We start from the raw sequence: 111,589 nt of genomic DNA on the forward strand, positions 1-111,589 counted from the left end.
GGCGTCGTTGAGCACCCGGTCGGGGGGGGGGGGGCGGCGGCGGGGGGGGGCCTGCCTGCCCCGCCCCCAGGACAGCAACCCTGGCCCGGCCCCGGCGGGCGCTCCACGCGCCGCCGCGGCGGCGCCGGCGGCGGCGATGGACGTCCCGGCGAGGGCCGCCGTCCAGCAGGCGACGGCCGTCCCCGGGCCGACGGCCGAGCGCCTGAGGAGGTCCAGCGCGGGCCCCGCCGCGCATCCGAGCAGGACCACCGAAACGACCAGGCCGGCCACCACGTAGGTCACGGGATCACGCGTCTTCGCCGGCGGTCCGCCGCCGCAGCGCGTCCAGGAGGTGCCGCGCGTCCTCCGGCGGGACGCTCTCGGCGAACCTCGCCAGGATGGCGCCGTGGTCCGCGGACTCGCTCAGCGCGTCCATCATCAGCTCGACCGCGTACTCCTCCCGCGCCCGCGTCGGGCTGTAGCGAAAGGCCGTCCCCTCCTGGGTGCGCCGCAGGAGCCCCTTCTGAGCCAGGCGCTCGGCCACGGTCTGCACGGTGTTGTAGGCCAGCGTCCTCTCCGTGTTCCGGTTCAGCTCGGCCAGCAGCTCGCGGACGCGCAGCGGACCGGACGCGGCCCAGAGCACGTCCATGATGGAGCGTTCGAGCGATCCTCCGAGTGCGGACATCGGGTCACCTCCGTCCCGCCCACATTCTGCCGGACATCCGCCCGGAACCGGCTTCCCGCGCCCGACGAACGGGACCGTCAGTCCGCGGCGGCGGCCAGCCCCCGCGCGATCAGGTGGAGGCCGAACTCGAACTGCTCCGAGGATGCGAGCATCGGGAGGTCGGAGGAGAGCCGCACCGTGCTCGGGAAGCGGTCGGCGGGCAGACCGGCGTAGAAGTGGCGGCGCTGGCGCCTGGCCTCCGGGTCGTCGCCCCAGGTGCGGGGCGTCTGGTAGCCGGAGAAGCCGAGCGCGTAGGTGATGAGGACGCCGTAGGCGCGGGTGGCGTCCGCGCCCTTGAGCCCCGCGGACTCCAGGCGGGCGAGGACGGCCTCCATGGCGCCGTCCAGGGCGTCGATGCTGTCGGAGACGCGGGTGGAGAGCAGCCGGACGACGCAGGGGTGGGCGAGCATCATCGCGCGGAAGGCCCGCCCGCACCCCACGAGGATGTCGACCGGGTCGTCCGTTTCGGCGGGCGGGACCTCCATCCCGCCGAGGACGTGGTCGGCCATCGCGTCGAGGATCTCTTCCTTGTTGCGGAAGTAGCTGTACAGGGTCATCGCGCCGACACCGAGCTCGCCTGCCAGGCGGCGGACGGTCAGGGTGTCCAGACTTTCGGAGTCACCGATGCGCACGGCGGTCTCGACGATGCGTTCGCGGGTCAGCGTCCGCGTGTCCTTCTTGGCCATGCCGCTCCGTGTCTCGTCGGTTTTTCCCGAGCGAGGGTAGCGCTCAGCGCTTGTACGGCTGGACGTTCGGCCTGCTCTGCTCGACCTTGCGCCGCCAAGCGGTGAGCGACAGGTCGGGGCGGTAGAGCTTCTCCGGCGGAGCGTCCATCACGTCGACCATCCAGGCGTCCTGCGCGGTGAACTGGCCGTGGAACAGCCAGCGGACGGCCGCGAGGTACCTGAGCTTGAAGAGGCCGGCGCGGGCGCCGGTCTCGAACCGCACCATGAGCTGGACGTACCTGACGTTGTCCGCATCGACCGGGACGTACCACTCGTAGTGAATGAACTGCGGGTAGGCGACGCGGAGGATGCCGGGCATCCGGATCGAGACGAAGCCGGGCAGGTCGAGGCCCTTGATCACGGGGTTGGCCTTCTGGGCCTTGCCGGGGGCGTCGGGCAGCGGCATGCGCTTCCACCAGCGCTTGTTGGTCCACAGGCCGAGGCCGGGCATGTCGGCCTCCCAGTGCACCTCGTCCTGGACGCGGACGAGCCATTCGCCGCGTTCGACGATGCGGGTCTTGTTCCACGCGGGCATGACCTTGAACAGCCGCCACAGCGCCGTGTTGTGCAGGTACTTGGCGTGGCCCTCGTCGAAGCCGTTCTCGGCGGCGAACCGCCAGTTGCCCTTGCGGATGTCGGTGCGGCCGCCGATGACGAGGGCGTTGCGGCGCAGTTCCTCGGGCAGGTCGTCGTCCAGCGGGTGGGGGTCGCCGTCGCCGATGTAGACCCACACCAGGCCGAAGCGCTGCCGGACGGGGTAGGTGCGGACCTTCACGCGGCCCTTGATCGGCGAGTCCGGGCCGTCGGTGAGGACGCCGCAGAGGTTGCCGTCCTTCAGGTCGTAGGTCCACCCGTGGTAGGGGCAGGACACCGTGCCGGGAAACTGGCGGCGGCCCAGGGAGAGGGGCACGCCGCGGTGGGGGCACCGGTCGTGCAGGGCGTGGATCTCGTCGCCCTCCCGGACGAGGGCGATCTTCTCGCCGAGCAGGGTCACGGCGACGGGCTTCCTGCCGACCTGCTCGGTCCACAGGACCGGGTACCAGTGGTCGCGGAACCCGAGCACGGCGCTCTCGTAGGTCGGCCAGGACGACCAGTCCTGGCCCGGCCGGCGCCGCTCGGGCCGGGCGCGGCCCGGGGACGTGGCATTGGTGGTCAACGGTGCCTCCTTAACAATGTTACGTACTTTGTACGGCGAAGTTCCGCCCTGTCAACCCCGGGTCTTGACGTGTTTGCAAAGTACCGTACATAGTACGAGCCATGTTGGACAACGAACGCGACCTGATCGTCCGCTCGATGGCCTGGGAGGCCGCCGGAGTCCTGTCGGTCACGCTGGCCGACCCCGGCGGCGCCCCGCTGCCGCCCTGGGAACCGGGCGCCCATCTGGAGCTCGACCTGGGCAAATGGGTCCGCCAGTACTCGCTGTGCGGCGAGCCCGGGACCTACCGGATCGCCGTCCTGTACGAGCCCGACGGCCGGGGCGGGTCGGCGTACGTGCACGAGGAGCTGCGGCCCGGCCACACGGTGCGGGTGCGCGGCCCGCGCAACCGGTTCCCGCTGGAGGACGCGCCGCGCTACCTGTTCCTGGCGGGCGGCATCGGGATCACACCGCTGCTGCCGATGATCGCCCAGGCGGCGGAGAGCGGCGTCCCCTGGCGCCTGGTCTACGGGGGGCGGAGCCGGAGCTCCATGGCCTTCCTGCCCGAACTCGCCAGGTACGGAGACGCGGTGACCGTCGTCCCCGAGGACGGCGACGGCCGGCCGGACCTCGACGCGCTGCTCGGCGTTCCCGAGCCCGGCACGGCGGTCTACTGCTGCGGGCCGGAGGGCCTGATCGCGGCGGTGGAGCAGCGGTGCGAGGCGTGGCCGGCGGGAAGCCTGCACGTCGAGCGGTTCGCCGCGCCGCGCGATCAGGCGCTGGACGGCGAGGACACCGCCTTCGAGGTGGAGTGCGCGCGATCCGGGGTGACCGTCGAGGTGGGTTCCTTCGAGACGGTGATGGACGCGCTGGAGCAGGCCGGGATCCAGGTCCCGAACGCGTGCCGCGAGGGCATCTGCGGAAGCTGCGAGACGCCCGTCCTGGCAGGGGTTCCCGACCATCGGGACGGCCTGCTGACCGACGCGGAGCGGGCGGCCGGGAGGGCGATGATGCCCTGCGTCTCGCGCTGCCTCTCGGACCGCCTCGTGCTGGATCTCTGACCCGCGATCCGATCCGGGGCATTGACTCCGGACCTAAGTAGTGTACATAGTACGCATCACCCGTTATCCACGGCTTCAGCTCGACTTTCTCGGACCGCGGCCCTGCTCGAAAGGCCGCCGGAGGCCTCCGCGAGGAGGCCGGAAGAACCGGAGAACCCTCCATGACCGCATCGATCGCCGGCACCTGGCACACCGTGCTCGGGTCCGCGCTGCGGGTCCGCACGATCGGCGAGGGGGCACCCACCGTCCTGCTGCACGGCGGCGGCCCCGGCTGCTCGGCCTGGACCGACTTCGCCGCCCTCGTGCCGGAACTGCCCGGCCGCCGGCTCGTCCTGGTGGACCTGCCGCAGTACGGCGACTCCGATGCGCCCCGGGCCGACCGCCCCCTGTTCTCCTTCCACGCACGCTACGTCATGGCCCTGCTCGATGACCTGGGCATTCGCCGCGCCGACTTCGTCTGCCAGTCCCTCGGCGGGGCGGTCGCCCTGCTGATCGCGGCGCGCGCGCCGCACCGGGTCGGCCGCGTCGTCCTCACCGGCAGCCGCCCCGCCGACCTCGGCGGGGCGCCCGGGGCGAGCGGTGCGGAGGTCCGCGCGGCCTACTACGGCGGGGACGGCCCGACCCCGGACAAGATGCGCGATCTCATCCGCCACTACGAGTGGAACGATCCCACGATGCTTCCGGAGGCGACTGTCTTCGAACGCTTCCGCAACAGCGTCAAGCTCGACGCCCTTGCTCTCGGAACGGATATGGAGGGGCGCGGCCGGCCCGAGGATCTCGGCCCCCTGCTGCCGGAGGTCGCCGCCCCCGTCCTGCTGCTGTGGGGCTCCGCCGACCCGTTCGCCGGCGTCGACTACGCGGCCCGCCTGGCCGCGGCACTGCCCGCCGCCGTCCTGGAGGTGCTGCCGGACACGGCGCACCACCCCCAGGAGGAGCGGCCCCGCGACTACGCGCGGCTCGCCGACGCGTTCCTGCTCGACCCCCGCCCCACGGACCACCGACCCGCCGACCGCCCTTCCCCCGACCCCCGGCTCGCACCTGTGGAGGCCGCCCGATGCGAATCCTGATCACCCTCGCCGTCCTGCTGGCCGCCGTCTTCGGCGTCCCGCCGCTGCGGCGCCGCGCCCTGGCCGCGTTCGTGCGCGGCACCGGAACGGCGGTGCGGACGGAGCCCGCCTCGTGACGGCGCCCGCCGTCGCCGCGCACGGCGTCACCAAGCGGTTCGGCGCGTTCACCGCGCTGGACGGGGTGGACCTCGACCTCGCGGCCGGGGAGGTCCACGGGCTGATCGGCTCCAACGGCGCCGGCAAGTCGACCCTGATCAAGGTCCTGTGCGGCGCGTACGCGCCGGACGGCGGGCGCCTGGAGGTCGAGGGCCGGAGGGTCGGCAACGCGACGCCCGCGCAGGCCGAACGCGCCGGCATCACCGTCGTCCACCAGGAGACGCAGCTGTTCCCCGAGCTGACGGTCGCCGACAACATCGTCGTCGCCGCCCCGAACCGGCGCGGCCGGCTGCTGCGGGACCGCCGCGCCGACCACGCCGAGACGGCGCAGCTGCTCGGCACGCTCGGCGTCGACCTCGAACCCGCGCGCCGGGCGGGCACCCTCGACCTCGCCGAGAAGAAGCTGCTGCAGGTGGCGCGGGCGCTGCGCGCCCGGCCGAAGCTGCTGATCCTCGACGAGCCCACGGCGGCGCTGGAGCCGCGGCAGTCCCGGCTCATCACCGACCTGGTGCGGCGGCTCGCCGGCGACGGCCTCGCGGTCCTGTTCGTCAGCCACGACCTCGACGAGGTCCGGCTGCTCTGCGACCGGATCACCGCGCTGCGGGACGGCCGGATCGTCGCCCGCCTCGGCCGCGGCGAGGCCACCCCCCACGGGCTGGTCGAGCTGGTCGCGGGCCGGACCCTCGCCAACGCCCCGGACCGCGCGCCGCACGAGCCCGGTGACGTGCTCGTCCACGCGGACCTGCCGGGCGCGCCCGAGCTGGACCTGCGGCACCGCGAGGTCGTCACGATGACCGGCCTCCTCGGCTCGGGCGCGGGCCGCTTCGCGCGCACCCTCGCCGGGGCGGGCCGGCCGCCCGGGCGCGAGCGCGCCGAGGTCGCGGTCGGCGGCCGGCGGGTCAGTCCGCTCAACCGCGTCGCGGCCGTCGCCGCCGCGATCGGGTTCGTGCCCGAGGAGCGCAAGCGCGACGGCGTGCAGCCGCTGCTCAGCATCGAGCGGAACATCGCCCTCGGCGACGTGGCGGCGTTCAGCCGGTTCGGCGTCCTGGACCGGCGGAGGATGCGCGCGACGGCGCTCCGGCTGATCGAGGACCTGGACATCCGCCCGGCCGACCCGGCGTTCCCCGCCGGGCTGCTCTCCGGCGGCAACCAGCAGAAGGTCCTCATCGCGCGGTGGCTCGCGGCGGGCGCCAAGGTCCTGGTCGTGGAGGAGCCGACGCACGGCATCGACATCGGGGCCAAGGAGCACGTGCTGCGGCAGCTCCGCGCGTTCGCGGACGAGCGCGGCTGCGTCGTCGTCGTGGCGCTGGAGAGCGAGGAGTTCCGCTCCATCACCGACCGCTACCTGGCGTTCCGGCGGGGACGCCTCGTGGCCGAACTCACGGCCGACGCCACGCACGCCGAACTGATGACGGCGTGCCTGGGCGAACACCCGGAAGGTCTTGCCTCATGAAGAGAACCGCCCCCGCGCTGGAGGACGCGTTCGTCCCGCTGCTGCTGGTCGTCCTCGCCATCGTCCTGACGTTCTCGACGGACTCGTTCCTCAGCAGCGGCAACATCCTCAACGTCCTGAGCTCGATGGCGATCCTCGCGATCGTCGCGTTCGGGCAGACCTTCGTCATCGCCGGCGGCGGGTTCGACCTGTCGGTGGGCGCGCAGGTCGCGCTGCACGGCGCGGTCGGCGCGATCGTCATGCGGGAGACGCAGAGCGTCGCGCTCGGCCTCGCCGCGGCGGTGCTGTCGGGGATCGTGTTCGGGCTGCTCAACGGGATGCTCGTGATCGCCCTCAAGGTCCACCCGTTCATGATCACGCTGGGCACGTCGGTGATCGGGGTGGGCGCCACGCTCATCCTCACCCACGCCGAGTCGGTCGGCGGGCTGCCCGCGAGCATCGCCGGGTTCGGCGTCGGGCGCCCGCTGGGCGTCCCGTGGATCGTCTGGGTGATGATCGTCTGCTTCGCCGTCTCGGCGTTCCTGCTGAGCGTGAGCCCGTTCGGGCTGCGCGTGCTGTCCAGCGGCGGCAACCGGGAGGCGGCACGGCTCGCGGGCCTGCGCGTCGAGCGGACGATCGTCGCCACCTTCGTGCTCGCCGGGACGTTCGCCGCCGTGGCCGGCATGGCGACGACCGCGCGGCTCCAGTCGGCGCAGCCGACCGTCGGCGAGGGCCTGGAGCTGTTCTCGGTCGCCGCGGTCGTGCTCGGCGGCAGCGCCCTGCACGGCGGGCGGGCCGCGATGTGGCGGACCCTGCTCGGCGTCCTGGTCATCTCCGTCATCCAGAACGGCCTCAACCTCAACGGCGTCGGCGACGCCTGGCAGGAGGTCGCGGTCGGGGTCGTGTTCATCCTCGCGATGTCGGCCGAGCTGCTGCGCCGGTTCTCCCGCCTGCGCACCGGGAGAAAGGAGGCACCGCCGCGCCCGAGCGCCGCGGACGTCCCGGCCAAGGCGACCGTCACCTGACCGCGCCGCCGCCACCCGACCGCCCCCGGCCCCCCGCCTCCCACCGAACCCCGCAAGATCCGCACGAGGAGACCCACCATGCGCATGACCCGACTTCGCGGGATCGCCGCGGCGGCGCTATGCATCGGCCTGGCCGCCACCGGATGCACCGGCTCGGACGCGTCCGAGAAGGGCAGGAAGACCATCGGCGTGAGCTTCGCCGCGCCGCGGATCGCCCTGTACGCCGGGATCCAGAAGGGCATCCAGGCCGAGGCGAAGAAGCTCGGCGTCGACGTCGTCTTCACCGACGCCGGCGGCGACCCGCTGAAGCAGGCCAACGACATCAACGACCTCATCGCCAAGCGCGTGGACGGCATCCTCGTCTCCGCGATCGACTCCAAGGCCGTCGTCGCGCCGCTCAACGCGGCGAAGGCGGCGCACATCCCGGTCATGACCGTCGCCCGCGACGTCGAGGACAAGTCCAGCCGCGCGTCCTACATCGGCAACGACTGGGGCAAGTCCGGTACGCAGATCGCCGAGTGGACGTGCAAGAACGTCGGCAAGGGCAAGATCATCATGATCAAGGGGCCGTCCGCGGCGCCCTACGTCCAGGAGATGACGAAGGCCTACAAGGCCGTCGTCGGCTCGGCCTCCTGCCCGGACATGACGGTCGCCCACGAGGTCAACGTCACCGCCCTCACCTCCGAGGAGGGCCTGAAGGCCGCCAAGGCGTCGCTGTCGGCGGTGCCGGACGCCAAGGTCGTCTACGCCAACCTCGACGACTTCCTCACCGGGGTCGTCCAGGCGATCAACGAGGCCGGCAAGACCGGCCAGATCACCGTGACGGGCTTCGACGGCATCCCCGCCACCCTCGCGATGGTGCGGGACGGGCGGGTCGGCTACGAGATCGCGCTCCAGCCGAAGAAGTGGGGCGCCACGGCCCTCCAGACGATGGTCGGCGAGCTGGACGGGAAGGACACCCCCAGCGTGGTCAACATCGAGACCCGCCCGTTCGACAAGAGCGACGCCGGCGACCTCACCGAGGCCGACCTGGAGTAGCACGCCGTCCGTCCGCACCTCCACCGTCTGGGGTCCTTCATGAACATCACCGTCAACGGGCGGGCCGGCGACGCCGCCGCGCCTCCCGGGACCGTCCTCGCCGCCGTCCTCCGGGAGCGGTTCGGGGCGGCGTCCGTCAAGCTCGCGTGCGAGCGCGGCGAGTGCGGCGCCTGCACCGTGCTCGTCGCCGGACGCCCCAGGCTGTCCTGCGTGACGCCCGTCGAACTGGTCGACGGCGAGGTCACGACGGCGGAGGGCCTCGCGGAGGAGTCCGCGGACCTGCGCGCGGCCTTCGCCGACCTGGGCGCGTTCCAGTGCGGCTTCTGCACGCCCGGCCAGGTCGTCCACGCCACCGCCCTGCTCCGCGCCGGCCTCCCCGCCGACGCGGAGCAGGCGCGGGCCAGGGTCCGCAGGGAGCTGTCCGGCAACATCTGCCGGTGCACCGGCTACGCGGCGATCGTCGAGGCGGTGTGCGCGACGGCCCGCGCGCGGGCAGAGGCGCGGAGGGAGGCGGAATGACGGACCGGATCGGGCGCAGCGTCCGGCCGCTGGACTGGCGGGACCGGTCCCTCGGACGCGTCCCCTACGTCAACGACCTGGCCGGGCCGCCGCACCTGCACGCCGCGGTGCTGCGCTCCCCCGTCCCCTACGGGCGGATCACCCGCCTGGACACGGCGCCCGCGCTGCGGATGCCGGGGGTGCGCGGCGTCATCACCGCGGACGACTTCCCGGCCGGCATCACGTACCTGCACCGCGGCGGGCACATGTCCGACCGGCCGCCGCTGGCGGCTGGCGTGGTCCGCTACGTCGGGCAGGAGATCGCGGCCGTCGCGGCCGACACCGTCGAGCAGGCCCGGGCGGCGGTCGCGGCGATCCGGCTGCGCATCCGCCCGCTCCGGGCGCCGCTCACCATCGCGGAGGCCCTCGCGCCGCGTGCCCGCGCCCTCCACGGACGCCCCTCGGAACGCAACGTCGCGATCCGGTGGAACAGCGTGTGGGGCGACCCGGACGCCGGGATCGCGGCGTCGGACGTGATGGTCGAGGGCGACTTCGTCTACCCGAGCGTCGCGCATGCCTGCATGGAGCCCAACGTCACGCTCGCCCGGTGGGACGCCGGCCGCGAGGTGATGGAGCTGTGGACCTCCACGCACGCGCCCTACTTCATCGCCAAGGAGGTCTCGCACCTGCTGGGGCTGGAGCACCGCCAGGTGGTGTGCCGCGAGGTCGCCACCGGCGGGAGCTTCGGCTCCAAGTCCAAGGCGTCCGAGCACGAGATCCTGGCGGCGGCGCTGGCCCGCAAGACCGGGACGCCCGTGCTGATCTCGCTCACGCGGGAGGAGGAGTTCGCCTCCAACAAGCCCCGGCACCGCTTCGAGACGCGGCTGCGCACCTACGCCGACGCGGACGGCAACCTGCGCGCCTTCGAGACCGAGGTGAACGTCGACAACGGCGCCTACTCCCACATGGGCTCGTCGGTGATGCGCGTCGGCGTCATCGCCCTGGGGTCGGTGTACCGGGCGGACGGCGTCCGGTACGACGCGCGGCTCGTCGACACCGCGACGCAGCCCGGCGGGCAGTACCGCGGGTACGGGACGCCGCAGGTGGCGCTCGCCATGGAGTCCCAGCTCGACGAGATCGCCGAGCGGCTCGGGATGGACCCGATCGACCTGCGCGTCCGCAACGCCGTCGAGCCGGACACCGAGACGCTGTGCGGGTACCGGGTCACGACGGCTCGGCTCGTCGACTGCCTGGAGACCGTCCGGCGGGAGCTGGACTGGGACGCCAAGCGGGCCGCGCGAACCCCCGGCCGCGGCCTCGGCGTGTCGAGCGCGGCGCACGGGTCCGGTGCCTACGCCTACCCGCTGTCGAACGTCAGTGAGGCGGGCGTGGACGTCGACGGCGACGGCCGCGTGCGGGTCCGGTTCGGGGGGTCGGACGCGGGCACCGGCCAGAAGACGATCCTCGCCCAGATCGCCGCGGAGGAGCTCGGCGTCGCCCCCGAGGACGTCGACGTGCTGTCGATGGACGGCGAGCTGACGCCGCTGGACCTCGGCGCCTGGTCGTCCCGCGCCACGCACATGTCGGGCATGGCCACCGGCCAGGCCGCCCGGGAGATGGCCGGCCGGCTGCGCGGCCTCGCGGCGGACAAGCTCGGCTGCGCCCCCAGGGACGTCGAGCTGCGCGACGGCGAGGCCCGCCACGGCGGCCACTCGATGAGCTTCGGCGACCTCGCCGGCGCGCACGGCGGCCTCAGCCTGGAGTCCCGCTACGAGCTGGAGGGCACCGAGACGATCACGCCCGGCGAGGACAAGGCCAACCTGTCGCCCACCTACTCCTTCGCCGCGCACGGGGCGGAGGTCGAGGTCGACGTCCGGACCGGCGAGGTCACCGTGCTCGACTACGTCGCCGCGCACGACGTCGGGCGGGCGATCAACCCCGTCATGGTCGAGGGCCAGATCATCGGCGGGGCCGTGCACGGGCTGGGAGCGGCGCTCGGCGAGGAGCTGATCCGCACCGAGGGGCGCGTCGTCAACCCCGCCTACATCAACTACGCGATGCCGCGCGCCGCCGACGTCCCGAGCGTCCGGCCGTTCATCGTCGACGGCCGTGACGACGCGGGGCCCTACGGCGCCAAGAGCGTCGGCGAGATCCCGATCATCCCGCCGGGCGCGGCGATCGCCAACGCCGTCCACGACGCGGTCGGCGTCCGCATCCGCGACCTGCCGATCACCCCGGACAAGGTGCTGCGGGCGCTGGCGGAGAAGGAGGGCCGGGTCCGCGACCACCGGCTGCGGCGGCGGCCCTCGCGCTGGTGGATCGCGCTGATGCGCGCCGCGTACCCGCGCGGCGTCCACGCGCTGCTCCACCGGTGGGGGACGCGCCTCGGCCGGCAGGGCCGGTACCCGGACCTGGCGCCGCCCGTCCCGGACATCGCCGAGATCGCCCGTCCGGAGAGCATCGCGGAGGCGCGCGCCGCGCTGCGCCACGGGACCGCCATCGGCGGCGGCACCGACGTGCTGCTCCAGCGCCGGCAGCGGCTGGGCACAGCGGACCGCCTCGTCTCCACCGCCCTGCTCCCGGGCCTGCGCGACATCACCGAGGAGCCGGACGGGACGGTGGTCATCGGCGCGGCCGCCACGCTGGCCGAGGTGTCCGCCCGGTTCGCCGAGTCGCTCCCGGCGCTGGCGGAGGCCGCCGACTCGATCGCGTCGCCGCAGGTCAGGAACGCGGCGACGGTCGCGGGCAACCTGCTGCAGGCCAAGCGCTGCTGGTTCTTCCGCAACGGCTTCCCCTGCTACAAGCGCAACGGCGCCACCAGCCCCTGCTACGCGATCCTCGGCGACCACCGCTTCTACCACGCGGCCGTCGAAGGGCACCGCTGCCAGGCGGTCACGCCGTCCGACCTGGCCACGGTGTTCGCGGCGCTGGACGCCTCCGTCGAACTGTCGGACGGACGCCGCATCCCGATCGGCGACCTCTACACGGGACCCGGGGAGACGGCCCTGGAGCAGACGGACCTGGTCGTCGCCGTCCGGATCCCGGAGCCTCGCCGGGCCTGCGTGTTCGAGAAGCTCGCACTCTGGCAGGGAGACTTCGCCGTGGTGTCCGTCGCCGCGTCCAGCCGGTCGGCCGACCGGTGGGACGACTGCCGCATCGTGTTCGGCGCGCTGGCCCCCACGCCGTGGCGTCCCGCCCGCGCCGAACGCGCCCTCGACGGAAGGCCGTTCACCCCCGCCGCGCTCCGCGAGGCCGTGGACGCCGAACTCACCAGGTACGGGCACCCCCTGCCCGGCAACGCGTGGAAGCTCGACGCCGCCGCCGGACTCGCCGAACGCGCCGCCGAACGCCTCGCCCACGACACGGAGGAGTCCGCATGACGGCGCTGGACGAGGCGCGGCTGGCCCTGCTGCGCGACGCCGAGAATCTCGTCGACCCCGAGCGCCTCGCCGAGATCATCACGGGCATGACCGCCATCCCCAGCCCCACCGGGGAGGAGGGCGCCCTGGCCCGCTGGGCGGTCGACACCCTCGCCGCCTCCGGGATCGAGGCCGCCTACCAGCCGATCGACGACGCCCAGGGCAACGCCGTCGCCCGGCTGCGCGGCGACGGGACGGGACCCGACCTGCTCCTCTACGCCCCGATCGACACGCTGACGACCGGGAACCCCGAAGAGGACCTGCCCCGGGTCGGCACGTCGCAGCGCTACGACATGCTTCCCGAACCCGTCCGGGACGGCCACTACGTCATCGGCCTCGGCGCGAGCAACCCGAAGGGCCACGCCGCGTGCCTCGTCGCCGCGCTGGAGATCCTGCACCGGGCCGGCACGCCGCTGCGCGGCGACGTCGTCCTCGGGCTGGGCGCGGGCGGCATGCCGACGAACAAGCGCACCGCCCCCCGCGTCCGCCGGTACAACGCGGGGCAGGGCAGCGGATGCTCGTTCATGCTGGAGCAGGGCGTGTGGGCCGACTACGCGCTGATCGCCAAGCCCGGATGGGCCGTGTCGTGGGACGAGGTCGGCCTGTGCTGGTTCGAGGTCACCGTCGGCGGCACCTACTCCTACGCGGGCAGCCGCCACCGCATCGACTACCGCAACGCGATCCTCGGCGCCGGCACCGTCGCCGCGGCCCTGGAGGAGTGGTTCGCCGAGTACACCGCCCGGCACACGTCCGGGACCGTCGCCCCCCAGGGCAACATCGGCGCGATCGAGGGCGGCTTCATGCGGATGCCTGCCGTCTCCCCCGCGTCCTGCCGGTTCGTCCTCGACCTGCGCACGTCCCCGGCGTCCACGCCGATGAGCGTCAAGCGCGAGTTCGCCGCCGCCGTCGCGCGGATCGCCGCCGCGCACCCGCGGCTGGAGATCGGCTGGGACATGACCCTCGCGATCCCCGGCACGGCCACCGACCCCGGCTCGTGGATCGTCCGCGCGGCGGTCGAGGCGTGGGAGGCCGAGGAGGGGCGCGCGCACGAGCCGATCCTCGGCAACAGCGGCGCCACCGACGCCAACATCCTGCGGAACCGCGGCCTGCCCACGGCCCGGATCGGCATGACCAGGGCGGGCGCGGAGGCGCCGCTGCCCGTCGACTTCCCCATGGGGATGAACGTGGTCGACCTCAGGGAGATGTGCCGCCTCACCCGGCACGTGATGCGCACCACGATCAACACCTGTACCCGGACAACGGCGGACGTGGGCCTGTGATCCGGGAGAAGATCGAGTGGAGAAGAGTTCAGGACCTTGGGCGAGACGGAGCGAAGAGTGACGACACGGCGGCCCCCGCCCCGAGGACGCCGTCCGGCCAAGGCGCTGACGGCGCAGGACATCGTGGACGCCGCCATCCAGATCGGCGACCGGGAGAGCCTCGACGGGCTCACCATGCGGCGCCTCGCGGGCGAGCTCGGCTTCAGCACGATGGCCCTGTACCGCCACTTCAAGAACAAGGACGACATCCTCGACGCGATGGCGGACCAGGTGCTCGGCAACCTGCGGCTGCCCGAGGAGATCGGGCCCGACCCGGTCACCGAGGCGCGCCGCATCGCCGAGGCGCTGCTGGCCATGATGCGGGAGCACCCGAGCGTGGTCCGGCTGCTGTCCACCCGGACCACGGCGAGCCGCGGCTCGCTGAGCGGCGCGTTCGAACGCGTCCTGGCGCGGCTCCGGCGGAGCGGGCTGCCCCCGGCGGACGCCGTCTGCGTCTACGGGCTCCTCTTGACGTACACGCTCGGCTTCGCCGCCTACCAGATGCCGCGGCCGTGGGGCGGGGACGACGAGGACGCCGCCGAGCTGCGCCGGCAGCGGGCCCACTTCTACTCGGCGCTGCCGGCCGGCGAGTTCCCGAACATGGTCGAACTGTCCCCGGAGCTGGCCTGGCTGCCCACGGACCGGCAGTTCCACGCGGGACTCGACGTCCTGCTGAGAGGGCTCGCGGCCGAGCGCCCCTGACCCGCGTTCCGGCCGCCCACCGCGGGCGGGCGGCGACGACCACCCCGAGGACGGGGCGGTCCGTCGCCTCGTCCGTCCTGCGCTGGAGGAGCTGATGAGCGACATCGTGCTCGGCGTGGGTGCCTCCCACAGCACCCTGATGAACACCGACTGGGACAAGGTCGACCACCTGGAGGACGCCCACCGCTTCCGGGACGGGCTGGAGCGCGCCCGCGACCGGCTGCTCGCCGCCGCCCCCGACACCGTCGTCGTCATCGGGTCGAACCACTTCCGCGGGTTCTTCCTCGACATGATGCCCGCGTTCACGATCGGCGTCGGCGAGGTGCTCGGAGCCGGCGAGGCCGGGACGCCCGGCGGCCCGCTGCCCGCCGACACGGAGCTGGCGCGGCATCTGACCGCCTCCCTCGTGGACGGCGGCTTCGACCCGGCCTTCTCCCTGCGGCTCACCGTGGACCACGGCATCACGCACGGGCTCCAGCACCTGGTGCCCGGCCTCGACGTGCCCATCGTCCCGATCGTGATCAACATGTTCGCGCCGCCGCTGCCGTCCCTGCGGCGCTGCCACGACCTCGGCGCGGCGCTCGGCCGCGCCATCGCCGCTGACGGCGCCGGCAAGCGCATCGCCGTCGTCGCGTCCGGCGGGCTGTCGCACCGGCTGCCGTGGCCGAAGTGGTTCGAGACCCTCTCGGACGACGACCGCTTCCTCGTCGAGGCATGGCTGAACGGGCGCGGCTCGTGGGGCGACTACGAGGTCCGGCGGCGGCAGATCATCCGCGCCGCCGAGGCCGACGTCAACCCCTCGTTCGACGCGGCGTTCCTGAAGCTCGTCGAGCACGGCGACCTCGGCCCCGTCCTCGACCGGACCGCCGCCGACATCGACGCGGAGGCCGGCAACGGCGCGCAGGAGATCCGCTCCTGGATCGCCATGCTCGCCGCCCTCGGACCCGGCGCGCGCGGCGAGACGCTCGCCTACGCCGCCGTCCCCCAATGGCTCACCGGAATGGGCGTCGCCGTCGTCGAGCCCGCAGCGACCGAGGAGCCCACAGCAACCATGGAGAACGCATGAGCATCTGGACCGACCTCACCGGCGTCGACCACGCCGTCCGCTTCATCGACGCCGGTGGCGTCCGCACCCGGGCGCTCCAGGCCGGGACGGGAGAGGCCGTCGTGTTCCTGCACGGCACCAGCGGCCACCTCGAGGCGTTCGTCCGCAACATCCCGGCGCACGCCGAGCGGTACGCCTGCCACGCCGTGGACATGCTCGGGCACGGCTACACCGAGGGGGTGGACGAGCCGTACCGCATCCCCCGCTACGTCGAGCACGTCCTCGCCTACCTGGACGCCTGCGGCATCGAGCGCGCCCACTTCGTCGGCGAGTCGCTGGGCGGCTGGGTCGCGGGCCGCCTCGCCGCCGACCACCCCGACCGCGTCGGGCGGCTCACGCTCGTCGCCCCCGGCGGGACCGTCGCCAACCCCGCCGTCATGGAGCGCATCAAGACCAGCACCCGCAAGGCCGTCGCCGAGGACGACATCGACCTCACCCGCAAGCGCCTCCACCTGCTCATGCACGACCCGGCGAAGGACGTGTCCGAGGAGCTGGTCGAGGTCCGGCACGCGATCTACCACCGGCCCGAGTTCGTCAAGCGGGTCGACAACCTGCTCTGCCTCCAGGAGATGGAGAACCGCGAGCCCGACCTCCTCACCGCCGAGCAGATGGGGCGGATCACCGCGCCCACGCTGATCGTGTGGGGCGCGCAGAACCCGTTCGGCGACGTCCCGGAGGCGCACCGGATGAACGCGAGCATCCCCGGCTCCCGGCTGGAGGTCTTCGGCGAGTGCGGGCACTGGCCCCAGCACGAGCACGCCGCCCGCTTCAACCGCCTCAACCTGGACTTCCTCGGGGAGGCCCGGTGAAGGTCGGCATCCGCGTCCCGGCCTGCGACCGCCCGGACCGGCTCGCGTCCGTCGCGGCGAGGGCCGAGAGCCTCGGGTTCGACGAGGTCTGGTTCCCCGACTCGCAGCTGCTGTGGCGGGACGTCTTCTCCGTCCTGTCGGTGACCGCGCTGCGCACCGAGCGGATCGGGCTCGGGACGGCCGTCACCAACGTCGCGACCCGGCACCCGTCCGTCGTGGCCTCCGCGGCGCGGACCGTCGCGGAACTGGCGCCCGGACGCTTCACCCTCGGCCTCGGCGTCGGGAACAGCTCCGTCGTGCCGATCGGGCTGCGCGCCAGCACTCGCGCGGAGCTCAGCGAGGGGCTCGCCCAGCTGCGAGCGCTCCTCGCCGGGGAGGAGTGGGACTACGGCACGGTGCGGTCGCGGCTGCGCGACCCCGCGCCGGCCGTGCCCGTCCACCTCGCCGCGAGCGGGCCGCGCAACCTGCGGCTGGCGGGCGCCGTCGCGGACGGTGTGGTCCTGCTCAGCGGCGTCTCGCCGGAGACCCTCGCCGCCGCGGCGGCGCAGGTCCGCGAGGGCGCGCGGGAGGCGGGCCGGTCCGGCGACGTGCCGCTGACGGTGTCGGCGTTCTGCGAGGTCACCGACGACGTCCTTGCCTCCGCGCGGAAGCTCAAGCCCATCTGCGCGTCGATCGCGCAGAACGGCGGCGCCCCCTTCCTCGCCCTCGCGGGGATCCGGCTGTCCGTCCCGGACCGGATCGACGAGGTCTACCCGGACATCGGGCACGCCGAGGACTGGGACCACGCCGTCAAGGTCGCCGGCCGCTGGGTGTCCGACGACGACGCGCTCGCCTTCGCCCGCGCCTTCTGCCTGGTCGGCACCGCCGACGAGGTCGCCGCCCGGCTCCGGGAGACGTTCGAGGCGGGGGCGTCCGGCGTGTTCCTCCAGCACGTCGGCTCCTACGATCCGCCGCACGACCTCATCGAGGCCGTCGGCGGCGACGTCCTGCCCCGCCTGTGAGCACGCTCGGCGACCTCGCCGCCCGGGCCGCGCGGGCTCCCCGGGCGGCGGCGGAGGACGCCCGCCGGCTCGCGGCCCTGCACGTCCTGGACACGACGGGCTGCGTGGTCTCCGGCGCCGCCCACCCGATCGCCGGGCCCCTGGCCTCGCACTTCGGCGAATCCCTGCGCGACCGTGTGCTGCGCTGGTCGGCCCAAGCGCACCTGGACGAGTTCGACGCGCTGCACGCCGGAGCCGCCGTCGTCCCCGCGGCGGTCGTCGTCCCCGCGGCACTGCTGGTCGCCGAGCGCGAAGGGCGGCCGGGCGCCGCGGTCGTCGACGCGGTGCTCGCCGGGTACGAGGCGGTGGTGGAGGCCGGCCTGCGGTTCGGGGGCGCCGCGCTGTACGCGTCCGGCTGGTGGCCGACGGCCCTGTTCGGGCCGCTCGGCGCCGCCGCCGCGACGGCCGTCCTGCTGGACCTGGACGAGGAGCGGACGGCCTCGGCGCTCGCGGTTGCGGCGGCCGGGCTCGGCGGGCTGCTCTCGTCCGGGCGCTTCGGCGAGGCGCACTACCTGCTCCCCGGCCGGGCCGCCGCGGACGGCGTCGAGGCGGCGTACCTGGCCCGCGCCGGAGCGACGGGCAGCCCGGCCCTGCTGGACCGCCCGGCCGCGCTCGCGCTCGCCCGCCCACCCGCACCGGCCTCTCCCGTCGCGGGTGTCCATCTGGAGCACTGCGGGTTCAAGCCGTATCCGTGTGCCCGTCCCCTGCACGCCGTGATCGACGCGCTGCTCGAACTGGGCGTCCGCGACGCCACCCACGTCGAGGTGGCGCTTCCGTCCGGCCTGATGTCGTTCGTCAACGCGGACAGGGAGGTACCGGGCCCGGCCGAGGCGTCCGCCGGGGCGGCCTTCGCAGTCGCCGCCGCCCTTTCCGGTACCCCCGAGGACGTGTCGACGTTCCGCCGAGCCCGCCTCGCCGCCGATGTCCCGCCCGTGACGCTGGTCCCGGACCCCGCCCTGGACGCCCTCCTCCCCGACCACTGGGCCGCGCGGGTGACGGTCGAAACGCCCGCCGGGGAGGTCTCCCGGCGCGTGGTCGACGCCCTGGGCTCCCCGGCGCGCCCCCTCCCGGAGGAGGCGGTGCTCAAGAAGTTCGACACCCTGACCGCAGGCGTGCCCACCGACTGGCGCGACCGCTGCCTCCGGCTGGACGATCTCGACGACGCGGCGGCCCTGCCCCGGGACATCGCACGAACGATGGAACACCAAGGCGGCCGCTAAGGCCGCTTCTCGGACGCCGGGGCGGCCCGTTCACTCCGCGCCGGTTGCGGCTACGCCCACGGGCGCGGAAAGGCGTCGCCGTCCAGCCGCGCTCCCTTGACGAGGCCCAGGGAGTCGGTCACGGGGTGCGGGTCGCCGCTGAAGACGGTGTCCGCGTCCATGTAGATGACGACGTGCGCGAGCCTCGCCAGATCGGTGGAGTTCGGCAGGGCCATATGGGCGGTGTAGCCGCTGTGGAAGGTGCAGTCGCCCGCTCGGAGCGGGACGGTCACGCGCGGGATCCATCGCAGTTCGGGATCCGCCGCGAACAGGTCGTCCGCGTCATGGAGGTCCTGGGCGCGCAGGCCGCTGCGGTCCTGCGTGCCGGGCAGGAACGTCATGCATCCCCGTTCGGGCGGCACGTCGACCAGCGCGATCCACGCCGAGAGCGGGAGCCGGTCATCGGCGTGCGGCCAGTACGGGCGGTCCTGGTGGAACTCGGTGGCGGTGTTGCTGTGCGGTTCCTTCACCAGCATCTGGTCGTGCCACAGCCGCAGCGGGAATCCGGCCAGCTGCTCGGCGATCCGGCCGAGCCGCCGGTCGAACGTGAGGTCCCGCAGGGTCTCGTCGGGCTGCCAGACGTTGACCAACTGGCTGAAGGTGCCGCCCTTCTCCAGGCTGTCCCCGCGATGCGTGTCGAGGTACGCCTCCGCGGCGGCTCTGAAACGGTCGAGCTGCCCCGGCCCGAGCACCCCGCGGACTCGTACGAAACCGTGCTCTCGGTAGCTGCTGACGAGGTCGTCGGGCAGGCGTCCGTCCGGGCCGATGTCTGAGTTTCTGCTCATGCCGCCAGCCTTCCAACGGCGCGTAACCGCGGCTAGGCCGATCCCGTCCGGTACTCGTAGGATTCCGACATGGCGACCGTGCTGCACGAGCAGGGGCTGTTCGCGGACGGGCCGATCTGGGGAGGCCTGCACCGGCTCTCCTCGAAGGTGGAAGCGCACGCGCACGACTTCATCGAGATCGCCGTCATCGGGCCCGGACAGGGGACGCACGTGACCGCCCGAGGCGAGCACCGGCTGCGGCATGGCCAGGCCGTCGTGCTCCGGCCGGGCGCGTGGCACGGTTTCGAGGACTGCGCGGACCTCGTCGTCGCCAACTGCTGCCTGTCGGCGCAGGCGCTGCGTTCCGAACTGGGAGGCATCTACCAGGTCCCGGCCCTGCGTCGCCTGCTGTGGACCGAGCCCGTCGCCCCCGGCTCCAGGGGCGTGGCGGTCACCGTCCTCGGGCCGGACGCCGCCGACGAGGCCATCGACCAGATCCGGCGGCTCGAAGCGGACCTGTCCAGCGCGCGACCGCACGCGGGCCGCGCGCTGGGCAGGCTCGTCACCGTGCTCGGCATCCTGGCCGACGCGAGCGTCCCGGAGGCCGCCGGTCCCGCCCCGCACCCGGCGGTCGCCGCCTCCATCGCCCGGATGGAGGCGGCGCCGGCCGAAGCCTGGCGGCTGGACGACCTCGCGCGCGCCGTCAGCCTCGATCCCGACTACCTGGGGCGGCTGTTCGTCCGGCACGTGGGGGTGTCCCCGCTGAACCACCTGGCCCGGATCAGGGCCGAACGGGCCGTCGACCTGCTCGCCGGCTCCGACCTCCCCGCCGCGCGCGTCGGCGCGGCCGTGGGATGGGACAACCCGACCTACTTCGCGCGGCGCTTCCGTGAACTCGTCGGGCTGACCCCGACCGAGTACAGGGCCCGGACCAGACCGGCAGGAGGCGCGGACCGCCCTTCCCGGTGATGAACCCCGAGCACCGGCGAGGGGTTCGAAGCCCGGGTCAGGTGGACGGCTCAGGGGTGAGGCTGGGCCGTTCCGCGGGGCCGTCGGGCGGCAGGACCCCGGCGGCCCGGAGGCGGGCGCGGGCATGGGCGATCGCTTCGGGGGTGGTCGGGAAGACCAGGCCGTCGCGGCGCAGGTGCTCGGCGACGCCGAGGGCGGCCAGGATCTGGTCGTGGCCGGGTCTGACACCGGAGACCAGGACGGTGATGCCGCGGTCCTCCAGCCGGGTGATGGCGTCGCCGAGCACCCCGGCGCCGGTCGCGTCCAGCGCGGAGATCCGCGACATCCGCAGGATGACGAACCGGACGTCGCTCACCTCCGACAGCTCCAGCAGGAAGCGGTGCGCGGCGGCGAAGAACAGCGGGCCGTCGAAGCGGTAGGCGACGATGTGCTCGTCCAGGAGCCGCCGCTCCTCGGCGGTGTGGTCGCCGTCGCGGTCGCCGTCCTTGAGGGAGACCTGGTCGAGCCGGCCGGAGGCGGCGACGGCGCGCAGCGCCACCACGACGGCCAGCGCGACCCCGACGGCCACCGCGGTGATCAGGTCGAACACCACGGTCACCGCGAAGGTCAGGACCAGCACGACCGCGTCGCCGCGGGTGGCCCGCGCGATCGCGCGCAGCGACCCGACCTCCACCATGCGGACGGTCGTGGCCAGCAGCACCCCGGCGAGCGCGGCCAGCGGGATGCGGCCGACCAGGCTTCCGGCGGCGAGGACGATCGCGGCCAGCACGGCGGCGTGGGTGAGGGCGGCCAGCCTCGACCGGGCGCCGGCCCGGACGTTGACGGCGGTGCGGGCGATCGCCGCGGTCGCCGGCACCCCGCCCAGCAGCGGCGCGGCCAGGTTGGCCACGCCCTGCCCGAACAGCTCGCGGTCGGGGTCGTGCTTCTCGCCGACGCTCATGCCGTCGGCGACCGTGGCGCACAGCAGGCTCTCCAGCGCGGCCAGCGCCGCCACCGCCATCGCCGAGGGCAGCAGCGCCATCGCCGCGCCGGCGTCCAGGAACCCCAGGCTCGGCGCGGGCAGCCCGGCCGGCAGCGACCCGATGCGGGCGACGTCCAGGGAGGCGGCCTCGGCGACCAGGGTGGCGCCCACGATGCCGATCAGCGAGAACGGCACCGCCGGACGGACCCGGGCGCCGACGAGCATCAGCGCGGCGACCGCCACCGCCATGGCCGGGGCCGCGGCGGTGGGGTGCTGGGCGAATTCGACGGCGGCCTGCCCCGCGGCCCGCCACACCTTCTCCGCGTGCGGGCCGGTCACCCCGAGCGCGGCGGGCACCTGCTGGAGGGCGATGACCACGGCGATGCCGGCGGTGAACCCCTCGATGACGGGGGTGGGCAGCAGCGCCGCGAACCGGCCCGCGCGCAGCGCGGCCATCCCCAGCAGGATGAGCCCGGCCATCAGCCCGACCATGAGCACGCCGTCGGTCCCGTGCCGGGCGACGATCGGCGCGAGCACGACCGTCATCGCGCCGGTCGGCCCGGACACCTGCAGGTTGCTGCCGCCGAACACCGCCGCCAGCGTGCCCGCCACGATCGCGGTGACCAGCCCTGCCTGGGCGCCGAGCCCGGAGCTGATCCCGAACGCCAGCGCCAGCGGCAGCGCCACCACCGCCACGATCAGTCCGGCCGTCAGGTCCCGGCCCGGCGAGCGGCGCGCGGGCGTCCAGTCCGACCGGCGGGGCAGCAGCCCGCCCAGCCGCCGGACCATGGAGGCGGCGGTCACTGCGCCTCGGCCTTGAGCTCGGCCAGCAGCCGGCCCTGGTCGGCCAGCAGGTCGGTGAGGATCCGGCGGGCCGCGCGCATCAGCTCCGACACGTCCCCGCCGGCCAGCTCGTAGGTCACCGTCGCCCCTTCGCGGCGGGCGGTGACGATCCCGGCCCGGCGCAGCACCGCCAGCTGCTGGGACAGGTTGGACGCCTCGACCTCGATCGCCGCCAGCAGGTCCCGCACCGGCATCGGCCGGTCGCACAGCAGCTCCAGCACCCGCACCCGCACCGGATGCCCGAGCGTCTTGAACAGCTCGGCTTTGGCCTGGTAGAGCGGAACCGGCATCAGCGCTCCCCGTCCTGGTCGTCGGTGCCGCTCTGCGCCTCCTCGGCGGCGTCGGCGTTCTGCGCCGTGGAGGCGTCGACCCCCAGCTCCCGCCGCAGCCGCTCCAGATCGCCGCCCGCGCCGCCGTACTTCAGCCGGCGCGCGACCTTCGTCTGCTTCGCCTTAGCCCGCCCACGCCCCATGACGCCGCTCCCCTCGCTCGCGACCGCGCTCCCCGCACGACTCGACCCTGCCTTGCAAGGATAGCAAATTGAATAATTCTTCAATCCATGCCTACGTCACATGCCCGCCCCGGTGCGAGGACGGGCCGTCCGATTCCGGACGGCCCGTGATCGAGCAATGGACCCCCGCCGCGGGCGAGGCCGGCAGCAAGGCCCTCTGCCGGACGGCCTACCGGGAGCAGGGCGTTGGCAAACCGCTCCGCCGGCCCGGTAGGCCGCTGGCAGGTCCTTCTGGCCCGTCCGGGACCCCGTTCGTCCAGGACCCCGGTGTGCCCGGTACCGGGCTCAGAAGGTCCGGTCGGTGAACCAGGTCGCCTGGCTGGTGGGGTGGGCCAGGTCGAACGTGGTGCCCGTCAGGCGCCTGTCGGAGCCCAGCGAGCCGATGTAGCGTCCCCGGGACCCGTTGGACCATCCGATGGTGAAGGAGATGCTGGTGCCCTCCACCGCTCCTTCCTCGATCGTCCCGACCGCGTTGTCGCCGGACGCGGTCCCGAAGAGCCTGCCGCTGCCGTCCTGCGTCACGTTGACCTGCGGGGTGGCCCCGTTGCTCTGGAAGAGCCGGTAGGTGCCGCCGGCGTTGAAGCCGGGCGCGGCGAGCGCCGCGCTCTGCGCGGACGCCGGCGCCGCGGGCGCGGCCAGGGCGGCGCCGGGGGCCAGGGCCAGACCGCCCGCGAGGGTGAGTGCGGCGGCCGCGAGTTTGATGATCATGATGCCTCCTGTTCGGTGAAAAGGCTTCGTGCACTGCCACGTTCACCCACCCCGGACGGCCACAGCAGCCCCCTGACCAAGGGGGTTGCCATGACGCGTCGACTACTTCTCCCCCGGTTCGCGCGGTTTGTTCTGATTGGCCGGTGCGGGGTCCGGCACCCGTCCGATCGCCATGGTGACGTTGCCGCCACCTGCCGGAGAGACGGGTCCCCGGGCGGCGATGCGAATCGGCTTCTCGGGTGATACTGACCGGGTGACCGGGGTGGCGATCGGGGCCCGCGCCGCGTTGATCGGGGCGGCGGCGGAGGCCGGCACCAACGCGGAACTGGGCGCGGCGATCTCACAGTGGATCGGACGAGTGGTGCCGCACGACGGGTACATGCTCGCGGCCGTGGACCCGGTCACCGGCGCCGGGTCCTTCCTTGCCAGAGAGCACGGCTACAGCCCCGCGGCCGCCCGCCGGCTGACTCTGGGCGCCCGGGCGGAAGGCGACGATCCCGTCACGCTCGAACAGCTGGTCAACGGCCCGCGCCGTTCGATGGTGCTCAACACCGACGGCCCCGGGCCCTGCCGCAGTCCCTCGATGCGCGCGGTGATGGCCGGCGAAGGCGTCGGCAGTGAGCTGCGCGTCGCACTGGCCGGTGCAGGGGTCACCTGGGGCGGCCTGGTCCTCGTACGCGCACGGGGGAGCCGGCCGTTCTCGGCCGTCGAGGCGGAGCATGCCCAGCGGCTCGGCCGGGCCGTCGTCGCCGCGATGAAGCGCTATGTCTCCAGCGGGCCGCTGGAGCCCAGCAGTCTGGACCGGCCACCGGGCGTGCTCGTGGTCGGAGCCGACGAGACGGTCGTGGCCGCCACTCCGTCCGTGCGCGACTGGATCGCCGAGTTGGGGACCGTTCCCGCCGGCGTTTCCGCCGCCGCGCTCGCCGCACCTGCCGCGCCCTTGGAGAGCACCGTCTGGAACCTCACCCAGGCGACGCGCGGGACCGGGGCGCCCTGCCTGACCCGCGTCCCCACCCGCCGCGGATGGATCGTCCTGCGCGCCCAGCCCATGACCGGTGCGGGACCGGGCGCGGTGGCGGTGACGATCCAACCGGCGACCGGTACCGAGCTGCTGCCGGCGATGGCACTGTGGCATGGCCTGTCCCCCAGGGAGAGCGCGATCGTCGGCCACGTGCTGCAGGGCATGGCCGCCAAGCAGATCGCCCGGCGTCTGGAGATGTCCCCCCACACCCTGAACGACCACTTCAAATCGATCTACCGCAAGACCGGCGTCCGCGCGCGCGAGGAGCTCATCGCCGGGCTGCTCGGCTGAGGTGGCAGGACGGCCGGCGGTCCTGGTCGGCGACGCCGGCGGCCAGGCCGGGACTCCACCCGGCCCGCAGGATGGAGCATTGGCCCGTCATGCCCGCGGCGATGCGGCGATCCCTGTCGGGGCTCGACATGGTGGCCGATCTGGCCGCGTTCACCGAGCGGCTGCGCGACCATGAGGAGATCGACGTGCGCAGCGAGATCATCCCCGGTGAGCAGCACGCGACCGTATGGCCGGCCGCCGTGACCCGCGGCCTGCTGCACCTGTACCACACCACCCCGCCCCCGCCCTGACCTCGATAGGCGATGCCGCGGTGCCTCAGGAACGGTCGCGCAGCCCTGCGCCAGAGGGATGTCCCCTCCACCTGCCGCGACCTTCGCGCAGCGGTGGCGCGTCCACCGCGCAGTGGAAGCCCGGGGCCTGTGCCGGTCCCGGCGGGTTGCGGACGGCGGCCGCCGCGAGGATCCCGGCGAAGACGCACAGGCCCGCGGCGAGGAGCGCGGCGGTGTGGAAGCCGGTGGAGAACGCCGCCGGATGCATGTAGGCGTCTCCGGTGATCCCGGCGAGGGCCGGGAAGACGGCGACGGCGACGAGCGAGGCGGCTCGGGCCACGTCGTTGTTCACGGCCGAGGCCATGCCCGCGTGCTCGGCGGGGACGGCGGCCAGGACCGTGGCCGTCAGCGGCGCGACGGTGATCGCCAGGCCGAGGCCCAGGGCGGTGACGGCGGGCAGGGACTCGGTGAGGTAGTCCCCCGAGGGGCCGATGCGGACGAACAGGCCGAAGCCGGTGCCGATGACGATCGGGCCCAGGCTCATCTGTAGCCGGGGTCCGATGCGGGCGGCGAGGGCGCCGGAACGGGCCGAGAGGGCGAGCATGATCGCGGTGACCGGCAGGAGGGAGACGCCCGCCTCGAAAGCGGTGTAGCCGGAGACCTGCTGCAACTGGATGGGCAGCAGGAACAAGGCGCCGCCCAGCGCCCCGTACACGACGAAGGTGACGATGTTCGTCACGCTGAACTGCCGGGAGCGGAAGAGGCCGAGCGGCAGCATCGGGTGCCGGATCCGGCCTTCCAGCAGCACGAAGCCGGCGAGCAGGACCGTCCCCGCGATGATCGCCGGGATCCCGGCCGCGCCTGTGATCAGTCCGTAGGTCAGGCCGACCAGGCCCAGGGTGGCCAGGGCGCCGCCGGCGATGTCGATCCGGCCTGCCGCGTCCGGGTCGCGGGACTCGGGGACGTGCCGCACGGCCAGGACGATGACCACCGCGGCCACCGGCAGGTTGATCAGGAAGATGAGCCGCCAGCTCGCCGCCTGGACGAGCCAGCCGCCGACGAACGGGCCGGCCGCGGAGGCGACGCCGCTCAGCCCGGACCACGCGCCGATCGCCCGGGAGCGGTCGTCGGGATGGAACGAGGCCTCCAGGATCGCGAGGCTGCCGGGAGTGAGCAGCGCCGCGCCGACGCCCTGCAGGGCACGTGCGGCGACGAGGGTGCCGGGGGTCGGCGCGAACGCGCAGAGGGTGGACGCGAGCGCGAACCAGACGACCCCGGCGAGGAAGACGCGGCGGCGGCCGTAGTGGTCGCCGAGGGCGCCCGCGACCAGGAGCAGACCCGCGAGGGTGAGGGTGTAGGCGGTGACGATCCACTGCAGGGCGGCCAGGCCGGTGCCGAAGTCGCGGCCGATGGCGGGCAGCGCGATGCCCACCACGGTCGCGTCGAGCGAGGCGATCGCCGATCCGAGGACGGTCGCGGCGATCACCCACCGCCCCTGCGCCGTCGCGTACCGGATGCTCATGTCGTCAGCCGGCGATCGGAATCGCCGGGCCCCGCGCCGATGATCACACTCTCCATTGCGCCGCACCTCCACGATGAACCCGGACCGGCCTCGTCCAGGAGGGGGTCCGCCAGCTAAGACAGGGCCGCCCCCACATCTGTGACAGGCACCGGCGCGGGCCGGAGTTGTCACAGGACGCAAGGCCGCCCTGTCGTAACTGATGACCGAGGAGCGATGGAGGCCCCGGCGAGCAGGGCCACTCGGCAGTGGCGGCGTCGCCGACCACCGGCGTCGACACCCCCCTCACTGACGAGGGCAAGCGGTTCCCCATGGAAGGGCGGGACCGCGCAGGATAGGAGATGCGGTGGAAGAACTGGAAGTCCCCAAGCGGCACGTCGTTCAGATGCTCCTGACAGCGGGCCTGCCCGGCGTGGCGGACGAAGCCGAGCGAGTACTGCCGGACCCCGTCGAGTACGACCTCGCGGAGAGCTTCCTCGCCCGGTACGGCGTCACCAAGGACGAGCTCATCAGTTGGCGGGGAGGCAGTCCGTAGCGGGGCGTGCACCGACCGCCGTCCGCCCCCCGGCCCCTGTTGGGCCGGGGGGCACGCTCATGGCAGCCTTCTTCACCGCGGCCGGGTTCCGCGCTTTCTCATCGTCAGCCGGTCGAGCACGCTCCGGCTTGGCCTGGTCCGGCCCGCCGCTGCGGCTCCGCGTCCCCGGACGGCCTTGGCGGCCGCGTCGGCCAGCAGGACGGCCGGCACGGCGGTGAGGGCGACCGCCCAGCCGAGCGCGGACGGGAGGCCGCCGCCGAGCAGATGGGCCACCGGCGGAACCCCGAGGAAGACGAACATCAGCACCAGATCGGTCGCGACCGCCCACAGCAGCAGCGGGTTGCCGTTCCAGCGGAGCCGGCCCGCCCACCGCGATTCGCTGCGGCACGAGAACGCGGTCGCCATCTGCCCGAGCATGATGGCGGCGAACGCGGTGCCGGACGCCGTGGACAGCAGCGCGGCGGAGGGCGTCTCGCCCCAGCTCCATCCTCCGGCGACGAGGACGGCGGCGAAGGCGGCCATGGTCGCGGCGGCCTCGACGGGCCCGAGGACGCCGAAGACCCGGCCGAGGAGGCGGCGGTCGATGAGGCGGTCGTCGCGGGCGCGCCCCTCCAGGGTGTGCCGCCCGGCGGGTTCGGCTCCGAGCGCGAGCGCGGGCAGGATGTCGGTGCCGACGTCCAGGGCGAGGATCTGCAGCACGCCGAGCGCCAGCGGGAGCTGCCCGCCCGTCACCGCCCACGCCGCGAACGGCACCAGTTCGGCGACATTGTCGGTGAGGTGGTAGGTCAGGAACCGGCGGATGTTGGAGAAGGTCGCCCGGCCCAGCTCCACCGCCGCGACGATCGTGGCGAAGTGGTCGTCCAGGAGGACGAGGTCGGCGGCCTCGCGGGCGACGTCGGTGCCGGACGCGCCCATCGCCACGCCGATGTCGGCCTGCCGCAGCGCCGGGCCGTCGTTGACGCCGTCGCCGGTCATGGCCACCACGTGCCCGCGTCCCTGCAGGGCCCGGGCGATCCGCAGCTTGTCCTCGGGGGTGACGCGGGCGACGACCACGCCGTCGCCGTCCAGCAGCCGCCCGAGCTCGGCCTCGTCCCGAGGCAGGTCGGCCCCGGTCACCACCGGGCTCCCCGGCTCGGACAGCCCGACCTCGGCGGCGATGGCGTGGGCGGTCGCCGGATGGTCCCCCGTGATCATGGCGAGCCGGATGCCCGCCCGGCGGCAGGACGCGATCGCGTCGGCGACGTCGTCACGGGGCGGGTCCTGGAGGCCGACCAGGCCGAGCAGCGCCAGTCCGCGCTCGGCCTGGTCGGGGTCGGCGGGCAGGTCGTCCGGCAGGTCGCCGGGCAGGCGGACGGCGACGGCGAGGACGCGCAGGCCTCGTCCGGTCATGGCGGCGAGGGCCTCTTCGGCTCCCGGCACCGGCGCGCAGCGCGGCAGCACCGAGTCGGGAGCGCCTTTCAGGTGCAGTCCGCTGGCGGTGAGCGAGGAGGAGCGCCGCCGCTTCGCGTCGAAGGGGTAGCGGCGCCGCTCGGGCTCGTCGGACAGATCCGCCCCGGCCCGGAGCCCGAGCGCGTGCAGGGCCGCCTCCATCGGGTCCCCGACCGCTCGCCAGCGGCCGTCCTGGCGCCGCGTCCGCCCGGTGGAGCAGCGGTAGGCGGTGACGGCGAGCCTCCGGACGGCCTCCACCGCGTCCGGCCCGCCGATGAGCCGGCCGTCCGGGGAGTATCCGCTTCCCTCGATCCGCACTTCTCCGGACGGCGTCCAGACCTGGACGGCAGTCATCTCGTTGTACGTCAGCGTGCCGGTCTTGTCGGTGCAGATGAACGTGGTGGAGCCGAGCGTCTCCACCGCCTCCAGCCGCCGCACCAGGGCCTTGCTCCCGGCCATCCGCTGCGCGGCGCGGGCCAGCGACAGCGTGACGGTCGGCAGCAGTCCTTCCGGTACCAGCGCGACGGTGACGCCCACGGCCAGCAGGAAGCCCTTGCCGGGCGGCAGTCCGAGCAGCACGGCGACCCCGAAGAACGCCGCGCCGACGCCGACCGCGGTCAGCGCGACGACCCGCACCACCCGGTGCAGCTGCCTCGTCAGCGGGCTGGGGCGCCGCCCGGCGGTGCGGGACAGCGCGGCGATGCCCGCCAGCCGGGTCCGCGCCCCCGTGGCCGTGACCCTCGCCTCCGCCTCGCCCTCGGTCACGAACGTGCCCGCATGCGCGCGGCCGCCCGCCTCCGGCCGGGCCGGGACGCTCTCGCCGGTGAGCGTCGACTCGTCGACCGCCAGGGCGTGCGTCTCCAGGAGTTCGAGGTCGGCCGAGACCCGGTCGCCGGCCTCCAGCAGGACGATGTCCCCGGCCACGAGGTCCTTGGTGTCGATCACCGTGCGGTGCCCGTCCCGGCGGACCGTCACCCGGGCCGGCAGCAGCTCCCGCAGCCGCCTGCCGGCCCGCTCGGCCCGGTACTCCTGGGCGAACGCGAAGACCCCGTTGAGGACGACCACCACGACGATGGCCGCCGCGAGCTCCGGCAGGCCGCCGACATAGGCGAGGACCGCGGCCGCCCACAGCAGCAGCGCGAAGAAGTGCACCATCTGCCTCGCCAGCGACACCAGCGGAGAGGGCGGCCGCTCCGCCGGGAGCAGGTTCGGCCCGTCCCGCCGCAGCCGTACGGCGGCCTCGTCTGATGTCAGTCCCCGTCGGACGGGGTGGAGGGGCTTCTGCGTGATCATTGGACCGGTGACTCCATTGCGGACGTGCGACGCACCCGCACGCCTTCAATGCGGTGGTGTCGATGACACCCCCTCACCCTCCCCGGTCCATGGAGGCGAGGCATGACACGAACGCATGAGATGGCCGGCCGGCGAGCCTCGCTCACCCTGCGGAACCATTCCGGCACATGAAATCGCGGGTATACCGAAAGGCGGAGCCGTTCCCGAAGGAATGGTCCGCTTCCGGAGACGACCGTTAGGCTTCGGGGGTGAACCACAGTGAGCTCGAAGCGGACGTTCTCCGCCTGATCATCGGAGCCGCCGACGACGACGCTCGCGCCTTCGGCGAGGAGACGGTCACTCGACTGGTGCGGCCGGCGCTGCTCGACGGTGCGGCCGAGGACGAGCTTTCGGAGGAGGCACGGGCGGCGCTCGGCACCGCCTGCGCGAACGTCCTGACGCTCAGCGCCGCCGAACTGCAGGACGAGCTCGCGACGATCTATGACGGCATCCTGGTCGATGACGATCTGGACGCCGGAGTCCTCACCGCCGTCAACGCCTTGACGCACTGGCAGAGCTACCTGGAGCAGGGCCGGCGCGGCGAGCTCTACGAACTCGCCATGCGCTCCATCGAGGAGGTCGACCACCAGGTCTCCGCCGATCTCGACGACTTCCTCGCCACACCGGAGATGGCCGCCGAGCATGAGCGCATCCGCCGCCTCCTTGCCCCCGACGCGGGGCAGGCAGCCGAATATGTCCGCTAATCGGGCGCCGAACGGTCGGCAAAGACACCGCGGAGCATGCCCGTAGCCTGCCCGACCTCGATGAGATATCCGTCCGGGTCGCGCATGTAGCAGCGGATCTCCGCCTTGCGGTCCAGGGGCTCGGTCAGGAACTCCGCACCCTGGGCGGTGGCCTCGGCGTAGAACGCTTCGATGTCCGCCACCCGGACGTTGAGGAAGGCCGACACCGGATCGCCGGGCTCGGGCGGCCTGAGGACCACGTCGGGCTTGTCCGGGGTGGGGCCGCCGCCGGGGTTCATGATGATCCAGGTGTTGGCCACCTGCACGATCGCCGGGTTCTCACGGAGCACCACCTTGCCGCCGAGGACGTTCGCGTAGAACTCCCTGGAGACGGCCACGTCCCGGACGGTCAGGAAGTGCGTGACCACGAGCCCCTGGCTCGGCGCCGGAAGGTCGCCTTGGTCCGACATTCGGATTCCTCCATGCCGCAGGTACTGCCTCTGCCCCCGAGCCGGCGGTGCGCGTTTCCTCCGGCGCGGACGGGCCCGGCCGTGGCCACCGCCCGAACGACAAAGGAATCGTCCATTGTCGCCACAGCAGTACGCCACGTCCGGCGCTATCGAGTCGTCACCGAAACCGTCAAATCCTGGCTAAGCCGCCCCCGCCCTCATCACATTCCGTGGTCCCGCCGGTACTTGCGGAGCCCGGGCTGTGCGAGCCGTTCGAGCAGCGGCCGGATGCGAGGGAGGACGCCGGGGGTCAGGCCGGCGGTCTTGAGGAGCCACCCGTCGTGCCGGGGCAGGTTGGTCTCCAGGCGGGGCCGGTCCAGGTTGGCGACGACCGCCCGGGCGACGGCGTCGGGGCTGAGCGGTTCGCTGAGGAAGTTGAGAGCGGAGCCTCCGTTGGCGGCCTCGTGGCGGAGCATCGGGGTGTCCACGGCGCCGGGGTGGACCATGCCGACGCGCACGCCCGTCTCACGTTCGAGCATCGCGAGCGCGAGCATGAACGCCCGCAGCCCCGCCTTCGACGCGCAGTAGCCGGCGCTCTCCGCGAGCGGCATCATCGCGCCCAGCGACACGACGGAGACGATCCGGCCGGGGACCCGGCGCAGGGCCGGGTAGAGCGCGCGGCTGAGCTGCATGGGCGCCTGGAGGTTGATCAGCTGCTCGCGGCGGCTGTCCTCGACGGTCACCTCCTCGAACGGCCGGGTGACGACGATCCCCGCGTTGTTGACGAGCAGGTCGCACCGGCCACCGGAGGCCTCGACGGCCGCCACGACGTCCTGGTGGAAGCCGGGTTCGGTCAGATCGAGGCGCAGCCGTGTCACGGGACGGGGAAGCCGGTCGAGCCCGGCGGCGTCCAGGTCGACGGCGATGACGTGGAAGCCGCGCTCCTGGAGGCGGAGGGTGATCGCGGTTCCGATGGCTCCGGCCGCGCCGGTGACGACGGCGACCCTCATGCCGACCTCCGCTGCCGGTCGAACATGCCGGGGGTCAGGCCGGTCCAGCCCATGCGTCCGCCTATCGTGCCGAGGTATCCGCGGTAGGCGTGGGCGTCGACGTAGGACCGGTGACGCGCCGAGTCGAGGAAGCGGATTCCGCCGTCGAGCCTGGGACGGTCCTTCGCGATCATGCGGTCGAACCGCGCCGCGCGGGCCGGCGCGTGCTCCTGGTCGTGGAGGTACTGGGCCAGGATGTTGCTGATGTGGTCGAAGACGGTGTACGCGCTGGAGTTGATCTCCAGGTAGCCGAGGCCGAACAGGTTGCGGTGCTCGCGGCTGAACGCGGTCAGGTACAACTCGGGTCGGCCGTCGTTCCAGGTGAAGTACTTCTCGGCGTACGGGATGTCCCAGTCGTAGCCGGTGGCGTAGAGCACCAGGTCGATCCGCTCGCCGGTGCCGTCGGTGAAGCGGACCCGGTCGCCGTCCAGGCTCGCGATGTCCGGCCGGACCGCGACGTCGCCGTGCTGGAGGTGGTGGATCAGCTGACTGTTGAGCAGCGGGTGCGACTCGAACAGCTTGTGGTCGGGCTTGGGCAGCCCGTACCTGGTGAGATCGCCTTGGAGGAGCCGGAGCGTCGCGGCGAACAGCGGGCGCTCCAAGCGCAGCGGCAACCGCGGCCCTTTGGCGGCGAACTCGTCGCTGGGGACGCCGAAGATGTGCTTGGGGATCAGATGGTAGCCGCGCCGGACGCTGACGAAGGCGGCCTCCGCGCTGGCGGCGGCGTCGCAGGCGATGTCGGCGCCAGAGTTGCCCAGGCCCACCACCAGCACGCGCTTGCCGCGGAACTCCTCCGGGCTGCGGTAGGAGGACGAGTGCCGGATCTCCCCGGTGAACGTGCCGGGGTGCCGCGGCATGCGCGGCGTCCAGGTCACGCCGGTCGCGCACACGACCGCCCGGTAGCGGTGGCGCGAGCCGTCCTCCGCGGTCACGGCCCATGCGTCGCCGGACCGTTCCACCGCGCTGACGGCGGTGCCGAAGCGGATCGCCTCGCGCAGGCCGTAGGCGTCGGCGAAGTCCCGGGTGTACTGCAGGATCAGCCGGTGGCCGGGGTAGTCGGGAAAGTCCTCGGGCATCGGGAAGTCGAAGAACCCGGAGGTCTTCCGCGAGGAGATGAAGTGCGCCGATTCGTACATCGGCGTGCCCGGGTTGTCGAGACTCCAGATGCCGCCGACATCGTTATGCCGCTCGTACTGGTCGTAGGCGATGCCGAGCCGCTGGAGGGCACGGGCGGCCGACAGGCCCGCCGGCCCGGCGCCGACGACGCACACCCTCTCGGGTTCCGATCCGTTCCCCGCCATGAACACTCCTCTGGACGTGTGACTACGCTCGATCCAACGTCCAGGCTCGGGAGCCCGGGAGGGCGAATCCGGGCTAGCGTGGGGGGCAGACCGGACACCTAGGGGGGACGTGTGAGCGGCGACGCACGGCTCAACGAGGCGGTCATCCCCCCGAGCGTCCTCGTCGGGCTGGTCGAGATCGGGCAGCGCGAGGGCCTTCCGATCGTCTCCTGGTTCGCCGGCACCGGGCTGGAGCCGGCAGTACTGCTCACCTCGGGCACCCTGAAGGTCTCCTTCCGGCAGGCGAGCACCGTCCTGCGGCGCGCCATGCGGGCGATGCCCGGCAAGCCGCTCGGCATGCGGGTCGGCGGCCGGGACGTCCTGCTGTCGTTCGGCATGCTCGGCGTCGCCCTGCGCTCCTGCTCCACCGCGAAGGAAGCCCTCTCCCTGGCCCTCGAACTGCACCAGGCCGCGGGAAGCCTGCTCGACGTGGAGGCAGAGGCCTTCGGCGACACGGCCGCGCTCCGGTTCCATGAGCGGCGCCCCGACCCCGAACTGATCGCCTTCCTCTGCGAGGAGGCGATGTGCAGCACTCTCGTCCTCCTCCGCTCCATGCTGGGCGCGGACTGGTCGCCCACCCGCATCGAGCTGGCCTACCCCGCCCCGCCCTACGCCGAGGAGTACCGGCGCTTCTTCCGCTGCCCCATCCTGTTCGACGCCGCCGCCAACCGCATGGTCTACCCGGGCGCCCTGCTCGGGCTCGCCTTCCCCACCCACAGCGAACCGACCCGTGCCGCCGCCATCGCCGCCTGCCGCGGCCTCCTCGACCTCGGCACCGCCCGCTCCGACATCACCGTCACCGTCGAGACCCTGCTCGACCAGGACCTCCGCCGCCCGCTCACCATGGCCGAGGCGGCCCGGCACCTCCACATCACCGAACGCACCCTGCGCCGCCAGCTCGCCGCCTCAGGCGAGCACTACAGCACCATCCGCGACCGCGTACGCGAACGCCGCGCCACCTTCCTCCTCCTCGAGACCGCCCTCCCCGTCGACGCCATCGCCCACGAGGTCGGCTTCAGCGACGCCCGCGAGTTCCGCCGCGCCTACATCCGCTGGACCGGCCACCCACCCAGCACCACCCGCAAAACGTCCCCGGGGCAGCCAAGGCCGGCGCCCCCTGAGCGGTCGAGCACCCAGGCCGGTAACGGGACGCGGTGACGATGCGCCTGCCGCTTGCGTGCTGCACCCTTCAGACGATTGCGTTTGATCGCATCAGCCGCACTCGAGAAGGAGGTCTGGGAACATGGGTGCCGACGGCGGCGAGGTCTGGGATCCGTTCGGCACGCTTCGCAGGGTCCTTTGGATCGGTGGCGGGCAGTGGGCCGGCAAGTCCACCGTGGCCCGGCTGCTGGCCGACCGGTACGGGCTCACCGCCTACAACTACGACTACCACGACGCGCGCGGCCACAACGACCGCCGGATCGCCCGCCGGATCAGGCTCGGCCACCCGCCCGACGCCCCGGACCCCGACGCCGTCTGGGTGAACACCACCCCGCAGGAGATGGCCGCCGACACCCTCGCCGGCTTCCCGGCCCGCTTCGAGTGGGCCCTGGACGACCTGCGCGCCCTGATCCCCGGACGGCCCGTCATCGCCGAAGGCTGGGGCCTGCGCCCCGAACTGGTCGCACCCCTCATCGACTCGCCCCGGCGGATGGTCGTCATGGTTCCCACCGAAGCGTTCCGCGACCGGCAACTGCGCGAACTCCCCCGAGCCGCCGCCTCCGGCGGCCGTGTCAGCGACCCCGCCCGGGCCCAACGCAACCGGCTCGAACGGGACCGCCTCGTCGCCGACGACGCCGTCCGCTCCGCCCGGCGCCACGGCATCCGCGTCATCGAGGTCGACGGAACCCGCGACGCCGGCGCCGTCGCCGACATCGTCGCCGACCACTTCCGCCCCTACCTCCCGCCCCCAGAGGATCGCCGACCCTGACCGGCCCAGCCCCCAGGACAACGGCCCCTCAGCGTCGAACACGGTCAGCTGGTTCCTCCCTCCGGGAGTTGACCGGAGCCGAGGGGATGATGAGGGCGGCCAGTGCCGCCGAGGCCGCCACGCCCGACGCGAGTGCCAGGGCGCCCGGGAGGGACCGGGCCGCGAGCGGTCCGGCGACCGCCGCCCCCACGGCGAATCCGGTGATCTTGAGGCTGGCGCCGGTGGTGAAGATCTGGCCGCGCAGCTTCTCCGGGGCCTCCCGGTGCCGGATCGCGAACAGCGCGGCCAGCTGGGGGCCCTCACCGATACCGGCGACGACGACGGCCGCGATCAGCGCGGCCGGCCGTCCCGGGGCCGCCAGGGCGAACGCGGCGGCCTGGACCAGGGCCGCGACCCAGATGATCGTGTCGGGGTCGACGGCGCGCGGGAACCGGGCCAGCAGGGCGTTGGCCGCCAGGGCGGAGACCGCCGAGCAGGACAGCAGGACCATGCCGCGCCCCGCGCCGCCCAGGACGCGCTCCCCCAGCAGCGGGACGCAGGCGGTCAGCATGCCCTGAGCGGCGCAGCAGACCACCGAGGCGAGGGTCGCTCGCGCCAGGAGCCGTCTGCCGATGATGACCCGTGCGCCGGCGGCGAGATCGCCGATCAGTGAGGTCGCCTGAGCCGTCCGGGCGCGGACGGGCGGGGAGGGCAGCCGCCACGCGGCGGGCAGCGCCGAGACGATGAGTGCGGCAGCGGCCACCACGGCCATCGGCGCCCCCAGCGCCTCCGCCGCACCGCCCGCGAGAGCGGGACCTGCCAGGCTCGCCGCGCTGAAGGTCATGGCGTCGAGGGCGCTCGCCCGCGGCAGACGGTCGCCGGGCGCCACCCGGGGAAGCTGGGCCGTCCATCCGCCGGACAGGGCCGGTCCCAGCAGCCCCGCCGCCACGGCGATCACTATGGTCACGGCGAACGGCACGCGGCCGAGCCCCAGCAGGATCACACCCAGCCCCGCCGCGTACAGCAGGACGGCTCCGCCCAGCAGGCGGCCCGGCCGGCTCACCCTGTCCAGGAGCACCCCGAGCACCGGCCCCCCGACCGCCGCGGAGACCGTGATGCCCGCGAGCAGCGACGAGGCGTCGGTGGTCGATCCGGCCAGGGCGAAGCCCGCCAGCATCAGCGCCGGGCCGGACATCTCGTCCCCGAGACGGGCCGCCACCGCTCCGGCGAGGTACGAGCACAACGAGTAACGCCTCTTCATCGACAGGACGTTACGGAAGTAACTTAAAACATAGCAATATGCGTTACATTGACTGGATGCGGCCCACCGTCGACGACTGGTCCACCCGGCACTCCGTGCTGTCCATGGCCCGGCGGACCGCCGCCCTGGTCAACGCCCTGGCCGACGACCGCCCTGACCCGGCGACCGTTGCCGGCGTGCTCGGCGCCTACGGCGAGACGGTCCCCTCGCCGGGCCTCAGCACCGGCGATATCGCCGAGATGCACGCGGCCGCCGCTCTGCTCCGGGACGTCTTCGCCGCGGAGGACGCGGACGACGCCGCCACCGCCCTCAACCGCCTCCTGCGCGAGCACACCGGGCCGCTCCGTCTGACCTCGCACGGCGGCGGCACGCCCTGGCATCCGCACCTCGACCGCGACGACGAAGCCCCGTGGGGCGAGTGGCTCCTCGCCTCGTCCTGCATGGCCCTGACCGTCCTGGTCTGGGACCGGCAACGCCCGCCCGGCCGGATCTGCTCGTCGTCCAGCTGCCAGAACGTCTTCATCGCGCAAGGCAGCGGACCGGAACGCCGTTACTGCTCCCGCCGATGCGCGACCCGCGAACGCGTTGCGGCCCACCGGCGCGCCCACTCCGCCATGCAGCCCGGAGACCCCGGCGAGGAAGGACACCGCCGCCGCTGAAGCCGCGCTTCAGGGCGCGCGGCGTTCCGTGCGGGAACGCCGCGTGTACTCCTGGCCGAGCGCGAACAGCAGCCAGGTGAAGGCGGTGGCGTCGTCGACGATGCCGAACGGCAGGAAGACGTCCGGGATCAGGTCGACCGGGGAGACGATGTAGATCACCGCGACCACCATCGCGACGATCTTGCCGGTCGAGGTCCGGTAGTACGCCTGCGCGGCCCTGCCGGTCGGCCCGACACGGCGGCGCCTGCGCAGCCGCAGGATGCCCGCGATCAGCAGGACCGCGCCGACGGCCATGACGGCGGCGCCCGCCACGGTGATGTCGACGCCGCCCAGGTCACCTTCCGCGGTGAGAGCCGGGACGGCGCCCGCGACAAGGAGGACAAGCCCGAGCCAAACCATGCGCACCTCCGGGGGGACGTGTCCTCCGGTATTGCCGCCCCAGCCGAGTTCACTCCGATTCAGGGGCCACTGCCCGGCGTGAATGCGGCGAGGCGCCGCGCACACGGGCGGCGGGCAACGGTCGGCGGTCGGTGGGCGCACGGCCGGTGCGCGACTTCGAGTGACCGGCGCGTGACCGCGGCGTCAGCGCTGGCGGGGACCCTCAGATCACGGCTCGCGGACGGGACCCGTCCACGAGCCGCCCGTCCAGGCGGTCCGGGGGCCGCAACCACCGGAAAGAACAGAGAGGACACCGCGATGGGACACGGGAAATCCGCGAGCGGGCACCTGAACCTCGCCGACGCCCGCGGCGAGCGGAAGACGGCCGAGGACGCGTTCTTCGCCAGGTCCACCGCCGTCCGGGCCGTCCCTGCCAAGGAGCAGGAGAAGCGGTAGCCCGCGGCGGCGGACACGCCGCCCCCGGTCGCCGCGCCGCAGCCGCGGTGCGGCGACCGGCCGCCCATCACCTGGGAGGTGTCGCTCTTGACCCGTACGAGACCGTCGTGCCCGCATCCGGGCGGCGTCGGCGACAGGGAGCGGTCCGTCCCGGTCGCCGAGGCGCTCGCGCTCGCCCTCGACGCCGCGCGGGCCCATGGACTGCACCTGGCCTGGAGTCCCCCGGACGACACGCTCGACGACCGGGTGACTGTCTTCACCGCCGTCCTGTCGGACGCGGCCGGATCGCCGGTCGGGAAGGCGACGGGCAAGGGCGTGGGGAGACGATCGCTGGCCAGTGCCCTGTTCGAGGCGTTCGAGCACGCGGCGGCATACGGGACGCTCCCCGGCATACCTGGCGGACTCGGACGGGAGGTGCTGCCTCCGTCCCCTTTCCAGCAGTTCGACCTGCTCTACGACCACGCTCGCGGTGTCCGGACGGCCGCACCGCAGGCCACGGCGGAGTTCCGCACGCTCACCGGGCTGTACCCGGCCAGGGCGGGACGCCGAGTCGCCTACCCGCGGGCGGTGACCGATCTCGCCTACCACTGCGGCGACGACGAAGCGGACCTGGCCGTCCTGCAGCGGTACACCACGACCAACGGCTATGCGGCGGGCGCCACGCTCGACGACGCGCTCGTCCACGCGGTGAACGAGCTGGTGGAACGGGACGCGTTCAGCCAGTACCTCCTGTCGTCGGTCCTAGGGCCGCCCCGGCCGCTGCCGCGCATCGAGGGCGGCGCACCCGGCCCGCTCCGGCGGGCGCTGGAGACCGTCCAGGCCGAGGCCGGCACGGAGGCGACGGTGGTGGACATCACCGCTCACACCGGGTGCGTCGTCATGGCACACCTCGTCCCCCCGGAAGGCCCGTCCGGTCTGGCCGGGCTGGGCTGCTCCCCCTTCCCCGAGATCGCCTACGAGCGGGCGGTGACGGAGCTGCACCAGGAATGGACGGCCTTCACCAGAGGCGTCACCTTCGCCGACGAGGGCGGGCGCGAGCCGGCGGACCTCGCCCCCTATCCCCTGCTCCACCGAGCCGCCACCGTCCCGGAACCGGTGTGCGGGGAACGGCTCCGCTACGAGGAGTTCGTGCGCGGGCGCGGCCGGAGCGGGCCGGCGGACGGGACGCCGGTCCACCTCTTGCACACCCTGCGGAACCGCGGCTTCGAGGTCTTCTGGAGACCCGTCTGGCGGCACGTGGCCGGCACGCGGGACGGGGAGCACGGCGTGCACGTCGTCCAGGTGATCGCGCCGGGTCTGGAGCAGTTCCACGGCGTCTTGTTCTGCCGTCCGCTGGTCCCCACCGGGCGGCTGCACTCGCCGCGAACGTGCGCTCTGCTCCTGCAAAGAGAACGCCTGGAGGGAGAACGAGGATGAAACCGAACCTGACCGAGGGGCCCTACTGCGACGCCCAGCAGGTCGCCAAGGCTTCGTCGCGCTTCTACACGGCGGCCGGCATAGACCCCGGGGCCGCATCCGGCCTCGCCCTCCATCCGATGGTGGACCACTTGGCGTGCGCGCGGTGGTGCGGTGGGGACGCCGGGCCCGTCCCGCCCGAGTACCTGGAGCCGGTCGGGAACGGCACCGTCCGGGCGTGGCTGGACCGCGGCCATCCCGCCGACGCCGCCCTCATGAGGACGCTGAACTCCCTCGCCGACCGGGAGCACGGCCGCGTCGAGCCTGAGGACGAGCAGGGACGGACCGCCCTGGAGGCGCTGCTCACCGAGGCCGACGCTCTGCTCAGAGCCAGGATCCCCGAGCTGTGGGACCAGGTCCGGTGCTTCGTCACACGCGCCGCGCTCACCCGCGACGAGCACATCGCCGGTGCGTCCTGGGACGACCTCGCGGGTGCGGTCGTCCTCGGCACGCGGCTGGAGCACCGCCCGGACGCCGCCGCCGAAGCGCTGCTCCACGAGGCCGTGCACGCCAAGACCTACCGCCTCACCCGCGGCTTCGAGAGGGCCTTCATCGAGTCGACCCCCGAGTTCATCGACATCCCGTGGTGGCGGACCGAAACCTCCAGCAGACGCTGGGACAGCGACCGGGCGTTCTCCGCCTTCCCGGTGTACGCGCATCTGAGCCACTACTACGAGCGGGTCGTGCGGCTGTCGGCGGATCCGGAGCGGGACGGGTCGCTGCACTGCCTCCAGCGGACGTCCTTCCGCGCCAGGTACCTGGCGAACCTGGTCCTCCAACTCGACGACCGCCTGCTGGACGGCGAGCGGCGCGCCCTCGTGCGCCGGCTCGCCGAAGCGGTGCCCGAACCCCCGTGCCTGAACGCGGCGGGGGCGGCCGCGCTGCGCCTGGACCTGCGGTCGTTCCCCGGCGCCGAGCGGGCGCTGTGCTTCACGAGCTGACCGGCGGACGGCGGGCCGCGCCGCTGCCCGCGGTCCTGCGCGCCCGGCGCTGGATGCTGGCCGGGCTCACGGTGTCGATCGTCGGCAGCAGGGTGGTCGAGGGCGGCGCCGCGGGCACGGTCGTCCAGGGACTGCTGCCGGTGATGTGGCTGCCCGTGTTCGCCACCGCGGCCGAGGCGCTGGGCTTCGCCGCCCCGCTCACGACGCGGCTGCTCTCCCGGTTCCCCCCGGCCGCCGTCCTGGTGGCCTCCGACATGGCCGAGGCCGTCCTCTCCGCCGCCGCCTTGGCCGCGCTCGTGCTGGCGCCCGCCCACTCCGGCCCCGTCATGATCTGCTATCTGCTGCTCGCGCTCGTCTTCCCGGCGATCTGCGACGTGGTCGAGGAGCTCTACGCCCGGCAACTGGCACGCCTCTCCCCGGCCAACGCGCTGTCGTTCAACGCCGCGGTCTATTCCATGCTGGGGTTCGTCGGGCTCGTCATCGGCGCACCCATGGGCGGCCTGGTCTCGGGAAGCTCCTTCGCGCTGCTCGTCGGGCTGAACCTGGTGCTGTCGGCGTCCGGGGCCTGCCTGCGTCTCGTCAGCAGGCGGACCGTGCCGACCACCCCCGCGCGAGAGCCGGAGACGTCTGGAGCGCGCAGGTCGTGGACGGACGTAGCGGGGGTTCTCGTCCGCTCGGGGCCGACGTCGCCCGCCGTGGCGTTCGTGGTGACGGCCGGACACGCGAGCGCGGGCGTCTTCGTCCATCTCTGGACGGCCCGCGCGATGCCCTGGCCGCCCGCCACCTCGCTGGCACTCGTCGTGGCCTGCTTCGGCGTCGGCGCCACGCTGGGCCCCCACCTCGCACCCCTCGCGCAGCGCCGGCTGGGCATCCGGGGCGCGCTGATGCTCTCCCTGACGGGGGCGATCACCGGGGTCGCGGTGCTCGCCGCATGCCTGGTCCTGCTGCCGCCGGCCGCCGTCTGGCCCGTGGCCCTCGGCCAGGTCGCGACCGGGGCCGCCCTCGGCCGGATGCGGGACGTGCTGATCACCACGCTGCGCCAGGCGTCGTTCCGCGGTGAGGAGTTCGGCGCCGTCATGAGCTGGTCGTTCGCGCTGTCGTCGCTGGGCGTGCTGGCGGGCTCCTGGACGGGCGGCGGCCTCGGAGTCGCCGCGCGCCCGCTCCCGGGGCTGGGCGTCCTCGCCGCCGCGCTCGCCGTCGTCCTGCTCGTGGTCCTGCGCGCGGACGGTCTGCGGAACCGCGGCTGAGTCGCGCCCCCGGCGTCCCGCGCTCTCAGTGCGGAGCTTCGAGGTATCCGGCGATCGACTCGGCCAGCACGGCGCGCGCGTCCTCGATATCGGTCCAGGTGCTCAGGCGCTGCTCCAGATAGAGGCCGTGGACGGCGGCCGGCAGGAGGTGGCGCACGCGTTCCAGCCGGTAGGCGTCGACGACGAGCCCGCGGAACGCCCGCGCGTAGGCGCGCCGCCACCGGCGGTCCCAGAGGTCGAGCTGCTCGGCCGTTCGCGGGTACGTCTCGGTGAGCTCGGCCGTGTCGCGGGGCAGCAGGCCTCGCAGCGTCGCCACCGCCCGCCCGGCGGGCGAGTCGAGCCCCGACCAGATGGCGTCGACGATCCGGCTCATGCGTTCGGCGACGGAACCGTCGTCCAGCTCCTTCCAGGGCAGCATGTCGCCCTGGCTTCCCAGCTCCTCCAGGACCGCGGCCCAGAGCCCGTCGACGTCGCCGAACTGGTGCTGGACCGTGCCCCAGGTGACCCCGGCGCGTTTCGCGACGAGGTTGGCGCTGGCCTCGCCGCCGTGCCCGCCGCCGGCGAGCATCTCGACCGCCGTCCGGATCATCCGGGCGCGCGTCTCCAGACCGCGCCGGTTGAGCCGGGTGCCCCTCGCGTTCAGCGCAGGGCCGGTGACGCCGCGGCTCGCCGGGTCCTTCGGCTTCGCGCCCTGGGCGGACGAGGGCTTGGTCACGGTGCGAGTGTAGTCCGGGCGGCACGGCGAAAACGGACACACCGGGAAGCATCACATAGACATCTCTATGTGATGCTGGTGGCGCCGGCCCCGACGGTATACGGTCGGCGCATGACGAGCCGCCGCCCCTCGCCCGAAGCGTCCGCGATGAACGTCGGCGGCTTCGTCCGCGACGACACGCCGACCGCCGAGGTGGACCGCCGGGAGGCGGTGATGGCGTCGCTGGCCGGAACCGTCCGCGAGCTGGTCGACGCCACGATCCGCACGACCGTCGACGACGAGGAGGTGCGGCGGGTCCGCGACGACCTCGCCGCACTCGTCGAGCGGCTGCGGGCGGCCCAGCTGCCCGGTCCCGCCGGCATCCGGTACAACGCCGAACTCCGGGCGTGGAACTGGGGCAATGCCGTGATAGGGGCCGCGAACGCGATCGCGCCGCCCCTCCGCGTCGTCCACGGCCCGTCCGGATGCCACGCCGACGTCGTCCTCGGCGCGGCCTACGAGGGACCTCCCGGACTGGTGCACGGCGGGGTCTCCGCGATGCTCCTCGACCACATCATGGGCGAGACGGCGTCCGGGATGCGCCGGGCGACCTTCACGGGAACGCTCACCATGCGCTACCGGCGCGGCACCCCCCTCGGCGCCCTCCGCCTCGAAGCGGAGATCGTCCGCGAGGAGGGGCGCAAGGTGTTCGTGGCGGGGTCGATCGCCGACGCCGACGGCGTGACCGTCGAGGCCGAAGGGGTGTTCATCCAGCCGGCGGGGACGACGGGCGATAGCCCGCCGGAGCAGCCAAGCACATAGAGCCTGCCATGTCTTTGTCCATCGCGGTCGCGTCTTCTGGCGGCGACCACGAGTCAGGCGGGGGTCAGTGCCGGGGCGATAAGGAGAACCTGTCACCGGTGGAGTCCCCATGCGGATCGAACAGGGCGGCCCGCCCGGCTGGAGGCGGTGCCGCTCAACCGGATGCTCGCCGCGCCCTTCGACGCGATGCGGTCCCAGCGCCCCTCACCGGTCGACGGGCGAGGAGGATCTCCTGCCGATCAGTTGAAGCAGTCCTGGTCCTTCAGGTTCAGCGCCATCATGGTGACCCGGCCGCGTTCCACCTCGAACTGGTACAGCGCGCGGCGGTTGCCGGGCGCGGTGACGTCCCAGAAGCCGTGGACGTCACGCTGGACGCCCGGATAAGCGCGCTTGAGCTCCCGGAACGTGGAACCGACGTGGACGCCGCGCGGAGTGCGGGTGGCGCGGGGCGGCGCGATCATCGCGACCCCGTACTTCTTGGAGATGTAGACCGACACCTCGTCGCGGCCCGTGGGGTGGTCCTTCAGGTCGAAGCCGTCGCACCACTGTCCGGTGAACTTGCGCACCAGCATCCCGGAGCGAAGCGCGTCCCGCTCGGAACTGCCGATCTTCAGGGCACCGTAACCCTGGGAAGTGAGCTGGACGGCTTCGCCGGCGGCGAGCACCGCACCCGTCCCGGCGACGGCGGAGCCCGCGGTGAGGACGAGTCCGAGGACGGAGGCCGTGCCGACAACGGCCATAGTGGCGATGCGCATGAGTTTCCCCTGCTCCTTTGCTTCCAGGCGGCCTAGCGGTCTCCCCACTTCTGCCCGCACAGTGTTCGCATCAACACAGAGCGTGACGCATTTCGAGCATGCCGAAAGGTGAGCACCGTGTGACCCCTCACCACGCCACGAAGCGTCCGATGCCAAGCAGGAGCCGTCCGACCTTGGAGCGTAGATCCCGCTTCGGCCGGGGGCGGCGACACCTGGTTCCCCGGCCAGGTGGGCCGCCAGATACGGCATGGGCATGCAGAACCCGATGTTGATGCCGACCTGGTTGAGGATGGTCGAGCCGACGGTGTCGACGCCGACCAGCCGCAGATCCGGGAACGACTGGCGCAGCACGCGGGAGACCCCCGAGCTGTGCCCGCCGGTGCCGACCGAGCAGACCAGCGCGTCGATCCAGGGCAGGGCACCGATCAGCTCGGCCGCCAGGGCCGCGTAGACGGCCACGTTGTCGGGATTGCTGTACTGGTCGGGGCACCAGGCGCCGGGAACGCCGCCGGGCGATGCCTCGGCGGCCAGGGCGAGGCCCGGGACGGAGTCCATACGAGCGGCGTGTTGCCGATGGCGTACAGGAGCGACGCGTCCGGCGAGGGTGCCGGGTACGCGCCGACCGCCGCGGCGGTCCGATGGTTCGGGTGGTCCGAGCGCAACGCGGGGACCTCGGTCTTGTCCCGATCCGCGCCGGGCTGAGGCGGGCAGGCTGTGGAAGGACGCATGGCGGTACTCCGCTCGTGGCAGGGGATGCCGCGGGACGGCGTGAGGAGGCGGGCGAGCGGCACCCTGAAACGGCGGTAGCCGCCGAAGAACCGGCCAGGCGGCCGGCATCTATCCAGGGGCAAGGCACGGGCTGATCAAGATTGCGAACAATTGCCGCCTCGGCGTCCCCGTGGCGCCTGCTCGCCGACCTCATCACCACGCGCAGGGCGATCACGGTCGCCGACGCCCGACGGATCCACTCCTCCTGCCGTGGCGCGTCCTCGCCGCCCCGGAATCCGGCCTCGTCCGGCGGCAGGGGAGGCGGGTCAGGCGCAGGAGATGCAGAGGGCCGCGGCGGGACGGGCCGCCAGCCGGCCGGCGCCGATGGGGCCGCCGCAGGAGGTGCAGATGCCGTAGGTCCCCGCGGCGAGGCGTTCGAGAGCGCGGTCGAGGTCGTCGAGACGGTTCCGGGCCGCCGCCAGCAACGCCTCGACGTGGGCTCGCTCGAAACCGAGGGTCGCGCCCTCGGGGTCGTGCTCGTCGTCCACGGCCGACAGCCGCGCCGACTCCACGATCCCCTCGCGGTCGCGGTCGAGCGCGCGGACGGCGGCGAGCGTGCGCTCGCGCTCGGCCTCCAGCGCCTCGCGCGTCCGCGCCGCTTCCACGTCCGTCCCGTCGCTCATCTCTAGTAGAACTACCTGGCCGGCGGGCTCATTCCACACCGAGCCGGTCGGACGTCCCCGTAGGGTGTGTGGCATTTCGTGGCGCTTTGTCCATTGCGTTTTACACACTCACGGACATTCGTCCATGTCCGGCCGCGACGGCCGGGGCGGTGGGACGGGGGGGCGGCGGCGGGAGCGCCGTGCACGCCGCCGATGCGGCTTGGCGGGCCAATGCAGCCGGGGCGGTTCCCGCTCTGGCCTGGGTCGATCTCAAATCGAAAAAAGTGGCAACCTTCCCCCAACTCCGAGCGTCACACCTACCGGATCGCATGCAGCACTTAATCGTCACGCCGCAAATATGACCCGGAGGGGGCGCTATCTACACAGAACGGGCGGGGGCGCCAGTGGAAGAGACATTCACCCTGCAGAAGTCATCTTTCGGGCAATCCGGTCGGGTCACGGTCACTTTCACGCAGGGCGAGCTGGAGCACGGGGACGCGCTCCTCAGCCACCGCTACGGCCGCGCCGACGACCGCGACGTCCTCCTCAAGACGGCCCTCTCGCCCGCCGGGGCGAAGGTGCTGCGCCGTGAGGCCGAGGTCTACGACCGGATCGCCGGGCGGCAGGCGTCCGCCGGGCGGATGATCGGCTTCCAGGCGGCGCAGAGCCCCGTGCGCCTGATGGTGACCCGCCGCGGCGTGCCGGTCTCCCGGTGGGACCCGGCGCCGCGGCTCGACGCCGCGCAGCTCGGCCGGGCCGCGCGCGACCTGTTCGGCGCGCTCGCGTTCCTCGCCGACCTCGGCTTCGCGCACCGGGCCCTCTCGGCGGACACGGTGTTCTGGGACGGCCGCCGCGTCGAGCTGCACGGGTTCGGGCACGTGGAGCCGCTCGGCCCGCCCGAGGCGCTCGCCGGGTCCGCGCTCGGCTCGCCGACGGGGCTGCCGGTCAGCGACGTCCCGGACGTCCATGCGGCTGCCCACCTGCTGCTCCGGCTCGCGACCGGGTCGCCCGGCGGCGGCACGCCCGCGGCCCTCGTCGCGGAGCTGGCCGAGCTCGACGCCGACCTCGCGCAGGCGCTCGAACCGGCTTTCCACGCCACCAACGGCCATTCCGTCTCCCCCGGTGAGATCAAGGACCGGCTGTGGCGGAGTCGTCCGATGCCGCCGCCGCCCGCGGGCGGCCCGGAGGATCGGCACGTTCCGGAGGCCCCGCCCCGGCAGCCGCCCCCGGACCAGGCGACCTCTGGCGCGACCGCCCCTCAGACGACGCGGCCCGAGGCCAGGCCGCCATCGGCCGTCCGCGACCAGCGGCTCGCCGCGCAGGAGAACGGACGGGCCGAGTTCCGCGAGCTGCGCCGCCGGCAGCGGGAGTTCCGCGAGAGCCGCCGGATCGCGGCCGAGCCGCCGCGGGCGCAGGCCCCGGAGGGGCCCGTCGCGCCGCCCCGGCCGGCCCGGCTCCCGGCAGCGGACGGGACGCCCCCCGCCGGCGGGCACGGCCCGCTGCTCTTCCTCCTCCTCGGGGTCCTTGCCGTGGCCCTGATCGTCAGCGCCGTCCTGCTCGTGAGGTGAACGTGAGCGACCCCGAACCGCCCAGGCCCAAGCTTCCGCCGAAGCTCGACGGGCCGCCCTTCCCGATGCCCGCCGCGAACACGGACCTGGAGCTGAACCTGGCCCAGGTCGCGCCCCCGGGCCTGGACGCCCGGCCGAACGGCGCCGCGCCCGGCGACGCGCTCGCCGGCGCCACGGCGGCGGGAGCCATGGCGGCCGAGGGCACCGCGGCCGAGGGCACGGCCGGCGACTGGCCCGCCGACCCCCCGTACGAGCCGCGCCCCGAGACGGTGATGGGCGAGGACCTCGGCCCGGCGTCCCCGCACCGGCCCCGCGTGCCCGGCCCGCCGGACGGCCCCGACCGCACCATGGTGTGCCCGTACTGCCTGAGCGAGTTCGACTGGAACACCGCCCCGCTCGTCGACCGCACCGTGGACGGCGACGAGATCGCGCTGACCCGGGAGCCCGGCGAGGGCGACGTCCGCTGGCGCACCCGGACGATGCACGCCTGGCGGGTCTGCGAGGCCACCGGCAAGGACCACTTCGTGCCCGCGTCGCTCGGCGGCATGACCGTCCTGATCGTCGGGATGGTCGGCACGTCCGGGTCGGGCAAGTCGCACCTGCTCGCGGCGATGACCGAGGATCTCGACCAGGCCGCGCTGAAGATCTCGCACCGGCTGGACGTGCTGCCGCTCGACCCGCGGCTGCAGCGGGAGCTGTTCGCCAGGAACCGGTTCGACCTGCTGCGCGACCGCAAGCCGCTGCCGGTCACCCGCCGGGCGCTGAGCCCGGAGTTCACCTGCGCCTACCGGATCACCAGCGGGCACACCGGCGAGCAGTACGCGCTGCTGGTCTTCGACGTGCCGGGGGAGATCTTCAGCCAGGGCCACACCCGCGACGACACCCCGTTCATGAGCATCGCGGACGGGCTGATCTTCGTGGCGGACGGCACCGAGCTGGACGTCCGGCACGGCCGGCACACCGGCGACCCGGGGTTCACCGCGGTGCTCAGCCACATCGACCACGTCCGCGCCGGGCAGGGCCTGGAGTTCCTGCCGCTGCCCGCCGCGCTGGTGATCGCCAAGTCGGACACGCTGCGCGCGTTCAAGGAGGTCGACCGGTGGCTCGACCGCCGGGACGACCTCGAACTCGGCACGGTCGAGCAGGAGTCCGAGGACGCCTACGCCCTGCTGCGCTCGCGCGGCGCGGGGTCGTGGCTCGTCCCGGTCCAGAAGTGCGAGGACGCGACCCTGCACTTCGCGTCGGCGACCGGCGTCGGCGTCGACCTGGAGAGCGGCGAGTACCCCGAGCAGTCGTTCCGGCGGCAGCGGGTGCTGCGGCCGCTGCTGTCGCTGCTCGCGATGAAGGGCGTGCTGCCGCGCGGGGTGCTCGACGCGTCCGCGGACCGGGCGGGGGCGGCGTCATGACCACCGGTCCCCTTCCCGCGTCCGACCGCGTCGACCAGATCGTCTTCGCCTGGTCGGACCGGCTGCTGGCCGGCGGCCGCGGCCTCGGCCCGGTCGCGACGTCCCTCGACGCCGACGGGCTGCGCGTGTGGAACGAGCGGCTGGCCGGCGGCGACGTCGCCGTCGGGCAGTGGCTGTCCGGCCTGGCCGAGTGCGCGGCGCTCGGCGCGCTGCGGTTCGGCCGGCGGGGCGAGCACGGCGCCGCGCTGCGGCTGGTCCCGGCCCGCGACCCGAACGGCCGGCCCTCCCAGCTCGTGCACGCGCTCGTCGGCCCGGCGTCGGTGGTGAACGCCGCCCTGGTGCTCGGGCTGCACCGCTGGCCGGGGTGGAGCACGCCGGAGCGGCTCGACGGGACGCCCTCCGACCTCGAACCGCTCGACGCGACCGCGCTGCGGACCCACGCCCGGGCCGGGCTGGACGAGCCGGCCGCGCCCCGCGACGCGCTGGCCGGCCTGCTCGCCGGGGTGCTCGCCGCGCCCTGCGACTCGTACCTGGCCGACATCTCCCCGGACGACGTCGGCCTGGCCGCCGGGCTCGTGCGCCGGTTGGACGGGGTGGCCGGGACGACCCCGCTGACGATGCTGCTGGGCGCGCAGGTCACCCGTCCCGAGCTGCGGCCCCGGCTGCTGGCGGTCGGCCTGCCCGACGCCAGGAACGGGCGGACGCCGCTGACGACCGCGGGCGGCGCCGAACCCGGTGCCGCCCGGGTGGCCGGGCTCCTCGCCGACCTGCCGCCGGGTTCGCTGACCCGGCCGCGCGCGCCGCTGACGACCGCCGCGGCGCTCGCGGACTGGGTGGAGGCGGAGCACCAGCGGGCCACCGGCGTCCTCGAACTCGTCGACCGGGCGATAGCGGGCAAGCTGGACGAGCGCGCGCGCCACTACCTGAACGGCCCTGACGCGCAGGAGCAACTGCGCGCCCATCTGCGGAACGCCGGCATGGAGTGGCTCACCGAGCGGCTGCTGCGCTGGACGGAGGCGAACCCGCACGGGCTGACCGAGGCCGCCCGCACGCTCCGGCAGGTCGCCGCCGCCCGGTACCTGGCGGAGGCAGGGAAGGACCGCGAGGCCGCCGAACAGCTGCTGCAGGCCGCTCGCCGGATGGGCCTCACGGCGCCGGAGGCGGGCCGCGTCCTCGCGAACTGGTACGCCGGGCTGCCCGAGGCCACCTCGGCGGACCGCTACAGCGCCGTGTACTTCGCGGTCGACGCGGGCATCGACCCCGCCTCCGACGACACCTTCGCCCGGCTCCTGCCCGGCATGAAGGCGGCCGACCTGCTGGGGTGGAGCAGGGTGCTGGCACCGAGCGAGCACGTGAGCGCCGCCCTGCACTTCCTGCGCACCGCGCACCGGCAGTGGAGCCGCGGCGACCGCCGCGGCGACGAGGACGTCCGCGCGCTGATGCGCGAGACCGAGATGTTCCACGAGACGATCCACGAGATCGTCTCGCGCTGCGGCCTGCGCCCGGAGGACGAGAACGAGCTGTACCGGAACGTCCTGCACCTGGCGTACGGCCACCCCGTCACGGACCTGGCCCCGGTGCTCGGCGCGCTGCCCGCCGACGCGGAGGCGACGCAGTTCCGGCCGTGGGCGGCCCTCGCCGAGGTGCTCGCGGGCGACCGCGCCCACGTCTTCCAGCTCGTCGCGCAGGCGCGCCGCCGGAAGGCCCCGGCGCCGGTGCTGGAGGACATGCTCGGCGTCATGTCCAGCGCCGACCTCGTCCGGGGGCTGGCCGAGCAGTCCGGGCAGCCGAGCCTCCTCGGGGCCGTGGGCCAGGTGCTGCGCAAGCGTGCGGCCACGCCCGCCGAGCAGCGCGCGATCCGCGAGGCCGCCCTGGCCGAGCGGTTCCTGGCCGGCCTGGTGGAAGAGGCGTGGCCCGACGAGCCCGGGACGCGGTTCGACGCGTACTCGTACCTGCTCAAGGCCGTCTACCAGGCCGGGGACCGGGCGGACGGCGGCGGCCTCACGCGGGCGGAGGTGGACGAACTCGTGCGGGACGGCGGCACGGGGCCGTTCCTGCTGGCCGTGGTCGCCCACGCGGCGCGGGACGCGGTCGTGCCCGCCCTCCTGCACGCGGCCCACCGGCACGCGGCCGACCTCGGGCTGCCGTCCGAGACCGTCGAGTTCGCGCTGCGCGGGCCGCACCGGGCCGCCGAGGCGCGGACCGCCGCGAGGACCCCCGCCGAACCGGCGCGCGGCGCCCTGCCGCAGCCGCAGGGCGCGCCCCAGGGGCAGCCCGTCGGGGGCGGCCCGGCCCGCGCCGCTTCCGCGTTCCCCGAGCAGTCGATCCCGCCGCAACACTTCGCGTTCGACCCGCCGGCCCCGCGCCGCGACCACTTCCCGTCCGACTCCGAGCGGGAGCTGCCGGGCGACGGCCGGCACCCGGTCGTCGCCTGGATCACCGGCCGCACCGTCCAGGAGTGGGCGATCGCGGTGCTCGGCCTCGGGGTCGCCGTCCTGCTCGGCCTCTGGTTGTTCGGCGGCTCGGACGAGGCCCCGCCGCCGCGGCGGGTCGCCCCGACCGTGACCGTCACCGTCTCGCCGTCCGCCTCCCCGACGTCCACCTCCCCGGCGGCCGGCGCCGAGTCGCCCGCCGCCGAGGGCGGGACGCCGGCCGGCGGCGGCCGGTCCCCGCAACCGACGACTGGAAAGACCCCCTGATGGCGCCTGGAGAGACGATCAGCCCGACCGAGCCCCTCACCTCCGACGACATCCTCAGAGGCATCAGCACGCGGTTCCACCGGTACGCCGACCGGGCGCTGCGGGACTCCCCCGGGGACGCCGCCAGCGGCCCCGCGCTGCTGAAACGCCTCGCCGACGACCTCGACCCGGCGGGCGGGCCGCCGCCGGCCGGCGTCGACCTCGTCACCGCCTACCCGGCGGACGCGCTGCTGCCCGACCCGGCGCCGCGCCGGTCGCTGGAGATCGCGCTGTTCTGGGGCCGGCTCTTCCAGAACGTGCTGGTCTTCGCACCGATCGTCGTCACCTGGTGGAAGCTGCACGACGCCCTGAACGCCTACGGCCGGGCCCACAGCGAGGGCTCGTTCCTGCTCGGCTGGCAGGCCGGCTCGTTCGACCCCGACCACATCCGGCGCGGCGTCCAGGATTTCGCGCCGCTGTCGGAGACCGCGTGGTGGGTCGTCCTCGCCGTCCTCGTCGTCATCGGGTTCACCGCCCTCGTCACCACCTGCGAGAACCTTCTCGACCGTCCGCGCTACGAGGCCGAGCGCGTGCAGATCGCGCAGGACGTGGCGCTCGCGTCGCACCTGCTGTCCGGCTCCCGGGACGACCGGGTCACCTACCGGGACCTCCAGGCGCTCGTGCGGCGGATGGAGACCAGCGTGGGCGGGCTGATCGGCCGCCTCGCGGCCACCGCCGAGGACGTCCGCGCGGCGCTGGAGGGCAGCACCGGCAAGCGGATCGAGGAGGCCGTCCAGACCTGGATCGACAAGGCCGAGTCGCTGGAACGGGCGATCGCGGGCATGCAGGCGCCCGCCGAGACGCTGGAGCGCTTCCGGGAGCTGCAGGGCGACATCGCGGCCGGGCAGCGCGAGCTGCGCGCCGAACTGGCCGCCATGGTGACGCAGGTGGAGCGGGCGACGCTCGCCACCACCGACCACGCCGAAGCCGCGCAGCACTACCAGGACGCCGGCAACGCGGTGCTCGCCGACGCGGTCACCCGGCTGTCCGCCGGCACCGACCGGCTGTCGAAGGCGCTCGAGCAGCTGGAGTACCTCGTCGACGACACCCGCGAGTTCGTCGCCTACGTGCGGCACGACGGCGGTGCGCACCGGTGACGGGGCCCGCGGGGAGGCGCGCGTCCCGGCGGGGACGGCGGACCTCCCGGTTCGGCGCGGCGCACCTCGCCGGGTGGCTGTTCGCCGACCTGATGCTCGTGCTGTTCCTCGTCGCCATGGCGGTGCAGCCGCGCGCGCAGCTCACCACCGGCCTGCCGGAGCAGAGGAAGCCGCGGCCGTCCGGTCCGCGCGTCCTCGGCCAGGACTTCTGCGACTTCCTGATCCCGGTGCAGGCCGGGGGGCTGCTCTCCGGCTCCGGCGGGGCCCGCGCCGACCTGCTGAAGAAGGTCGACGAGGCGCTGCGCGGCGAGCACCCGTCCTGGCTGTACGGGGACGAGATGCGGCGCGAGGGGCCCCGCGCCGCCTGCACGGAGCAGCTCCGGCAGAGGCTCCAGGTCGGTTTCTTCCTCGCCTACGGCGCGCGGAACGACACCGGCAGCGGCGTCACCCTCGGCAGGAACGCCGCCAAGGCCATCAAGTCCGGCAACCCCCGGTTCCGCGAGGCGATCTACCGGGCCGCGTGGACGGGCGGGGAGGGCGACGGCTCCGTCCAGCTCGTCGTCTTCTTCTACCAGAACTGATCCCAGATCGATCGACACAGGGACGTGACGGGGTGACCACCGAAACCGCACTGCTCGAAACGCCGTCCGGCGCGGGACGCGTCGAGTTCGCGCTGACCCTCGACCAGGGGAGCCGCGTCGGCGCCCGCTACAGAAGCCACTACGGAACGGTCCGGCCCGCGGGCGGCGCCGAGGTCGAGTGCGTCTACAAGGTCGCCACCGGCGCCACGGGGAAGCGCGCGCTGAGCAACGAGGTCGCCGTCTGGGGCGGCCTCCGTATGGAGGACGTGCGCGCCGACCAGTTCGGGACGCTGCTCGGCTTCGACGTCGACTCCCCCGACGGCCCGGCCCGGCTGGTGCAGACGCGGCGCGGCCGTCCGCTCGCCGGGACCTCCCCGCTCACCGCGGAGCGGCTGCGGCAGCCGGCCCACGACCTGTTCACCGCGCTCCGGGTGCTGGCGGACAACGCCTACGCGCTGGGCGAGCTGTCCCCCGGGATGCTCCTGTGGGACGGCAGGCGGCTGCAGATCGCCGACCTGGGCAACGCGGTCGGCCAGCCCGACGACCTCCGGGCGGCACGGGACGTGCGCGCGGCGGCGGGGCTGCTGTTCTGGCTCGCGTCGGGCGAGGTGTCCTCGTTCGGGCCGGACGGCGCGGGACCGGCCGACGCGAGTGAGCTGAGCTGGCTGATCCGGCACCACCCCGACCTCGGCATGGTGCTGCGTCCCGTCTTCGACGAGGAGGTCCCGACGGCCGTGGAGGTGCTGGCCCGCATGGACGGCTGGCCCGTCTCCGGCGACACGACGGAGCGGGACGCGTCCGCCGGGCAGGACTCCCCCACCGAGCAGGACGTCCCCGAGGACGACGACACGCGCACCGTAGAGATCCACGCCCCAGCCCATGCGTCGCAGGCCGGACGGAACACGAGCACCGGCCAGGCCGGGACGGCGGAACGGGCCGCGCCGAAGCCGCCGTCTCCGCCCGTGCCCCCGCCGGCGCCCCCGGCGGCAAGCGGCGCCGCGCGCGCCATCGAGAACTACCGGAGGGAGAAGCAGTGGCTCGGCCAGCGGAGGCACGGCGCGCCCGCGCACCCGTCCAGGGGAGCCGCGCCCCCGCTGCCTCCTGCGCCGGGCACGGGACGGGGCCTGGGGCCGGGAACCGGGCGGCCGGACACCGCGGAGCGGATCGGCGTCCCCTCCCTGCCCCGCGACTTCCCCTTCCGCGTCGGCGACGACGGCAGGCGCACGCCGCACCCCGCGCTGGTGTGGCCCGTGGTGTTCGTCCTGGTCGTCCTCGTCCTCCTGGTGGTGTTGTGACATGATCGCCCCGCCCTGGCAGCCCGGCCCCGCCGCCTACCCCGGCCCGGACCCGCGCGCCCGCACGCTCTGCCCGTACTGCCTGAACCACCTCGACTGGTCCGACTACGGCGAGGTCCCGCTCGTCAGGAACACCCCCGAAGGGCCGGAGGTGCTGACGCGGGCGCCGGACGAGCCGGAGGTCCGCTGGCGGCACCGGACGCTCGGCGCGATGCGGCAGTGCCACGGCGACGGCGACCCGCACTTCCTCCCGGCCGACTACGGCGACCTCGACCCGCTCATCATCGGGCTGGTCGGCGCCAGCGCGGCCGGCAAGACCCACCTGCTCACCGCGATGATCGCGCAGCTGGAACGGCGCAAGTCCATGCTCGCGCCCGAGCTGCGCATCGAGCCGCTCGACGGGCACCTGCGGCAGCGGTTCTACGAGGAGCGGATCCGGCCGTTCCTGGAGCAGCGCCAGGTCCTGCCCGCCACACGCCGCTCCGCGCGGGCCGAGTTCGTCTACGCGCTGCGCGTGTCCAGCGAGTACACCGGGCGGACCCACGCGGTCGGGTTCTTCGACGTCCCCGGCGAGCACTACCACCGTTACGAGTACGGGGAGACGCCGTTCCTCAGCCTCGCCGACGCGATCCTCTACGTCGCGGACGGCCAGCAGCTCCGCACGGGCGACGACTGGAACCCGTGGGTGCCCGACCCCGGCTTCACGCACGCGATCACCCAGTTGCTGCACACACGGCAGGCGAGCGACGGCCTGCTGCCGCCCGGCGCCATCGTCGTCGCCAAGTCTGACATGCTGGCCGAGGTGGACGGCACCGTCGCGCACTGGCTCGCGCGGGACGACGAGACGGTGCTCGGCGACCTGCGCACCGTCGAGGACGAGAACGAGGCCGCCTACGCGTTCCTGCACCGGCACGACGCCGAACTGTGGCTCGCCCCGTTCCACTCGGGCTCGCCCACGTCCCTCCACTTCGCGTCCGCGTCGGGCGTGCCGCCGATCCCGGAGGAGGGGGTGTTCCCGCACCGGAACTTCCGCCCGACGCGGGTGCTGCGCCCGCTGCTGTCGCTGTTCAGCGCCACCGGGCTGATCCCCCGGATCGACACCGAGGAGCCCGGCCAGTACCTGTGAGCCTCCGGGCGCCCGCTCGACGCCGGGCGGGTGCTCGGCTCCGCTGCGGCCCCGCGGCGGAGCCGAGCCTCCGGGCCCGGCTTGGGGCCTGGGCGGCGGGTCAGCTCCGCTGCGGGCCCGCCGCACGCCAGGCATGCGGGGCGAGGAGCTGCGCCACCACGAGGTCGGCGCGACCCTCCACGGTGGCGGGGTCGGCCGCTTCGGCGAGCCGCAGCCGGTCCGGCCACCACGGGACCTCGCGGGGCACGGCCGCGGCGAGCGCGCGGGCCCGCTCCGCGGCGTCGGCGAGCAGCGTGAGCTCCGCCGCCCACGCCCACAGCATCGGCCACTCCCGCTCCGACGGCAGCTCCGCCGGCGGCCGGCCCGCACGGCTCCGCAGGACCCGGCCGCGCAGCCAGCTCAGCTTCCCCTCCGCCCGCGCGACGATCTCCGGGACGTCCGCGTGCACCCGGTCCAGGACGGCGCAGCGCCCCCGGCAGCCGGGATGCCCGCAGCGGTGCCGGGCCGCGTCGGCCAGCACGCCGCCGTCCACGACCTCCCGCAGCAGCTCCCGGTCGGCGGGGCCGCCCCGGGCGAGCCCGAGCAGCCCCGGCGCGTCGATCGGACGGCCCTCGTAGCGCGGCGTCACGTCCGGGATGACCTGCGCGGTGAGCCTGATCAGCGCCCGCCGCGCCCGGTCGCCGCCCAGCCCGCGCAGGTACCGGACGTCGGCGGGGTCGGCGCCCTGCCGGACGAGCCAGTCGGCCAGCCGTCCGCCGTTGCCGGCCAGCCAGGCGGCGCCGTCCCGCCAGTTCCGCTCCAGGTCGTCGGCGAGGCCGCGGACGTCCCGGTAGGTGCGGCCGTTGAACCGCGGCGGCCGGTGCTCGTCGGCGACCCACGCCACCACGTGCTCGTACGTCCAGCGCCGCGCCGGGTCGACGACGAGCAGCCCGTCGATCAGCCGCCGCCACTCCGGGTCGGTCACGGCGTCCAGCGCGGGCCGCCGCCCGGCGCGCAGCAGCTCCCGCACCCGCGCGGACGGCGTCCCCTCGTACGGCGTCCGCCCGAGGAGCAGCTGGTAGGCGATGATCCCGAGGGCCCACCAGGCGGCCGGAGCGCCGCGGCGGCCCCGGGCGGTCTCGGGCGCCGCGTAGGCCCAGGTGGTCAGCAGCCCGCCCGGATCGCGCCCGTGGACCCGGACGTTGCGGGCGATGCCCCCGAAGTCGCCGATCAGCAGTTCGTAGGGGTTCCGGGACCGCACCAGGATGTTGGCCGGTTTCACGTCCGTGTGCGTCAGTCCCATGGCGCCGAGCCAGAAGTTCAGGCATTCGGCGAGTTCGGCGACGATCGCCCGCAGTTCCGCATCGCCGAGCGGGAGGGCGTCCCGGATCAGCGCGTCCAGCGAACCGTGCGCGCAGTACTCCTGCGCCATCCAGCCGACCTCGGCGCCGTCCACGGTGACGTTCCCGTAGTCGTGGATCCGGGGGACGTGCCGGGTCGCCTCCAGCCGCCCCAGCACGACGAGCTGGTCGGTCTCCAGCCGGGACTCCCGGTGCACCTTGACGACGACCAGGTCGGCGCCCGCGCACCCGCCGCCCAGCGGCTCCGCCAGGTGGACGACGGACTCGGCGCCGACCGCCTCGATCCGAACCGGCCGGTATCTCCCCCGCAATGCCACCGGAAATTCACCGGCGCCGCCGCCCAGCCCCAAAGAACGACCCTTTCCCCATCCGCCCCGAATCCCCCGATCCTATGTCGGCGGCCCGCCCCGAAATGGGTCCTCCGACACCCTTCCCACCGAATCGCCACGGCGAGATGAACCCTTCCGGCGCCGCCCCGCCGCGGACGTCCGGCCGTCCGGGCGGGCCCGTCCTCGCCTTCGGCCGGAGGTGTGATCATCGTCATCGCGCTGGACCTGCCCGGCGTGCGGGCGGCACGATGACCTTCGGCGGGAGCGCCCGAGCACGGCGCCCGCCGCACAGAGGAGGAAACGTGGGACGGGTCGAGACCCGGCACCGGCTGCTGTCGGTCCTTGCCGAACGGGCCGCCGCGGGCAGCCGGCCGGGTGCCCGGGAGGACGGGCACCGCGTGGCGCTGGCCATCGAGGGCGGCGGGATGCGCGGCACAGTTTCGGCGGGCATGGCCCTGGCCGTCCACGAGCTCGGGCTGCTGCCGCTGTTCGACACCGTGTACGGCTCGTCGGCGGGCGCGATCTCGGCGGCCTGGCTGCTCAGCTCCACTCCCGAGGGGGTGCGCGGCTGGACCGACCCCGTCTTCGCCCGGACGCTCATCCGCAAGCGCAACCTGCTGCGGGGCCGTCCGATCGTGAACGTCGAGCAGCTCGTCGAGGAGGTCTACATCCGCCGGTTCCCGCTGGACTACGCCTCGGTGCTGGCAAACCCCGTCGAGTTCCATCCCCTGGCCACCGACGTCGTCACCGGCGGCCCGGTGGACCTGCACGCCGCCCTCGTCGACGAGCGCGCGCTCCGGCTGGCGCTGCGGGCCAGCGCGGCGCTGCCCCTGCTGGCGGGACGCCCGGTCGCCATCGGACCCGGGCTCTACTACGACGCCGGGGTCGCCGAGGCGATCCCCTTCGGCCAGGCACTGCGGGACGGGGCGACCCACGTCCTGGTCCTCCGCTCGCGCAGGCTGAGCGACCGGGCGCCCGAGCGTCAGGCCCCCTCGTTCGGCTCCCGGCTGCTCGCCAACGTCGGGCTCCGCCGCTACACCGCGGAACTCAAGGCCACCTTCCTCGCCCGCGACACCCGGCTGGCGGAGGCGGACCTGCTCCTCGCCGGGTACGACGCCGACCAGGACCACGACAAGCCCGCCGTGCTGTCGATCCGCCCGCCGGAGGACTCGCCGCGCATCAGCCGCCTGGAGTCCGACGGCGCCCTGCTGCACGCGGCCTTCGAAGCGGGCCGCGCCACCGCGGCCGAACGCCTGGCGGACGCGGTCACCAGGTCTGGTCCCCGGCGCGGACAAGCATCTGGCTGACGGCGACCCGCCGCTCCCGCGTGACGATGTAGCCGATGGCGTCCGCGACGTCCTCCGGCCGCAGCGCCTCCATGCCGGCGAGCTGCCGGCGGGCCGCGTCCCGGGTGGTCTCGTTGAGGTGGTCCACCAGCTCGGTGTCGACGGCGCCGGGCTCCACGACGCTGACCCGGACCCGCTCGCCGAGCAGTTCCCGGCGGAGCGACTCGCTGAACGCGCTCAGCCCGGACTTGGTCAGGCTGTAGACGCTGCTCGACGGCCGGGCGGCCCGGGCGGCCGCGGAGCCGACGTTCACCACGTCCGCCGTCTGCCGCGGCGACGTCGACGCCGCGTAGATCAGGTGCGGGACGGCGGCGTGCGTGATGTGCAGCAGCGCCGCCACGTTGAGCGCGACCATCCGGTCCCACTCCTCGACGGCCGTGTGCAGCGCCGAGCTGAGGAGCCTGATCCCGGCGTTGTTGACCAGGATGTCCAGGCGCCCGAGCCGGTCCAGCGTCTCCTGCACCGCGCCCTCCGCGCGGTCCGGCTCGGTGATGTCGGCCTCCACCGCGACGGCGTGCCCGCCCGCCGCCGCGATGCCGCTCGCGACCTCCCGCAGGCGGTCGCGGCGGCGGGCGACCAGGGCGACCGCCGCGCCCTCCCGGGCCAGGCGGCGCGCGGTCGCGGCGCCTATCCCGCTGCTGGCGCCCGTGACGAGCGCGACGGCTCCGTCCAGCGGCTGATCGGACATGACTGCCTCATTCCCTTCCGCGATCACGGGAGGCGCGGTGACCGAGGGTCCAGGCGTTCCCGGGCTGCGTGCGGCGTGGCCGCCGACATCGCAAGCCTCGCGGCGGCCGCCGCCGGGCCGCACCAGGGTGTCTCCCTGGTCGGCCGGGACCAGGGAGCGGCGGTCAGCCCGGCCCCGTGCGGAACTCCCCGCGGGGCAGGGCGTCGGCGAGCTGCCTGCGGGAGCTGATCCCGAGCTTGGCGAAGACCTTCCGGAGGTGCCACTCGACGGTGCGGGGGCTCAGGAAGAGGCGAGAGCCGACCTCCGGGTTGGACGGGCCGTCCCGCACGAGCAGCGCGATCTGCCGCTCCTGCGGCGTCAGCCCCGCGCCCGCCGCGCTCTCGTCCCTCGCCGGCGCCTCACCTCGCGGTCAGAGCGTGCTCGGTGGGCGGCAGGACGTCGCGCAGCTGCCTGCGGGATGTGATCGACAGCTTCGTGAAGACCTTGCGCAGGTGCCACTCGACCGTGCGCGGGCTGATGAAGAGCCGGGTGCCGATCTCCGGATTGGTCAGCCCCTCCCGCACCAGCAGCGCGATCTGCCGCTCCTGCGGCGTCAGCTCCTCGCTGGACGAGACGTCGACCGCGCGCTTGCGGACGCTCTCCCCCGTGGCGAGCAGCTCGCGGTGGGCCCGTTCGGCGAACGCCTCCATGCCCATCGCCGCGAACATGTCGTACGCGGTCCGCAGCCGCTCACGCGCCTCGACCTGCCTGCGGTTCCGGCGCAGGAACTCTCCGTACAGCAGGTGGGCGCGCGCGAGCTCCGGGCGCAGCTCCGTGCGGCCCAGCCGCTCGACCGCCTCGCGGTGGAGCTCCTCCGCGGCCGCCCCGTCGCTGAGCAGGGCCCGGGACCGGGCGAGCACGCCGAGCGCCCAGTCCGTGCCGGACGGCTCCGCGGCGTCCGCCAGGTCGTCCAGCGCCGCCCGTGCGATCTCGTCCTCACCGGCCCGCACCGCCGCCTCGACCAGTTCGGGCAGCGCCCAGACCGACACCCACAGCTCGGCCATCCGGGTGCAGACCTGGGCCGCCGCCACCGCCTGCCGGTAGCGGCCGAGACCGTTGTAGAGCACCGCCGCCGCCCACTGGGCGACCGTGACGCCCATCAGCTGGCCGCCGGCGCCGACCTCCTCGATCGTGGCGGCGATCAGCGCCTCGGCCTCGGCCTCCCGGCCGCGCAGCGCGTTCAGCCGCAGCTCGACGTGCGGCGCGATGGGCACCCCGGTCGCCGCGGAGACGTCCTCGATCTCCGCGACGACCGCGGCGGCGGCGGTGAAGTCCCCGGTCCAGGCGATGGCGATCCCGAGCGAGGTCAGGCAGAACGGCAGCTCGGTCAGGGCGCCGGCGGCGCGCACCCCCTCGACGACCCGGCCGACGAGGACGCGCATCGCCCGGTCGTCCCAGGCCGCGGCGCTGACGCCGTTGGCCACCCAGCCCCATTTCAGGACCTCGCCCACCGGCAGGTCCGCGAGCGCGGCCAGCGCCCGCCGCAGCGCCGGGGCGGCGGCTGCACGGCCCTCGGTGACCAGCAGCGCGTAGCCTTCCAGCACGAGGTCGAGGGCGTGCGGGGGGCCCGCCGGGGCCGGAAGCGCCTTCACCGCCTTCGAGATCGCCATGAGGCTGTCGGAGTGCGCGGCGATCAGCGCCGCGGCGCCCCACGCGATCAGGTAGGTCTCGCGCGCGAGGTCCATGTCGAACGGCTCCAGCCGCCGCGCGGCCGACAGCAGCAGCGGCGGCGCCTCCTGGTCGAGCCCGGCCGCGAAGGTGATCCGGCTCCTGACCAGGTGCGCCCGGACGCGCTGGAACTCGTCGCGGGCGTTGCGGTCGGCGATGTCGGCGAACCGGCGCGCGGTGTCGAGGTCGCCGGCCTGGAGGGTGGCCTCGGCGGCGGCCACCGCGCGCTCGGCGCGCCGCGACGGGTCGACGGTCAGCGCGACGCACCGCTGCAGGAACGCCGCGGAGGCGGCCAGCCCGCCGCGCGCCTGCGCCCGGTCGGCGGACCGCTCCAGTTCCGCGGCGACGGACTCGTCCGGCGCGGGCGCCGCGGCCGCGAGGTGCCAGGCACGGCGGTCGGGGTCGACCTTCGGGTCGGTGACCTCCGCCAGCGCCAGGTGCACCGCCCGGAGGTCCTCCTTCGACGCCGACCGGTACACCGCCGACCGCACGAGCGGATGGCGGAACGTCACGCGCGCGTCCAGCGACAGCCATTCCCGCGTGCCGTCGGCGAGCGCCTCCGCCGGCGTCACGCCGAGCCGGGCCGCCGCGCCCCACACCAGGGTGGGGTCGCCGACCGGCTCGGCCGCGGCGATCAGCAGGAGCAGCCGCGCCTGGTCGGGCAGGCCGCGGATCCGGGCCAGGAAGCTCTGCTCGATCCGGCCGGGCAGCGTGTCCGAGCGCAGGAGACCGAACCCGCCCGCCATCTGCGTCACGGTCAGCCCGCGCGGCAGCTCCAGCAGGGCCAGCGGGTTGCCCCTGGTCTCGGTGACGATCCGCTCGCGGACGCGCTGGTCGAGACGCCCGTACGTGACCGAGTCCAGCAGGGCGTGGGCGTCGGCGTCCCGGAGGCCGGCGACCTCCATCTCGGGAAGCCCGAGCAAGTCCTGGGAGCGCTCCCGCGCTCCGAACAGGAGGACGACCGACTCCGCCAGCAGCCGCCGGGCCACGAAGCCGAGGACCTGCAGCGACGCCTGGTCCACCCACTGAGCGTCGTCGACCACGCAGAGCAGCGGACGCTCCCCCGACGCGTCCGACAGCAGGCTGAGCACCGCGAGCCCGACCAGGAACCGCTCGGGCGGCGCGTCCGCCCGGATACCGAACACCGTCTCGAGCGCGGCGCGCTGCGGCGCGGGAAGGTGCGGCAGCCGGTCCAGCAGCGGCGCGCACAACTGGTGCAGCGTGGCGAACGGCAGCTCCATCTCCGACTCGACGCCGGACGCGCGCAGCACCTGCATGCCCGTCGCCGCCTTCTCCGCGTACCCGAGCAGCGCCGACTTCCCGACTCCCGGCACGCCGTGCACCACGAGCACGCGGCTCTCGCCGGTGTCGACGGCCGCGAGCAACCGGTCGACGACGGCGCGCTCGGGTTCCCGCCCAAGCAGCGCGGCGTTCTCCCCGTGGCCCGCGCCGTGCCTGCGTTGTTCCACCGTTACCGCCTTCGTCGCGCGCCCGGACCCGTTCGACCGCATATCGGGACGCCTTATCGTGACCCAGAAAGGTCGCCCGCACCAATTCCACGAGCCCAGGGTCGGCGGCCCCTGGGGCGGCCCCGAGGCGAGCGCGCCGACCGCCCGGCCGTCGTCGGCCGGTCCTGCGGCCGCACTGAACCGGGCGGCTCCTCGCCGCCGACGGTACCCGCAGGTCATGGGCGATGCCAGCCCCGCGGCGCCGCCCGATCCGCGAAGAAACGGACCACGGCGAAGGCGTCGGCGACCGGCGCCGCTCGGCCCGGTCACCGGCGCGCGGAACGCCGGTGCGTAGGCGCCGAACGCGTCCGCCATGGTCTTCCTGGCTGGGGCTATGCCCGGCCGGTCATGCGGCATCGGCTTCCCGGGCGCGAAGGTGAGCAGGGTCGTCCGTGGGACGGGACACCCTCCGGGCCGCTCGGAGGCGGCGGCGCTCGGCCGGGGTGGTACCGGCCCAGATGCCATGCGGCTCGCCCGTGGTCAGGGCCCATTCAAGGCAGCGGCTCCTGGCGGGGCAGGCGGCGCAGAGCCGGCGGATCGCCGCGATCTGTGTCGCGTAGACGTTCTCCTCCGCCACGGGGAAGAACAGCTCGGGATCGAGCGATCGGCATGCCGCCGCCTCCTCCCAGTTCAGGGTGGTCTTGCTCATGGCCGCACCCGCGCGGGAAGAGGCCGTCCGGCGCGGCCTGTGCCGGTGCCGTCGTTGGTCGTCACTGTCCCTCCAGTCACGCCGTTCACCGGGGGTCCGTCGCCGCCCGGTCACCAGCCAGAGACAGCCGATCCGCCTCGCCTGTGACAGCTCCAGCGGAAATCGCGCGTTCGTCCGCATCTGCGCGAGGCCTGTCACGGATCAGGGAGCTGACCGGTCTTTCCAGGAGACCGATCCCGCCATTCCGCGAATGGAGCGCAGGACATGCCATCCCCCACGCAGGACGACAAGCTCAGCTTCGAGCAGGACATCAAGCCCTTGTTCCGGACGAAGGACCGCAACGCGATGCTGAGCTACTTCGACCTGTTCGACCACGCCGATGTCGCCAAGCACGCCGACGCCATCATGGTCTCCCTGGTGGCCGGCGACATGCCCTGCGACGGCACGTGGCCCGAGGCGGACGTGGAGAAGCTCCAGCGCTGGATCGACATGGGCAGGCCCGCTTAGGACCGGTCAGCGGCGAGGGCGTGTTCCGCCTCGGCGGACGGGTCAGGGAACCTTGCCGAGGGAGCCGTGATCGCGGATCGCGGCGCAGGAGCGGGCGGCCATGGCGAGGAACATCTCGTCGCCGCGTTCGGTGGGAGTTCCGTAGGCGCAGCCGAGCACGGTGATCAGTGGGCCTTGAAGGAAGGCGAAGGCGTAGTCGTCCCAGCACTGCTCCAGGGAGTAGCCGGTGACGCCGTGGCCGACCAGAGCGCGATGGTAGGCGGCGACCAGATCGCGCTCGTGGGTCCGGCGGTCGGCGACGGTGAGGCCGGTTCCCAGGAAGTAGGCGAGATCGCGGGCGGGCAGGCCGACGGTGAGGGTCTGCCAGTCGACCGCGGCGACCCCGGTTCCGCCGCCGGCCGCGTAGTCGCCGTGGACGAGGGCGAAGCGCTCCGGCCGCGCCGTGATCCACCGTCCGGCGCGGACGGCGACGGCCCGCAGGGTCGCCCTGTCCTCGGCGGCCAGCCGGTCCGCGAAGCGGTCGATGAAGATCTCAGTGGCCGGGGCCAGCGCGCCGGTCACCCCTTCGCCGTCCTCCGGGCCGGTGCGGTGCAGCCAGTCCAGCTCCAGCAGGGCCGGGTCGCACCAGCGCGGGCCGTGGAGCCCGGCCAGGTTGACCACGCAGTCCAGCGCCTCTGCGGCGGTGCAACCGGCGAGCTGGTCGCCCTGCGTGCCGGGGTGCAGGTCCTCCAGGAGCAGGACGAAATCGGTGGCGTCCTCGGTGAGCGTCCCGTACCGGCAGGCCGGGGTGCGCACGGCCACCGTGGAGGCCAGGTCGAGGTAGAACCGCGTCTCCGTCCGGTAGATGCCCTTGAGCATCTCCCGTGTGGCCTGGTCGGCCGCCGGGAGTTTGGCCACCAGCCGCGCCGGCACTCCGTCCCCGGTCAGTTCGCCCCGGAAGCAGCCGCTCATCTGCCCCGTCCCGACCGGCCGCCACCGGACGCCGGTCACCGTCGCACCGAGCACTTCGCTCAGCCAGGCGGCGTTCAGCCGAGCCGGTTCGGCGTCACTCACGAGTCGCCCGCACGGGTGCGGCCGGGGTTGCGAGGCAGTCCGTCGAACCGGTCAGCGGGTCGCACCGCCCGGTAGGCGTCGATGACCGGGGCCAGTTCGGCGGGGGTCGCTCCGTGCAGGACGACGCTGTCGGCACCGGCGTCGAACTGGTCGAGGACGCGTCGCGCGCACCGTTCGGGAGAGCCGGTCGCCGCCGCGTCCAGCCACTCCTGGGGAAGCAGTTCGGCCAGGCGGCGGAGTTCGTCCGGCGTGGCGAGCGCGTCGAAGGCGCCAGGGTAGCCGTCGACCAGGTCATCAGCGCGGAAACGGGCCAGGTCGGCCGGATCCCAGCCGTTGACCCGGACCAGCAGGTCCCCGTAACCCTGCAGGTAGGTGGCCAGGCGGCCGGCGAGCTTGCGCAGGCGGGCCTCCTCGTCCAGATGGTCGCCGACCGTGGCCAGGACCGACCACACCCGCACGGAGGCGGGGTCGCGGCCCGCCTCGGCGGCGCCCCGGCGGATCGCGGAGACCGCACAGGCCAGGGTCTCGTCGGTGAAGAAGGTGTGCAGGACGACCCCGTCGGCGACCCGGCCCGCGAACTCCAGCGTGCGCTCGCCCATCGCCATGAGCATGACCGGGATGTCTTCGCGGAACGCCGGGTCCTGGTTGAGGTACGGGTAGTTCCCGGCGGGACCGTCGTGCCCGACGACCGCCTCTCCCCGCCACAGCCGGCGCATGATGCCGATGAAGTCGTCCAGCTGGGCCTGGGTGACGCGGGGCAGGCCCATCACGTCGAAGAGCATGTCGAAGCCCCGGCCCAGGCCGAGCGCGAACCGCCCGCCGGTCATCCGGTGCATCGTCGTGGCGAACGTCGCGGTGACCAGGGGGTGGCGGGTGTTGTGGTTGGTCGCCGCGGTGGCGATGCCGATCCGGGTGCCGGCCGCCGCCGCGGCTCCCGCCAGCACCGCCGCGTCCTTGGTGTTGAAGCGCTCCGACAGGAACACCGAGCCGAGCCCCAACGCCTCGGCCTCCGCGACCTCACCGAGCAGGTCACGCGGGGCTCCCGAATGCCCGGCCAGTCCATAGAACCCGAGCTCTGGCAGATCGTCCACGAGGCCTCCTCCGCCCGCACCGGGCTTGACCGTACCCGAATTGGACACCTGTCCGAAAGCCTGTCCAGATGGGGGATGCCCTCGCTCAACCCTGCCGAGCGGGTCGGATGGTCAGATCCCCGATCTCGACGTCTTCGGGCTGGTCGATCACGAAGGCGATGGCCCGGGCCACCGCCACGGGGTCGATGCCGAGATCAGCCATGTTCTGCCTGGCCTGCTCGCGCAGAGCCGGGTCGTCGACGGCGTTGTCTATCAACTCGGTGCGAACGTAGCCCGGGGAGATCGACGTCGTCCGCAGGACCCCGTCGGTGCTCTCCTGCCGCAGGCCCTCCATGAGGGTGCGCACCGCGTTCTTCGTCCCGGCGTACACCGCCTGAGTGGGAACGATCTTCAGGCCTGAGGTCGAGACGACGGTGACAAGATGGCCGCTCCCCTGGCGGCGGAACACCGGCAGGGCCGCGGCGATCCCGTGCAGGACGCCCTTGACGTTCACGTCCACCATCGCCGACCAGCCCTCGACGTCCAGGTCTGCGACCGGGCTGATCTTGCTGACCCCGGCGTTGCCGACCAGGACGTCAAGCCGACCGAAGCGCTCGACCGCGAGGGAGACGAGCGACCGGAGGTCCTCGGGGTCGGTGACGTCCACGCGCGTGGCGGCGGCCTCACCGCCGGCGGCCTTGATCTCGGCGGCCAGCCGGTCCAGCCGCTCGGTGCGGCGGGCGCCGAGGACGACGGCCGCGCCGAGCGAGGCGAGGTGGCGAGCCGTCGCCTCGCCGATTCCGCTGCTGGCGCCCGTGATGGCGATGACCTTGCCTTGAACGGTCATGAAGAACCTCCACCTAGAATGGGACACATGTCCGGTTACGACGACCACCATAGCGGACACGTGTCCGTTTCTGCCGAGAGCCGCGGATCGCGACGTGCTGACGCGCAGCGGAACCGGGAGCGGATCCTCCAGGCGGCCCGCGATCTCGTCCACGAGCCGGGAGAGTTGAAGCTCAACGCGGTCGCCAAGGCATGCGGCATCGGGCAGGGCACGCTGTACCGGCATTTCCCGACACGCGAGGACCTCCTCGCCGAGGTCTACCGCCGGGAGGTGGAAGAACTGGTCGCGGAGGCTCCGCGGCTGCTGGCGGCCCACCAGCCGCTCGACGCGCTGGCGGCATGGTTCGACCGGGTGGCCGCCTACGCCCGGGTCAAGCGCGACATATTCGCCGCCGTCGAGGCGGCGACGTGGCAGGACCTCACCGCCCACAGCCTCGGCCCGATCGGTGAGGCGGTGGAACTACTGCTGGCCGCGGGCCGCTCGGCCGGCAGCGTCCGCGCCGACGCCGAAGCACGCGACGTCATCGTGCTCATCAGCTGGCTGTCCCGACTGGACGACACCGAACTCGACGCGCGAGCACCACGGCTGCTGTCGATCCTCGTAGACGGCCTCCGCACCCCCCGCCCCTGAACCGGACGCACCGCGAGCGGGTACTCACTCCAATGCTCGGAACCCGCACCGAAGCCTGCAATGGACCCATGCCATCGCCCGGGACGAGGGAGTAGGCGACTCCCCGCCGGTGAGCGGCCCCGCCCCCCTCGATCACGGCGGGGACCAGTTCCGTGCAGGTCCCTCCCGCTGCGGCCAGGTCCACGGGCGCCCGTGCGGCGGGGCGGCAGGCCGATGAAGCGGCAGGCCGGTGGGGCGATGGGGTCAGAAATCGCGGGTGCGCAGCACGCCTTCGAGCGGGGCGGGGATGGGGAGGTCCTCCCCGAGAGCGACCGAGAGGATGTGGGCGTAGTCGTCGCCGCGCGGCTCGGTGAAGATCACGGCCTTGCCGTCCAGGCGGTCGATCAGCAGGTAAAGCGGGATGTCGGCGGCGGCGTAGCCGCGCCGCTCGGGCCCGCGGTCCTGTTCGGCGCCCTTGCGCTCCCGCCGACTCCCGGACGTCACCTCCAGGACCATCGCCACCCCATCGGGTTTGCTGTGCCACTCGCGTCCCGCGAACGCGCCCTTGGGTTGCGGCGTGGCATACCCGTAAGGGCCCGGCCGTCGCGCGACGATCGGGTCTCTCATCTGGCCGGTCTCAGGTCAGGTCGAGGTGCCCGCCCTTGACCTTGCCCGCGAACACCTCCCACGCGGCGGCACCGAAGACCAGCTTCGGCCCGTCCGGGTCTTTGGAGTCCCGCACCGCCACCCCGGACGCCAGATCCGCCACCTCGATGCATTGGCCTCCGGTATCGGCGCTCCATGTGCTCTTACGCCATTCAGTCGAGATCGCCTTTAGAGGCGCTAGCTCGACGCACTGGTCTCCGGTATCGGTGCTGTAGCTGCTCTTCCGCCACTTTGGCGGAACCAACTCAACCTCAACACGCTGCCCTCGAGCTTCACCGCCGTGGCGACAGGCCAACCTTTGCATGGCCTGCGAGTCCTGTGCGCTCATAGACTCTCCAAGATCGTCTGGAGGAGGCCTAGGGAATCCTCAGCGCTCATCGCCGAGGCCCTGATCAAATCGAAACGTACCCCATACTTCCGGACAACCACAGGGTGATCGACGAGCTGACTGCCTACATGCCCCTCGACGCGCACAGCGTCTGGTGCATCTTGAAAAGCCAGGATCGTGAACGCACCCGGCAACCCCGGGTAGGCCCCCTTAGCCGTTGGGACGATCTGGATCGTGACGTTGGGCAACTCCGCCAGGTCGATGAGGTGTTGCAGTTGCCTCTTCATCACCTCTGAGTTTCCGATTGGGCGACGGATGGCACCTTCGTCAAAGATTGCAAAGACGTGGGGCGCGTCCTCCCGGTCGAGGATCTCCTGTCGCTCCATCCTCGCTGATACAAGCTGCTCCGCCGCCTCGGAGGTCTTGCCCAGCTTGAGGACCTCGTGCGCGTACTCGGGCGTCTGGAACAGTCCAGTGATGACCATGGTCTCAAAGATGTGGATCACCTCGGCCTCGCGCTCGCGGACGATGAAGTCCGGGAAGCCTGGTGGCAGGACAACGAGGCGCCCGAAGTCTCGGGTCCACTCCCAGATGCGGGAGAAGGTCCCGTTGGTCTTGAAGTATGTGTCGCAGTCCTTGGCGAACTCCTCCGAAGGTCCGTTTTTACCTGACTCGACCTGACCGATCCATTGCGGGGTGTATCCGAGCTTTTCGGCGAGTTGCGGTCGAGACAGGCTGGCAGCCTCCCTGAAGGCTCGCAGCTCCGTACCGAAGTACTCGACCGGGGAGGACGGAACACCGGGATCGCGGGGGCGGCGCGGCATGACGATCTCCAAGATTCGAAAGCAGGGCGATTTTCTTACGCCCCACCGAGGGGTTTCTCTCGTTGGACTTCTTGCTCTTCCCAAAGATAGTCCGATCACAGCAAGATGCAGAGCCATAACGGAGAGAAATCACACACGAAAGTCCAACGATCATGGAGACGCCCGTCAACCCCGCCGACCAGGCGTTAGCGCAACTCTGCGAAGACTTCCAAGGGCATCGTATCTGGCGTGCAAGACGCCAGGACGGAAAGGCCGGCGACTGGGTTGCCACTCTGCACGACCCCAAGGAAGGTGTAGACGCGACTGTTGTATGTGGAAGCGCAGAGGAGCTACGTGAGGCTCTAGTACACGAACGCAGTCGCGCGTCCACTCGACCTGGCAGCCAACCCACTAAGTGGGTGAGCTGGTAAATGAAATGGGTTGAACCGAAGCAACGGAACGTCGGCCCCCCAGCTTCATCTATAACGTGCCATCTTGACCGACTTGCCGAAGAAGTCGCCCGGCAGGGCTGGCAGGCGGTCCCGCGCTATGACGGACCGCACCCGCTCGTCCACGTCTTCGATCGGGAAGTCCCGCAGTTCGGTGAGAGCATCACACTTGTCCCAGGATCGGCGGCGGGAGTCTGGTGGTTCAGGTCCAGCACCGGCGAGGATCTCGCCCCGCACACCGACCCGACCCATGCGGCCAGGCAGATAACCCGCATCCTCATCCCGTACGTGACCGCCATACGCGCCGCGCGGTCGCACCGGACACGGAGAACCGGGGCTTCGTACCCCACTCCCCCGGCCGTGCCAGACCCTGCCCACGTGACCACGATCGCCGAACTGGAGAACCGGTTCGCCGGTGTCGTCTGCTGGTGGGGCCGCTACACCTACGAGTGGTGGGCGATCGTCCCCGGCGGAACCCGGTGGACGATCGTCAACGCCGAAGAACCGGACTCCCTGCTCCATGAGATCCTCAAGGCCTGGAAGCGCCGGTAACCCAAGCCGCCGCGCGGCCGGGATTCTTCCCCGCACATCCCGGCCGCGCGGCTTCCCCTTGCTAGGGCAGGCTGCGGCCTTGCCGGATCGTCCGGGAGCGGGTTCCGGCTTGACTTCAAGCGCTTGAAGTATCCGAGAGTGGACGCATGGCAGCGACACAGAACGTCGAGGACGCCGCTCCGCTGACGATCCAGGAGGTCTCCAGGCTCAGCGGCCTCTCGGAACCGACGCTGCGGTACTACGAGAAGATCGGCCTCATCGACCCGGTGGACCGCGACGAGAGCAGCGGCCACCGGCGCTACGACCCGGCGGCCGTCCGGACGATCGAGGCGCTGGGCTGCCTGCGGGCGACCGGCATGAGCGTCCAGGACATGCGGTCCTATCTCCGGCATCTCGCCGAGGGCGAGGGGGAGGCCGCGCAGCTGCGGGACTTGTTCCAGCGCAATGCCGACCGGGTCGCCGAGGAGCTGGAGCGCATGCGGATCCGGCTGCGGTACCTGCGGCTGAAGGCCGATCTGTGGGACGCGAGGGAGCGCGGCGACCTCGAGGCCGAGCACCGCGCCGTCGACGCGATCCTGCCGGTCATGCGCGAACTGCGCTGACGCGGCGGCACCACGGCACCGCGGCACCACCGCGGCACCGCGGCACCACCGCGCCGCGGCGATGCGGCCTGCCCGGCGCCGCTCCGGAAACAGCACGTCAACAGGGGAAAGAAATGACAGGCGAAACTTCACAAGACCGAGTCCTGGTGACCGGCGGAACCGGCTACGTCGGAGCGCACGTCGTCGGGCGCCTGCTGCGGGACGGCTACCGCGTGCGCACCACGGTGCGGTCCCTGGACCGCGCGGCGGAGGTGCGGGCGGCGCTGGAGGTGTTCGGCGCCGCCCCGGACGGACGGCTGGAGATCGTCGCGGCCGACCTCGCGGCGGACGGCGGCTGGGACGCCGCGGTGGCGGGGTGCGCGCACGTCCTGCACGTCGCCTCCCCGTTCCCCGCCGCGCGGCCCGCCCACGACGACGACGTGATCGTCCCCGCCCGGGACGGCGCGCTCCGGGTCCTGCGGGCCGCGCGGGACGGCGGCGTGCGGCGGGTGGTGCTGACCTCGTCGTTCGCCGCGGTCGGCTACAGCCGCAAGGCGGTCGGCCGCGCGTACGACGAGACCGACTGGACCGACCCCGCCGACGACAACTCCGCATATGTCAGGTCGAAGGCCATCGCGGAGCGGGCCGCGTGGGACTTCGTGGCCGCGGAAGGCGACGGCCTGGAACTGGCGGTCGTCAACCCGACCGGAATCTTCGGCCCGGTGCTCGGGCCGCGCCTGTCCGCCTCCGCCGGAATGGTGAAGGCGATGCTGGCGGGGACCATGGCGTCCGTCCCTCCGCTGTACTTCGGCGTGGTCGACGTGCGGGACGTCGCGGACCTCCACGTGCGGGCGATGACCTCCCCCGCCGCCGCCGGCGAGCGCTTCCTCGCTTCCGCCGGCGAGGCGATCAGCTTCCTGGGGATGGCGCGCATCCTGGCCGAGCGCCTCGGCGGGCGCGCCGCCCGGGTGCCGTCCCGCGAACTGACCGCCGACGAGGTGCGCGAGGCGGCCCGCACTGACCCCGCGATGCGCGAGGCCGCCGGTCGGCTGGGCGAGATCCCCGTCGTGAACACCAGGAAAGCGCGGACCGTCCTCGGCTGGGAACCGCGCGACACGGCCACCACCCTCGTCGACACCGCCGAGAGCCTGTTCCGCCTGGGCCTCGTGGACGTCCCCCACACCGTCCACACCTAGCCCCTGGTCCGGACGCGCCGGCTAACGACCTAAACGGCCTCAGCAAGAGGGGCGGCAACCTGGCTGTGTTCGCCTGGCGTACCGCTCATTGGCTCTGTGTCCGCTTCCACCGTTCGTGCATGCTCGCCATCTCCGCCGCGGCGAACTCGGAGAAGTCGCGCAGCTTGGCCAGACGCGCCCCGGCCTCGCCCTCCTCGCCGCCGACCGCCTCCACGCACTCGGCGGTCGTGTCGGCGAGTGAGAGCAGCCATCGGTTGCGGAACCCGAACATCTCCGCCCACAGGTCCTTCCCCAGCTCGTAGCGGTCGCGGCGGGTGCCCGGCACAGAGCCGCGGTGGACGAGCTCCACCTGAACGAGGTACTGCACCGCCTTGGAAACCGTGGCGGGGCTGACCAGCAGACGCTCCCCGATCTCCGCCGCCGTGAGCGCGCCGTGCGGCGAGGTCAGCAGGGCCGCGTAAACCCTGGCCGACATGCGCGGCATGCCGATCGCGGCGAACTGCGCGGCGAGGCGCTCGGCGGCGCGGTCGATCCCGGACGCGGGCGGCCCGGCGGACTCCGAGGACATCTCTTCTCCTCCCCGAGGGGCCGGTCGGCCGGAGTTGACCTTGACAGCATACGCAAGGCCTCGTACGTTTCCATTCTTCGAAACATTCGCATACTCGTGCGATGGAGGCGCGCCCCTGGAACTCCGACCGCGGGCGGCGAAGGCGGACGCGACGCCATGAGCCGGCCTCGATCGGACGGTCTCGACCGGACGGAGCACAGTGATGACCGAGCGGGTCGCCCTCACCGGAGTCCCCGAGACGATGCTGGCCACCCTGTACTGCAAGGCGCTCCAGAGCCGGGAACCCTCCCCGATCCTGGTCGACGACCAGGCCGAGCGGGCGGTCGAGCGGATCGACTACGACTTCAGCAAGCTGAAGATCGACAAGTCCACGGCGATGTCCACCGCGATCCGCGCCCTGTATCTAGACCGCTGGGCCAAGGAAGCGCTGGCCGAGTATCCGAACGCCGTCGTCCTGCACCTGGGCTGCGGTCTGGACACCCGCTTCGACCGGCTCGCCCCCGGGCCCGGCGTCACCTGGTACGACGTGGACTACCCCGAGGTCATCGAGATCCGCCGGCGCCTGTTCCCCGAACGCCCCGGCCATCACCAGGTCGCCGCTTCGGTCACCGACCCCGCATGGCTCGCCGACGTCCCCGCCGACCGCCCCGCGGTGATCGTCGCCGAAGGACTCGTCCAGTATCTGACCAAGGACGAGATCGCCGAACTCTTCACCCGCCTGGTGGCGCACTTCCCGGCGGGCGTGCTGATGTTCGACGCGTGGAACTCCCTCGCCATGCGCAGCGGGTCCCACCAGAAGGCCATCAAGGCGTCCGGCGCCAAACTCGGCGGCTTCGGCATCAACGACCCGCGCGTCATCGAGACCCTGGCGCCCGGCCTGCGGTTCGACGCCGAGCAGACCTTCCTGGACATCCCCGAGATGGCGACGTTCTCCAAGGCCAGCCGGACGGTGTTCAAGCTGATGGACCGCGTCCCGACCCTCCGCAACATGGGCCGCCTACTCCGCTACCGCTTCTGACCGAAGAGCCCGCCCGCGAGGCGATCAAAGAGGTGCACTCACGGCGCACTACCGGGCTCGCCGCCGGCCTTCAGGAGAGCGGCGAGCTCGTCAAATCCGCATACGACCAGGTCGCTTTCCACGCCGTCGGCACGGTCGGCGGTGAGAGAGGGGCCCTTCTCCAGCGGACGCTCCAGGAACGCGGTGGCGAGTCCGGCTCCCCTGGCGCCGTCGATGTCCCACTTGTGCGCGGCGACCATCAGCACCTCCGCCGGTTCCACGTCCAGCAGCCGCACGGCTGTCAGGTACGCCTCCGGCTCGGGCTTGTACGTGCGGGCGAGCTCGGCCGACAGGATGCAGTCGAACGGCAGCCCCGCCCCCTTGACCAGGTTCGTCAGCAGGGCGAACCCGCCGTTGGACAGCGCCGCCACCACGTACCTCTCCCGCAGCCGGGCCAGGCCTTCCACCGAGTCGTCCCACGCGGGCAGGCGGTGCCAGGCTCGGACGAGCCGCCGCCGCGCGTCCTCGTCGAAGGCGTCCGCGACGCCGTGCAGCTCCAGCAGCTCGTCCAGTGACTCGCGGTGCAGCGTGTCCAGGTACACCCACTCCCGCTCCCCGCCGCTGACCCGCTGCATCGACGGCAGGTACCGCTCGCGCCAATCGTCGGCGAAGGCCCCGCCGTCCAACGCGACACCGTACTCCGCGGCGATCGCTGCCACCTGCTCGGCGACCCCCGTCCGCCAGTCGACGGTCGTCCCGAAGATGTCGCAGGCCACCACTCGGATCGCTCCTACGTCGAATCCCACTGTGCCTCCCTCGCCCCGGATCGCCCGGTCGGTGCCCCTATCCCAGTCCTAACATGCCCGTCCTGGGCGGCAACCTTCAGCAGCAACGGGACTGAGCCCCTGCGCGAGAGGGCGACGCCTCACTCGTGTGGGACGGCTGCCATTCTGATCGTCTACTTCGCGAGCCGCTAGGCGCGGCCGGTGGCCGGCGGACCACCGGCGGAAGGTGCGGGCGGGTAATGCGCGGTGGGGCGGAGACGGCGCCGGTAGCCGTCCCCACCCGAAACCGTTGACCGACCGGCCGGCTCCCGGGGCCGGGCGCGCCGGCCCACGGCGGTCCGCTGCGGCGGGAGGTTCAGCCCTTTCGCAGCGTCGCGAAGAAGGTGCGCAGGTCCGCGGTCACCGCGTCGGGGACCTCCAGGGAGGCGAAGTGGCCGCCGGTGGGGAACTCGCTCCAGTGCACGATGTTGGTGTTGTCGCGTTCGGCGAGGGAGCGGATCGTCTGGAAGTCGTCGGCGAAGACCGCGACGCCGGTCGGCGCGGTGTTGATGGCCGGTTCGGCGCCAGAGTGCGCCTCGGCGTAGTGATAGCGCCCCGCCGTGGCCTGGGTGTTGGTGAGCCAGTACAGCGTGACCTGGGTGAGGATCTGGTCGCGGGTCACCAGGCTCGTGCCGTTGCCGAAGGAGTTGAACAGCTCGCTCCACGCCAGCTGGCCGACCGGCGAGTCCGCGATGCCGACCGCGACGGTCTGCGGCCGGGAGGCGTTGATCGCGTTGTAGCCGCCGACCGACTGGAACCACTGCATGTGCTCCAGCGCCGCGTACTCCTTGGGCCCGAAGCCGGCGAACTCGGCCGGGTCGCCCGAGGGGAAGGAGAACAGCTGCAGCACGTGCATGCCGAGGTATCCGGGCGGCTTGAGCAGTCCGAGCTCCCGGGAGACCATGGTGCCGGCGTCGCTGCCGTGCGAGCCGTAGGTCTCGTAGCCGAGCCGGCGCATGAGGGCGTCGAAGGTGCGGGCGACCCTCGCCATCGTCCAATCCCCGTCGGACAGCGGGGTGCTGAAGCCGAAGCCGGGGATCGAGGGGACGACGACGGAGAACGCGTCCTCGGCCCGTCCGCCGTGCGCGACAGGGTCGGTGAGCGGGCCGATCATGTCGAGGAAGTCCACGAACGAGCCGGGGTAGGTGTGGATCAGCAGCAGGGGGGTGGCGTCCGGCTCGGCGGAGGGCACGTGGATGAAGTGGACGTCCTGGCCGTCGATGTCCGTGAGGTAGTGCGGGAACTCGTTCATCCGCGCCTCCTGCCGCCGCCAGTCGAAGCCGTCGCGCCAGTAGTCGACGGTCTCGCGCAGGTAGCCGTTCGGCGTGCCGAGGTCCCAGTTGTCGACCGCGGCGGGACGGGGCAGCCGGGTGTTGGCCAGGCGCAGGGCGAGGTCGTCGAGCTCGGCCTGGGCGATCTCTACGCGGAAGGGGCGGATCTCGGGAGAAGCGGACTTCGTCGTCGTCATGTCTTCACAGTAGAAGCCATATAGGAAGACTTGATTCCTAATGATGCGGCATCATGCAGATCATGCTGGAAACTTCGGCGAGGCTGCTCGCCCTGCTCTCGCTACTGCAGTCGCGACCGTCCTGGCCCGGCTCTGAACTGGCCGAACGCCTCGGTGTGAGCGGTCGCACGATCCGCAACGACGTCGCGCGGCTGCGCGAGCTCGGCTATCCCGTGGACGCCACGCGCGGCACCACCGGTTCCTACACGCTCGGCGTCGGCACGAAGCTGCCGCCGCTGCTGCTGGACGACGAGGAGGCCGTCGCCATCGCGATCGGGCTGCGCGCCGGAACGGGCATCAGCGGCATCCAGGAGAGCAGTGCGCGTGCCCTGGCCAAACTGGAGCAGGTGCTGCCGCACCGGCTGCGCCGCCAGGTGGCGGCGATCCACCAGTCCACCTCGCAGGGACCGCAGAACACCGGTTCCAACGTCGAGGACCCCGAGATCGACCCCGCGCTCCTTTCCCAGATCGCCACGGCGGTCCGCGACTGCGAATGGTTCCGCTTCGACTACACCACCGGGTCCGACGCCCAGGCGGGCGAGCTGCCTTCGGGCACGGCGGCGACGTCGGGGCCCAAGCTCGTGGAGCCCTACCGGCTCGTCAGCTGGGCACGCCGCTGGTACCTGGTCGGCCGGGACCCGCAGTCCGGCACCTGGGCGACGTTCCGGATCGACTGGATCACCCCGCGCGCGCCCACCCGCCGCCGGTTCACCCCGACTCCGCTGCCCGGGCTCGACTACACGAGCTTCGTCCTGCGTGACGTCGCCTCGACGGGCTGGAAGGTGCACGCCCGGATCACCGTGTTCGCCTCCGCGCAGGAGGTGCTGTCGCGCATCAACGCCGCCGTCGGCGTGGTCGAGTCGGTCGGCGACGAGCAGTGCGTGCTCGTGACGGGAGCCGACAGCCTCGAGACCATCGCGGTGTACATCGGCATGCTCGGACTCGACTTCGAGGTCACCGGGCCACCCGAGCTCATCGACCATCTCGCGGTCCTGGGCGAACGCTACCTACGCTCCATCGGCCGGTGAGCAGGACTGCTCGCGGGTGCCCTCGACGAAGGGGCGCGACTGCATCGGCGGGCGGGAACGCGACCTGACGCGCTGTGGCCACGGCGAGGGCACGCACGTGGGGCCGCCCCTGCCTGGAGCGGCCCCACCGGGTGCGGGGGATCAGTTCGCCCGGGTCGTCGGTGCCCGCGTCAGCGCAGGGTGCGGCTTAGGAAGTCGCGGATGTGGGCGGCGATCTCGGGGCCGTGGGTCTCGAGCGCGAAATGACCGGCGTCAAGGATGTGGATCTCGGCGTCCGGCAGGTCCCTGGCGTAGGCGCGGGCGCCGTCGGGGCCGAAGATCTCGTCGTTGCCGCCCCAGGTGACCAGGACCGGCGGGCGGTGGGTGCGGAAGTACTCCTGGAAGGCCGGATAGCCGTCGAGGTTGAACTGGTAGTCCCAGAACAGCTGGAGCTGGATCTCCTTGTTGCCGGGACGGTCGAGGTAGGCCTGGTCGAGGGTCCAGGTGTCGGGGGACAGCCGGTCCATCCGGTCGGCGGGGACCCCGTGCGTGTACTGCCACTTGGTGGCGGCCGGCTCCAGCAGTTCGCGGACGGCAGGTTCGTTGGGGAGGCGGTCCTTGGCGTGCGCGAACAGGATGTCCCAGAACGGGGTGAAGCCCTCCATGTAGGCGTTGCCGCTCTGGGTGACGATGGCGGTGACGCGTTCGGGGTGGCGGCTGGCGATGCGCAGTCCGATGGGGGCGCCGTAGTCCTGGACGTAGAGGGCGAAGCGGTCCAGGCCGAGCTTGTCCAGCAGTTCCAGGGTGATCTCGGTGAGCTTTTCGAAGCCGTAGTCGAACTCGTCGACCGCGGGCATCGCCGACTGGCCGAAGCCGATGTGGTCGGGGGCGATCAGGTGGTAGTCGTCGGCGAGGTCGCGCAGGAGGTTGCGGAACATCGCCGAACTGGTGGGAAAGCCGTGCAGCAGCACCAGCGTGGGGTTGGCCGGGTCGCCCGCCTCCCGGTAGAAGACGTCGAGGCCCTGGATCGTGATGGTGTGGTGCCTGGTGGTCATGGTGCTGTTTCCTTTCGCGGTGTTCAGCGGGATTGCGTGGCGGTCGCCACGGGTCTGGGGGCCGCGGGCGCGATCAGCGCGGCGGCGGTGAGGCTGAGCAGGACGCCGAGGGCGAAGGCGCCCCGGTAGCTGCCGGACAGGGCGTGGACGGCGGCGGCCACGGCCAGTGCGGTGCCGGCCGAGAGCTGGTGGATCAGCCATGCCGGGGCCAGCGCGGTGAGTCCGGCGGCGAGAGCGCTGAGGGTGATCAGCCGTCCGGCGTGCGTGGCCGACCAGCCCAGTTCGGTGGCGTACTTGGGCAGCAGCAGGACCAGCATGTAAAGCGACGCCGAGTGCAGGGCGAAGGACGTCAGCACGCGGCCTCTGCCGCGCAGGGCGTTGGCGGCGGCCGGTGCGGGGCCGTTCCGCCCGCGGCCGTCCCGGGGCAGGATCGTCGCCGGCGCGGCGGTGACCGTCAGGCCGGTGAGGCCGAGCGCCAGGTATGTCCCTCGTACGCCGACCGGCTCCAGGAGCACCGTCGCCGCCCACGGGGCGAGCAACTGGCCGAGGTTGACGCCCACCGATGCTCGGGCCAGGGCGGACCGGCCTGATCGCCGTACCGGCGGCCGATCAGCGTGGTGACGGCCAGGCTGGACGAGGCTGCGATCGCCGGTGTCGCGGCGGACAGCCCGTAGGAGGCGGAGGCCGGTGCGAAGAAGACACCCGCCGAAAAGTTCAAGCCGAACGACACCGCCAGCGCCGCCAGCGCCACACGATCTCGCTGCATCCGAACTTCTCCCTAACCGTCTAAATGTCGCTTACTGGTTAGGAAGAAAGGTGCCATCCGGTATCTAACTTGTCAAACAGAGATAGAGGGTTAGAGGCGACCGTGAGGCCCAGACCTCCGGCCGGTGAGCCGTTGCGCCGGCCCTGGTCAACGCGCGATGGCCGGCCACCGGAGTGACGCACGACGAACTAGCCGACCCCATCGGCCGTCCGCGATCGCCCGATCGGCCGGCCCGCGGATGCACGGCCCCGCGGGCGGTTAGGGCTTGTGGGTGGTGGTGAGGAAGTCCAGGACGAGAGGGCTCGCATGGGTGCGGAACTCTTCGAAGTAGGCGTGGCGGGCGTTGGGGATCAGGTGCAGTCGGGCGCCGGGGATGCGGGCGGCGAGCAGGGGTGCGTTGGCGGCGGGGTTGAGCAGGTCGTCGCTGCCGTGGACGACCAGGGTGGGGGCGCTGATGTCCGGCAGGAGCTCCCAGGCGTTGTGCTGGTTGCCGGCCACGAGGTGGCGGCGCCGGGCGTGGGCAGGCATGCGGGGGTCGCCGAGGGTGTGGTGCGGGCCGGGGTGGGAGGCGAGCCATCGCGGGGTGTACATCAGCTCCAGCAGGGCCTTTCGCGCGGCTTCGGGCCGAGGTTGCGCCAGGGCTCGGCGGACGTCGTTGCCGCGTTCGACGCTGTGCGGGCCGCCGGGTGAGGTGCAGCCGAGCACCAGGGCGGCTACCCGATGGGGGTGGCGGGCCGCGAGCTGCTGGGCCACCCGTCCGCCCATGGACGTGCCGTAGACGTCGGCCCGGTCGATGCCGAGTTCGTCGAGGACGGCGATGACGTCCTGGGCGAGCAGCTCGGTGCTGTAGGGGATGTCGGGCTTGTCGCTGTCGCCGGTACCGCGGTAGTCGAGCGTGAGGGTGCTGCGGACGGAATGGAAGTCGTCGCGAACCGCATCCCACCAGTGGTGGTCGTTGGCCTGGCCCGCCAACAGGACCAGTGGCGCCCCCTGGGCCTGGAGCTGGTAGGCGATGCGGGTTCCGTCCGGTGCCACGGCGTACGTCTTCGGCTTCCTCCCTCCCGTGCCGTCGGCCCTCAGAGTCCTGCCGCCACCGCGGTGCCCAGCCCCAGCAGGACGACGCCGGTGGTCACACTGAGGCCCCGCAGGACGGTCGGCTGCGACACCAGGGCGCGCCCTCGGCCGACGGCCCAGGTGAGCAGCATGTACCAGGAGGCGCTGACGAGCGCCCACAGGGCGCCCAGGGCGACCGTTGACAGGAACACCGGGCCTTCCGCGGTCACGAACTGGGGCAGCACCGAGATGGCGAACACCCCCGCCTTGGGGTTGCCGAGGTTGGTGGCCAGACCGGTGACATATCCGCCCGCGAAGCCGGTCCTGCGCCCGTCCTCGTCGGGCGGACGGGTGGAGTCGGTGGTGAGCGCCGTTCGCAGCGTCTTCACCCCGAGGATCATCAGTACGACGCCGCCCGCGATCCGGAGCGCCGCATACGCGGTGGGGCTGGCCAGCAGGACGGCGGACAACCCGGCCGCGGCGGCCGTGGACCACAGCAGGAAGCCGCTGGCATTGCCCGCGAGCGTGCCTCGGAGCGTACGCCGGCCGCCTTCGAGGACCTGCCGGATCATCAGGGCCTGACTCGCGCCTGGCAGCATCGCCAGCAGCAAGGTGGTGACGACGAAGACGGGCACATGCGTGGGCATGGGAATGAACCCCTTCCGGGGATTGCGGCCAATGGGTGCACCACCAGGCTTCACGCCTCGCAGCCCTAAGAGAAGTTAAAAGTGATGGCACAGCGTTAGTATTAGTGAATGCTTGTGGATCCGGGGCAGCTGCGGCTTCTCGCGCTGATCGAGCGGCACGGCTCCCTGGCGGCGGCGGCTCACGCACTCCACCTCACGCCCGCGGCGGTCACCCAGCAGGTGGCCAAGGCCGAGCGCGACTGGCAGGTGCCCCTGGTCATCCGCGGTCCTCGGGGAGCGACGCTCACCGCGGCCGGCACGCTGCTCGCCTCCCACGGCCGAACCGTGGAGGAGGCATCGGACCGGGCCGAGGCGGAACTGGCCGCACTGCTCGGCCACCTCTCGCTCCGCCTGCGGATCGGGACGTTCCAGGCGGCCGCCCTGCACCTGCTGCCGCCGGCCCTGACGGCTCTGCGGCACCGCCATCCGGACGCCGACGTCTCCGTCATCGACGTGGTGTCCGGACGAGGAGCGGACGAGATCAGCGCGGGGCGCCTGGACGTCGCCATCGTCGCGTCCTGGGGCACGCCGCTCGCGCCGCCCCCGCACCTGCGGGCCCACCCGCTCCTGTCGGACCCGATGGTCGTGGTCCTCCCCGACGACCATCCACTGGCCACCGGGCAGCCCGCGGACACCGAGCTCCACCTAGAGCAACTGCGCGGCGAATCGTGGGTGTCCATCCTGGCGGGCCATGCCGCCCGCGAACAGTTCCACGACGCCGCCCGCGAGGCCGGCTTCACTCCCACCGTGCGGTTCGAGACCGAGTCCTACGACGTCGCCCAAGCGCTCGTCGGCACAGGCATCGCGGTGGCCCTGGTCTCGCGGCTGGCCCTGACGCATGCGCCTGGCACCACCCATCGTGAACTGGTCCGCCCCAGGCCCTACCGCCAGCTCTACGCAGTGACCAGAACCGACGCCAGCCTCACACCACTTGCAGACATGCTCATCGACCTCCTCCGTGATGTCGCCCGTGACATCACGGCCACCTGGGAGGCTCCGCTGCAAGAAGGACCACGCTCACCGCGCGGAGCCTGAAAAAGGGCCCGGTTCTCACCTTCTGGCCCGAAGCGGCCGACTCGCCCCGATCGACCGTCGACATCGCGCTGCCGGGAGCCGTCGTCGCGCGCCCCGGTGGCTTCCGGGGCGCGGTGCGGAGTTCGCGACCGCCCCGCTCCCGATGGAATGGCGCTAATATTGTTGCCCATATAGTCGCCCGTCGAGATCCGGCGGGCATCCGGAGGGAGAGTCCCCTTGGTGTCCCAAGGCAGCGGTCCGGCCGGTGACGACCAGAGTCCGGCGGACCGTCTGCGCGCGCTGATCCTCGCCGGCGAGATGGCCCCCGGGCAGCGGCTCGTGGAGGGCGACCTCGCCGAACTGCTCCAGGTGAAGCGTTCGGCCGTGCGCGCGGCGCTGGTGGAGCTCACCGCGGAGAGGCTCGTCGAGCGGATCAGGAACCGCGGCGCCCGGGTCCGCGTGGTCACCGTCGCCGAGGCGATCGCGATGTACGAGTGCCGCATGGTGCTGGAGGGCCTGTGCGCGCGCAAGGCCGCGGAGAACATCACCGAGGACGGTGCCGAGCGGTTGCGTGCGATCGGCGCGAGCATGGAGGCGGCCGTCCGGAACGGCGATCCGCTCCAGTACTCGCAGCTGAACGAGCGGCTGCACACCCAGATCCGGGAGATCGCGGCCCAGCCGGTCGCGAAGGAGATGCTCGAAGGGATGCACGCGCAACTGGTCCGGCACCGTTTCCGGCTGGCCCTGCGGCCCGGGCGGTCCGGGCAGTCCCTGCCCCAGCACCTGGAGATCATCGCGGCGGTCGCCGCCGGGGACGCCGACGCCGCCGAGACGGCCATGCGCGACCACGTCCTCGACGTGATCAGGGCCCTCGGCGAGAGCGACGAGCCGGCGCTGGGGCAGTTCGGCGGCTGAGCGAGGCCGCGGAAGGGCTTGAGCAGAAAGGCGCTCGTCGGCAGCTGACTGTGCGCGCACGATCCCGACCAAGCCCCTCCGCGGGCGGACCTCCGCATACGGGAGACGGCCTGGATCCTCAGCCGCGGGGGAACGTCGTCCCGTCGAACAGCTTGCGCGCTGTCCGTACGACGCCGCTGCGCCGCACCGCAGGCGGATCGGCGCTCGGGTCGACGTCCACCTCGATGACCAGGTGCCCCGTGGGGTGTTCGACGTCCACCCGGGTGCCGCCGGCCGGCCAGGACGCGGTGAGGTCGTGGCCGACGGCGCCGGGGAGGCGCACCGCGGTCACGGCGGAGATGGCGCCCAGCACCCCGATCGCGGTGTGCGGACTGACGGGGATGAAGGTCCGGGTGGCGATCATGCCGCCGTCCCTCGGCTCGGCCACGAGCGTGGTCTTCGGTATGGACGACGCGGTGACGTCTCCGAGCCCCATCAGCGCACCGGCCCGGATCCGCAGCCGGTCGACGCGTTCCAGCAGCCGCTGGTCGGCGGCCAGTTCGCCGTGGGTCTCGTGGCCGCTCAGGCCGAACGACGCGGCCGCGGCGACGACCACCGGCATGCCGTTGTCGACGCAGGTGACGGGAATGCCGTCGACCACGTCCCGCACGTTGCCGGTGGGGAGCAGCCGCCCGGTCGCCGACCCGACGGTGTCGGCGAACTCCAGCACCACCGGCGCCGCCGTCCCCGGGACGCCGGCGATCGCGGTGCCTCCGGCGTACTGCACGGCGCCCCCGGGAGTGGGGAACCGCGTGCGGGCCACGCTGCCGGAGTTGACCATGCGGACGCGCACCACGGTCTCCGGGTCGCCGGCGGGGACGAGCCCCCGCTCCACCGCGAACTGGCCCACCCCCGCCAGGAGGTTGCCGCAGTTCTGGCGGTCGCTGACCACGGCCTCGTCCACGCCGACCTGGAGGAAGAGGTAGTCGACGTCGACGCCGGGGCGGGCGGAGCGCGAGACGACCGCGACCTTGCTGGTCAGGGAGGTCGCCCCGCCCAGCCCGTCGATCTGCCGGGCATCGGGCGTCCCCATGACGCGCAGCAGCAGGTCGTCCCGTTCCGCGGGGTCGCCGGGAAGGTCGCCGGCGAGGAAGTACGCGCCCTTGGACGTGCCCCCGCGCAGGAGCATGCAGCGCACACCGCCGTCCGCCGTTCCCGCCGTCACGGGGTCGCCCCCGTCCCGCCTTCCTCGGCCGCGCGCTCAGCCTCGTACTCCTGAGCGGTGAGGTAGCGCACGCCGAGCCGGTCGAGCGTGGCCCGCAACCCGTACCGGTCCAGGCCGAGCTCGCCCTTCCGGAAGGCGGCGCGTGTGGCCTCCTCCTTCTCCGCGCGGGCCCGGGACCTCGTCAGGGCCTGGTCGACCAACGCCCGGGGGACGCACACCACTCCGTCGTCGTCCGCCAGGACGGCGTCGCCCGCGCAGATCCGCTGCCCGCCGACGACGACGGGTGTGTTGACGGATCCGGCGGTGGCCTTGACGGTCCCCTGGGCGCTGACCGCGGCGGACCACACGGGGAAGCCGAGACGGTGCAGGTCGTCGACGTCGCGGACACCGGTCGTGGTGACCAGCCCGCGCACCCCCCGCTCCATCAGCGCGGTGGCGAACAGCTCGCCGAACAGACCGTCCGTGCAAGGCGAGGTCGTCGCGACGACCAGGACGTCGCCGGGGCGGCACTGCTCGACCGCCGCGTGGATCATGAGGTTGTCGCCGGGCCAGCACAGCGCGGTCACGGCCGTCCCGCCGATGCGCGAGCCGAGGTGCACCGGCCGGATGCCCGGCCCGGCGTAGCCGCGGCGGCCCAGCGCCTCGTGGACGGTGGCCACGCCGTACGCGGCGAGCGCGTCGACCCGGTCCAGCGGGGCGCGCGGCGGGTCGGTGACGATCACCTTGTCCATCAGGACCCCTCCCGGATCCGGCCGCCGCTCATGCAAGCGCTCCCGTGACCTGCGGGTAGAGCCGCGTGTAGGCCTCGCCCATCGTGGCGTGCGGCAGGCCGAGGTTCGGCCCCGCGTTCCGCTTCAGCTGCACGCCGCGCCGCCGGGCCAGATCGGTGTAGTAGTCCCACATGTGCTGCTGGGCGGGCAGGCACTCCATCGCGGTGCGCTTGCGCTCGAACGTGGACGTGATGTCGAGCAGGACGTCGGGATGGAAATCGCACATCTCCGGCTGGTGCGGTTCGAAGCAGAACACCGGCGGCGCACCGAGCGGCTCCCCTGGTGCGTCGTAACCGATCGCCTGAGCCAGCACGCGCGCCTGCAGGGCCATGCGCGCGGCGGCCGGGTGGTCGCCGTTGTAGGGGTCGGCGAGCGTGTGGGTCAGGACGACGCTCGGGGCAACGTCGCGGTAGACGCGGACGAGGCGGTCGACGAGTTCGGGGGTCTCCCGCAAGGGGTAGTCGCCGGCGTCGAGGAAGACGACCTCCGCCCCGAGGGCCCGTGCCGCGTTCTCGGCCTCGGCCCGGCGGATCTCCTTGATCTCCGCCAGTCCCTTGCCCTCGCGCCAGGCGCGGGCGGACTCACCGCGCTCGCCGTAGCTCAGGCAGACCACGGTGGCCCTCTCGCCCCGCTCGGCGGCCAGCGCGATCGCGCCGCCCGCGCGCCAGACGAAGTCGCCGGCGTGGGCGCTGACGACCAGGAGCGATGCCGAACTCTCCGGTGGACGTGTGGACATGCTCTACCTCATCTCTGAGTGGCCGCTCCCCCTCGCCGATCCGGCAGGACGCTACGGAGGGTGCGGCGGAGGCGCCTCGGGAAGGCGGGCCGCCCTCAGCATGTGAGGTGCCCACCAGATTGTCAACAATCTGAGTTCACAAAATTGTTCGTGAGAATAGTTGACAGCGCGATGCGGGCGCGCCAACCATAGGGCACCCACCTTTACCCAGGTCAACGGAGGGAGTGGGCCATGACCGCAGTCGACATCGGCACCGCCGATGAGGATCTGACGCCCTCTGCGCGTATCGACCCGATCACCCTTGAGATCCTCTGGAGCCGGTTGATCGCCATCGCCGACGAGGCGGCGACCACCCTGAAGCGGACGGCCTTCTCACCCATCGTCACCGAATCCAACGACTTCGCCTGCGTCGTCTTCGACGCACGCGGCAACGCGATCGCCGAGAACACCATCGGCATCCCCAGCTTCAACATGACGATGGGCGTCACCCTCGCGGAGATGCTCGCCTGGCGTCCCGCCGACCAGTGGCGGCCCGGCGACGTCGCCTGCACGAACAACCCCTGGATCACCTCCGGCCACCTCCCCGACGTGACGGTCATCGCCCCGGTCTTCCGGGAGGGCCGCCTCCTCGGCTGGACCGGCAGCATCGCCCACATGGCCGACATCAGCGGCGCCCTCTGGTCCGCCGACACCCGCTCGGTCTACGAGGAGGGCATGTTCATCCCGCCGATGCTGCTCATCGAGCAGGGCGAACTCAACGAGACCCTGCTGAGGATCCTGCGGGCGAACCTGCGCATGCCCGTCGAGGTCGTGGGGGACCTCATGGCCCAGGTCACGGCCGGCCGCACCGCCGCCCAGCGCCTGGTCGAGTTCGCCGACGAGACCGGCATCGACTCCCTCGACGAGATCTCCGGCGAGATCTGCCGGCTCTCCGAGCGGTCGATGCGCCGGGCCGTCTCCGCGATCCCCGACGGGACCTACCGCGCCGGCCACGACCTCGACGGGACGATGGACGGGGAGCCCGTCCATCTGGAGGTCACCGTCACCGTCCAAGGCGACGGCATGACGGTCGACTACACCGGCACCTCGCCCGAGGTGACGCGAGCGCTCAACGTGGTCAAGCCCTACACCGACGCGTACACCTGCTATCCCCTCAAATGCGTGCTGGACCCGCACACCCCGCGCGCCGAAGGCTCCTACCGCTGCATCACCGTCTCGGCCCCCGAGGGCTCGATCCTCAACCCGCGCTACCCCGCACCGGTCAACGCCCGCCAACTCGTCGGCCACTGCCTGGCCATCACCCTCTACAAGGCCCTGGCACCCGTCATCCCCGACCGGGTCATCGCCGAATCGGGCAGCGCGCCGTCGCTGCGCGCCGTGATCTCAGGCCCCCGCGACGAGCACGGCCGGCAGTTCACCGCCATCCCGTTCATCAACGGCGGCATGGGGGCCCGCCCGGTCGCCGACGGCCTGTCGACGACGTGCTTCCCCTCGAACATCGAGGCCGGCTCCATGGAGGCCCTCGAAGCCACCGCCCCGCTGCGGATCCGGCGCAAGGAGCTCCTCCCCGACTCGGGCGGAGCGGGGAAGTACCGCGGCGGGCTCGGGCAGAACGTCGAGATCGAGCTGCTCGCCCCCGGCGAGTGCACGCTGTCCCTCTTCGTGGAACACGTCCGCAACCGCCCCGAAGGCATCCTCGGCGGCCACGCGGGCGCGGCCTCCCGGGTGACGGTCAACGGCCGCGCCGACGGCTTCCCCCTCAAGGGACGGAGCCGCATCCGCCCCGGAGACCGCATCAATATCAACTATCCGGGCGGCGGCGGCTACGGCGACCCGGCCGAGCGCGACCGCGACGCGGTCCGGGCCGACGTCCACGCCGGGCTCGTCTCGGAGGCCGCGGCCCGAGAGGTGTACGGACTATGAACGACAGCCAGGCGCCCAGGATCGCCGGTGTCGACGTCGGCGGGACCTTCACCGACGTCGCCGTCCACGACCCCGTCCGCGGCGTGGTGGAGGTGCACAAGCTCCCCACGACGCCGGACGACCCCACCCAGGCCATCATCGACGGCCTGGACGCCCTCGGAGGGTCCCCGCTCGTCGTCCACGGCACCACCCTCGTCACCAACGCGCTGATCGAGCGCCGCGGCGCACCGACCGGGCTGATCACCACCGCCGGGTGGCGCGACGTCCTCGAGATCGCCAACGAACTGCGCTACGACACCTTCGACCTCTTCCTCCGCCGCGCCGAGGCCCTGGTGCCCCGGCACCTGAGGCTGACGGTGGCCGAGCGGATCGGGGCCGACGGCTCCGAGGTCGAACCGCTCGACGAGGACGCGGTGCGCGAAGCCGGCCGCCGGCTCGTCGGCCAGGGCGTGCGGGCGGTCGCCGTCGGGTTCATCAACTCCTACCGCAACGGCGTGCACGAGCGGCGCGCGGTCGAGATCCTGCGCGAGGCGTTCCCCGGCCTCACGGTCTGCGCCTCCTCCGAGGTCGCGCCCGAGATCCGGGAGTACGAGCGGTTCTCGACCGCGGCCGCCAACGCCTTCGTGCAGCCCCTGGCCACCGGCTACCTGCGGCGGCTCGCCGACCGGCTCGGCACCCCGCCGATGATCATGCTGTCCGACGGCGGCATCACCACGGCCCGCGCCGCCTCCGAGCGTCCGATCGCCCTGGTCGAGTCCGGCCCGGCCGCAGGCGCCATGGCCGCGGCCCACATGGCGACGACCTGCGGATTCAAGGACGTCGTGGCGTTCGACATGGGCGGCACGACCGCGAAGGTCTCCCTGGTCCACGACGGCGTCCCGGCGCGCACCCACCTGATGGAGGTGGCCCGCGCCCACCGCTTCAAGCGGGGCAGCGGGTTCCCCGTCCGGGTGCCGACCGTCGACCTCATCGAGATCGGCGCGGGCGGCGGCAGCATCGCCTGGGTCGACGACCTCGGCCTGCTCAAGGTCGGCCCCCGCAGCTCCGGCGCCGTGCCCGGCCCCGCCTGCTACGGAAAGGGCGGCACCGATCCCACCGTCACCGACGCGGACCTGGAGCTGGGCTACCTGGCACCCGACAGTTTCCTCGGCGGCGCCATGACCCTGGACACCGCCGCCGCGGGCCAGGCCCTCGACGCCCTGGCCACCCGCCTGCACACCGACAGGCGCACCGCGGCCGCCGGCATCGCCGACGTCGTCAACAACGCCATGGCGACCGCGGCCCGCCTCTACATCTCCGAGCAGGGCCGCGACCCGCGCCGCTACCGGATGGTCGCCTTCGGCGGCGCCGGACCGGTCCACGCCTACGACGTCGCCCGCCTCCTCCACATCGGCGAGGTCGTCTTCCCGCGCGGGGCCGGCGTCGCGTCCGCGATCGGCATGCTGGTGGCGCCCCGTGCCGTCGAATGCACGACGTCGCTGGTCGTCCCCCTCGACGAGCCGGACTGGGACGCCGTGGACGCCGTCCTGAAGGACCTGGAGGGCCAGGCACGCGCACAGCTCGAAGAGGCGGACGTCAAGCCCGGGGACGTTCGGCTCGAGGCCGCGGCCGACATGCGGTACGTGGGCCAGGGATACGAGCTGACGGTGCCGCTGCCGCTCGACGTCCTCCGCGACCACGACACGGCGGGCCTCGTCGAAGCCTTCGAGACCGAGTACCGCACACGGTTCGACCGGGTCCTGCACGGCATGCCCGCGCAGGTCATCTCCTGGCGGCTGCGCGCGCTCTCGTCCCCCGTCGTGAAGACCGTGGAACTCGCCGCCGGCGACGCCGCGCACTCCGCGGCCCCCGCCGGCGCCCGCCCCGCGTACTTCACGGAAGTCGGCGGCTACACGGACACACCGGTGTACCGCCGCGCCGGTCTCGCCCCGGGCACGGCCATCAGCGGGCCCGCGCTCATCGAGGAGACCGAGTCGACGGTCGTCGTCGGCCCCGCCGGATCCGTCCGGGTCGACGACATGGGCAATCTCGTCATGACCATCACCAGCGGACACGGAGAGAGCCGATGACCGCCTCCCAGCGGCCCGAGCCGATCTACCCGGCCGGCATCCTGCCGAAGAAGTACACCGACACCGGGATGTACGAGGCGATCGGGGAGGCGACCGGCGGCCGCACCCTCGTCGAGGAGTTCACCCTCCCCATCCGCACGGGGAAGGCGTGGCGCGTCGAGGCGGGCCAGGTCTGCCGGGTGTCGACGCCGGAAGGTCCGCAGGTCGGCGACTTCAACTTCTGGAACGCCGAGAACCCGCGCGAGCGGTTCTGGGCCGCCCGCACCCGCCAGATCCAGGGGACCCACGTCACGACCGGCGACCGCCTCTGGTCCTGCCTGCCCTACCTGCGGCCGATGCTGACGATCACCGGCGACAGCGTCGCCTACGGCGTCGACGAGTACGGCGGCGGCTGCCACGACCTGCTCGGCTCGCGCTGCGATCCGCACATGAAGAAGCTGCTGACCGGCGAGGACGTGGACGACCACTGCCACACGAACCTCGTCTCCGCCGTCGCGCCGTTCGGGCTGGACGAGATGGACGTGCACGACGTTCTGAACGTCTTCCAGCTCACGGGACTCGTCGACGGCAAGTACTACACCGCGGCGTCCCCCGCGAAGGCCGGCGACCACATCGAGTTCCTGGCCGAGATCCCCCTGCTGTGCGCGCTGTCGAACTGCCGCGGCGGCGACCTCTCCCAACCGCGGTGGGGACCGGCCGCGAAGGACACCGCCGAGCACTGCCGCCCGCTGCACATCGAGATCTTCGACCTGGACCCGTCCCTGCTGGACGGCTGGACCATGCCCGAGCCCTCCGCCTACGGCCGCCGCTGACACGACACCACCCGAGCCGCCGGGGCGTCACCCGCCGGCCGACGCCTCGGCCGCCGGCCGCCCGAGAAGACCCGCTCGAAACTCCGCATACACGACAGTGCACTCCGTGCAGCAGAGACGTGGGAAACGAGGACCCCATGAACGTACTGCAACACCCTCGACGACGTGACCGCGCGCTGCTCCTGGCCGTCTCAGCAGCGGTGGCCCTCGCGGGCTGCGGTGTCACCTCCACCGCCGACACCAGCGACCGCGACACCGGGGCGGCCATCGACATCGACGCGATAGCCGTCGACAAGAAGGCACAGGCCGAACTGCCGGAGGAGATGAGGAAGTCCGGCACCCTGGACGTGGCGAGCGAACTCGACTGGCCGCCGTTCTCCTACAAGGACGACAGCGGGAAGACCACGGGCATCGACGTCCTCATGATCCAGGCGATCGGCAGGAAGCTCGGGCTGAAGACCACCATCGCCGACCTGGGCGCCGACACCATCATCCCCAGCGTGCAGAACGGCCGCTACGACGTCGCGGTCAGCCAGCTCGTCACCACTCCCGAACGGCTGCGGGCGGTGAACTTCGTCGACTACATCCAGAACACCCTGGGCATCATCCAGCACAAGGACTACTCCCCCAAGGTCACCCCCGAGAGCATGTGCGGCAAGACGTTCGTGGGCACCCAGGGAACCGGGCCGCTCGACTTCACCCGGCAGTATTCCGAGAAGGAATGCGTCGCCAAGGGCAAGCCCGAGATGACGATCCACGTCTTCGACAAGAGCGCGGCCACGATTCTCGCCGTCGGCAACAAACGCGGCGTCTTCCTCACCAACCGCGCTGTGGGCGAGTACGTGGCGGCCACCTCGAACAACGGCCTGGTCATGGGCAAGGAGACGATTCCCGGCTCGCGCACCCTCTCGGGAATCGCCTACTCCAAGAAGCATCCCGAGGTCGGGAGGGCCGTCCAGGCAGCGCTGCTGTCCCTGATGAACGACGGCACGTACCAGAAGATCCTCGAGAAGTGGAAGGTCACCGACCAGGCCCTCAAGACGAGCGAGATCCGCAATGAAACAGGATCCTGACGGCGGGAGGCCGCTCGTCTCCGACGGCGGCCGGCGGCCGGGTCGCCCGCGCGCCCACGAGGTCGTCCGGCACCCCGGCCCGGGCGAGGCGACCCCGATCGAGGCCGGCCGCGCCCGGGAGCCGGGCAACTGGATCGCGTGGCTCCTCCTGGCGTTCGCGACGGTGTGGCTGGCACACGCCCTGATCACCAATCCCGGGTTCCAGTGGGACGTCGTCGGCCAGTACCTCTTCGCTCCGGAGATCCTCAAGGGCACCGCCGTCACGGCTCAGCTCGTCGCCCTGTCGATGCTCATCGCCATCGCGCTGGGGATCGTCCTCGGCGTCATGCGCCTGTCGAACAACTCGGCCGCCTACCTCGCCTCGAGCGCCTACGTCTGGTTCTTCCGGGGGACGCCCGTCCTGGTCCAGCTGATCTTCTGGTACAACATCGCGACGCTCTACCCGCACTTCAAGCTCGGGATCCCGTTCGGCGGACCGGAGTTCGCATCCGTCGACAGCAACCGCGTGATGACGTCCTTCACCGCGGCCGTGATCGGGTTGAGCCTCAACGAGGCGGCGTACTACGCCGAGATCGTCCGCGCGGGCATCCTCTCGGTCGACCGGGGGCAGACCGTCGCCGCCAAGGCCCTCGGCTTCACCCCCGTCCAGGTCGTCCGGCGCATCGTGCTCCCGCAGGCGATGCGGGCGATCGTCCCGCCCACCGGCAACCAGATCATCGCCATGCTCAAGTACTCGGCCCTGGCGAGCGTCATCGCGGTGCCCGAACTCCTGCACTCCGCCCAGACCATCTACAACCGCACCTTCGGCACGATCCCCCTGCTCATCGTCGCCTCGATCTGGTACCTCGTCCTTGTGACCGTCCTCTCGATCGGCCAGCGCTACGTGGAGCGGTACTTCTCGCGCGGTCACCTCGACGACGGCGCCGACCGCTTCGCCGTCCTCAAGCGGCGCATGCCCATTCTGCGAAGGCTCTAGGAGGGCCGCCATGGAGCAACCGATGGTGCGCGCCGACAACGTGCACAAGTCCTACGGTGCCACGCCGGTCCTCAACGGGGTGTCGCTGACGGTGGAGCGAGGCGAGACGGTCTGCGTGATGGGACCGTCCGGCTCCGGGAAGAGCACCTTCCTGCGCTGCATCCACAACCTGGAGACGATCGACGCCGGACGCATCTACCTCGACGGGGACCTCGTCGGCTACCGGAACACGAGAGGGCGCCTCCAGCAGCTGGGCGGCAGGGAGACCTGCCGCCAGCGGTCCCAGATCGGCATGGTCTTCCAGCACTTCAACCTCTTCCCGCACATGACCGTGCTGGAGAACGTCACCGCCGCCCAGATCCGCGTGAAGGGGGTCAAGCCTGCCGACGCGGAGGCCACCGGGAGGAAGCTCCTCGCCGACGTGGGGCTCGCCGGCAAGGCAGGCAGCTATCCCCGGCAGCTCTCCGGAGGACAGCAGCAGCGCGTGGCGATCGCGCGCGCCCTCGCGATGGACCCCAAGGTGATGCTGTTCGACGAGCCGACCTCCGCGCTGGACCCCGAACTCGTCGGCGAGGTGCTCGCGGTGATCCGCGACCTCGCCCGCACCGGCATGACGATGATCGTCGTCACCCACGAGACCGGGTTCGCCCGCGAGGCCGGCGACAGCCTCGTCTTCATGGACGAAGGCCGCGTCGTCGAGGTCGGCCCCGCCCGCGACGTGATCGCCGCCCCCCGGCACGAGAGGACCCGCGGGTTCCTCTCCACGATCCTGTGAGGGGCGGCACGGAATGAAGGACCACGTCGACGTCGCGATCGTCCAGTTCGAACCGCGCCCGCTCGACCTGGCCGGCAACCTCGAAGCCATGGCCGAAGCCGTACGGGCGGAGGCGGCCGGCAACCCCGCCGACCTCGTCGTCTTCCCCGAGCTCGCCACCACCGGCTACCTCCCGCCGGCCTACAGCGACGACTTCCGGCGCCGGCTGGCCTCCGCAAGCGACACCATTCCCGGCCGCACGACCGAGACGCTCGGCCGCGTCGCCCGCGAGACCGGGACCCACATCGTCGTCGGCCTCGCCGAGCGCGGGGAGGACGAAGAGCTGTTCAACACGCTCCTGCTCATCGGCCCGGACGGCGAGACCATAGGCGCGCACCGCAAGGTGCATCTATGGGACCAGGAGCCGGGGTACTTCGGTACCGGGCGCCGCTTCGGCGTCCTGGACACCGGCCTGGGCCGGATCGGGCTGTCCGTCTGCCACGACTCGCGCTTCCCCGAAGCCACCCGCCAGCAGGTGGTGGCCGGCGCCGAGATCCTGATCTGCGTGTTCGCCTACGCCCCCGACCCGGGCGTCCCGGCCGACATCCTCACCCACCGCACGGTGACACGCGCGTGGGAGAACGCCGCGTACTACGTCCTCGCCAACCGCCTGGGCAGCGAGTACGGCGCGGACTTCGCCGGCCGCAGCGTGATCGCCGGGCCCACCGGTCAGATCCTCAGCGCCGCCCACGGTGAGCGGGACCCCGTCGTCCGCGCCCGCCTCCACCGCCGGCCTCTGGCCGATGCCCGTCGCGTCGTGGACGTCGCCCGCGAACGGCGGCCCGACGTCTACGGCGACCTCACCCCCATCGCACCGGAAACGACAACGACGAGCCGGCAGGAGCGCCCGTGACCGCCTTCACCCCATCGGACCGCGTGCAGCGGGTCCTCCGGCACTCGCTGCGGCCCTCCACCCGTCCTCCGGCGGGCATGATCTCGCTCGCGTCCGGCGAGCCGGACTTCGCGACTCCGGAGCACATCCGCAGGGCGCACGCCGACGCCATCGAAGCCGGCGCCACCCACTACGCGGCCTGGAACGGCGCCCCCGACCTGCGGGAGGCCCTGGCCGCACACGCCGGGGGCCCCGGGCGGCCGGCGCGGACCGCCGACCAGGTCCTCGTCACCCACGGCGGCAGCGGCGCCCTGGCCGCGGCGATCCTCTCCTGCGTCGACCCAGGCGACCGGGTCGTCATCCCCGTTCCGACCTACTCCCTCTACGCCGACCTGGTGCGGATGGCGGGAGGCGAGCCCGTCCTCTTGCCGCAGCAGGACGACCTGCACCTGGACCTGGACGCGGTCGCCGCGGTCGCTCCCGGCGCCCGCATGGTCGTGGTCTGCAACCCGTGCAACCCGACCGGCGTCGTCTACTCGGCGGAGGAACTGACCCGGTTGAGGGACATCGCCGAGCAGCACGGTCTGCTGGTCATGGCCGACGAGGCGTACGACCAGATCGTCTACGACCCCCGGCGCTTCACCTCCGTCCTGGACATCCCCGGCCTCGCCGAGCGGGTGCTGTACGTCCAGACGTTCTCCAAGACGTACGCGATGACGGGCTGGCGCGTCGGATACCTGCTCGCGCCGCCCGAGGTGGTCGCCGCGGCGGCGGTGGTCCACACCCGTATGGCCGGTCCCCTCAACACCGCGGTGCAGCATGCCGCGCTGGCTGCGCTCACCGGGCCCCAGGAGCCCGTCCGGCGGATGCTCGACGAGTACCGGGGGCGGCGCGAGCTGGTGATGCGGCTGCTCGGTGACGTGCCCGGCACCCGGCTGCGGGCTCCCGACGGCACGTTCTACGCGTTCGTCGCCCACAGCCCGCGGCTGACGTCGGTGCAGGTGGCCGCGGCCGCCCGCGAGAGGGGTGTGGCGGTCCGCCCGGGAAGCGAGTTCGGCGGCGAAGGCTCCGTCCGCCTCTCGTTCGCCACGGACCGGGAGACCCTGACCAAGGGGCTCCTCGCCCTGCGCGACATGTTCGAGGACACGGCGGCGCCATGATCCGGAGGCGTGGCAGTGCCCCCGGCCGCGCTCAGCCCGCGGGGCTTTCAGTGGCGGCGGACGGCTCGACGAGCTCATCGACCTCGGCGTGGACGCCTTCATCCTCGCGGGCGTGCTCGCTGCCCGCAGGCGAGCGGCCCGACCCCGCCCGCGGCCTGCCGTCCGCGCACGGCGACCACCTGTTCGACGGCGGCTACGACTTCATCGGCACCGGGTCCACGCCACCGGTCACCGCGCAGGCCAGGGGGCACGACGTGGTGTACGTCGCGGTGTCCGGGCCGCGGATCGAGAACGGGCGGCTCGTCGTCCGCGAGGACTCCCCCGTCGCCGCGGCCGCCGACCTCAAGGGGCGCAGGGTCGCGCTCGGCCACGGCTCCTGGCAGACCACCCGGCTCCTCCTCGCGCTGGAGAAGGCCGGGCTCAGCTGGAGCGACATCGAGCCGGTGGACGCCTACGGCAACGCCGCCGAGCTGTTCCTGAACGGCGAGGTCGACGCCTGGGTCGGCTCGTACCCGTACCTGACCGACGTGGAGCGGCGCGTGCCGGTCCGCACGGTCATCGAGACCGACGGCCTGTTCAGCCACCGTTCGCTCTGGTTCACCAGCCGCGCGTTCGCCACGGGGCGCCGCGACGAGCTCGCCGCGATCGTCTCGGCGCTGCAGGAGTCGGACGCGTGGGTGCGGCGGAACCCGCGCGAGGCGGCCGATGAGGGGGCGCATCGGTTCGGCGAGGGCCTGTTGCCCCCATGGACGATCACGTGCAAGGCTGAATCGTCCTCACAAGGACCGTTCCGCCTGCCCATCTCTAGCGGAACGGCCGACAGAAGGAACACCGGTGACCGATCACGCACGGGGGACGGCCGCCTGGCATGGGCGCATCGAGCATGTCCGCGGATCCGACCTGGACCAAGACACCGCGCAGACCTCGGGAATGCGAAGGTACGAGGCGATCTCGGGCAGGAGCGTGGGCTCCGAACGGCTCTGGATGGGCCGCACCCACGTCGCGCCCGCGACCGGCTCGGGCGACCATCACCACGGCGAGGCCGAAACGGCGATCTACGTCGTCTCCGGCCGCCCGGTCTTCGTCTTCGCCGAGGGCGCCGAGGAGGTCCGCGTCGAAACCCGGCCGGGCGACTACATCTTCGTCCCGCCCTATGTCCCGCACCGCGAGGAGAACCCCTCCCCCGACGAGGAGGCGGTCGTGGTCATCGCACGCAGCACGCAGGAGGGGATCGTGGTCAACCTTCCCAGCCTGTGGGCGGACGTCGAGCGTCCGACGGACTCCTGACGACCATGAAGTCCGACGAGCACGGGCTGGCCATCGGGGCGGGCAGCCGCAGCGCACTCGAACACTACGACAACGCCGTCCATGAACTGCTGCACTTCCGCCCGGAGGTGGACGCCGAGGCGAAGCGGGCGCTCGAAGCGGATCCCGACTTCCCGCTGGGCAACGTCCTGTCGGTATACCTCGGACTGCTGAGCACCGAGCCCGACAACGCGCGGGCCGCGGCGGAACGGTTCCAGCGCTTCCGGTCGCGCGTGGACGACTCCGGGCTGCTTCCCCGGGAACGCGCACACGTCGCGGCGCTCGAACGCCTGGTGAAGGGCGACTTCCTCGGCTGCGGCCGCCTGCTCGGCCAGATCAGCGAGGAGTACCCGCGGGACGTCCTGGCGCTGTTCGTCGGCCACCAGATCGACTACTTCACCGGGGACGCCCGGGCACTGCGCGACCGGGTCGGCGGTGCGCTGACGTCGTGGAGCGAGGCCGACCGGCATTTCGGTCACCTGCTCGGCATGTACGCCTTCGGGTTGGAGGAGGCGGGCCACTACGACCGGTCGGAGGAGGTCGGCCTGCGCGCGGTCGAACTCCACCCCAAGGACGTGTGGGGCATCCATGCGGTCGTCCACACCTACGAGATGCAGGGCCGGTTCCGGCGAGGTATCGGCTATATGGACGAACGTCTGGCCGACTGGTCGACCGGCACGTTCTTCAACGTGCACGCGTGGTGGCACTACGCGCTCTACGCGCTGGAGGCAGGGGACGCGGCCCGGGCCCTGGAGATCTACGACGCCGTCCTCCACGGCCCGGAGTCGACGGGCACCGCGATGGAGCTGCTGGACGCCGCCGCCCTGCTCTGGCGGCTGCTCCTCGAAGGCGATGACCAGACCGCGAGGTGGAACGCCCTGGCCGACAGCTGGGCGCCCAAGGCCCGGGAGCCGTTCTACGCGTTCAACGACATGCACGCGGTGATGTCCTTCGTCGGCGCCGGCCGCTTCGGCGACGCCGACCGGCTGATCGCCGACCGCGAGTCCTACCTGGCCGCTACCCTGCCCGATGTCACCAACCAGGCGATGACCGCACGCGTCGGCCTTCCGGCCTGCCGCGCCCTGGTGGCCTTCGGCCGCGGCGACTACACCACCGCCGTTGACCTCCTCGCCCCCGTCAGGCACCACGTCAACGAATTCGGCGGCAGCCACGCGCAACGCGACGCGCTGCAGAAGACCCTGCTGGAGGCCGCCCTCCGGTCCGGCCGCCTCGACCTGGCCCGCGTCCTGGTCAGCGAGCGGATCAGCATACGGCCCGCCAGCCCGTTCAACTGGCTCAAGCACGCCGCCGTGGCCGAGGCCCTCGGCGACGCGGCCACCGCGGCCACCGCCCGATCGCACGCGACGACGCTCCGCCGGGCCTAGGACGGCCATCGCCCTACCTCACGGGGCTAGGTTCGTGTCCTGTGCGGATCATCTCTCTCAACGCCTGGGGCGGCGCGATGTTCGACGACCTCAGCCGCTGGCTCGCCACCAACGACACCGACGTCCTCTGCCTCCAGGAGGCGACCCACACCCCGACCGCGAACGGCTGGACGCGCTTCGACGACGCCGAACGGTCACTGCCACAGCGGGCGGATCTCCTCTCCGACGTCCGTCCGCTGTTTCCCGGGCACCACGCGCTCTTCACCCCCAGCGACGCCGGCCCCGTCCAGGATCAGGCCGGCGACCTGCATCAGCAGGAGTTCGGACTGATGGCCCTCACGGCCCCCGCCTATCCCCTCGTCGGCATCCGAACGGCCTTCGTGCACGGCGACTACGCCGAGTACCGGAGCCACTGGCCAACCGGTGACCGCCCCCGCGCCGCCCAGGCACTGCGTGTCTTCGACCGCCGGGCCCAGCGGTTCGTCACCATCACCCACCTGCACGGCCTGCGGGACCCGAACGGGAAGGCCGACACTCCCGCCCGGAGAGCACAGGCCGGCCGACTCGCCGACCTCATCACCGGCATCCGCCAAGACGACGACCTGACCGTGGTCTGCGGGGACCTCAACCTGCTGCCCGGCAGCGAGACGTTCCAGATCCTCGCCGAGCTCGGCCTGGTCGACCTCGTCAAGGACGCCGACACGAGAACCTCGCGCTACCCCAAGCCGCTACGCCACGCGAGCTACATGCTGATCTCCGACCCCGGCGCCGTCCGGCGGTTCGAGATCATCACCCGGCCTGAGGTGTCCGACCACCGCGCACTGATGCTCGACCTCTAGGCATTCGGACAGTACCGGGGCGCTTGTTTCCCCGGTACTCGGCGAACTCCAGCCACCGCTCCGGGAGGCGTAGCGTGAGGAGTTGCGCAGCAGACGCACGATGCGGGCCTGCACCAGCGCCTGCGGCCACGAGTGCGCGACCGCGTAGTGGGCTCCGCCAACAGTCCCTGCCTTGTGTCCCTCTTGTATGCCCGGTAGGAGAAGCCCATGGCCGGCGATAACGCTCGCGAACACACCGGTGATGCTTCGGGGGCCGGCGCCGAGCGGGCGGCTTCCGGACGGGCTGCGGCGTTGTCGCCGTGGCGGTTCGTCGTGGTCTTCGGTGTGGTCAGCCTCCTGGCGGACGCCGTCTACGAGGGGGCCCGATCGATCACCGGTCCGTATCTGGGATCGCTCGGCGCGGGCGCCGTCCTGGTGGGAGTGGTGACGGGCGCCGGCGAGGCGGCGGGCCTGGTTCTCCGGCTGGTGAGCGGCCCGGCGACCGAGTGGTCGGGCCGGTACTGGGGCTGGACGATCGCCGGGTACGGCCTGACGGTCGTGGCGGTGCCCGCGCTGGCGCTGCCGGTCGGACTGGCCGGGGCATGCGTGCTCGTAGTGGCCGAACGCGTGGGCAAGGCCACGCGCAGCCCGGCCAAGGACACGCTGCTCTCCCACGCCGGAAGCCCGATGGGGCGCGGGACGGCGTTCGCGGTGCACGAAGCGCTGGACCAGACAGGCGCGTTCGCGGGTCCGCTGCTCGTCGCGGCGGCGGTCGCCTGGCACGGGTACGGCCTGGGCTTCGCGATCCTGGCGGTCCCCGGCATCGCGGTCATGATCGTTCTCCTCTGGCTGGCCCGCCGCGTCCCCGACCCGCGGGTCTACGAGGCCGGCGCCGAGCGGACACCCGCCGAGCCTCCGGCGATGGGATCCGCGGCGGTGCGCGGCCGTGCTCCGCTGGCGGGGCTGGGCCGGGTCTTCTGGCGCTACGCGGTGTTCTCGGCCGTGACGATGGCGGGGTTCGCCACGTTCGGGCTGATCGGGTTCCATCTGGTGGAGGCCGACCTGGTGAGACCGCAGGCGGTGCCTCTGGTGTACGCCGGGGCGATGGCGGTCGACGCGGTGGCGGCGCTGGCGACGGGCCGGCTGTTCGACCGGTGGGGTCTGCGCGTCCTGGTGACGCTGCCGGTGCTGGCCGGTGCCGGCACCGCACTGGCGTTCGCCGGCTCGCTGTTCCCGGCGCTGGCGGGCGCTGCGCTGTGGGGCGCGGCGATGGGCGTCCAGGAGTCGACGATGCGGGCGGCGGTCGCCGACCTCGTCCCGGCCGCACGCCGCCCGACGGCCTACGGCGCCTTCGCCGCGGTCTACGGAACCGCCTGGCTCGTCGGCGGAGCAGCCCTCGGCGCCCTCTACGGCCACGCCCACGCCGCCCTGGTACCAGTCGTGCTGAGCGTGCAGGCCGTAGCACTGGCCGCCCTGTGGTGGGTCAACTCAGCAGCCGCCCCCGACGGCAGGACCACCGCCTGACCGGCACCGCCTTTGGAGGGGTGCGAGCACGTCTGGGAAGCCGAAGGTCGCGACCAGTGCGGGATCGTGGAACTTGACCACGCGGGAGACGCCGGTGGCGGTAGGGGCCAGGACCACTACGCCGTCGGCTCGGAGCGCGTCGTCGGCGTCGCGGTGGTACACGACGGCGGCGGGTTGGCCGTTGGCCACAGTGGCGAGCATCCGCCAGTCGCCCGGTGCGCCCAGCACGTACGCGTCGAGGATGCGGATGCACATCGCCTTTCCCGACTGCCAGTCGCGGAAGGGCGTCGCCTCCAGCGTGGCGTCCGCGCGCAGCACCTGTTCCATCAGGCCGGCATCGGAGTGCTCGAAGGCCGCGATGTAGCCGTCGAGCAGCGCGCGTGCCCTCTGGTCGGTCGGTTCGAGCAGTCGCTCGGCGTCGGGCTCCAGTTCGTCCAGCCGGGCACGGGCGCGCTGCAGACCGCTCTTGACCGCCGCCGTGGTGGTGTCGAGGATCTCGGCGGTCTCGGCCGCCGAGAACGCCAGCACCTCGCGCAGGATGAGGATGGCGCGCTGGCGGGCGGGCAGGTGCTGCAGGCTCGCGATGAGCGCCAGCCGCACCGACTCGCGTTCGACCATCACCGCGGCGGGATCGTCGGCGGGCGGGGCGATCCATGCTTCCGGCAGCGGTTCCAGCCACGAGACCTCGCCCGGTCGGAGGGCATTCGGCGGGTGATCGGGGCGGTCGTCCGGGCCTGCCAGCCCCGAGGGCAGCACCCGGATCGGGCGCGGCTTCAACGCCGTCAGGCAGACGTTGGTGGCGATCTTGTAGAGCCAGGACCGGATCGACGCCCGGCCCTCGAATCCCGAGTAGGACCGCCACGCCCGCAGGTAGCTCTCCTGCACCAGGTCCTCGGCATCGTGCGCCGAGCCGACCATGCGGTAGCAGTGCGCCAGCAACTCGCGGCGGAACCGCTCGGTCTCGGCGGTGAACCGGTCTCGATTCGGCGCCGCCCGCAGATCCGATGTCACGCCGCGAGCCTAGCCACGTGGCGCTCTGGGCGCGGTCCGCGTGCCGGCGCAGCCGACGACGCCCGGCCCGCATCGGCCGCCACCGATGACGCGGGCGCCCTTCCGCACAGGCGGCGTCCGCGATCAGACCTCATCGAGCTGAAGGATCAGGCCCCGGAAGGCCGTGTAGCGGGCCAGGTTCGTTGCGGCGTCCTCGGCGGTGCGCCGCCCGATCTCGGACCCGAGCGCGGCCTCCAGCGCGGCCATGTCGTCCCAGTCGAGCATCACGACCATGTAGCAGGATTCGCCGATGACGGCCGCGGGCTCATGACTGCGCGTGAAGCGACGCAAGCCCGGATACCGTTTCGCCAACGGGATGTGGACATCTCTGTAGTGCCGTTCGAAAGCGTCGATGTCGGAGGGGGTGTCGTACATCACGACGAATCGCGCCGTCTGCTCAGCGGCCGGTTCCACGGCTGCGGTCATCTGTTTCAACTCCTGTCATGGAAGCCTCCGGTGTGCGACGGCACCGGCGCGGCTTTAGGGGTTTCTCAGGGCAGCAGGGCCAGTTTGCCGACGGTGGCGCGGGCTTCCAGTTCCGTCAGCGCTTTCGGGCCGTCGGCCAGGTCATAAGCGGTGGGCCGGCCGGGGGCGAGGACGCCGGCCGCGATCAGCGCGGACAGCTCACCCATCAGTTCGCCGAAGATCTGCGGTGCGGCCTGGATCAGCACGCCGATGTTCAGGCCGACGATCTGGACCTGGTGCTTGTACACCAGCTCCCAGTTGGTGATCGGCGCTTCGCCGCCTGCCGTGCCGTAGACGATGACCCGCCCGGTGACCCGCTTGGCCGCGGCCAGGCCGGCGGCGAAGGTGGCGCCGCCGGCAGACTCCAGCACCACATCGACGCCGGAACCCCCGGTCAGCTCCATCACCTCGGCGGCGAGGTCGCCGCTGAGAGAGTCCAGGACGTGGTCGGCTCCCAGTGCCAGCACTGTCTCGTGCTTGCCGGGCGAGGCGGTGGCGATGACCGTCGCACCGTAGTGCTTGGCCATCCGCACCGCGGCCTGGCCGGTCCCGCCCGCCGCGGCCTGGATCAGCACGACCTGCCCGGGAGAGATTCCGCCAAGAGGCTTGAGCGCCGCCAGCGCGGTGGGCCAGTTCACGACCAGACCCAGCGCCTGCTGCTCCGTCCAGCCCGCCGGCACCGGCACCGCAGCGGCCGCGGGCAGGACCATGAACTCGGCGAAGGCGCCGGTTCCGACACCGACGACCCGGGCCCCCGGTTGCGGGCCGGTCACCGCCTCGCCCACCGCGACGACCTCGCCGGCCGCCTCGAAACCCGCCAGGTACGGCGGCCGCGGACCGCCTGCGAACGTGCCGTGCGCCTTCGAGACGTCGGCGAAGTTGACCCCGGCCGCGGTGACGCGGATCAGGACCTCACCCCGGCCGGGGCGCGGCACCGGCGCATCGGTGATCAGGCGCATGTCCTGCGGGCCGTTGAGGGAGGACTGCTGCAGCGCGCGCATGGTCGCGGGGACGCTCATCGGCGATCGGCCTTTCCTTCTCGGCTTACGTGAGAGAGACCGACCCAGCCGTCGCGCCTCCCACCTTGTAGACCGCACCCGCCACGAAAAGGAATCGGCCACTCCCGAACCGGTCGGTTCGTCAGGCCTTGGCGCGTTCGGCGGGCATGCCGGGGCCGATCACGGCCTTGATCTCGGCCGGGTCGTCCACGCGTCCGCAGTGGGCGCACACCGTCCGCTGGGTGACCCCGGCGCCGCAGACCGAGTGGGTGTAGAGGATCGGCGGCTCCCCGTCGGTCGCCCACCGGTCGCCCCATTCGGTGAGGGCCACCAGGGCCGGGGCGAGCGCGCGCCCCTTGTCGGTCAGCAGGTACTCGTACAGTTCGGGCTGCTCGGAGTACTTGTGGCGGCGCATGATCCCGGCCTCGACGAACCCGTCCAGCCGGGCCTTGAGGATGTTGGTCGCGATGCCCAGGTTGCGCTGGAAGTCGCTGTAGCGGGTCGCCCCCGCGAACACGGCGTCGCGCATGATCAGCAGGCTCCAGCGCTCGCCGATCACCTCCAGGGTGCGTGCGATCGAGCACACCTGCGAGTCGTAGGTCTTCCCCAGCATGCCCCCAGTCTACCGACGTACTTGCGTCATGAAAGCAACTCTGGCTAGGGTCACTTGCATGATGCAAGCAGATCGTTCGAGCCAGAACTACACCACCTCCTTCACCGTGGACCGGACGCCGCAGGAAGTGTTCGAGGCCATCACCGACGTCCGCGGCTGGTGGTCCCAGGAGATCGAGGGCGTCACCGACCAGGTCGGCGGCGAGTTCGACCACCGCTTCAAGGACGTCCACCGCTGCCGGATCCGCGTCACCGAACTCGTCCCCGGCCGCAAGGTCGCCTGGCGCGTCCTGGAGAACTACTTCAATTTCATCGAGGACCAGACCGAGTGGAAGGACACCGAGATCGTCTTCGACATCTCCGAAAAGGACGGCGGCACCGAGGTCCTTTTCACCCACGTCGGCCTCGTCCCGCAGTACGAGTGCTACGACGTGTGCTCCAACGCCTGGGCCGGCTACCTCAGCGGCAGCCTGCCGAGCCTCATCACCACCGGAAAGGGCCAGCCCAACCCGAAGGAGGACGGTGACGCCCCGGCCCACCAGGACACCGCCACCGCGCTGCGCACCAAGCCGTCACCCCAGGCCGCCACCCCGGTCGGCACCGAGTCGGGCGGCGCCTGAGATGGCCGCGATCACAGGCGCGTGAACGACGTGCCGGGCTCGAGTTGGCAGGTGCTGGTCACCTCCCAGCCGCGGCCAAGTTGAGCCCGGCCACCTCCACGGCAGGCATCTGAGGTTCAGCGATCAGGACCTGGGGACGATTCGCCGGAATGCGCGGCGCAGAGCGCTCAACGGTCGTCCGCACCGCTGCTGCCATCGCGTTTGCGGCGCAGGTGACCGCGAAGCCGCCAGATGACGACGGCGAGGACGACCACACCGACGATCACGGTCGCGGTGACCCGCCCGGCAACGCGCTCGACCCGGGCATAGGCATGCCCGGCGAAGTATCCGAGCAGCGTGAAGCTCACGCCCCAGACCAGGCCGCCAGTGGCCTTGTAGACCAGGAACACCCGGCCGGGCATCCCCGAGGCCCCGGCCAGCGCCGGCATGATCGCGCGGAAGAACGCGACGAACCGTCCGGCGAAGACGGTGGCACCGCCCCTGCGCCGGATCAGGTCGCGGGCGCCGTCCACGCGGTCGCGGTGGCGGCGGAGCGGACGGCTGTCCAGAACCGGCTGCCCGGCATGGCGCCCGATCTGGTACCCGACGAAGTCCCCCGTGGGGGCCTACCAGGCGATCAGGCCCAGGTCGGTGCGGTGCATGTCGGGGAGGCGTCGGAAGCGGCCGTCGTCCATGCGGAAGACGGCCCGGTCGTGGCGCGAGCTGACGAGGAGGTGCCTGCCGGTCCCGTCGAGGGCGGTCCGGAAGTCCACCGGCGCCGCGGGCGCGATCTGCCCGGCGGTCATGCGGGCGAGTTCGCGGACGGGCGCCTTGCGGGACCCGTCCCCGAGGAGGGACAGCTCCACGATCGCGACGGACCTGAATTTCCCGTCGTCGATGTCGGTGTTCTCCTTGATCGCCATGACGGTACGCCCGTCCGGGGACGGCCGGAAGGCTGACAGGTTGTCGGTGCTCCTCAGGACGGCGCGGGCGTGGGCGAGGTCGGTGCCCGTCGTGCGGGTGTCGAGCTCGCGCAGGACGACCCCGGTGTACACCGCCTGGGGGTCCTCCGGAGCGTCGGTGACGAAGAAGAGGGTGCGGCCGTCCGTCGCCCATGACGGGGACTGCACGTACTCCGGAGAGCCGCCGCTCGGCGACGGCAGACGCCATCCCCGGCGGGCACCGGACGAGGATTCGACGACCGCCATGTCGTCGCCGCGGCAACCGGTGAAGTTGTTGAAGACGATCGCGAGGCGGCCGCCGTCCGCCGTGGCGGCCATCTCGTCCACCCTGGTGTCGAACCCGCCGGGCAGGGTCGTCCTGCGCGCCACGGTCCCGTCGCGGCGCAGGGTCACCTTGTCGATGCGGGTGCGGCAGGGGCCGGACTCGGCGGCGAGGAAGGCGGTGCGCCGGTCGGCCGAGACGGCGAGCGCGGCGTAGTGCCCGGCGCGGGGCTTGATGTCGTCGATCATGCGTCCGGTCCAGGAGTCGAAGACCCCGACGCCGCCCTTCCGGTGGGTCGCCAGGAAGTACGGGGGGCCTTCGTGCTCGCCGAGCGCCTCCGGACCGCGCAGGACGCCGCGGAAGGCGACGGTCACGACCGCGACCATGATCACGGTGAAGGCGGCGGCGACCGGCACGATCCACCGTCCCGCCGGCCGGTGGCGGCGGCGGGCGGCGGGCAGGACCAGGGGCGGCAGCGACTCGCGCGTCACCTCGCTCGTCTCGGCGGCGGCAGCGTCCTTCAGCAGCCGTTCGACGTTCACAGGGTCTCTCCCAGCATGCGCTCAAGGGCGGTGCGCCCGCGGGACGTGTTGGACCGGACGGTGCCCCGGCTCACCCGCATGATCTGCGCGGTCTCCTCCTCGGACAGCTCGAGGACGAACCGGAGCACCAGAGTCTCCCGCTGCCGGTGCGGGAGGCGGCGCAGCGCGTCGAGGATCTCCCTGCCCTGCTCCCGGCCCAGGACCCGGCTCTCCGCCGACGCGACGGGCGGGTCCTGGGCGCCGAGAAGGCGGCGGCCCCGGCGGCGCAGCACCGACCGGCAGTTGTTGAGCACCGACGACCTCAGGTAGGTCAGGGCCTTGTCGGGGTCCTTCAGCCGGCCCCACCGCTGGTACAGGCCGAGGAAGGAGTCCTGGACGACGTCCTCGGCCGTCGGCCTGTCGCCGACCATCACCAAGGCCAGCCTGACGAGGTCCAGGGCGTGCGCTTCGTACAACTGCGTCACCGCTCTCTCGGGGGAATGCACCATCAGGTCCGGGGGGCCGTCCTGGCGGAATTTGAGGAGGCTCACGGGGAAGAGACGCGTCCGTGCCGCTGATGTTGCACGGGCGGCCCGACTTTTTCCGGGCGGGCCGCCTCCCGCTGGAACAGCGACAGCGTGATGCCGCGGACGCGCCACACACCGGCCTGCTGGAAGTGCCGCTGGAGGACGTCGACCTTCGCGCGGTCCCGCGGGACGAGGGACGACATGCGCCAGGGCCCCTCCAGCAGCCAGACCCGGGCCGTCGCGGAGCCGGTCAGCCGGCGGCCGATCTCGGCGGGTTCGAACTCGGTGCCGCCGAAGTCGCCCGCCTGGGCGGGCGTCCGCCGCAGTGCGATGTCGCGCAGCCCGCGGAACTCGTCCGGGTACGCCTCGGCGACCGAACGCCGGTCCGCCGTGAGGAACAGGATCGCGTCGCCCGGCCGGGCCTCCCGCTCGACGATCGCCGCGGCCCCGCGGAGGTCGTCCCACCAGTTCTCCGGACGGCGCTGCTCGACGTGCAGCGGTGCCAGCAGGACGGCCATCGCGACGAGCGGCGCGATCCACGTCCGGTGGGGCAGCCGGGCGAGTCCCGCGGCGGCGAGCAGCGCCATGGCGGGGAGGCTGCCGATCACGTAGCGGTTCGTGTAGAAGGGATGGAACTGGGAGACCAGGAGCAGCACCGTCGCGGGCAGCAGCAGCCACGGCACGGCCAGGGCCCGCAGTCCGATCGGTCCGCGGCGCCGCGCCGTGAGCAGGCCCACCGCCATCGCCGCGCCGAGCAGGTACGCCGCGATCGGGGGGCCGGTGAACGCCTCGGCCAGGTAGAGCGCGTCGCGCCATCCCGGGCGCGTCAGCCAGTCCAGGGCGTTGCGCTGGGTCACGGCCAGCGCGATCAGCGGGCTCACCGCGACGACCGCTCCCGCCGCGGCGGCGGACCACCGGCGCAGCATCGGCCTGGTGCTGCGCGCGAGCAGCAGGGTCGCCAGGTGGGCGGGCAGGACGAGCAGGGCGAACAGATGGACCAGCCCCAGCAGGGCGATGCCCGCGCCGTACGCGGCGTACCGGCGCCGGGAGCCCCGTTCCGCCAGATCCACGAACATGACGGTCAGCCACACGGTGAGCGCCGCGACCAGGGAGTAGGACCGGGCCTCATGCGCGTAAGTGGCTGGCGAACGGAGCCCCGGCGCAGAGCAGGCCGGCGACCAGCCCGACGGTCCCGGACATGATCCTGCGGCCGAGGACGGTGACGCCCGCCGCCGTGGCCGCGAACGCCGCGATCGAGGGGATCCGCAGCGCGAACTCGCCGGCCCCGAAGACCTGCACGACACAGTGCATGAGCAGGTAGTAGGCGGCATGGACGGCGTCGATGTGCCAGGCGCACCACAGGATGTCGGGGGTCGAGCGGCGGGCTATCTCGGAGGTGATCGCCTCGTCACGCCACAACGGCAACCGTCCAGCGCCCCAGAGGCCCATCGCCAGCGCCGGCAGGGCGGGCACCGAGGGAAGGAGCCAGGCCCTCCGCCGCCCTCCCCCCGCCTCCCCTCGCCGACCTGCGTCTTCGGTGGGCGGGACGGGACGCTCGGCCGCGGCCGGGCGTTCACCGAGCAGAAGATCCAGTTTTGAGTCCACGCCAAGAGACGCAGGGAGCCCCGCGATGTTGCATCCCCCGGCACCTGTTTTCGATCAGTCGCGAGCGGTGTGTGGGCGTCCTCGGGTCAGGAAGGGAGGCCCAGGGCCCGGGCGGCTGTGAGGGCGATGTTGGACAGGCTGGTGGCGTCCGGCAAAGCCCGGGGTCTCGACGGCGACGCCGGGGCGTGGCTGAGGACGGGGACGAACTCCCTGGTGTGGAACGGGTGGCCGATCGTCGGATCGTTGCCGTGGTCCCCGGTGACGATCAGGTGGTCGCCGGGACGCATGGCATCGAGGAGCGGGGACAGTCCGGCGTCGATCTCCTGCAGGAGCGACGCGTATCGGTGGGCGTCCTGCTGGTGCCCGGCCAGGTCGGTCTCCTGGACGTTCGCCACGACGAGAGCGCAGGCCGTGCGGGTGAGGGCCGTGAAGGTCTCCTTGAGCACTTCGGCGGTCTCGACGGCCGGGCGCCGCACGGCGTCCGGGCACACGATGATGTCGGCGGCCTTCCCGACGAGGGTCACCGGGATGCCCGCCGCGGCGGCGCGCGAGGGAAGCTGGCGGGTGTGGTCGATCTGCACGCCGAGGTGGGCGACCTCGAGACCGTCGTTGACGTAGAAGCCTGAGGCGGGGGTGTCCAGGCCCGCCGTGCCGTCCGCGCCCGACCGGACGGAGCGCAGGAGCGGTCCGGTGCTGTGGCCGCCGACCGCGATCACCCGGGCGGTCGGGGCGACGCCGCGCACCGTCCGGGCGATGGCGAGGATCTCCCCGAACGGCAGGTCGTCCAGACGGGCGCTCACGTTCCAGCTGAGACCGGGGTCCGCCTCCAGGTTGTCGCCGACGACGGCGTGCCCGTCCACGAGGAGGACGGGCAGGCCGTCCAGGGCGCGTGCCTCGTGACCGGCCGACCGCAGGGCGGACGCGACGGTGTCGAGGTGGTCGGCGAAGCGGGCGAGGGCCGTCCCGCTCATGTCGGTGCCCATCATGGTCTGGTGGCCGGCGAAGGTGTCCGCGCCGGGATAGCCGAGGGCGGAACGTCCGGCGGCCGCGCCGGGGAGGATGGGGTGGTCCAGGCTCTCGTGCGGGTGCAGCAGTCCGAGGCCGAGAGCCGCGAACGCGGGAAGGCGTGGAGCGCCGTTCGCGGCGTCTAGGACGTGGCCGAGGGTGTGCGCGGCGGCGTCACCGGGACGGAGGGCGGCGGCGTCGGGCATGGCGCCGATGCCGAGGCCGTCGATGACCAGGATGACGGCGCGGCTCACCAGGGCCGCCCGTGGGAGTCCGCCAGGCCGAGGAGGCGAGGCTTGCCGGAGGCGACGCCCTGGACGGCGCCGACCGCGCTGCGGGTCACGAAGATCTGCGTGCGGAAGGCCAGGACGACGGTGTCGCCCACCCGGAGCGGCGGTCCCGAGGACGGGGCGCCGAGCAGGCGGTAGTAGTCGATGTTCTCGGGCGGCGCGGGCTCGACCGGGAGGGTGAGGGGCTCGCCGATGCCGGGGAACACGAGGGCCTCGTCCGGACGGCCTCGCGGGTAGAAGCCGCCGCCGAGGATCGCGGGCCGGCCGTCCGGCAGGATGTGCGCGATCTCGGAGACGTAGACGAGCGCGGGGATCTCGGGCTGGTCGAGGTCGGCGGCGTGCAGCGGGGTCGTCCCGGTGAGGGCATGACCGGGCTCCCCGTGCGTGACGCCGTGGGCGGCCAGCAGGGGGATGCTCGCGGCGGCCGTCACGCTGGGCGCGCTGATCGAGCGGATCGGCGACCCGGCCGCGGCGAGGCGGGACCTGGCGGTCAGCAGGGTCCGCAGGTTCGGGGTCGGGGTGATGGCTCCGGCCGACTCGTCGTAGAGGAGGCAGGGGAAGGAGGTGACGCCCTCAAGGGAGACGGCGTCCAGGTCGCCGACCTCGGCGGCGAACTTCTCGATGTCGGGCAGGGGGACGCCGCCTTCCTGCCCGGGGTAGATGTGGTCGGTCGCGGCGACGACGCGGGCCAGGAGCGGCTGGGTGATCCCGAGGCGGGCCGCCGCGGCCGACACCGCACGGGCCTGCTCGACGCCGAAGACGGTGACGTGCTCGGGACGCCACGACAGCACCTCGTCCACGGCGCCGATCGGAAGCTGGACCAGGTGGCCGACGTTGCCGAGCCTCGCCCCGGCCCGCCGGACCGCGTGGGCGTCGCGCAGGTCGATGGCGGCGGCGTCCGGCAGGTGCCCGGCCACCGTCCTGATCACGTAGGGGTTGCGTCCCACGTGCTTGAACACCGGCCACAGCCGGACGCCGTGGGCGGCGGCCACGGCTGCGAGCGCGGCGGTGTTGGCCGCGACGGCGTCCAGGTCGACCAGATACGTGTCGGGCGGGACGCGCCCGTCGCGGTGGAGCCCGACCGCGGCGTCCACGAGCCGCGGGTTGCGCGTCGTCGTCGCGGTCAGGAACACCGGATCTCCCTCAGCGCGCTGCCCAGGATCCTGATGACGAGGTCGGCTCCCGACCGCATCGGGTTGATCCGGATCGTCCAGTCGGCCAGCTCGGGGGAACCGGCCAGGAAGGTCTCGGAGAGGCGGTAGAAGAGCGGGGCGATCTCGTACCGGGAGTTGGACCCGACCGGGTAGGGAGCCGCCCCGTACCCGGCCGCGGCCTCGATGACCCGCCGGGCGACCGGGGCGTCCAGCCGGACGAGCACGCACCGGTCCTGGGCGTTGGCGATGCGCACTTGCGCCACGCCGGGGACCTCGCCCGCGCCGAGCCGTTCCGCGATCTCGGTGATGGCGGCGGACTGCACAGCCCACAGGACGGGGACGTGGGTGAGCGCGCGCAGAGCGTCGAGCGCCTGCGGTCCTTGGACCTGCCCTCCCCCGGAGTAGTTGTCGGCGTGGATCCGGTCGACGAGGTCGTGGGAGCCGACGACCAGTCCGACGCCCTCGGGCCCGAGCAGCTTGAACAGCGACAGCGCCGACGCCTCCGCCCCCATCTCGACACCGGCGCGCGGCGTGCGGAACGCCGCGTAGTTGTCGTCGACCAGGGCCCGCACGCCCAGGTCCGCGTACCGGGCGATCACCTCGGCCGGATCGTAGGAGTCCTCCGGGAGCTGCCGCGAATGCTGGATGTAGACGTAGGACGCCGCGGCCTTGGCGGCGGAGGAGTTGAAGTCGGTCTCGACCAGGTCGAGGCCCATCGAGCGGAAGGCCGTCGCGGTGGTCGCGTAGGCGGGCGCGGAATGCACGATCAGGGGGGCGCCCGGCTCCAGGGCCGCGGTCAGCATCGCCCTGATCGCGCCGCTGCCCGCGCCCTGGACGAGGGCCGCGGCGGGGGCGCCGAAGAAGTCGGCCAGGGCGGCCTCCGTCCGGCGGGTGGCGTCCGGCCGCCCCCACCGGGGGTCGACGCCGACATCGGCGGTGAACAACTGCCGCCCGTCGAAGTGGTCCGCCGCACATTCCAGGAGCCGGAATTGCCGGGCCGTCGCCTCCTCCAGCGAGACGGTCGGCAGCGGATGGGTCTCGCGCAGCTCCGGCGCGGTCATCGGGCCTCCCCCGAGGTCAGGAACCGGACGGGATTGTCGTGCAGGACCAGGCGCAGCGTCGGCTCGCCGACGCCCGCCGCGGCGAGCCGCGGCACGAAGGAGTCGAAGACGGCGCCGTACCCGCCGCCGCCGTTCGCCTTCAGGTAGCCGGCCCTGGAGACGTCGTTGCTGAGCAGCAGCCGGTCGGCGTGCCCGGCCTCGATCAGGTCCAGAGCCCGCCGGAGCCGCACGCCGTCGCTCTGGTAGGACGACTTGCCGACCGTGTCGAACGCGACGTACGCGCCGGCCTCGGCGAGCTTGCGGTGGGTCGCCGCGTCGTCCAGCAGGTCCTGGTGCCCGATGCTGATCCGATGGGGCGCCAGCCCCTCGGAGGTCAGGACGTCGAGCTGGACGAGCCCGCCCCGGCCCAGGTGGGCGTGGGTGGCGACCGCCAGCCCCGAGCGGACGGCGGCCGAGGCCGCGGCGCGGAGGCAGCGCTCCTCGTCCCGGGAGGGCCGCTCGCCGCCCGTGCCGACCTCGCCGATCACGCCCGGCCTGATCCCGGTGCCGTCCAGGCCGTCCTCGATCTCGGTCAGCAGCCGCCGTGTCAGGTCGGCGGTGCTCGACCCGGCGACGTAGGACGGGTGGAAGGCGCCGTGGTAGAACCCGGTCGCGGCCACCACCGCCACTCCGGCCCGCTCGCTGATCCGGGCGAGCGCGGCGGCGTCCCGCCCCATGCCGAGGCAGGTCAGCTCGACCACGACCGCAAGGCCGTGCGAGCGACGCAGCTCCGCCAGTTCGCCGCCGACCACCGCCTCGTCGTCGAGCGACGCCGCCGGATCCGGTGCGCGTCCGCGCGGCCCGCGCAGGTCGAGGCGCAGGTGTTCGTGGACGAGCACCGGTCCGCGCGGTGCCGGGACCTCCCCGAGTACGGTCCTCAGCCTCATGTCAGCCCTTCAGCGGAGTGAACAGGTCGAGCCAGTGCAGGACGTTCAGGACGATGCCCGCGACGACGACGGCCGCCGGGCCCGCCGCGAGCCGGACGATCGGCCGTCCGATCGACTCGTTCAGCAGGTAGAGCCCGCCGACGAGGGTGATCCCGAGGCCGCCGCCCATCTTCGCGGCGGCCGCGATCGCGCCGAACAGGATGGCGATCTCCAGCGTCTTGCCGATCGCGCTGCGCAGGTGGTCGGAGGCGTCCCGGATCGACGGGAGCATCGTCAGCCCCTTGCCGATGTAGGACAGCGCGAGGACCTCCACCGTGAACAGGACGGCGCCGCCGACCGCCGCCACGGCCGCGTTCGGCGCCAGGTACGCCAGCGGGTAGACGAAGGTGAAGCCGACGATCTGGTACGCGCCGCTGGCCAGCGCGGTCGTCGCGATGAGCGGCAGGAAGCCGAACGCCCGGTAGAAGTCGACCTGGGCTGCCTCGCCGTAGTCGCCCTTGGCCACCAGGAAGCTCGTCGCCTCGCCCCCGCCGAAGATGTGCATGTTGACCACCGCGGCGAGGACGGCGCCGAGCAGCGCGAACCAGGGCAGGTGCCGGCGCAGCCGC

109 protein-coding genes and 3 pseudogenes (1 of these 112 cut by a window edge) are annotated in these 111,589 nt (G+C 72.9%); 58 read left to right on the plus strand and 54 right to left on the minus strand.

The annotated features are described in order from the left end of the window. The 4 genes and pseudogenes from ABWI07_RS18865 to ABWI07_RS18880 all read right to left on the minus strand — a co-directional run. A pseudogene (locus ABWI07_RS18865) lies at positions 1-282 on the minus strand (hypothetical protein); the annotation flags it as partial. Positions 283-286: 4 nt separating this feature from the next. Continuing rightward, positions 287-664 (minus strand): BlaI/MecI/CopY family transcriptional regulator, encoded by a 378-nt coding sequence (locus ABWI07_RS18870; RefSeq protein ID WP_353819286.1) that lies wholly within the window; start codon positions 662-664, stop codon positions 287-289. A 77-nt stretch (positions 665-741) separates the two neighbouring features. Further along, the gene (locus ABWI07_RS18875; protein WP_149263907.1) at positions 742-1,389 is read right to left on the minus strand and encodes a TetR/AcrR family transcriptional regulator; all 648 of its coding nucleotides are present in this window, start codon (positions 1,387-1,389) and stop codon (positions 742-744) included. 43 nt (positions 1,390-1,432) lie between these two features. After that, positions 1,433-2,584 carry a Rieske 2Fe-2S domain-containing protein gene (locus ABWI07_RS18880; RefSeq protein ID WP_353819287.1) on the minus strand — a complete coding sequence of 384 codons (1,152 nt, stop codon included), beginning with the start codon at positions 2,582-2,584 and terminating at the stop codon, positions 1,433-1,435. Between the two features lie 101 nt (positions 2,585-2,685). Here ABWI07_RS18880 and ABWI07_RS18885 point away from each other — a divergent pair, with 101 nt between their 5' ends. The 14 genes from ABWI07_RS18885 (at position 2,686) to ABWI07_RS18950 (ending at position 18,454) form a co-directional block, all read left to right on the plus strand. Beyond that, positions 2,686-3,624 (plus strand): PDR/VanB family oxidoreductase, encoded by a 939-nt coding sequence (locus ABWI07_RS18885; protein WP_149263909.1) that lies wholly within the window; start codon positions 2,686-2,688, stop codon positions 3,622-3,624. Between the two features lie 161 nt (positions 3,625-3,785). Beyond that, positions 3,786-4,691 carry an alpha/beta fold hydrolase gene (locus ABWI07_RS18890; RefSeq protein ID WP_149263910.1) on the plus strand — a complete coding sequence of 302 codons (906 nt, stop codon included), beginning with the start codon at positions 3,786-3,788 and terminating at the stop codon, positions 4,689-4,691. After that, a complete protein-coding gene (locus ABWI07_RS18895) occupies positions 4,679-4,807 on the plus strand; it encodes a hypothetical protein (protein ID WP_268843301.1) in 129 nt (42 codons plus the stop codon). Before ABWI07_RS18890 ends, ABWI07_RS18895 begins: the two co-directional genes overlap by 13 nt. Beyond that, a complete protein-coding gene (locus tag ABWI07_RS18900) occupies positions 4,804-6,300 on the plus strand; it encodes a sugar ABC transporter ATP-binding protein (RefSeq protein ID WP_160161163.1) in 1,497 nt (498 codons plus the stop codon). The genes ABWI07_RS18895 and ABWI07_RS18900 overlap by 4 nt, the downstream gene beginning before the upstream one ends. Continuing rightward, positions 6,297-7,304 carry an ABC transporter permease gene (locus tag ABWI07_RS18905; protein ID WP_149263912.1) on the plus strand — a complete coding sequence of 336 codons (1,008 nt, stop codon included), beginning with the start codon at positions 6,297-6,299 and terminating at the stop codon, positions 7,302-7,304. Before ABWI07_RS18900 ends, ABWI07_RS18905 begins: the two co-directional genes overlap by 4 nt. An 84-nt stretch (positions 7,305-7,388) precedes the next feature. Further along, positions 7,389-8,342, plus strand: coding sequence for a substrate-binding domain-containing protein (locus ABWI07_RS18910; protein ID WP_353819288.1), 954 nt, complete (start codon positions 7,389-7,391; stop codon positions 8,340-8,342). A gap of 39 nt (positions 8,343-8,381) precedes the next feature. Continuing rightward, positions 8,382-8,861 (plus strand): (2Fe-2S)-binding protein, encoded by a 480-nt coding sequence (locus ABWI07_RS18915; protein WP_353819289.1) that lies wholly within the window; start codon positions 8,382-8,384, stop codon positions 8,859-8,861. Beyond that, positions 8,858-12,220, plus strand: a complete 3,363-nt coding sequence (locus ABWI07_RS18920; RefSeq protein ID WP_353819290.1) for a molybdopterin cofactor-binding domain-containing protein — start codon at positions 8,858-8,860, stop codon at positions 12,218-12,220. Before ABWI07_RS18915 ends, ABWI07_RS18920 begins: the two co-directional genes overlap by 4 nt. Further along, complete coding sequence (locus ABWI07_RS18925) at positions 12,217-13,539, plus strand: M20 family metallopeptidase (RefSeq protein ID WP_353819291.1); 1,323 nt, start codon at positions 12,217-12,219, stop codon at positions 13,537-13,539. The genes ABWI07_RS18920 and ABWI07_RS18925 overlap by 4 nt, the downstream gene beginning before the upstream one ends. 57 nt (positions 13,540-13,596) lie before the next feature. After that, positions 13,597-14,280, plus strand: a complete 684-nt coding sequence (locus ABWI07_RS18930; RefSeq protein WP_353819292.1) for a TetR/AcrR family transcriptional regulator — start codon at positions 13,597-13,599, stop codon at positions 14,278-14,280. Positions 14,281-14,374: 94 nt separating this feature from the next. After that, positions 14,375-15,346: a DODA-type extradiol aromatic ring-opening family dioxygenase gene (locus ABWI07_RS18935; protein WP_353819293.1), complete on the plus strand. Its 972-nt coding sequence runs from the start codon at positions 14,375-14,377 to the stop codon at positions 15,344-15,346. Then, positions 15,343-16,194, plus strand: coding sequence for an alpha/beta fold hydrolase (locus ABWI07_RS18940; RefSeq protein WP_149263918.1), 852 nt, complete (start codon positions 15,343-15,345; stop codon positions 16,192-16,194). Before ABWI07_RS18935 ends, ABWI07_RS18940 begins: the two co-directional genes overlap by 4 nt. Beyond that, entirely contained in the window at positions 16,191-17,195 is a 1,005-nt protein-coding gene (locus tag ABWI07_RS18945) for an LLM class flavin-dependent oxidoreductase (RefSeq protein ID WP_149263919.1), read from the plus strand. Before ABWI07_RS18940 ends, ABWI07_RS18945 begins: the two co-directional genes overlap by 4 nt. Then, complete coding sequence (locus tag ABWI07_RS18950; RefSeq protein ID WP_353819294.1) at positions 17,192-18,454, plus strand: MmgE/PrpD family protein; 1,263 nt, start codon at positions 17,192-17,194, stop codon at positions 18,452-18,454. Before ABWI07_RS18945 ends, ABWI07_RS18950 begins: the two co-directional genes overlap by 4 nt. Before the next feature lie 50 nt (positions 18,455-18,504). Here ABWI07_RS18950 and ABWI07_RS18955 read toward each other — a convergent pair whose 3' ends face one another. Then, the gene (locus tag ABWI07_RS18955) at positions 18,505-19,278 is read right to left on the minus strand and encodes a phytanoyl-CoA dioxygenase family protein (protein WP_353819295.1); all 774 of its coding nucleotides are present in this window, start codon (positions 19,276-19,278) and stop codon (positions 18,505-18,507) included. 69 nt (positions 19,279-19,347) lie between these two features. Between ABWI07_RS18955 and ABWI07_RS18960 the strand changes: the two genes are divergently transcribed. Continuing rightward, positions 19,348-20,226, plus strand: coding sequence for a helix-turn-helix domain-containing protein (locus ABWI07_RS18960; RefSeq protein ID WP_353819296.1), 879 nt, complete (start codon positions 19,348-19,350; stop codon positions 20,224-20,226). Between the two features lie 37 nt (positions 20,227-20,263). Here the strand turns inward: ABWI07_RS18960 and ABWI07_RS18965 are convergent, their stop codons facing one another. The 4 genes from ABWI07_RS18965 to ABWI07_RS18980 all read right to left on the minus strand — a co-directional run bounded on the left by ABWI07_RS18965 (position 20,264) and on the right by ABWI07_RS18980 (position 23,249). Further along, on the minus strand, positions 20,264-21,976 hold the full coding sequence (locus ABWI07_RS18965) for a SulP family inorganic anion transporter (RefSeq protein ID WP_149264045.1): 1,713 nt from the start codon (positions 21,974-21,976) through the stop codon (positions 20,264-20,266). A gap of 11 nt (positions 21,977-21,987) precedes the next feature. Continuing rightward, positions 21,988-22,320 (minus strand): ArsR/SmtB family transcription factor, encoded by a 333-nt coding sequence (locus ABWI07_RS18970; RefSeq protein WP_149263923.1) that lies wholly within the window; start codon positions 22,318-22,320, stop codon positions 21,988-21,990. After that, the gene (locus ABWI07_RS18975) at positions 22,320-22,502 is read right to left on the minus strand and encodes a DUF3073 family protein (protein ID WP_353819297.1); all 183 of its coding nucleotides are present in this window, start codon (positions 22,500-22,502) and stop codon (positions 22,320-22,322) included. Before ABWI07_RS18975 ends, ABWI07_RS18970 begins: the two co-directional genes overlap by 1 nt. Positions 22,503-22,826: 324 nt before the next feature. After that, entirely contained in the window at positions 22,827-23,249 is a 423-nt protein-coding gene (locus ABWI07_RS18980) for a hypothetical protein (protein ID WP_353819298.1), read from the minus strand. Positions 23,250-23,502: 253 nt separating this feature from the next. Between ABWI07_RS18980 and ABWI07_RS18985 the strand changes: the two genes are divergently transcribed. Together ABWI07_RS18985 and ABWI07_RS18990 are read left to right on the plus strand one after the other, a co-directional pair. Continuing rightward, positions 23,503-24,561: a helix-turn-helix transcriptional regulator gene (locus ABWI07_RS18985; protein WP_353819299.1), complete on the plus strand. Its 1,059-nt coding sequence runs from the start codon at positions 23,503-23,505 to the stop codon at positions 24,559-24,561. Between the two features lie 101 nt (positions 24,562-24,662). Further along, entirely contained in the window at positions 24,663-24,851 is a 189-nt protein-coding gene (locus ABWI07_RS18990) for a hypothetical protein (protein ID WP_353819300.1), read from the plus strand. Positions 24,852-24,876: 25 nt separating this feature from the next. On the opposite strand, the gene ABWI07_RS18995 is transcribed toward ABWI07_RS18990, so the two are convergent. After that, positions 24,877-26,352, minus strand: coding sequence for an MFS transporter (locus ABWI07_RS18995; RefSeq protein ID WP_149263928.1), 1,476 nt, complete (start codon positions 26,350-26,352; stop codon positions 24,877-24,879). Between the two features lie 343 nt (positions 26,353-26,695). Here ABWI07_RS18995 and ABWI07_RS19000 point away from each other — a divergent pair, with 343 nt between their 5' ends. Continuing rightward, entirely contained in the window at positions 26,696-26,884 is a 189-nt protein-coding gene (locus tag ABWI07_RS19000; protein ID WP_149263929.1) for a hypothetical protein, read from the plus strand. Positions 26,885-26,956: 72 nt separating this feature from the next. On the opposite strand, the gene ABWI07_RS19005 is transcribed toward ABWI07_RS19000, so the two are convergent. Beyond that, positions 26,957-29,605 carry a cation-translocating P-type ATPase gene (locus tag ABWI07_RS19005; RefSeq protein WP_353819301.1) on the minus strand — a complete coding sequence of 883 codons (2,649 nt, stop codon included), beginning with the start codon at positions 29,603-29,605 and terminating at the stop codon, positions 26,957-26,959. Positions 29,606-29,853: 248 nt separating this feature from the next. On the opposite strand from ABWI07_RS19005, the gene ABWI07_RS19010 reads away from it, so the two are divergent. Beyond that, the gene (locus ABWI07_RS19010; protein WP_353819302.1) at positions 29,854-30,348 is read left to right on the plus strand and encodes a hypothetical protein; all 495 of its coding nucleotides are present in this window, start codon (positions 29,854-29,856) and stop codon (positions 30,346-30,348) included. On the opposite strand, the gene ABWI07_RS19015 is transcribed toward ABWI07_RS19010, so the two are convergent. The 3 genes from ABWI07_RS19015 to ABWI07_RS19025 form a co-directional block, all read right to left on the minus strand. Beyond that, the gene (locus tag ABWI07_RS19015; RefSeq protein WP_149263932.1) at positions 30,345-30,797 is read right to left on the minus strand and encodes a VOC family protein; all 453 of its coding nucleotides are present in this window, start codon (positions 30,795-30,797) and stop codon (positions 30,345-30,347) included. The genes ABWI07_RS19010 and ABWI07_RS19015 overlap by 4 nt on opposite strands. Positions 30,798-30,997: 200 nt before the next feature. Next, positions 30,998-31,786, minus strand: coding sequence for an SDR family NAD(P)-dependent oxidoreductase (locus ABWI07_RS19020; protein ID WP_149263933.1), 789 nt, complete (start codon positions 31,784-31,786; stop codon positions 30,998-31,000). Beyond that, positions 31,783-33,126, minus strand: a complete 1,344-nt coding sequence (locus ABWI07_RS19025) for a flavin-containing monooxygenase (protein ID WP_353819303.1) — start codon at positions 33,124-33,126, stop codon at positions 31,783-31,785. The genes ABWI07_RS19020 and ABWI07_RS19025 overlap by 4 nt, the downstream gene beginning before the upstream one ends. A 111-nt stretch (positions 33,127-33,237) precedes the next feature. Between ABWI07_RS19025 and ABWI07_RS19030 the strand changes: the two genes are divergently transcribed. Then, the gene (locus ABWI07_RS19030) at positions 33,238-34,323 is read left to right on the plus strand and encodes an AraC family transcriptional regulator (RefSeq protein WP_353819305.1); all 1,086 of its coding nucleotides are present in this window, start codon (positions 33,238-33,240) and stop codon (positions 34,321-34,323) included. Positions 34,324-34,408: 85 nt separating this feature from the next. Beyond that, positions 34,409-35,095, plus strand: coding sequence for a hypothetical protein (locus ABWI07_RS19035; protein ID WP_353819306.1), 687 nt, complete (start codon positions 34,409-34,411; stop codon positions 35,093-35,095). A 28-nt stretch (positions 35,096-35,123) separates the two neighbouring features. On the opposite strand, the gene ABWI07_RS19040 is transcribed toward ABWI07_RS19035, so the two are convergent. Further along, positions 35,124-36,335, minus strand: a complete 1,212-nt coding sequence (locus tag ABWI07_RS19040; protein WP_149263936.1) for an MFS transporter — start codon at positions 36,333-36,335, stop codon at positions 35,124-35,126. A gap of 56 nt (positions 36,336-36,391) precedes the next feature. Between ABWI07_RS19040 and ABWI07_RS19045 the strand changes: the two genes are divergently transcribed. Continuing rightward, entirely contained in the window at positions 36,392-36,994 is a 603-nt protein-coding gene (locus ABWI07_RS19045) for a CGNR zinc finger domain-containing protein (RefSeq protein WP_353819307.1), read from the plus strand. Between the two features lie 9 nt (positions 36,995-37,003). On the opposite strand, the gene ABWI07_RS19050 is transcribed toward ABWI07_RS19045, so the two are convergent. Further along, the gene (locus tag ABWI07_RS19050) at positions 37,004-37,393 is read right to left on the minus strand and encodes a YkvA family protein (protein ID WP_353819308.1); all 390 of its coding nucleotides are present in this window, start codon (positions 37,391-37,393) and stop codon (positions 37,004-37,006) included. A 297-nt stretch (positions 37,394-37,690) separates the two neighbouring features. On the opposite strand from ABWI07_RS19050, the gene ABWI07_RS19055 reads away from it, so the two are divergent. The 4 genes from ABWI07_RS19055 (at position 37,691) to ABWI07_RS19070 (ending at position 41,471) form a co-directional block, all read left to right on the plus strand. Beyond that, positions 37,691-37,828 carry a hypothetical protein gene (locus ABWI07_RS19055; RefSeq protein WP_353819309.1) on the plus strand — a complete coding sequence of 46 codons (138 nt, stop codon included), beginning with the start codon at positions 37,691-37,693 and terminating at the stop codon, positions 37,826-37,828. A gap of 87 nt (positions 37,829-37,915) precedes the next feature. After that, the gene (locus ABWI07_RS19060; RefSeq protein WP_353819310.1) at positions 37,916-39,244 is read left to right on the plus strand and encodes a YcaO-like family protein; all 1,329 of its coding nucleotides are present in this window, start codon (positions 37,916-37,918) and stop codon (positions 39,242-39,244) included. After that, complete coding sequence (locus ABWI07_RS19065) at positions 39,241-40,224, plus strand: hypothetical protein (protein WP_353819311.1); 984 nt, start codon at positions 39,241-39,243, stop codon at positions 40,222-40,224. The genes ABWI07_RS19060 and ABWI07_RS19065 overlap by 4 nt, the downstream gene beginning before the upstream one ends. Continuing rightward, positions 40,209-41,471, plus strand: a complete 1,263-nt coding sequence (locus ABWI07_RS19070; protein ID WP_353819312.1) for an MFS transporter — start codon at positions 40,209-40,211, stop codon at positions 41,469-41,471. The genes ABWI07_RS19065 and ABWI07_RS19070 overlap by 16 nt, the downstream gene beginning before the upstream one ends. A 25-nt stretch (positions 41,472-41,496) precedes the next feature. Here ABWI07_RS19070 and ABWI07_RS19075 read toward each other — a convergent pair whose 3' ends face one another. Beyond that, positions 41,497-42,186 (minus strand): TetR/AcrR family transcriptional regulator, encoded by a 690-nt coding sequence (locus ABWI07_RS19075; RefSeq protein ID WP_353819313.1) that lies wholly within the window; start codon positions 42,184-42,186, stop codon positions 41,497-41,499. A 111-nt stretch (positions 42,187-42,297) separates the two neighbouring features. On the opposite strand from ABWI07_RS19075, the gene ABWI07_RS19080 reads away from it, so the two are divergent. After that, entirely contained in the window at positions 42,298-42,987 is a 690-nt protein-coding gene (locus ABWI07_RS19080; protein ID WP_353819314.1) for a PaaI family thioesterase, read from the plus strand. A 239-nt stretch (positions 42,988-43,226) separates the two neighbouring features. Here the strand turns inward: ABWI07_RS19080 and ABWI07_RS19085 are convergent, their stop codons facing one another. Further along, positions 43,227-44,297, minus strand: coding sequence for a pyridoxal-phosphate dependent enzyme (locus ABWI07_RS19085; RefSeq protein WP_353819315.1), 1,071 nt, complete (start codon positions 44,295-44,297; stop codon positions 43,227-43,229). Positions 44,298-44,776: 479 nt separating this feature from the next. Further along, entirely contained in the window at positions 44,777-45,133 is a 357-nt protein-coding gene (locus ABWI07_RS19090) for a TraR/DksA family transcriptional regulator (protein ID WP_353819316.1), read from the minus strand. A gap of 383 nt (positions 45,134-45,516) precedes the next feature. Between ABWI07_RS19090 and ABWI07_RS19095 the strand changes: the two genes are divergently transcribed. Genes ABWI07_RS19095 through ABWI07_RS19125 form a run of 7 tightly spaced genes read left to right on the plus strand, consistent with a single transcriptional unit; the run spans position 45,517 to position 54,923 of the window. Then, entirely contained in the window at positions 45,517-46,680 is a 1,164-nt protein-coding gene (locus tag ABWI07_RS19095) for a hypothetical protein (RefSeq protein WP_149263945.1), read from the plus strand. Between the two features lie 2 nt (positions 46,681-46,682). Continuing rightward, positions 46,683-48,086, plus strand: coding sequence for a hypothetical protein (locus ABWI07_RS19100; RefSeq protein WP_353819317.1), 1,404 nt, complete (start codon positions 46,683-46,685; stop codon positions 48,084-48,086). After that, positions 48,083-50,785: a hypothetical protein gene (locus ABWI07_RS19105; protein WP_353819318.1), complete on the plus strand. Its 2,703-nt coding sequence runs from the start codon at positions 48,083-48,085 to the stop codon at positions 50,783-50,785. The genes ABWI07_RS19100 and ABWI07_RS19105 overlap by 4 nt, the downstream gene beginning before the upstream one ends. Further along, positions 50,785-51,921 carry a hypothetical protein gene (locus ABWI07_RS19110; protein ID WP_149263948.1) on the plus strand — a complete coding sequence of 379 codons (1,137 nt, stop codon included), beginning with the start codon at positions 50,785-50,787 and terminating at the stop codon, positions 51,919-51,921. Before ABWI07_RS19105 ends, ABWI07_RS19110 begins: the two co-directional genes overlap by 1 nt. After that, the gene (locus ABWI07_RS19115) at positions 51,918-52,502 is read left to right on the plus strand and encodes a hypothetical protein (RefSeq protein ID WP_353819319.1); all 585 of its coding nucleotides are present in this window, start codon (positions 51,918-51,920) and stop codon (positions 52,500-52,502) included. Before ABWI07_RS19110 ends, ABWI07_RS19115 begins: the two co-directional genes overlap by 4 nt. A 32-nt stretch (positions 52,503-52,534) precedes the next feature. Next, positions 52,535-53,797, plus strand: a complete 1,263-nt coding sequence (locus ABWI07_RS19120; RefSeq protein WP_149263950.1) for a hypothetical protein — start codon at positions 52,535-52,537, stop codon at positions 53,795-53,797. 1 nt (position 53,798) lies between these two features. Then, entirely contained in the window at positions 53,799-54,923 is a 1,125-nt protein-coding gene (locus ABWI07_RS19125; protein ID WP_149263951.1) for a TRAFAC clade GTPase domain-containing protein, read from the plus strand. Positions 54,924-55,023: 100 nt separating this feature from the next. Here the strand turns inward: ABWI07_RS19125 and ABWI07_RS19130 are convergent, their stop codons facing one another. Next, on the minus strand, positions 55,024-56,580 hold the full coding sequence (locus ABWI07_RS19130; RefSeq protein WP_149263952.1) for a serine/threonine-protein kinase: 1,557 nt from the start codon (positions 56,578-56,580) through the stop codon (positions 55,024-55,026). 314 nt (positions 56,581-56,894) lie between these two features. Here ABWI07_RS19130 and ABWI07_RS19135 point away from each other — a divergent pair, with 314 nt between their 5' ends. Then, on the plus strand, positions 56,895-57,899 hold the full coding sequence (locus ABWI07_RS19135; protein ID WP_353819320.1) for a patatin-like phospholipase family protein: 1,005 nt from the start codon (positions 56,895-56,897) through the stop codon (positions 57,897-57,899). Here the strand turns inward: ABWI07_RS19135 and ABWI07_RS19140 are convergent. The 4 genes from ABWI07_RS19140 to ABWI07_RS19155 all read right to left on the minus strand — a co-directional run bounded on the left by ABWI07_RS19140 (position 57,859) and on the right by ABWI07_RS19155 (position 62,490). Next, on the minus strand, positions 57,859-58,626 hold the full coding sequence (locus ABWI07_RS19140) for an SDR family NAD(P)-dependent oxidoreductase (protein WP_353819321.1): 768 nt from the start codon (positions 58,624-58,626) through the stop codon (positions 57,859-57,861). The two genes, ABWI07_RS19135 and ABWI07_RS19140, sit on opposite strands and share 41 nt — an antisense overlap. A gap of 163 nt (positions 58,627-58,789) precedes the next feature. Then, positions 58,790-58,987, minus strand: coding sequence for a helix-turn-helix domain-containing protein (locus ABWI07_RS19145; RefSeq protein ID WP_353819444.1), 198 nt, complete (start codon positions 58,985-58,987; stop codon positions 58,790-58,792). Positions 58,988-59,024: 37 nt separating this feature from the next. Beyond that, positions 59,025-61,802: a helix-turn-helix transcriptional regulator gene (locus tag ABWI07_RS19150; RefSeq protein WP_353819322.1), complete on the minus strand. Its 2,778-nt coding sequence runs from the start codon at positions 61,800-61,802 to the stop codon at positions 59,025-59,027. Positions 61,803-62,187: 385 nt separating this feature from the next. Further along, positions 62,188-62,490, minus strand: coding sequence for a WhiB family transcriptional regulator (locus tag ABWI07_RS19155; protein WP_353819323.1), 303 nt, complete (start codon positions 62,488-62,490; stop codon positions 62,188-62,190). A gap of 264 nt (positions 62,491-62,754) precedes the next feature. On the opposite strand from ABWI07_RS19155, the gene ABWI07_RS19160 reads away from it, so the two are divergent. Next, positions 62,755-62,997 (plus strand): hypothetical protein, encoded by a 243-nt coding sequence (locus ABWI07_RS19160; RefSeq protein ID WP_149263956.1) that lies wholly within the window; start codon positions 62,755-62,757, stop codon positions 62,995-62,997. A 42-nt stretch (positions 62,998-63,039) separates the two neighbouring features. Here the strand turns inward: ABWI07_RS19160 and ABWI07_RS19165 are convergent, their stop codons facing one another. The 3 genes from ABWI07_RS19165 to ABWI07_RS19175 form a co-directional block, all read right to left on the minus strand. Next, positions 63,040-64,050 (minus strand): oxidoreductase family protein, encoded by a 1,011-nt coding sequence (locus tag ABWI07_RS19165; RefSeq protein ID WP_353819324.1) that lies wholly within the window; start codon positions 64,048-64,050, stop codon positions 63,040-63,042. Further along, on the minus strand, positions 64,047-65,141 hold the full coding sequence (locus tag ABWI07_RS19170; protein WP_353819325.1) for a TIGR03857 family LLM class F420-dependent oxidoreductase: 1,095 nt from the start codon (positions 65,139-65,141) through the stop codon (positions 64,047-64,049). Before ABWI07_RS19170 ends, ABWI07_RS19165 begins: the two co-directional genes overlap by 4 nt. Before the next feature lie 85 nt (positions 65,142-65,226). After that, positions 65,227-65,967, minus strand: a complete 741-nt coding sequence (locus ABWI07_RS19175; protein WP_353819326.1) for an SDR family oxidoreductase — start codon at positions 65,965-65,967, stop codon at positions 65,227-65,229. Positions 65,968-66,027: 60 nt separating this feature from the next. Here ABWI07_RS19175 and ABWI07_RS19180 point away from each other — a divergent pair, with 60 nt between their 5' ends. Beyond that, on the plus strand, positions 66,028-66,597 hold the full coding sequence (locus tag ABWI07_RS19180; RefSeq protein ID WP_353819327.1) for a TetR/AcrR family transcriptional regulator: 570 nt from the start codon (positions 66,028-66,030) through the stop codon (positions 66,595-66,597). Positions 66,598-66,840: 243 nt separating this feature from the next. Here ABWI07_RS19180 and ABWI07_RS19185 read toward each other — a convergent pair whose 3' ends face one another. From ABWI07_RS19185 to ABWI07_RS19195, 3 genes are read right to left on the minus strand one after another with little or no spacing between them, the layout of a single operon-like run. Then, a complete protein-coding gene (locus ABWI07_RS19185) occupies positions 66,841-67,203 on the minus strand; it encodes a Uma2 family endonuclease (protein ID WP_149263960.1) in 363 nt (120 codons plus the stop codon). Between the two features lie 10 nt (positions 67,204-67,213). Next, positions 67,214-67,570 carry a DUF397 domain-containing protein gene (locus ABWI07_RS19190; RefSeq protein WP_353819328.1) on the minus strand — a complete coding sequence of 119 codons (357 nt, stop codon included), beginning with the start codon at positions 67,568-67,570 and terminating at the stop codon, positions 67,214-67,216. Continuing rightward, positions 67,567-68,406, minus strand: coding sequence for a helix-turn-helix domain-containing protein (locus ABWI07_RS19195; protein ID WP_353819329.1), 840 nt, complete (start codon positions 68,404-68,406; stop codon positions 67,567-67,569). The genes ABWI07_RS19190 and ABWI07_RS19195 overlap by 4 nt, the downstream gene beginning before the upstream one ends. A gap of 794 nt (positions 68,407-69,200) precedes the next feature. Between ABWI07_RS19195 and ABWI07_RS19200 the strand changes: the two genes are divergently transcribed. The 3 genes from ABWI07_RS19200 to ABWI07_RS19210 all read left to right on the plus strand — a co-directional run bounded on the left by ABWI07_RS19200 (position 69,201) and on the right by ABWI07_RS19210 (position 71,151). Then, positions 69,201-69,374, plus strand: a complete 174-nt coding sequence (locus ABWI07_RS19200) for a hypothetical protein (protein ID WP_353819330.1) — start codon at positions 69,201-69,203, stop codon at positions 69,372-69,374. A gap of 146 nt (positions 69,375-69,520) precedes the next feature. Then, positions 69,521-69,976, plus strand: coding sequence for a MerR family transcriptional regulator (locus tag ABWI07_RS19205; RefSeq protein ID WP_353819332.1), 456 nt, complete (start codon positions 69,521-69,523; stop codon positions 69,974-69,976). Between the two features lie 113 nt (positions 69,977-70,089). Then, on the plus strand, positions 70,090-71,151 hold the full coding sequence (locus ABWI07_RS19210; protein WP_502912837.1) for an SDR family oxidoreductase: 1,062 nt from the start codon (positions 70,090-70,092) through the stop codon (positions 71,149-71,151). A gap of 85 nt (positions 71,152-71,236) precedes the next feature. Here the strand turns inward: ABWI07_RS19210 and ABWI07_RS19215 are convergent, their stop codons facing one another. Continuing rightward, positions 71,237-71,719, minus strand: a complete 483-nt coding sequence (locus ABWI07_RS19215) for a GbsR/MarR family transcriptional regulator (RefSeq protein ID WP_353819334.1) — start codon at positions 71,717-71,719, stop codon at positions 71,237-71,239. Between the two features lie 202 nt (positions 71,720-71,921). Between ABWI07_RS19215 and ABWI07_RS19220 the strand changes: the two genes are divergently transcribed. Continuing rightward, the gene (locus tag ABWI07_RS19220; RefSeq protein ID WP_353819335.1) at positions 71,922-72,737 is read left to right on the plus strand and encodes a class I SAM-dependent methyltransferase; all 816 of its coding nucleotides are present in this window, start codon (positions 71,922-71,924) and stop codon (positions 72,735-72,737) included. A gap of 38 nt (positions 72,738-72,775) precedes the next feature. Here ABWI07_RS19220 and ABWI07_RS19225 read toward each other — a convergent pair whose 3' ends face one another. Then, positions 72,776-73,522, minus strand: coding sequence for a haloacid dehalogenase type II (locus ABWI07_RS19225; protein WP_353819336.1), 747 nt, complete (start codon positions 73,520-73,522; stop codon positions 72,776-72,778). 334 nt (positions 73,523-73,856) lie between these two features. Beyond that, positions 73,857-75,008, minus strand: a complete 1,152-nt coding sequence (locus tag ABWI07_RS19230; protein WP_353819337.1) for an epoxide hydrolase family protein — start codon at positions 75,006-75,008, stop codon at positions 73,857-73,859. A 62-nt stretch (positions 75,009-75,070) separates the two neighbouring features. On the opposite strand from ABWI07_RS19230, the gene ABWI07_RS19235 reads away from it, so the two are divergent. Next, the gene (locus ABWI07_RS19235; RefSeq protein WP_353819338.1) at positions 75,071-76,075 is read left to right on the plus strand and encodes a helix-turn-helix transcriptional regulator; all 1,005 of its coding nucleotides are present in this window, start codon (positions 75,071-75,073) and stop codon (positions 76,073-76,075) included. 170 nt (positions 76,076-76,245) lie between these two features. Here the strand turns inward: ABWI07_RS19235 and ABWI07_RS19240 are convergent, their stop codons facing one another. From ABWI07_RS19240 to ABWI07_RS19255, 4 genes are all read right to left on the minus strand, one after another. After that, positions 76,246-77,109, minus strand: a complete 864-nt coding sequence (locus tag ABWI07_RS19240; protein ID WP_353819339.1) for an alpha/beta fold hydrolase — start codon at positions 77,107-77,109, stop codon at positions 76,246-76,248. Positions 77,110-77,132: 23 nt separating this feature from the next. Beyond that, positions 77,133-77,684: an MFS transporter gene (locus tag ABWI07_RS19245; RefSeq protein WP_353819445.1), complete on the minus strand. Its 552-nt coding sequence runs from the start codon at positions 77,682-77,684 to the stop codon at positions 77,133-77,135. Between the two features lie 449 nt (positions 77,685-78,133). Beyond that, complete coding sequence (locus ABWI07_RS19250; protein WP_353819340.1) at positions 78,134-78,910, minus strand: alpha/beta fold hydrolase; 777 nt, start codon at positions 78,908-78,910, stop codon at positions 78,134-78,136. A gap of 41 nt (positions 78,911-78,951) precedes the next feature. Further along, positions 78,952-79,575 (minus strand): LysE family translocator, encoded by a 624-nt coding sequence (locus tag ABWI07_RS19255; protein ID WP_353819341.1) that lies wholly within the window; start codon positions 79,573-79,575, stop codon positions 78,952-78,954. Between the two features lie 108 nt (positions 79,576-79,683). On the opposite strand from ABWI07_RS19255, the gene ABWI07_RS19260 reads away from it, so the two are divergent. Together ABWI07_RS19260 and ABWI07_RS19265 are read left to right on the plus strand one after the other, a co-directional pair. Next, positions 79,684-80,649 carry a LysR family transcriptional regulator gene (locus ABWI07_RS19260; protein WP_353819342.1) on the plus strand — a complete coding sequence of 322 codons (966 nt, stop codon included), beginning with the start codon at positions 79,684-79,686 and terminating at the stop codon, positions 80,647-80,649. Positions 80,650-80,868: 219 nt separating this feature from the next. Beyond that, entirely contained in the window at positions 80,869-81,543 is a 675-nt protein-coding gene (locus tag ABWI07_RS19265; protein ID WP_353819343.1) for a GntR family transcriptional regulator, read from the plus strand. A gap of 118 nt (positions 81,544-81,661) precedes the next feature. Here ABWI07_RS19265 and ABWI07_RS19270 read toward each other — a convergent pair whose 3' ends face one another. From ABWI07_RS19270 to ABWI07_RS19280, 3 genes are read right to left on the minus strand one after another with little or no spacing between them, the layout of a single operon-like run. Then, complete coding sequence (locus ABWI07_RS19270) at positions 81,662-82,747, minus strand: 4-oxalomesaconate tautomerase (RefSeq protein WP_353819344.1); 1,086 nt, start codon at positions 82,745-82,747, stop codon at positions 81,662-81,664. After that, positions 82,744-83,478, minus strand: coding sequence for a 4-carboxy-4-hydroxy-2-oxoadipate aldolase/oxaloacetate decarboxylase (locus ABWI07_RS19275; RefSeq protein ID WP_353819345.1), 735 nt, complete (start codon positions 83,476-83,478; stop codon positions 82,744-82,746). The genes ABWI07_RS19270 and ABWI07_RS19275 overlap by 4 nt, the downstream gene beginning before the upstream one ends. 28 nt (positions 83,479-83,506) lie before the next feature. Further along, positions 83,507-84,253 carry a PIG-L deacetylase family protein gene (locus ABWI07_RS19280; RefSeq protein ID WP_353819346.1) on the minus strand — a complete coding sequence of 249 codons (747 nt, stop codon included), beginning with the start codon at positions 84,251-84,253 and terminating at the stop codon, positions 83,507-83,509. A 231-nt stretch (positions 84,254-84,484) separates the two neighbouring features. Here ABWI07_RS19280 and ABWI07_RS19285 point away from each other — a divergent pair, with 231 nt between their 5' ends. The 13 genes and pseudogenes from ABWI07_RS19285 to ABWI07_RS19345 all read left to right on the plus strand — a co-directional run bounded on the left by ABWI07_RS19285 (position 84,485) and on the right by ABWI07_RS19345 (position 98,944). After that, complete coding sequence (locus tag ABWI07_RS19285; protein ID WP_353819347.1) at positions 84,485-86,176, plus strand: hydantoinase B/oxoprolinase family protein; 1,692 nt, start codon at positions 84,485-84,487, stop codon at positions 86,174-86,176. Then, a complete protein-coding gene (locus tag ABWI07_RS19290) occupies positions 86,173-88,245 on the plus strand; it encodes a hydantoinase/oxoprolinase family protein (protein WP_149263974.1) in 2,073 nt (690 codons plus the stop codon). Before ABWI07_RS19285 ends, ABWI07_RS19290 begins: the two co-directional genes overlap by 4 nt. Then, a complete protein-coding gene (locus ABWI07_RS19295; RefSeq protein WP_375708364.1) occupies positions 88,242-89,057 on the plus strand; it encodes an urea carboxylase-associated family protein in 816 nt (271 codons plus the stop codon). Before ABWI07_RS19290 ends, ABWI07_RS19295 begins: the two co-directional genes overlap by 4 nt. A 137-nt stretch (positions 89,058-89,194) precedes the next feature. Then, a complete protein-coding gene (locus ABWI07_RS19300; protein ID WP_353819348.1) occupies positions 89,195-90,130 on the plus strand; it encodes a transporter substrate-binding domain-containing protein in 936 nt (311 codons plus the stop codon). Beyond that, a complete protein-coding gene (locus ABWI07_RS19305; RefSeq protein ID WP_353819349.1) occupies positions 90,114-91,106 on the plus strand; it encodes an amino acid ABC transporter permease in 993 nt (330 codons plus the stop codon). Before ABWI07_RS19300 ends, ABWI07_RS19305 begins: the two co-directional genes overlap by 17 nt. 10 nt (positions 91,107-91,116) lie before the next feature. Continuing rightward, complete coding sequence (locus ABWI07_RS19310; RefSeq protein WP_353819350.1) at positions 91,117-91,881, plus strand: amino acid ABC transporter ATP-binding protein; 765 nt, start codon at positions 91,117-91,119, stop codon at positions 91,879-91,881. Positions 91,882-91,894: 13 nt separating this feature from the next. Further along, positions 91,895-92,773, plus strand: a complete 879-nt coding sequence (locus ABWI07_RS19315; RefSeq protein WP_149263978.1) for a carbon-nitrogen hydrolase family protein — start codon at positions 91,895-91,897, stop codon at positions 92,771-92,773. Next, positions 92,770-93,912: a pyridoxal phosphate-dependent aminotransferase gene (locus ABWI07_RS19320; RefSeq protein ID WP_353819351.1), complete on the plus strand. Its 1,143-nt coding sequence runs from the start codon at positions 92,770-92,772 to the stop codon at positions 93,910-93,912. The genes ABWI07_RS19315 and ABWI07_RS19320 overlap by 4 nt, the downstream gene beginning before the upstream one ends. Next, positions 93,909-94,553, plus strand: a pseudogene (locus ABWI07_RS19325) (ABC transporter substrate-binding protein); the annotation flags it as partial. The gene ABWI07_RS19320 and the pseudogene ABWI07_RS19325, both read left to right, overlap by 4 nt. Positions 94,554-94,746: 193 nt before the next feature. Continuing rightward, complete coding sequence (locus ABWI07_RS19330; protein ID WP_149264055.1) at positions 94,747-95,199, plus strand: cupin domain-containing protein; 453 nt, start codon at positions 94,747-94,749, stop codon at positions 95,197-95,199. Positions 95,200-95,204: 5 nt separating this feature from the next. Then, a complete protein-coding gene (locus ABWI07_RS19335) occupies positions 95,205-96,602 on the plus strand; it encodes a tetratricopeptide repeat protein (RefSeq protein ID WP_149264056.1) in 1,398 nt (465 codons plus the stop codon). Between the two features lie 41 nt (positions 96,603-96,643). Beyond that, the gene (locus ABWI07_RS19340; RefSeq protein ID WP_353819352.1) at positions 96,644-97,441 is read left to right on the plus strand and encodes an endonuclease/exonuclease/phosphatase family protein; all 798 of its coding nucleotides are present in this window, start codon (positions 96,644-96,646) and stop codon (positions 97,439-97,441) included. A 207-nt stretch (positions 97,442-97,648) separates the two neighbouring features. Beyond that, complete coding sequence (locus tag ABWI07_RS19345) at positions 97,649-98,944, plus strand: MFS transporter (RefSeq protein WP_353819353.1); 1,296 nt, start codon at positions 97,649-97,651, stop codon at positions 98,942-98,944. Here the strand turns inward: ABWI07_RS19345 and ABWI07_RS19350 are convergent. From ABWI07_RS19350 to ABWI07_RS19365, 4 genes are all read right to left on the minus strand, one after another. Then, positions 98,909-99,955, minus strand: coding sequence for an RNA polymerase subunit sigma-70 (locus tag ABWI07_RS19350; RefSeq protein WP_149263981.1), 1,047 nt, complete (start codon positions 99,953-99,955; stop codon positions 98,909-98,911). The genes ABWI07_RS19345 and ABWI07_RS19350 overlap by 36 nt on opposite strands. A gap of 123 nt (positions 99,956-100,078) precedes the next feature. Continuing rightward, positions 100,079-100,420 carry an EthD family reductase gene (locus ABWI07_RS19355; RefSeq protein WP_200842354.1) on the minus strand — a complete coding sequence of 114 codons (342 nt, stop codon included), beginning with the start codon at positions 100,418-100,420 and terminating at the stop codon, positions 100,079-100,081. Between the two features lie 65 nt (positions 100,421-100,485). Continuing rightward, on the minus strand, positions 100,486-101,478 hold the full coding sequence (locus ABWI07_RS19360) for a zinc-binding dehydrogenase (RefSeq protein WP_353819354.1): 993 nt from the start codon (positions 101,476-101,478) through the stop codon (positions 100,486-100,488). 121 nt (positions 101,479-101,599) lie between these two features. Further along, positions 101,600-102,070 carry a winged helix-turn-helix transcriptional regulator gene (locus ABWI07_RS19365; RefSeq protein ID WP_353819356.1) on the minus strand — a complete coding sequence of 157 codons (471 nt, stop codon included), beginning with the start codon at positions 102,068-102,070 and terminating at the stop codon, positions 101,600-101,602. 58 nt (positions 102,071-102,128) lie between these two features. Between ABWI07_RS19365 and ABWI07_RS19370 the strand changes: the two genes are divergently transcribed. Next, positions 102,129-102,689 (plus strand): SRPBCC family protein, encoded by a 561-nt coding sequence (locus ABWI07_RS19370; protein ID WP_149263984.1) that lies wholly within the window; start codon positions 102,129-102,131, stop codon positions 102,687-102,689. 167 nt (positions 102,690-102,856) lie between these two features. Here the strand turns inward: ABWI07_RS19370 and ABWI07_RS19375 are convergent. The 10 genes and pseudogenes from ABWI07_RS19375 to ABWI07_RS19420 all read right to left on the minus strand — a co-directional run. Beyond that, a pseudogene (locus tag ABWI07_RS19375) lies at positions 102,857-103,273 on the minus strand (DedA family protein); the annotation flags it as partial. Between the two features lie 21 nt (positions 103,274-103,294). After that, entirely contained in the window at positions 103,295-104,434 is a 1,140-nt protein-coding gene (locus ABWI07_RS19380; protein WP_353819357.1) for a TolB-like translocation protein, read from the minus strand. Beyond that, entirely contained in the window at positions 104,431-104,898 is a 468-nt protein-coding gene (locus ABWI07_RS19385) for an RNA polymerase sigma factor (RefSeq protein WP_235037360.1), read from the minus strand. Before ABWI07_RS19385 ends, ABWI07_RS19380 begins: the two co-directional genes overlap by 4 nt. Positions 104,899-104,960: 62 nt before the next feature. Beyond that, the gene (locus ABWI07_RS19390; protein WP_353819358.1) at positions 104,961-106,010 is read right to left on the minus strand and encodes a hypothetical protein; all 1,050 of its coding nucleotides are present in this window, start codon (positions 106,008-106,010) and stop codon (positions 104,961-104,963) included. 55 nt (positions 106,011-106,065) lie between these two features. Further along, positions 106,066-106,413: a glycosyltransferase family protein gene (locus ABWI07_RS19395; protein WP_353819359.1), complete on the minus strand. Its 348-nt coding sequence runs from the start codon at positions 106,411-106,413 to the stop codon at positions 106,066-106,068. A gap of 218 nt (positions 106,414-106,631) precedes the next feature. Next, a complete protein-coding gene (locus tag ABWI07_RS19400; protein ID WP_353819360.1) occupies positions 106,632-107,804 on the minus strand; it encodes a phosphopentomutase in 1,173 nt (390 codons plus the stop codon). Then, complete coding sequence (locus ABWI07_RS19405; RefSeq protein WP_353819361.1) at positions 107,801-108,973, minus strand: alanine racemase; 1,173 nt, start codon at positions 108,971-108,973, stop codon at positions 107,801-107,803. Before ABWI07_RS19405 ends, ABWI07_RS19400 begins: the two co-directional genes overlap by 4 nt. Then, a complete protein-coding gene (locus ABWI07_RS19410; RefSeq protein ID WP_353819362.1) occupies positions 108,964-110,055 on the minus strand; it encodes an aminotransferase class I/II-fold pyridoxal phosphate-dependent enzyme in 1,092 nt (363 codons plus the stop codon). Before ABWI07_RS19410 ends, ABWI07_RS19405 begins: the two co-directional genes overlap by 10 nt. Further along, positions 110,052-110,981 (minus strand): phosphotriesterase family protein, encoded by a 930-nt coding sequence (locus ABWI07_RS19415; protein ID WP_353819363.1) that lies wholly within the window; start codon positions 110,979-110,981, stop codon positions 110,052-110,054. Before ABWI07_RS19415 ends, ABWI07_RS19410 begins: the two co-directional genes overlap by 4 nt. A gap of 1 nt (position 110,982) precedes the next feature. Next, positions 110,983-111,589 carry the 3' end of a YhfT family protein gene (locus ABWI07_RS19420; protein ID WP_353819364.1) on the minus strand. It continues 782 nt past the right edge of the window, so 607 of the gene's 1,389 nt are visible here — the last part of the coding sequence; the start codon falls outside the window, past its right edge; it ends in the stop codon at positions 110,983-110,985.

The sequence above is a fragment of the Actinomadura sp. NPDC000600 genome, from assembly GCF_040492135.1.
GTDB lineage: Bacteria > Actinomycetota > Actinomycetes > Streptosporangiales > Streptosporangiaceae > Spirillospora.

What these genes read in the sequence shown, in the direction of transcription:
- ABWI07_RS19360 (WP_353819354.1), bottom strand. Translation starts at nt 101,478, where the DNA reads ATGAGCGTCCCCGCGACCATGCGCGCGCTGCAGCAGTCCTCCCTCAAC.
- ABWI07_RS18960 (WP_353819296.1), top strand. Translation starts at nt 19,348, where the DNA reads ATGGCGACCGTGCTGCACGAGCAGGGGCTGTTCGCGGACGGGCCGATC.
- ABWI07_RS18870 (WP_353819286.1), bottom strand. Translation starts at nt 664, where the DNA reads ATGTCCGCACTCGGAGGATCGCTCGAACGCTCCATCATGGACGTGCTC.
- ABWI07_RS19355 (WP_200842354.1), bottom strand. Translation starts at nt 100,420, where the DNA reads ATGACCGCAGCCGTGGAACCGGCCGCTGAGCAGACGGCGCGATTCGTC.
- ABWI07_RS19160 (WP_149263956.1), top strand. Translation starts at nt 62,755, where the DNA reads ATGCCATCCCCCACGCAGGACGACAAGCTCAGCTTCGAGCAGGACATC.
- ABWI07_RS19415 (WP_353819363.1), bottom strand. Translation starts at nt 110,981, where the DNA reads ATGAGGCTGAGGACCGTACTCGGGGAGGTCCCGGCACCGCGCGGACCG.
- ABWI07_RS19065 (WP_353819311.1), top strand. Translation starts at nt 39,241, where the DNA reads ATGAAACCGAACCTGACCGAGGGGCCCTACTGCGACGCCCAGCAGGTC.
- ABWI07_RS18970 (WP_149263923.1), bottom strand. Translation starts at nt 22,320, where the DNA reads ATGCCGGTTCCGCTCTACCAGGCCAAAGCCGAGCTGTTCAAGACGCTC.
- ABWI07_RS19080 (WP_353819314.1), top strand. Translation starts at nt 42,298, where the DNA reads ATGACGAGCCGCCGCCCCTCGCCCGAAGCGTCCGCGATGAACGTCGGC.
- ABWI07_RS19175 (WP_353819326.1), bottom strand. Translation starts at nt 65,967, where the DNA reads ATGACCGTTCAAGGCAAGGTCATCGCCATCACGGGCGCCAGCAGCGGA.
- ABWI07_RS19300 (WP_353819348.1), top strand. Translation starts at nt 89,195, where the DNA reads ATGAACGTACTGCAACACCCTCGACGACGTGACCGCGCGCTGCTCCTG.
- ABWI07_RS19045 (WP_353819307.1), top strand. Translation starts at nt 36,392, where the DNA reads ATGCGGCCCACCGTCGACGACTGGTCCACCCGGCACTCCGTGCTGTCC.
- ABWI07_RS19305 (WP_353819349.1), top strand. Translation starts at nt 90,114, where the DNA reads ATGAAACAGGATCCTGACGGCGGGAGGCCGCTCGTCTCCGACGGCGGC.
- ABWI07_RS19410 (WP_353819362.1), bottom strand. Translation starts at nt 110,055, where the DNA reads ATGACCGCGCCGGAGCTGCGCGAGACCCATCCGCTGCCGACCGTCTCG.
- ABWI07_RS19020 (WP_149263933.1), bottom strand. Translation starts at nt 31,786, where the DNA reads ATGAGGGTCGCCGTCGTCACCGGCGCGGCCGGAGCCATCGGAACCGCG.
- ABWI07_RS19365 (WP_353819356.1), bottom strand. Translation starts at nt 102,070, where the DNA reads ATGCTGGGGAAGACCTACGACTCGCAGGTGTGCTCGATCGCACGCACC.
- ABWI07_RS18935 (WP_353819293.1), top strand. Translation starts at nt 14,375, where the DNA reads ATGAGCGACATCGTGCTCGGCGTGGGTGCCTCCCACAGCACCCTGATG.
- ABWI07_RS19050 (WP_353819308.1), bottom strand. Translation starts at nt 37,393, where the DNA reads ATGGTTTGGCTCGGGCTTGTCCTCCTTGTCGCGGGCGCCGTCCCGGCT.
- ABWI07_RS19040 (WP_149263936.1), bottom strand. Translation starts at nt 36,335, where the DNA reads ATGAAGAGGCGTTACTCGTTGTGCTCGTACCTCGCCGGAGCGGTGGCG.
- ABWI07_RS19215 (WP_353819334.1), bottom strand. Translation starts at nt 71,719, where the DNA reads ATGTCCTCGGAGTCCGCCGGGCCGCCCGCGTCCGGGATCGACCGCGCC.
- ABWI07_RS19105 (WP_353819318.1), top strand. Translation starts at nt 48,083, where the DNA reads ATGACCACCGGTCCCCTTCCCGCGTCCGACCGCGTCGACCAGATCGTC.
- ABWI07_RS19370 (WP_149263984.1), top strand. Translation starts at nt 102,129, where the DNA reads ATGATGCAAGCAGATCGTTCGAGCCAGAACTACACCACCTCCTTCACC.
- ABWI07_RS19315 (WP_149263978.1), top strand. Translation starts at nt 91,895, where the DNA reads ATGAAGGACCACGTCGACGTCGCGATCGTCCAGTTCGAACCGCGCCCG.
- ABWI07_RS19005 (WP_353819301.1), bottom strand. Translation starts at nt 29,605, where the DNA reads ATGATCACGCAGAAGCCCCTCCACCCCGTCCGACGGGGACTGACATCA.
- ABWI07_RS19295 (WP_375708364.1), top strand. Translation starts at nt 88,242, where the DNA reads ATGACCGCCTCCCAGCGGCCCGAGCCGATCTACCCGGCCGGCATCCTG.
- ABWI07_RS19155 (WP_353819323.1), bottom strand. Translation starts at nt 62,490, where the DNA reads ATGAGCAAGACCACCCTGAACTGGGAGGAGGCGGCGGCATGCCGATCG.
- ABWI07_RS18975 (WP_353819297.1), bottom strand. Translation starts at nt 22,502, where the DNA reads ATGGGGCGTGGGCGGGCTAAGGCGAAGCAGACGAAGGTCGCGCGCCGG.
- ABWI07_RS19260 (WP_353819342.1), top strand. Translation starts at nt 79,684, where the DNA reads ATGCTTGTGGATCCGGGGCAGCTGCGGCTTCTCGCGCTGATCGAGCGG.
- ABWI07_RS19055 (WP_353819309.1), top strand. Translation starts at nt 37,691, where the DNA reads ATGGGACACGGGAAATCCGCGAGCGGGCACCTGAACCTCGCCGACGCC.
- ABWI07_RS19255 (WP_353819341.1), bottom strand. Translation starts at nt 79,575, where the DNA reads ATGCCCACGCATGTGCCCGTCTTCGTCGTCACCACCTTGCTGCTGGCG.
- ABWI07_RS18995 (WP_149263928.1), bottom strand. Translation starts at nt 26,352, where the DNA reads ATGAGCATCCGGTACGCGACGGCGCAGGGGCGGTGGGTGATCGCCGCG.
- ABWI07_RS19230 (WP_353819337.1), bottom strand. Translation starts at nt 75,008, where the DNA reads ATGACGACGACGAAGTCCGCTTCTCCCGAGATCCGCCCCTTCCGCGTA.
- ABWI07_RS19140 (WP_353819321.1), bottom strand. Translation starts at nt 58,626, where the DNA reads ATGTCCGATCAGCCGCTGGACGGAGCCGTCGCGCTCGTCACGGGCGCC.
- ABWI07_RS18965 (WP_149264045.1), bottom strand. Translation starts at nt 21,976, where the DNA reads ATGGTCCGGCGGCTGGGCGGGCTGCTGCCCCGCCGGTCGGACTGGACG.
- ABWI07_RS18920 (WP_353819290.1), top strand. Translation starts at nt 8,858, where the DNA reads ATGACGGACCGGATCGGGCGCAGCGTCCGGCCGCTGGACTGGCGGGAC.
- ABWI07_RS19345 (WP_353819353.1), top strand. Translation starts at nt 97,649, where the DNA reads ATGGCCGGCGATAACGCTCGCGAACACACCGGTGATGCTTCGGGGGCC.
- ABWI07_RS19085 (WP_353819315.1), bottom strand. Translation starts at nt 44,297, where the DNA reads ATGGACTCCGTCCCGGGCCTCGCCCTGGCCGCCGAGGCATCGCCCGGC.
- ABWI07_RS19090 (WP_353819316.1), bottom strand. Translation starts at nt 45,133, where the DNA reads ATGAGCGACGGGACGGACGTGGAAGCGGCGCGGACGCGCGAGGCGCTG.
- ABWI07_RS18895 (WP_268843301.1), top strand. Translation starts at nt 4,679, where the DNA reads ATGCGAATCCTGATCACCCTCGCCGTCCTGCTGGCCGCCGTCTTCGGC.
- ABWI07_RS19185 (WP_149263960.1), bottom strand. Translation starts at nt 67,203, where the DNA reads ATGAGAGACCCGATCGTCGCGCGACGGCCGGGCCCTTACGGGTATGCC.
- ABWI07_RS19275 (WP_353819345.1), bottom strand. Translation starts at nt 83,478, where the DNA reads ATGGACAAGGTGATCGTCACCGACCCGCCGCGCGCCCCGCTGGACCGG.
- ABWI07_RS19025 (WP_353819303.1), bottom strand. Translation starts at nt 33,126, where the DNA reads ATGGCGGGGAACGGATCGGAACCCGAGAGGGTGTGCGTCGTCGGCGCC.
- ABWI07_RS19190 (WP_353819328.1), bottom strand. Translation starts at nt 67,570, where the DNA reads ATGAGCGCACAGGACTCGCAGGCCATGCAAAGGTTGGCCTGTCGCCAC.
- ABWI07_RS19205 (WP_353819332.1), top strand. Translation starts at nt 69,521, where the DNA reads ATGGCAGCGACACAGAACGTCGAGGACGCCGCTCCGCTGACGATCCAG.
- ABWI07_RS19285 (WP_353819347.1), top strand. Translation starts at nt 84,485, where the DNA reads ATGACCGCAGTCGACATCGGCACCGCCGATGAGGATCTGACGCCCTCT.
- ABWI07_RS18885 (WP_149263909.1), top strand. Translation starts at nt 2,686, where the DNA reads ATGTTGGACAACGAACGCGACCTGATCGTCCGCTCGATGGCCTGGGAG.
- ABWI07_RS18955 (WP_353819295.1), bottom strand. Translation starts at nt 19,278, where the DNA reads ATGAGCAGAAACTCAGACATCGGCCCGGACGGACGCCTGCCCGACGAC.
- ABWI07_RS19240 (WP_353819339.1), bottom strand. Translation starts at nt 77,109, where the DNA reads ATGACCACCAGGCACCACACCATCACGATCCAGGGCCTCGACGTCTTC.
- ABWI07_RS18890 (WP_149263910.1), top strand. Translation starts at nt 3,786, where the DNA reads ATGACCGCATCGATCGCCGGCACCTGGCACACCGTGCTCGGGTCCGCG.
- ABWI07_RS18925 (WP_353819291.1), top strand. Translation starts at nt 12,217, where the DNA reads ATGACGGCGCTGGACGAGGCGCGGCTGGCCCTGCTGCGCGACGCCGAG.
- ABWI07_RS18915 (WP_353819289.1), top strand. Translation starts at nt 8,382, where the DNA reads ATGAACATCACCGTCAACGGGCGGGCCGGCGACGCCGCCGCGCCTCCC.
- ABWI07_RS19125 (WP_149263951.1), top strand. Translation starts at nt 53,799, where the DNA reads ATGATCGCCCCGCCCTGGCAGCCCGGCCCCGCCGCCTACCCCGGCCCG.
- ABWI07_RS19210 (WP_502912837.1), top strand. Translation starts at nt 70,090, where the DNA reads ATGACAGGCGAAACTTCACAAGACCGAGTCCTGGTGACCGGCGGAACC.
- ABWI07_RS18905 (WP_149263912.1), top strand. Translation starts at nt 6,297, where the DNA reads ATGAAGAGAACCGCCCCCGCGCTGGAGGACGCGTTCGTCCCGCTGCTG.
- ABWI07_RS18940 (WP_149263918.1), top strand. Translation starts at nt 15,343, where the DNA reads ATGAGCATCTGGACCGACCTCACCGGCGTCGACCACGCCGTCCGCTTC.
- ABWI07_RS19035 (WP_353819306.1), top strand. Translation starts at nt 34,409, where the DNA reads ATGGGTGCCGACGGCGGCGAGGTCTGGGATCCGTTCGGCACGCTTCGC.
- ABWI07_RS19280 (WP_353819346.1), bottom strand. Translation starts at nt 84,253, where the DNA reads ATGTCCACACGTCCACCGGAGAGTTCGGCATCGCTCCTGGTCGTCAGC.
- ABWI07_RS19220 (WP_353819335.1), top strand. Translation starts at nt 71,922, where the DNA reads ATGACCGAGCGGGTCGCCCTCACCGGAGTCCCCGAGACGATGCTGGCC.
- ABWI07_RS18990 (WP_353819300.1), top strand. Translation starts at nt 24,663, where the DNA reads ATGCGGCGATCCCTGTCGGGGCTCGACATGGTGGCCGATCTGGCCGCG.
- ABWI07_RS18910 (WP_353819288.1), top strand. Translation starts at nt 7,389, where the DNA reads ATGACCCGACTTCGCGGGATCGCCGCGGCGGCGCTATGCATCGGCCTG.
- ABWI07_RS19290 (WP_149263974.1), top strand. Translation starts at nt 86,173, where the DNA reads ATGAACGACAGCCAGGCGCCCAGGATCGCCGGTGTCGACGTCGGCGGG.
- ABWI07_RS19110 (WP_149263948.1), top strand. Translation starts at nt 50,785, where the DNA reads ATGGCGCCTGGAGAGACGATCAGCCCGACCGAGCCCCTCACCTCCGAC.
- ABWI07_RS19310 (WP_353819350.1), top strand. Translation starts at nt 91,117, where the DNA reads ATGGAGCAACCGATGGTGCGCGCCGACAACGTGCACAAGTCCTACGGT.
- ABWI07_RS19335 (WP_149264056.1), top strand. Translation starts at nt 95,205, where the DNA reads ATGAAGTCCGACGAGCACGGGCTGGCCATCGGGGCGGGCAGCCGCAGC.
- ABWI07_RS19235 (WP_353819338.1), top strand. Translation starts at nt 75,071, where the DNA reads ATGCTGGAAACTTCGGCGAGGCTGCTCGCCCTGCTCTCGCTACTGCAG.
- ABWI07_RS18980 (WP_353819298.1), bottom strand. Translation starts at nt 23,249, where the DNA reads ATGATCATCAAACTCGCGGCCGCCGCACTCACCCTCGCGGGCGGTCTG.
- ABWI07_RS19015 (WP_149263932.1), bottom strand. Translation starts at nt 30,797, where the DNA reads ATGTCGGACCAAGGCGACCTTCCGGCGCCGAGCCAGGGGCTCGTGGTC.
- ABWI07_RS18875 (WP_149263907.1), bottom strand. Translation starts at nt 1,389, where the DNA reads ATGGCCAAGAAGGACACGCGGACGCTGACCCGCGAACGCATCGTCGAG.